Annotated in this window: 98 protein-coding genes, 4 pseudogenes and 4 riboswitches (2 of these 106 cut by a window edge); of the genes and pseudogenes, 59 read left to right on the top strand and 43 right to left on the bottom strand. The window is 70.6% G+C overall.

The annotated features are described in order from the left end of the window. From ACN265_RS19125 to ACN265_RS19140, 4 genes and pseudogenes are all read right to left on the bottom strand, one after another. A pseudogene (locus ACN265_RS19125) lies at window positions 1-243 on the bottom strand (IS701 family transposase); its annotated part reaches 384 nt to the left of the window's first position; the annotation flags it as partial. A 219-nt stretch (window positions 244-462) separates the two neighbouring features. Continuing rightward, window positions 463-1,857, bottom strand: coding sequence for a hypothetical protein (locus ACN265_RS19130; protein ID WP_421408805.1), 1,395 nt, complete (start codon window positions 1,855-1,857; stop codon window positions 463-465). Between the two features lie 264 nt (window positions 1,858-2,121). Then, window positions 2,122-2,487, bottom strand: a complete 366-nt coding sequence (locus tag ACN265_RS19135) for a hypothetical protein (RefSeq protein ID WP_421408806.1) — start codon at window positions 2,485-2,487, stop codon at window positions 2,122-2,124. Between the two features lie 126 nt (window positions 2,488-2,613). Further along, a complete protein-coding gene (locus ACN265_RS19140) occupies window positions 2,614-3,591 on the bottom strand; it encodes a DUF4192 domain-containing protein (protein WP_421408807.1) in 978 nt (325 codons plus the stop codon). A gap of 613 nt (window positions 3,592-4,204) precedes the next feature. On the opposite strand from ACN265_RS19140, the gene ACN265_RS19145 reads away from it, so the two are divergent. After that, window positions 4,205-5,326 (top strand): glycosyltransferase, encoded by a 1,122-nt coding sequence (locus ACN265_RS19145; protein WP_421408808.1) that lies wholly within the window; start codon window positions 4,205-4,207, stop codon window positions 5,324-5,326. Here ACN265_RS19145 and ACN265_RS19150 read toward each other — a convergent pair. Then, on the bottom strand, window positions 5,323-6,711 hold the full coding sequence (locus ACN265_RS19150) for a LysM peptidoglycan-binding domain-containing protein (protein ID WP_421408809.1): 1,389 nt from the start codon (window positions 6,709-6,711) through the stop codon (window positions 5,323-5,325). The genes ACN265_RS19145 and ACN265_RS19150 overlap by 4 nt on opposite strands. 168 nt (window positions 6,712-6,879) lie before the next feature. On the opposite strand from ACN265_RS19150, the gene ACN265_RS19155 reads away from it, so the two are divergent. Next, window positions 6,880-8,805, top strand: coding sequence for an Hsp70 family protein (locus ACN265_RS19155; RefSeq protein ID WP_421408810.1), 1,926 nt, complete (start codon window positions 6,880-6,882; stop codon window positions 8,803-8,805). Between the two features lie 99 nt (window positions 8,806-8,904). Then, window positions 8,905-9,762, top strand: coding sequence for a hypothetical protein (locus ACN265_RS19160; protein WP_421408811.1), 858 nt, complete (start codon window positions 8,905-8,907; stop codon window positions 9,760-9,762). A 385-nt stretch (window positions 9,763-10,147) separates the two neighbouring features. On the opposite strand, the gene ACN265_RS19165 is transcribed toward ACN265_RS19160, so the two are convergent. From ACN265_RS19165 to ACN265_RS19175, 3 genes and pseudogenes are all read right to left on the bottom strand, one after another. Beyond that, window positions 10,148-10,585, bottom strand: a complete 438-nt coding sequence (locus ACN265_RS19165) for a hypothetical protein (RefSeq protein WP_421408812.1) — start codon at window positions 10,583-10,585, stop codon at window positions 10,148-10,150. Between the two features lie 290 nt (window positions 10,586-10,875). After that, window positions 10,876-11,550 carry a hypothetical protein gene (locus ACN265_RS19170; RefSeq protein ID WP_421408813.1) on the bottom strand — a complete coding sequence of 225 codons (675 nt, stop codon included), beginning with the start codon at window positions 11,548-11,550 and terminating at the stop codon, window positions 10,876-10,878. A gap of 141 nt (window positions 11,551-11,691) precedes the next feature. Beyond that, window positions 11,692-11,952 (bottom strand): annotated as a pseudogene (locus tag ACN265_RS19175) (cyclic-phosphate processing receiver domain-containing protein); the annotation flags it as partial. 509 nt (window positions 11,953-12,461) lie between these two features. Here ACN265_RS19175 and ACN265_RS19180 point away from each other — a divergent pair. Both ACN265_RS19180 and ACN265_RS19185 read left to right on the top strand, forming a co-directional pair. After that, window positions 12,462-12,941, top strand: coding sequence for a tyrosine-type recombinase/integrase (locus ACN265_RS19180; RefSeq protein WP_421411529.1), 480 nt, complete (start codon window positions 12,462-12,464; stop codon window positions 12,939-12,941). 81 nt (window positions 12,942-13,022) lie between these two features. Further along, window positions 13,023-15,038, top strand: coding sequence for a hypothetical protein (locus ACN265_RS19185; protein WP_421408814.1), 2,016 nt, complete (start codon window positions 13,023-13,025; stop codon window positions 15,036-15,038). A 626-nt stretch (window positions 15,039-15,664) separates the two neighbouring features. On the opposite strand, the gene ACN265_RS19190 is transcribed toward ACN265_RS19185, so the two are convergent. Further along, a complete protein-coding gene (locus ACN265_RS19190) occupies window positions 15,665-16,423 on the bottom strand; it encodes a relaxase domain-containing protein (RefSeq protein WP_421408815.1) in 759 nt (252 codons plus the stop codon). Between the two features lie 139 nt (window positions 16,424-16,562). Here ACN265_RS19190 and ACN265_RS19195 point away from each other — a divergent pair, with 139 nt between their 5' ends. Both ACN265_RS19195 and ACN265_RS19200 read left to right on the top strand, forming a co-directional pair. After that, window positions 16,563-16,970, top strand: coding sequence for a hypothetical protein (locus tag ACN265_RS19195; protein WP_421408816.1), 408 nt, complete (start codon window positions 16,563-16,565; stop codon window positions 16,968-16,970). A 53-nt stretch (window positions 16,971-17,023) separates the two neighbouring features. Continuing rightward, window positions 17,024-20,404, top strand: a complete 3,381-nt coding sequence (locus ACN265_RS19200; protein ID WP_421408817.1) for a CHAT domain-containing protein — start codon at window positions 17,024-17,026, stop codon at window positions 20,402-20,404. A gap of 108 nt (window positions 20,405-20,512) precedes the next feature. On the opposite strand, the gene ACN265_RS19205 is transcribed toward ACN265_RS19200, so the two are convergent. From ACN265_RS19205 to ACN265_RS19240, 8 genes and pseudogenes are all read right to left on the bottom strand, one after another. Continuing rightward, window positions 20,513-21,064, bottom strand: a complete 552-nt coding sequence (locus tag ACN265_RS19205; RefSeq protein WP_421408818.1) for a hypothetical protein — start codon at window positions 21,062-21,064, stop codon at window positions 20,513-20,515. A 90-nt stretch (window positions 21,065-21,154) separates the two neighbouring features. Further along, on the bottom strand, window positions 21,155-21,592 hold the full coding sequence (locus ACN265_RS19210) for a hypothetical protein (RefSeq protein WP_421408819.1): 438 nt from the start codon (window positions 21,590-21,592) through the stop codon (window positions 21,155-21,157). A 328-nt stretch (window positions 21,593-21,920) separates the two neighbouring features. Further along, window positions 21,921-22,301 (bottom strand): hypothetical protein, encoded by a 381-nt coding sequence (locus ACN265_RS19215; protein ID WP_421408820.1) that lies wholly within the window; start codon window positions 22,299-22,301, stop codon window positions 21,921-21,923. 283 nt (window positions 22,302-22,584) lie between these two features. Next, complete coding sequence (locus ACN265_RS19220; protein ID WP_421408821.1) at window positions 22,585-26,808, bottom strand: FG-GAP-like repeat-containing protein; 4,224 nt, start codon at window positions 26,806-26,808, stop codon at window positions 22,585-22,587. Between the two features lie 848 nt (window positions 26,809-27,656). Then, window positions 27,657-28,433 (bottom strand): annotated as a pseudogene (gene tsaD / locus ACN265_RS19225) (tRNA (adenosine(37)-N6)-threonylcarbamoyltransferase complex transferase subunit TsaD); the annotation flags it as partial. A gap of 3 nt (window positions 28,434-28,436) precedes the next feature. Then, entirely contained in the window at window positions 28,437-28,985 is a 549-nt protein-coding gene (def, locus tag ACN265_RS19230; protein WP_421408822.1) for a peptide deformylase, read from the bottom strand. Window positions 28,986-28,994: 9 nt separating this feature from the next. Beyond that, window positions 28,995-29,624 carry a CGNR zinc finger domain-containing protein gene (locus ACN265_RS19235; protein WP_421408823.1) on the bottom strand — a complete coding sequence of 210 codons (630 nt, stop codon included), beginning with the start codon at window positions 29,622-29,624 and terminating at the stop codon, window positions 28,995-28,997. A gap of 77 nt (window positions 29,625-29,701) precedes the next feature. Further along, entirely contained in the window at window positions 29,702-30,160 is a 459-nt protein-coding gene (locus ACN265_RS19240) for a Fur family transcriptional regulator (protein WP_421408824.1), read from the bottom strand. A gap of 85 nt (window positions 30,161-30,245) precedes the next feature. On the opposite strand from ACN265_RS19240, the gene ACN265_RS19245 reads away from it, so the two are divergent. The 3 genes from ACN265_RS19245 (at window position 30,246) to metE (ending at window position 34,073) form a co-directional block, all read left to right on the top strand. Beyond that, complete coding sequence (locus tag ACN265_RS19245; protein ID WP_421408825.1) at window positions 30,246-30,860, top strand: superoxide dismutase; 615 nt, start codon at window positions 30,246-30,248, stop codon at window positions 30,858-30,860. Between the two features lie 5 nt (window positions 30,861-30,865). Beyond that, a complete protein-coding gene (locus tag ACN265_RS19250) occupies window positions 30,866-31,126 on the top strand; it encodes a hypothetical protein (RefSeq protein WP_091285980.1) in 261 nt (86 codons plus the stop codon). A gap of 384 nt (window positions 31,127-31,510) precedes the next feature. Then, window positions 31,511-31,721, top strand: a riboswitch (cobalamin riboswitch). Window positions 31,722-31,835: 114 nt separating this feature from the next. Continuing rightward, window positions 31,836-34,073 (top strand): 5-methyltetrahydropteroyltriglutamate--homocysteine S-methyltransferase, encoded by a 2,238-nt coding sequence (metE, locus tag ACN265_RS19255; protein WP_421408826.1) that lies wholly within the window; start codon window positions 31,836-31,838, stop codon window positions 34,071-34,073. A gap of 141 nt (window positions 34,074-34,214) precedes the next feature. On the opposite strand, the gene ACN265_RS19260 is transcribed toward metE, so the two are convergent. After that, entirely contained in the window at window positions 34,215-34,517 is a 303-nt protein-coding gene (locus ACN265_RS19260) for a hypothetical protein (protein WP_421408827.1), read from the bottom strand. Between the two features lie 216 nt (window positions 34,518-34,733). After that, window positions 34,734-34,936: riboswitch (cobalamin riboswitch) on the bottom strand. Window positions 34,937-35,154: 218 nt separating this feature from the next. Continuing rightward, window positions 35,155-35,282, top strand: a riboswitch (cobalamin riboswitch). A 101-nt stretch (window positions 35,283-35,383) separates the two neighbouring features. Between ACN265_RS19260 and ACN265_RS19265 the strand changes: the two genes are divergently transcribed. From ACN265_RS19265 to ACN265_RS19305, 9 genes are all read left to right on the top strand, one after another. Further along, on the top strand, window positions 35,384-36,427 hold the full coding sequence (locus tag ACN265_RS19265) for a peptidase (protein ID WP_421408828.1): 1,044 nt from the start codon (window positions 35,384-35,386) through the stop codon (window positions 36,425-36,427). Continuing rightward, window positions 36,424-36,945 (top strand): hypothetical protein, encoded by a 522-nt coding sequence (locus tag ACN265_RS19270; RefSeq protein WP_421408829.1) that lies wholly within the window; start codon window positions 36,424-36,426, stop codon window positions 36,943-36,945. Before ACN265_RS19265 ends, ACN265_RS19270 begins: the two co-directional genes overlap by 4 nt. A 360-nt stretch (window positions 36,946-37,305) precedes the next feature. Next, the gene (locus ACN265_RS19275) at window positions 37,306-38,751 is read left to right on the top strand and encodes a cell wall anchor protein (protein WP_421408830.1); all 1,446 of its coding nucleotides are present in this window, start codon (window positions 37,306-37,308) and stop codon (window positions 38,749-38,751) included. Continuing rightward, window positions 38,748-39,668 carry a hypothetical protein gene (locus tag ACN265_RS19280; RefSeq protein WP_421408831.1) on the top strand — a complete coding sequence of 307 codons (921 nt, stop codon included), beginning with the start codon at window positions 38,748-38,750 and terminating at the stop codon, window positions 39,666-39,668. The genes ACN265_RS19275 and ACN265_RS19280 overlap by 4 nt, the downstream gene beginning before the upstream one ends. After that, window positions 39,661-40,902, top strand: a complete 1,242-nt coding sequence (locus ACN265_RS19285) for a CbiQ family ECF transporter T component (protein WP_421408832.1) — start codon at window positions 39,661-39,663, stop codon at window positions 40,900-40,902. Before ACN265_RS19280 ends, ACN265_RS19285 begins: the two co-directional genes overlap by 8 nt. Next, window positions 40,899-42,536 carry an ABC transporter ATP-binding protein gene (locus tag ACN265_RS19290; protein WP_421408833.1) on the top strand — a complete coding sequence of 546 codons (1,638 nt, stop codon included), beginning with the start codon at window positions 40,899-40,901 and terminating at the stop codon, window positions 42,534-42,536. Before ACN265_RS19285 ends, ACN265_RS19290 begins: the two co-directional genes overlap by 4 nt. Continuing rightward, the gene (locus ACN265_RS19295; protein ID WP_421408834.1) at window positions 42,533-43,585 is read left to right on the top strand and encodes an ECF transporter S component; all 1,053 of its coding nucleotides are present in this window, start codon (window positions 42,533-42,535) and stop codon (window positions 43,583-43,585) included. The genes ACN265_RS19290 and ACN265_RS19295 overlap by 4 nt, the downstream gene beginning before the upstream one ends. A gap of 10 nt (window positions 43,586-43,595) precedes the next feature. Beyond that, window positions 43,596-43,814, top strand: a riboswitch (cobalamin riboswitch). Window positions 43,815-43,931: 117 nt separating this feature from the next. Continuing rightward, complete coding sequence (locus ACN265_RS19300; protein ID WP_421408835.1) at window positions 43,932-44,444, top strand: acyl-CoA thioesterase; 513 nt, start codon at window positions 43,932-43,934, stop codon at window positions 44,442-44,444. Beyond that, complete coding sequence (locus ACN265_RS19305; protein ID WP_421408836.1) at window positions 44,445-45,074, top strand: LysE family translocator; 630 nt, start codon at window positions 44,445-44,447, stop codon at window positions 45,072-45,074. It abuts the gene before it with no gap. A 106-nt stretch (window positions 45,075-45,180) separates the two neighbouring features. Here ACN265_RS19305 and ACN265_RS19310 read toward each other — a convergent pair whose 3' ends face one another. Both ACN265_RS19310 and ACN265_RS19315 read right to left on the bottom strand, forming a co-directional pair. Next, window positions 45,181-45,381, bottom strand: coding sequence for a hypothetical protein (locus ACN265_RS19310; RefSeq protein WP_421408837.1), 201 nt, complete (start codon window positions 45,379-45,381; stop codon window positions 45,181-45,183). 183 nt (window positions 45,382-45,564) lie between these two features. Then, window positions 45,565-45,849, bottom strand: a complete 285-nt coding sequence (locus ACN265_RS19315; protein WP_421408838.1) for a hypothetical protein — start codon at window positions 45,847-45,849, stop codon at window positions 45,565-45,567. A gap of 214 nt (window positions 45,850-46,063) precedes the next feature. Between ACN265_RS19315 and ACN265_RS19320 the strand changes: the two genes are divergently transcribed. Beyond that, on the top strand, window positions 46,064-47,188 hold the full coding sequence (locus ACN265_RS19320) for an MFS transporter (RefSeq protein WP_421408839.1): 1,125 nt from the start codon (window positions 46,064-46,066) through the stop codon (window positions 47,186-47,188). Further along, window positions 47,086-48,243, top strand: coding sequence for a hypothetical protein (locus ACN265_RS19325; protein WP_421408840.1), 1,158 nt, complete (start codon window positions 47,086-47,088; stop codon window positions 48,241-48,243). Before ACN265_RS19320 ends, ACN265_RS19325 begins: the two co-directional genes overlap by 103 nt. 3 nt (window positions 48,244-48,246) lie before the next feature. Here the strand turns inward: ACN265_RS19325 and ACN265_RS19330 are convergent, their stop codons facing one another. Beyond that, a complete protein-coding gene (locus ACN265_RS19330; RefSeq protein ID WP_421408841.1) occupies window positions 48,247-49,389 on the bottom strand; it encodes an acyl-CoA dehydrogenase family protein in 1,143 nt (380 codons plus the stop codon). Between the two features lie 80 nt (window positions 49,390-49,469). On the opposite strand from ACN265_RS19330, the gene ACN265_RS19335 reads away from it, so the two are divergent. The 21 genes from ACN265_RS19335 (at window position 49,470) to ACN265_RS19435 (ending at window position 71,929) form a co-directional block, all read left to right on the top strand. Continuing rightward, window positions 49,470-51,242, top strand: coding sequence for a CoA transferase (locus ACN265_RS19335; RefSeq protein WP_421408842.1), 1,773 nt, complete (start codon window positions 49,470-49,472; stop codon window positions 51,240-51,242). Then, complete coding sequence (locus ACN265_RS19340; RefSeq protein WP_421408843.1) at window positions 51,239-52,861, top strand: class I adenylate-forming enzyme family protein; 1,623 nt, start codon at window positions 51,239-51,241, stop codon at window positions 52,859-52,861. Before ACN265_RS19335 ends, ACN265_RS19340 begins: the two co-directional genes overlap by 4 nt. Further along, window positions 52,858-53,487, top strand: coding sequence for a metal ABC transporter ATP-binding protein (locus tag ACN265_RS19345; RefSeq protein WP_421408844.1), 630 nt, complete (start codon window positions 52,858-52,860; stop codon window positions 53,485-53,487). The genes ACN265_RS19340 and ACN265_RS19345 overlap by 4 nt, the downstream gene beginning before the upstream one ends. 4 nt (window positions 53,488-53,491) lie before the next feature. Next, window positions 53,492-54,376, top strand: coding sequence for a metal ABC transporter permease (locus ACN265_RS19350; RefSeq protein WP_421408845.1), 885 nt, complete (start codon window positions 53,492-53,494; stop codon window positions 54,374-54,376). Continuing rightward, a complete protein-coding gene (locus ACN265_RS19355; protein WP_421408846.1) occupies window positions 54,300-55,088 on the top strand; it encodes a metal ABC transporter solute-binding protein, Zn/Mn family in 789 nt (262 codons plus the stop codon). Before ACN265_RS19350 ends, ACN265_RS19355 begins: the two co-directional genes overlap by 77 nt. 73 nt (window positions 55,089-55,161) lie before the next feature. Continuing rightward, window positions 55,162-56,709: an FAD-dependent monooxygenase gene (locus ACN265_RS19360; protein WP_421408847.1), complete on the top strand. Its 1,548-nt coding sequence runs from the start codon at window positions 55,162-55,164 to the stop codon at window positions 56,707-56,709. 48 nt (window positions 56,710-56,757) lie between these two features. Next, window positions 56,758-57,477, top strand: a complete 720-nt coding sequence (locus ACN265_RS19365) for a YcnI family protein (protein WP_421408848.1) — start codon at window positions 56,758-56,760, stop codon at window positions 57,475-57,477. Window positions 57,478-57,635: 158 nt separating this feature from the next. Beyond that, window positions 57,636-57,848: a hypothetical protein gene (locus tag ACN265_RS19370; protein ID WP_091285924.1), complete on the top strand. Its 213-nt coding sequence runs from the start codon at window positions 57,636-57,638 to the stop codon at window positions 57,846-57,848. A gap of 37 nt (window positions 57,849-57,885) precedes the next feature. Continuing rightward, window positions 57,886-58,761, top strand: coding sequence for a hypothetical protein (locus tag ACN265_RS19375; protein WP_421408849.1), 876 nt, complete (start codon window positions 57,886-57,888; stop codon window positions 58,759-58,761). Between the two features lie 168 nt (window positions 58,762-58,929). Beyond that, on the top strand, window positions 58,930-59,145 hold the full coding sequence (locus ACN265_RS19380) for a heavy-metal-associated domain-containing protein (protein WP_421411531.1): 216 nt from the start codon (window positions 58,930-58,932) through the stop codon (window positions 59,143-59,145). Beyond that, window positions 59,142-61,406 (top strand): heavy metal translocating P-type ATPase, encoded by a 2,265-nt coding sequence (locus ACN265_RS19385; RefSeq protein ID WP_421408850.1) that lies wholly within the window; start codon window positions 59,142-59,144, stop codon window positions 61,404-61,406. Before ACN265_RS19380 ends, ACN265_RS19385 begins: the two co-directional genes overlap by 4 nt. 141 nt (window positions 61,407-61,547) lie before the next feature. Beyond that, a complete protein-coding gene (locus ACN265_RS19390) occupies window positions 61,548-62,117 on the top strand; it encodes a sigma-70 family RNA polymerase sigma factor (protein ID WP_421408851.1) in 570 nt (189 codons plus the stop codon). Between the two features lie 76 nt (window positions 62,118-62,193). Next, entirely contained in the window at window positions 62,194-62,946 is a 753-nt protein-coding gene (locus tag ACN265_RS19395) for a zf-HC2 domain-containing protein (protein ID WP_421408852.1), read from the top strand. 141 nt (window positions 62,947-63,087) lie between these two features. Beyond that, complete coding sequence (locus ACN265_RS19400) at window positions 63,088-63,690, top strand: copper chaperone PCu(A)C (RefSeq protein ID WP_421408853.1); 603 nt, start codon at window positions 63,088-63,090, stop codon at window positions 63,688-63,690. Window positions 63,691-63,713: 23 nt separating this feature from the next. After that, window positions 63,714-64,928: a Dyp-type peroxidase gene (locus ACN265_RS19405; protein WP_421411533.1), complete on the top strand. Its 1,215-nt coding sequence runs from the start codon at window positions 63,714-63,716 to the stop codon at window positions 64,926-64,928. 22 nt (window positions 64,929-64,950) lie between these two features. Beyond that, entirely contained in the window at window positions 64,951-65,514 is a 564-nt protein-coding gene (locus ACN265_RS19410) for a copper resistance CopC family protein (RefSeq protein WP_421408854.1), read from the top strand. 144 nt (window positions 65,515-65,658) lie between these two features. Next, window positions 65,659-67,695 carry a cytochrome c oxidase assembly protein gene (locus ACN265_RS19415; protein WP_421411535.1) on the top strand — a complete coding sequence of 679 codons (2,037 nt, stop codon included), beginning with the start codon at window positions 65,659-65,661 and terminating at the stop codon, window positions 67,693-67,695. A 168-nt stretch (window positions 67,696-67,863) separates the two neighbouring features. Further along, on the top strand, window positions 67,864-69,339 hold the full coding sequence (locus tag ACN265_RS19420) for a PepSY-associated TM helix domain-containing protein (protein WP_421408855.1): 1,476 nt from the start codon (window positions 67,864-67,866) through the stop codon (window positions 69,337-69,339). Window positions 69,340-70,009: 670 nt separating this feature from the next. Continuing rightward, on the top strand, window positions 70,010-70,420 hold the full coding sequence (locus tag ACN265_RS19425) for a hypothetical protein (protein WP_421408856.1): 411 nt from the start codon (window positions 70,010-70,012) through the stop codon (window positions 70,418-70,420). 106 nt (window positions 70,421-70,526) lie between these two features. Further along, window positions 70,527-71,297, top strand: coding sequence for a DsbA family protein (locus ACN265_RS19430; RefSeq protein ID WP_421408857.1), 771 nt, complete (start codon window positions 70,527-70,529; stop codon window positions 71,295-71,297). After that, window positions 71,294-71,929, top strand: a complete 636-nt coding sequence (locus ACN265_RS19435) for a vitamin K epoxide reductase family protein (RefSeq protein ID WP_421408858.1) — start codon at window positions 71,294-71,296, stop codon at window positions 71,927-71,929. The genes ACN265_RS19430 and ACN265_RS19435 overlap by 4 nt, the downstream gene beginning before the upstream one ends. Window positions 71,930-72,035: 106 nt before the next feature. On the opposite strand, the gene ACN265_RS19440 is transcribed toward ACN265_RS19435, so the two are convergent. The 8 genes from ACN265_RS19440 to ACN265_RS19475 form a co-directional block, all read right to left on the bottom strand. Further along, window positions 72,036-72,626 (bottom strand): DJ-1/PfpI family protein, encoded by a 591-nt coding sequence (locus ACN265_RS19440; RefSeq protein ID WP_421408859.1) that lies wholly within the window; start codon window positions 72,624-72,626, stop codon window positions 72,036-72,038. 245 nt (window positions 72,627-72,871) lie between these two features. Continuing rightward, window positions 72,872-73,501: a DJ-1/PfpI family protein gene (locus ACN265_RS19445; protein WP_421408860.1), complete on the bottom strand. Its 630-nt coding sequence runs from the start codon at window positions 73,499-73,501 to the stop codon at window positions 72,872-72,874. A 1-nt stretch (window position 73,502) separates the two neighbouring features. After that, window positions 73,503-74,360: a DJ-1/PfpI family protein gene (locus tag ACN265_RS19450; RefSeq protein ID WP_421408861.1), complete on the bottom strand. Its 858-nt coding sequence runs from the start codon at window positions 74,358-74,360 to the stop codon at window positions 73,503-73,505. Next, window positions 74,357-75,145 carry an ABC transporter ATP-binding protein gene (locus ACN265_RS19455; protein WP_421408862.1) on the bottom strand — a complete coding sequence of 263 codons (789 nt, stop codon included), beginning with the start codon at window positions 75,143-75,145 and terminating at the stop codon, window positions 74,357-74,359. Before ACN265_RS19455 ends, ACN265_RS19450 begins: the two co-directional genes overlap by 4 nt. Continuing rightward, window positions 75,142-76,134 carry a FecCD family ABC transporter permease gene (locus tag ACN265_RS19460; protein WP_421408863.1) on the bottom strand — a complete coding sequence of 331 codons (993 nt, stop codon included), beginning with the start codon at window positions 76,132-76,134 and terminating at the stop codon, window positions 75,142-75,144. The genes ACN265_RS19455 and ACN265_RS19460 overlap by 4 nt, the downstream gene beginning before the upstream one ends. A gap of 64 nt (window positions 76,135-76,198) precedes the next feature. Then, the gene (locus ACN265_RS19465; RefSeq protein WP_420118069.1) at window positions 76,199-77,074 is read right to left on the bottom strand and encodes an ABC transporter substrate-binding protein; all 876 of its coding nucleotides are present in this window, start codon (window positions 77,072-77,074) and stop codon (window positions 76,199-76,201) included. A 314-nt stretch (window positions 77,075-77,388) separates the two neighbouring features. Further along, on the bottom strand, window positions 77,389-78,438 hold the full coding sequence (locus ACN265_RS19470) for a GlxA family transcriptional regulator (protein ID WP_421408864.1): 1,050 nt from the start codon (window positions 78,436-78,438) through the stop codon (window positions 77,389-77,391). Between the two features lie 272 nt (window positions 78,439-78,710). Next, a complete protein-coding gene (locus ACN265_RS19475; RefSeq protein WP_421408865.1) occupies window positions 78,711-79,352 on the bottom strand; it encodes a class I SAM-dependent methyltransferase in 642 nt (213 codons plus the stop codon). A gap of 605 nt (window positions 79,353-79,957) precedes the next feature. On the opposite strand from ACN265_RS19475, the gene ACN265_RS19480 reads away from it, so the two are divergent. Genes ACN265_RS19480 through ACN265_RS19500 form a run of 5 tightly spaced genes read left to right on the top strand, consistent with a single transcriptional unit; the run spans window position 79,958 to window position 85,925 of the window. Further along, window positions 79,958-81,415, top strand: coding sequence for an ABC transporter substrate-binding protein (locus tag ACN265_RS19480; protein WP_421408866.1), 1,458 nt, complete (start codon window positions 79,958-79,960; stop codon window positions 81,413-81,415). Beyond that, window positions 81,412-82,368: an ABC transporter permease gene (locus ACN265_RS19485; protein ID WP_421408867.1), complete on the top strand. Its 957-nt coding sequence runs from the start codon at window positions 81,412-81,414 to the stop codon at window positions 82,366-82,368. The genes ACN265_RS19480 and ACN265_RS19485 overlap by 4 nt, the downstream gene beginning before the upstream one ends. Before the next feature lie 32 nt (window positions 82,369-82,400). After that, window positions 82,401-84,203 (top strand): dipeptide/oligopeptide/nickel ABC transporter permease/ATP-binding protein, encoded by a 1,803-nt coding sequence (locus ACN265_RS19490; RefSeq protein WP_421408868.1) that lies wholly within the window; start codon window positions 82,401-82,403, stop codon window positions 84,201-84,203. A gap of 10 nt (window positions 84,204-84,213) precedes the next feature. Next, the gene (locus ACN265_RS19495; protein WP_421408869.1) at window positions 84,214-85,143 is read left to right on the top strand and encodes an oligopeptide/dipeptide ABC transporter ATP-binding protein; all 930 of its coding nucleotides are present in this window, start codon (window positions 84,214-84,216) and stop codon (window positions 85,141-85,143) included. Then, on the top strand, window positions 85,140-85,925 hold the full coding sequence (locus tag ACN265_RS19500; protein WP_421408870.1) for a class I SAM-dependent methyltransferase: 786 nt from the start codon (window positions 85,140-85,142) through the stop codon (window positions 85,923-85,925). Before ACN265_RS19495 ends, ACN265_RS19500 begins: the two co-directional genes overlap by 4 nt. A 10-nt stretch (window positions 85,926-85,935) precedes the next feature. On the opposite strand, the gene ACN265_RS19505 is transcribed toward ACN265_RS19500, so the two are convergent. From ACN265_RS19505 to ACN265_RS19520, 4 genes are read right to left on the bottom strand one after another with little or no spacing between them, the layout of a single operon-like run. Continuing rightward, window positions 85,936-87,093 carry an acyl-CoA dehydrogenase family protein gene (locus tag ACN265_RS19505; protein WP_421408871.1) on the bottom strand — a complete coding sequence of 386 codons (1,158 nt, stop codon included), beginning with the start codon at window positions 87,091-87,093 and terminating at the stop codon, window positions 85,936-85,938. Continuing rightward, window positions 87,090-88,244 (bottom strand): MFS transporter, encoded by a 1,155-nt coding sequence (locus ACN265_RS19510; protein ID WP_420115316.1) that lies wholly within the window; start codon window positions 88,242-88,244, stop codon window positions 87,090-87,092. Before ACN265_RS19510 ends, ACN265_RS19505 begins: the two co-directional genes overlap by 4 nt. 29 nt (window positions 88,245-88,273) lie before the next feature. Further along, on the bottom strand, window positions 88,274-89,017 hold the full coding sequence (locus ACN265_RS19515; protein WP_420115317.1) for a class I SAM-dependent methyltransferase: 744 nt from the start codon (window positions 89,015-89,017) through the stop codon (window positions 88,274-88,276). Window positions 89,018-89,019: 2 nt separating this feature from the next. Further along, complete coding sequence (locus tag ACN265_RS19520) at window positions 89,020-90,051, bottom strand: enolase C-terminal domain-like protein (RefSeq protein ID WP_421408872.1); 1,032 nt, start codon at window positions 90,049-90,051, stop codon at window positions 89,020-89,022. Between the two features lie 101 nt (window positions 90,052-90,152). Here ACN265_RS19520 and ACN265_RS19525 point away from each other — a divergent pair, with 101 nt between their 5' ends. Then, complete coding sequence (locus tag ACN265_RS19525; protein WP_421408873.1) at window positions 90,153-90,890, top strand: class I SAM-dependent methyltransferase; 738 nt, start codon at window positions 90,153-90,155, stop codon at window positions 90,888-90,890. Here the strand turns inward: ACN265_RS19525 and ACN265_RS19530 are convergent. After that, complete coding sequence (locus tag ACN265_RS19530) at window positions 90,887-92,110, bottom strand: ATP-grasp domain-containing protein (RefSeq protein WP_421408874.1); 1,224 nt, start codon at window positions 92,108-92,110, stop codon at window positions 90,887-90,889. The two genes, ACN265_RS19525 and ACN265_RS19530, sit on opposite strands and share 4 nt — an antisense overlap. 170 nt (window positions 92,111-92,280) lie before the next feature. Between ACN265_RS19530 and ACN265_RS19535 the strand changes: the two genes are divergently transcribed. Together ACN265_RS19535 and ACN265_RS19540 are read left to right on the top strand one after the other, a co-directional pair. Beyond that, complete coding sequence (locus tag ACN265_RS19535; RefSeq protein WP_420115321.1) at window positions 92,281-93,321, top strand: pyridoxal-phosphate dependent enzyme; 1,041 nt, start codon at window positions 92,281-92,283, stop codon at window positions 93,319-93,321. Window positions 93,322-93,784: 463 nt separating this feature from the next. Next, window positions 93,785-94,333, top strand: coding sequence for a hypothetical protein (locus tag ACN265_RS19540; RefSeq protein WP_420115322.1), 549 nt, complete (start codon window positions 93,785-93,787; stop codon window positions 94,331-94,333). A gap of 37 nt (window positions 94,334-94,370) precedes the next feature. On the opposite strand, the gene ACN265_RS19545 is transcribed toward ACN265_RS19540, so the two are convergent. From ACN265_RS19545 to ACN265_RS19555, 3 genes are read right to left on the bottom strand one after another with little or no spacing between them, the layout of a single operon-like run. Next, window positions 94,371-95,717, bottom strand: coding sequence for a hypothetical protein (locus ACN265_RS19545; protein ID WP_421408875.1), 1,347 nt, complete (start codon window positions 95,715-95,717; stop codon window positions 94,371-94,373). Between the two features lie 19 nt (window positions 95,718-95,736). After that, window positions 95,737-96,936 (bottom strand): ATP-grasp domain-containing protein, encoded by a 1,200-nt coding sequence (locus ACN265_RS19550; RefSeq protein WP_420115324.1) that lies wholly within the window; start codon window positions 96,934-96,936, stop codon window positions 95,737-95,739. Further along, on the bottom strand, window positions 96,933-97,886 hold the full coding sequence (locus ACN265_RS19555; RefSeq protein ID WP_421408876.1) for a glycosyltransferase family 2 protein: 954 nt from the start codon (window positions 97,884-97,886) through the stop codon (window positions 96,933-96,935). Before ACN265_RS19555 ends, ACN265_RS19550 begins: the two co-directional genes overlap by 4 nt. A gap of 284 nt (window positions 97,887-98,170) precedes the next feature. Between ACN265_RS19555 and ACN265_RS19560 the strand changes: the two genes are divergently transcribed. Together ACN265_RS19560 and ACN265_RS19565 are read left to right on the top strand one after the other, a co-directional pair. Then, complete coding sequence (locus ACN265_RS19560) at window positions 98,171-99,952, top strand: carbamoyltransferase (RefSeq protein ID WP_421408877.1); 1,782 nt, start codon at window positions 98,171-98,173, stop codon at window positions 99,950-99,952. Then, complete coding sequence (locus tag ACN265_RS19565) at window positions 99,949-100,620, top strand: hypothetical protein (protein WP_420119178.1); 672 nt, start codon at window positions 99,949-99,951, stop codon at window positions 100,618-100,620. Before ACN265_RS19560 ends, ACN265_RS19565 begins: the two co-directional genes overlap by 4 nt. On the opposite strand, the gene ACN265_RS19570 is transcribed toward ACN265_RS19565, so the two are convergent. Next, window positions 100,617-101,732: a UDP-galactopyranose mutase gene (locus ACN265_RS19570; protein WP_421408879.1), complete on the bottom strand. Its 1,116-nt coding sequence runs from the start codon at window positions 101,730-101,732 to the stop codon at window positions 100,617-100,619. The genes ACN265_RS19565 and ACN265_RS19570 overlap by 4 nt on opposite strands. Before the next feature lie 158 nt (window positions 101,733-101,890). On the opposite strand from ACN265_RS19570, the gene ACN265_RS19575 reads away from it, so the two are divergent. Then, window positions 101,891-102,913 (top strand): hypothetical protein, encoded by a 1,023-nt coding sequence (locus ACN265_RS19575; protein ID WP_420119176.1) that lies wholly within the window; start codon window positions 101,891-101,893, stop codon window positions 102,911-102,913. Here ACN265_RS19575 and ACN265_RS19580 read toward each other — a convergent pair. The 4 genes and pseudogenes from ACN265_RS19580 to ACN265_RS19595 all read right to left on the bottom strand — a co-directional run. Beyond that, complete coding sequence (locus ACN265_RS19580) at window positions 102,885-104,198, bottom strand: phenylacetate--CoA ligase family protein (protein WP_421408880.1); 1,314 nt, start codon at window positions 104,196-104,198, stop codon at window positions 102,885-102,887. The genes ACN265_RS19575 and ACN265_RS19580 overlap by 29 nt on opposite strands. Window positions 104,199-104,390: 192 nt before the next feature. Further along, on the bottom strand, window positions 104,391-108,281 hold the full coding sequence (locus ACN265_RS19585) for a helix-turn-helix domain-containing protein (protein ID WP_421408881.1): 3,891 nt from the start codon (window positions 108,279-108,281) through the stop codon (window positions 104,391-104,393). Between the two features lie 239 nt (window positions 108,282-108,520). Next, window positions 108,521-108,985, bottom strand: a complete 465-nt coding sequence (locus ACN265_RS19590) for a hypothetical protein (protein WP_420119173.1) — start codon at window positions 108,983-108,985, stop codon at window positions 108,521-108,523. Between the two features lie 355 nt (window positions 108,986-109,340). Then, window positions 109,341-109,642 (bottom strand): annotated as a pseudogene (locus ACN265_RS19595) (transposase family protein); the annotation flags it as partial. 291 nt (window positions 109,643-109,933) lie between these two features. Between ACN265_RS19595 and ACN265_RS19600 the strand changes: the two are divergent. Further along, the gene (locus ACN265_RS19600) at window positions 109,934-111,367 is read left to right on the top strand and encodes an RCC1 domain-containing protein (protein WP_420119172.1); all 1,434 of its coding nucleotides are present in this window, start codon (window positions 109,934-109,936) and stop codon (window positions 111,365-111,367) included. A gap of 144 nt (window positions 111,368-111,511) precedes the next feature. Here the strand turns inward: ACN265_RS19600 and ACN265_RS19605 are convergent, their stop codons facing one another. Then, window positions 111,512-111,985, bottom strand: coding sequence for a transposase family protein (locus tag ACN265_RS19605; protein ID WP_421408882.1), 474 nt, complete (start codon window positions 111,983-111,985; stop codon window positions 111,512-111,514). On the opposite strand from ACN265_RS19605, the gene ACN265_RS19610 reads away from it, so the two are divergent. From ACN265_RS19610 to ACN265_RS19630, 5 genes are all read left to right on the top strand, one after another. Next, a complete protein-coding gene (locus tag ACN265_RS19610; RefSeq protein ID WP_420119170.1) occupies window positions 111,969-112,232 on the top strand; it encodes a phosphotransferase in 264 nt (87 codons plus the stop codon). The genes ACN265_RS19605 and ACN265_RS19610 overlap by 17 nt on opposite strands. A gap of 393 nt (window positions 112,233-112,625) precedes the next feature. Beyond that, entirely contained in the window at window positions 112,626-113,015 is a 390-nt protein-coding gene (locus ACN265_RS19615; RefSeq protein ID WP_420119169.1) for a hypothetical protein, read from the top strand. Between the two features lie 74 nt (window positions 113,016-113,089). Next, window positions 113,090-114,112 (top strand): DUF4331 family protein, encoded by a 1,023-nt coding sequence (locus tag ACN265_RS19620; RefSeq protein WP_420119168.1) that lies wholly within the window; start codon window positions 113,090-113,092, stop codon window positions 114,110-114,112. Between the two features lie 212 nt (window positions 114,113-114,324). After that, window positions 114,325-114,885, top strand: coding sequence for a hypothetical protein (locus tag ACN265_RS19625; protein WP_420119167.1), 561 nt, complete (start codon window positions 114,325-114,327; stop codon window positions 114,883-114,885). After that, window positions 114,882-115,343 carry the 5' end (the start) of a hypothetical protein gene (locus tag ACN265_RS19630; protein WP_421408883.1) on the top strand. The gene runs 1,464 nt beyond the window's last position, so the window shows 462 of its 1,926 coding nt (coding positions 1-462); the start codon lies at window positions 114,882-114,884; the stop codon falls past the right edge of the window. The genes ACN265_RS19625 and ACN265_RS19630 overlap by 4 nt, the downstream gene beginning before the upstream one ends.

Genomic DNA, 115,343 nt, shown 5'->3' on the forward strand with positions numbered 1-115,343 from the left:
GGCGAACAAGTCGCGAACAGTGTCCGGGTCCCACGCGGACCTGTTCAGCAGCCGCTGCATCCGGTCCGGCGTCGTATCGCCGGCGGCCTCAGCCAAGGTCCAGCCGTTCTTGGTCGCCAACGGCGACAGCAACCCGACCAGGTATGTCAGCGCCTGCTGGCGAGGCTCTGCCCGCCCGAACCGGTGCGCGAACCGCGCCAACAGATCATCCAGACCCGCCTGCCAGCCCACGATCTCATCGATCAACACAAGCCCGGGAGCCTGCCCTGCCCGTGATCAACCACAACAGACAGACAGTGCGACCACCTCATTCACTGCATGAATAGCATCGACACGCGCAGCTGCACGGCCGGCGCCGCTCACGCGTCGACTACGCCGATGATCTGGCGAAACTCCAGATTAAGCAAGTGCGGCTGGAGTAGCCAGGGATTGCCGGGGTGGATGCCGGCGGACCGTCGAGAGTCAGGCCGCAGGAGCGTCGAGGTAGGCAAGCATCGCTTCCCGGCTGCGCGGCAGACCGTAGTCGCCGACGAGCGACGCGAAGTTGCCGAATGACACGCCGTCGATCAGCCACGCCCCGGGCGAGCGGGCCAGCACCTCGACGAGCCGTCGTTGCCGGGGAGCCAATGCAGCACCGGCCACCCCGGTGGGCAGCCGGCCGTCGGGGAACGCCAGGCGCAGCGCCTCGGCCGCCACCGGCAACGCCTGTTCACCGACGGCGACGCACAGCCGGTCGAGCAGCGCGTCGAACGCCCGATCGGTGTGCCGGGGGCCGAGCAGGCGCAGGGACAGCCCCGCGTACCCGTTGAGGTCGCCGTCGAGGAAGGGCACCTCGGCTCCGCCGGTGGCCGGCCGGTTGTCCGGCTCGGCGGCGGCTGTCCAGGCGAGCAGCTCGTCGACCGTCGCCTCGTCGGCGTTGACGCCGAGCACCCGGGCCCGGCCGATCGCGGCGGCCCAGCGGATCACCGGGCGCGGATCGGCCAGCAGCGCGGCGTCGGGCGCGGCACCGAGCAACCCGGCCGCCACCAGGGCGGTCGCCGCCTCACTCTCATGCGCTTCCATTGCGGCCTCGGCCGCCGGGACGAGCGCGGGGATGCTGCCGGCCGCGTCCTGCGGGAACCAGGCGAGCGCGTACGCCGCACCGGTGCGCAGTCCCGGGTCGGCGTCGGTGAGCAGGTCACGCAAGAGGGGAACGCCGGCCCGCACCGCGTCGTAGACGGTCAGCTCGATGTACGCCCACAGCCGCTGCTGGTCGGCCTCGTCGAGCGACTCCATGTACGTGTACTCGATGTACTCCTTGCGGGTCTCGTCGTCGCCGTGCCACGGGGGCGGTTTGGCGGCGAGTAGTTCCCGCCCGCCGTCGGCCGCCCGACGCAGCTCCACCACCGGGACGCCCTGCGGCAGCCACCTCACGTCGTGGCCCACCGCAAGCACCGTCACCAGGTAGAGCACCAGCTCCCGGTCGGGGGTGGCCGGATCGGCGAGCAACTCCAGCAGGAACGGCACGGCGTAAGCCGACGCCTCGTAACGGGTGCCCTGGTGGAAGATGCTGGCGTAGAGCCCGCCGAAGGCGGCATGGCGCTCTTCCTCGTCGGGCGACCGCAGGGCGTGGAGCAGGCCGGGCACATCGCCAGCCGAGCCGTAGGCGTGACCGAGCCGTACCCAGTCGATGTCGTCGATCCCGTCGAACACGCGCCCATCCTCGCGCACCACACCGACGATCCCCTCGGGCGGGTTGGCGCAGAGCACAGGCAGCGGCGGCCCGGCCGCTCGCCCGGCCGCCGGACTCGGGCCGGTGGTGCCCCGTGCGACGGGGATGCCGTGCGGGGCGACGAACACCTTGTCGGCGCTGTCCATACGCTGCGCCTGCAGGGCCCAGGGCAGCTGGTCCAGGCCGCAGAATGCCGGACAGAGGCGGTCCAGGCCGGGGGACGCCTCGGCGTCATCCGTCTGCGCGGCAGCCAGTCGACCCCGGGCTCCCGCATCGGCCTGGGCGGAACCTGCGTGGAGCTGCCAGCTCTGCATCGCGCCCCAAGCCGGGGTGACCGCCGAGGGGCGCGATGACCACAGTGCTGGAGCGGGTGAGCTGACGCGGCGGCCGCGAGCCCTGTCAGGTGACTGCTACGGCCTCGGGTGGGAGGCGCGTTCTTCGGCGGCGGCGATGACCTTGTCGCGGCGGGCTGGGGTGAGGGCGGCGAGGAGGTCGACGTACTGCTGTTCCTGTGCGGTGATCGGTTCGGCGAACGCCTCCCGGTAGGCCTGTCGGGCTGCTTCGTGGGTGGCTTCGATGGGTCCGTGCCGGTCGTAGGGCAGGGCGATGTCGCGCAGCTGCTGCGCTGCGGTGACGGGGTCGGTGGACAGGGTGGTGTCGTGGATGCGGAAGGTGGCCGGGAGGTTCGGCGGCGGTGATCGCGGTGAGTAGGCACAGGTTGGCTTGGATGTGGTGGGCGAACGCCTCGTTGCGGGTGGGCGTCTCGCCGCGGGCACGCACTGCGGCGCGGCCGGCCTGCCAGTCCAGCCGGGTCTCTTCGGCCCGTTTGGCGAGGGCGAGCAGCATGCTGCGGGTGGGGTCCACGGGTGTTCTCCTGTCGTGTGGGTTGTGTCCGGGTCGGGTTATGCCTGGTCGTACGTGGAGGGCGGCAGTCCGGCCTGGAGGGTTTGCAGGAGCAGGTGGGCGAGTGGGTAGTGGGGGTCGATCTGGAGGGCGCGTTCGACGGCGATGAGGGCCAGGGCGCCGTTGCCGTTGCGCCAGGCGGTGAGGGCGAGGACGGTGGCGGGTGCCGGGACGAGGGGTTCGTCGGCGCGGCGGACGGCGTCGACCCAGAAGGTGATGTGGTCCTCCTCCGGTTCGGTGAGGTCCACGGCGGCGTCTCGTACCGGGGTCTGCGTAAGGAGCAGGGTGAGCCACGCCATGTCGGTGTCGGAGAGTCGTTCGCCGTCGTCGTGTCGGCGTAGGGCGTAGCGGATGGCGTCCGTGCCGGCCTGCTCGACGGCGGTGTTCCCGGCGGCGAGCAGAGTGATGAGGCGGGGGGCCGCATCGACGGTGGCGAGGTGCATGGCGTCGCGGGCGGTGCCGGTGACGGGGGTGATGCGGGCGGCCAGGGCTGCCCGGTTCGGTAGGGCGACCTGCCCGGCGACGGTTGCCTGCACGGTGACGACGCTGGTGGTGGGGTCGAACGGAGTTCCCTCGGGTGAGCAGCAGGTGGGGTCGCCGCAGGTGAGGCTGGTGATCCGGGTGCCGGTGACGCACAGCAGCTGACGGACGGTGATCCCGCTGGCGGCGAACGCCTCGTCGTAGAGGCGCAGCGCCGGGTCGATGCGGTCGACGGGTCCGTAGCCGATGATCACGGTATCGGTGATCTGGTGCTGCCGGTGGATGACCGCTGCCAGGTGTGCGGCGTGGTCGAGGAACTCCTGTGCCGCGGCGTCGGCGGCGGGAAGGTCCCCGCGGGCGGCGAAGACGATGCGGCGGTTCCGCATGGCGATGACGACGGCGCTGCCGTCGTCGGGGTGGAAGCCGAGCAGGTACGGCACTGCGGTAGCCAGATCGCTGGAGGAACGGACGGTGAGCTTCTTGTCGGGGAACGACATGGTGCTGTCCTTGTCTGTGTTGGTGGGAGAAGCCGCAGCCGGGGAGAGAGGGCTGCCCCTGGCGCTGCGGTGGTGCGGGCCGGGTCGGGGCGCGTGCGGCGGTATCACCAGGTGCGACACCGCCGTACGGCGCGGGATGAGGCGAGGCCGGCGGCGACTCACCGGAGGTGGGCCGCCAGGGGGTGGCCCGGGGGCGTGGGCAGCCAAGAGGGCCCCGGGTGCCGCGCCCGGTCTGTCAGCCCTGGTCGGTGGACAGTTCGGTACCGGGGGCGCGGTCGCCGAGGACCCGGACGGTGGTGCTGAGCTTGATCGGGAGGTCCTTGTCGCCCTTTCTCCGCACCACGAAGATCATCTATTAATAGGGTTGCGCGACTCTGGCCGGGTGGCTTGCGGCACACCCGTTGTTTCGTCGCGGTCCAGCCGTACCGCTCGCGATGACGGAGGATTCGGTGCGGTGGCTGACTTTTCAAGTTCGTCAGAAGCGACCTGGGCAGCTGAGAGGATGCAGTCATGACACTTACGGGTTGGTGATGGTCGCGAGCCCCGTGCTGAGTCTGGTGCAGGGACTTGCCGGTTTCCGGGGACAGCGGGCGGGCGGGTAGGGTTCGCCAGAGTGCGGGTTCTTTTCACTTTCATTGGTGGCAGCGGTCATTTTCGGCCCCTTATCCCCTTCGCCCGTGCGGCTCAGGCCGCCGGCCATACCGTGGCCGTGGCGGGCTCTGGGGGCCGGTACGAGGAGATCGCGGCGGCGGGGTTCACGGCCTTCCGTACTAGCGAGCCGAAGCCGCAGCTCGCCGGCGAGCCGGAGCAACGTTTGGAGCCGGTCGACCTGGCTCGCGAGGAGCAGGTTCTTCGCGACGGGTTTGCCGGCCGGGGTGCGCGCCGCCATGCCAAGGCGATCCGGGAGATCGCGCTTGAGTGGAAGCCGGAGGTCATCGTGCGCGACGAGATCGACTTCGGCTCTGCGATCGCCGCGGAGACACTCGGGATCCCGTGTGTGAACGTCATCGTGCTGCTGGCCGGTGGCCTCGCCCGCAAGGAGGTCATCCTCGACCCGATTACTGCGTTGCGCAGGGAATATGGACTCGTACCCGATCCCGAGTTGACCCGTCTCAACGGTCAGCTGGTCATCATGCCCGCGCCGCCGAGCTTGCGCGATCCGCACCACCCGCTGCCGGAGAACACCTTCTGGTGCGCTGCGGGTGACCACGTCCCGCGGCGCACGCGCGCAGCGCGTAAGCCTTTGATCTACTTCACGCTCGGGACGCTCGACACCCACCTGGGAGTCTTCGAACGCGTGCTCGCTGGGCTTCGCGACCTATCTGTCCGCGTGGTGACGACAGTGGGGCGGCGGCTCGATCCCGCCTTGCTCGGAGCGCAGCCGAATCACGTGCGCATTGAGCAGTTCGTCCCGCAAGAGGAGATCCTGGCCGAAGCAGACCTCGTGATCGCACACGGCGGCTCCGGCACGCTGATCGGTTCGCTCGCCCACGGTATCCCCTCCGTGCTGCTCCCGATGGGTGCCGACCAGCCCCACAACACGCGGCGGTGCGTCGAACTCGGCACGGCGCTGGAGCTTGATCCGGTGATGTTCACGCCCGAGGACGCTGCCCGCGCCGCCGCCACGATGCTGCGCGAGGACTCGTACCGGCTCGCCGCACAGCGGATCCAGGATGAGATCAACGCCCTCCCGGAACCTGCGCAGGCGCTCGACCTGATTGAGGCGCTCGCTTAGCCGACACGCACGGAAGCTGACACAGATGTGACCGTCGGGCCATACCTGCGGTCCCGGGGTGGCGCGTGCCTGCCCGCCGCCGGCCGACGGGATATGAGGAAGGGATGGATGTCGACCGGGCGGCGCAGGCTTCGGCCGGGGCCGTACGCCTGTTGACGTTCGTGGCCGAAGACCCAGAAGCGGTGGTCGGGCTTGGCCCGGATACGGGTGCCGGCGGGTGGGGATGGCTCCGGTGTGGTGGTGGGGCGCGGCGCGATCCGCACGATCCGCACGTCAGGGGCCGGTCGCCGGTGACGCTGGTACGCCCTGGTGGTGCCCTTGGGGAGCGGGTGAGCCGGTCGCGGATCTTCGGGAGCATGTCGGCGGTGATCCGGGCCGGCGGCCAGTCGGTGGCGGTCAGCAGCGTCCGGTGTTCCCTGCCGAGCAGGATGCACCGGTGCAGGGTGCGCAGGATGAGGTACTCGTCGCTGTGGGGTGGCCACTGCATGCGGGCGGCGCAGTGCGCGGTGAGGGCGTCGACGTGGGGGTTGCGGGTCGGCGCTGGCGGAGGCCGGTGGTGGTACCGGACGGTGCGGGGTCTGCGGTGGTGGGGTGGTCGGGGTCGCCGGGTTGGCGGCGTGTGGTGGGCGGGCGTCGGCGGGTAGGCGCAGTTCCCAGCCGGGGTAGATGAGGTTGCAGTCGCGCAGGGTGCCGCCGGTGCCGGGGAAGTGGCGGTGTTTGTTCAGCTGGCAGATCTGCGGCCACCGGTTCGCGTCGCCGAGCCATTCCCTGGCGACCTTGGACAGGGTGTCGTGGCGTTCGACGGTGTAGAGGTACCGCTGGTCGGCGACCTGGATGATCGCCGGGCCTGAGGCGGAGGCCTGGCGGGGAACATCGACATGCTCGGCAGCAGCGGCGGGGGTCGACGGCCGGTCAGGTGTTGCCGCCGCGTCGACGGAGCCTGCGGAGGTGACGGCGAGCGCGGCGGTGCCGGCCAGGCCGAAGACCAGGCGGTGCAGGGGTGACGGCAGGGTGAGCGCCGGGATGCGCCACCGGGTCAGCGCGGTGACGAGTTCGGCGACGAGAAGCAGGGCGAACACCGCCCACAGCAGCCACATCACCCAGAACGCGGCACCGATGAGGACGTCGGGGGTGAACCGTCCGCTGGAGCGCTCGAACCACGCCGGGATCTGCGACCACTCCGGCAACCGCCGCAGCGGGTTCCCGCCGGCGAGCCACAGCACGGCCGGCACGACCACCAGGAGGATGCCGGCGGCGGTAACGACCCGGGCACCGGTGACGACGGTGCGGGAGAGAGGTATCCGACGGTCAGGGGTGCCGTGGGGTGGGTGGACCGTGACCCGTGTGCCGTACTCGGCGAGCCTGTCGCCTCTGTCCGAGGACACCTTCGGCACCCGTCCCTCCCTGCGACTCATCGGTGAAGCTCTCCGCTTACAGGAGAATGCACGTCGCTGGCTATTGCGTCGAGAAGGATTCTCACCATCCGCGCACAAAGGATCACGCGGACAATCAGGGTTGACGTCGCCACACCCCCACGGGCCAGACTGCCCCCCATGCCACACGGGGACACCACGGCAGCGATCGATCTCAGCTCCGCCACCATCGCCGCCACCGTCAACCGCGACGGCGCACGCGTCCCGATCCTCATCGACGGCCGCCTCGTCATGCCCCCCGGTGTCGTCATCGGCCCCACCGGGCACCTCTACGTCGGCGTCGACGCAGCAACGTCCCTCCCGGCGGACCACCGCTTCGTCGACGACCCGACCGCCCTGCTCGGCAAACCCGCCCCCACCGACACCCCACCGACCGACCCCGTGGACCTCCTCGCGGCAGTACTACGGCATGTCGGCCAGCACGCCGCCCACCAGGTCGGTCAGCCGATCACCGCCCTCACCGTGACCATCCCACCGAGCTGGGGGCCACGCCGCCGCCAGCAGGTCACCGAAGCCGCACAGCGCGCCGGACTGCCCTCCCCTGCCCTGGTCACCGCACCCGCCGCGCTCGCCGCCCACGCGACGACCCTCGGCCACCCCACACCCGCGGGCTCCTGCGTCCTCGTCTGCCAGGCTGACCGGCACCCGGCGACCCTCACCGTCCTGCACACCACCGACGGCGGCTACACCGAACTGGCCACCCGAAGCCTCGACGACACCCCCGACCTCGACCACCTCATCACCGACCACGTCATCCACACCGGCACCGGCGACGACGACCCCCTCCGCACCACCGGCGACGATCCCGCCACCGCAAACGACCACCGCGCCCTCACCGACGCCGTCCGTACCGCCCGGCAACTCCTCGTCACCCAGGAACGCGCCCCCGTTCTGCTCCCCGCACCCCGCCAACCCGCGATCATCACCCGCGAGGACGTCACCCGCGCCGCGCAACCCGTCCTCAATGAGATCCCCCGCGCTGTCGCCGACCTCCTCGACGCCGCCGACATCGACACCGGCCACCTCACCGCCGTCATCCTGCGCCCCAACCCCGGCCTGCCCGCCGTCGCCGAGCACCTCGCCCACACCACCGGCACCACCCCCGTCCTCGTCGACCACCCCCACGCCCTCACCGACGGCGCCCTGACCCTCACCGCCCACCGCCAACCCGCACCCCGCGCCACCGCCGCTCGACTACCCCGCGTCCGGCTGCGCATCAGCGACCTCACCGGCACCCTCCTCATCGGCGCCTGCTCCCTCGCCCTGCTCGTGCAGGCCGTCCTCACCGCCGACATCACCATCCACAACACCTGGGTCGTCGGCGCCCGCACCTCCCTGCCGCAACTCGGCACCGCCGGTGCCCTCGCCATGCTCACCGCCATCGCGATCGCCCACCTCGCCCCCACCACCTGGCTCACCGGCCCACCCACCACCCCCACCGAGGAACCCACCACCGGCAGCCTCATCCGCCGCAGCTACCTCGCCGCCGCCGTCGGCGGCACCATCACCGCCACCCTCTACGGCCTCGCCACCGGCACCGCCTTCTCCTTCGACTACACCTCCTACCTCAAATGGACCCTCGGCGGCGCACTCCCCCTCGCCGCCTGCGCCACCCTCATCGCCGCCACCGCACCCCGCATCCCCGCCCACGCCCTCCCCCACTGGCTCACCCTCACCCGCCCCGCCATCACCCACGCCGCCACCGCCACCGCCGGAATCTGGCTCATCCGCGCCGCCTACACCCTGTCCACACCCATCGACCTCACCGGCATGCCCGGCCTCGCCAGCACCATCGGCGCCGCCCTCCTCGGCACCGCCACCGCCTTGACCGTCAGCCGCACCCGCACCATCCGCCTCATCACCGCACCCGGCCTCACCATCGGCTACGCCCTCGTCATCAGCTACAACACCCACAGCGCCCTGATCATCGGCTACCTCGTCGCCCTCACCTGGTGGGGCATCCGCCTCACCGCCGACACCCTGCGACTCGCCTTCCCCCACACCGGGAAGGCCCTCCACCGCCTCATCGACCGTCCCGGCAATTGACGATCCGAGGAAGCGCAGACCAGCGCCGTACGCTGACAGCCCGACGAACCCGCATGCCGGATAAGCGGCGGGGCCCGGCACGGCGTGAAGAGGTTGACTGTGATCAGCTGGCTCACTGGTGTGTGGTCGCGGACGCACGTCGTGCGGATCCTCGACGGCGGTGAGGACGCAGGCCCCCTGGCCGACCGGGCGACCCTGGCCGAACTACGAATCCCCTCCACGATCGAAGCGGCACGAAAGCTGACCACGACCGGCCGCTTCACCGAGAACATCTGCCGTTGCCCCGGCGACACCACCATCGCGCTCCACGATGACTCCGATGAGCTCGTCGCCGCTGCCAGCCTCCACGGCTACGGCAACATCAGCTGGGAACGGCATCGCCTGCACAACGACCTGCACGTGGCAGATCCCGTCGCGCTGCATCTGCTGCTGGCCACCCACGGCGTCCCCGACCAGATCCCGCTGTTCCTGGCACCACTGACCGACCTGCTGAACCTGCACGAAGGACACCCTCAGTTCCGGCCCTCCGGGGACGCCGGCAGGCAGCACCTGACCGAACGTGCCGTCCCCCATGTGCTCCATCCGGCCCTGCTGCCCCTCACCGGCCAACAAGCAGGCGAACTGTCCACCGCACAACTCGAAGCCATGAACAATCAGCTCGCCACCGCCACACCCTCACCAGTCGACCGCGCGGGAATCCTCCTGTCATGGCTTGGTCGCCTCCCCGTCCCCGCCGAGGCCTACTGGGGCGAAGGCGCACTCATCCGGCACCTCCTCGCGGACATCCCCCGGGCCGACATCGCCACCGCAGCCCGTCACACACCCACCGCACACACCGCCATGGGCGTAGTCAACCTGGCCCTACACTCCGGCGACGACGGCACCCTCACCACCGCCATCAGACCAACCCTGCGGCGACTACTTTCAGTCGCCCCGATGCCCCCACGCTCGCGCTGAGCGTTGAACGATGTCGCTACGTCCCGGCGAGTTATGTGAACGCGCAGGTGGTCGGCGAGTTTGCGGATGCTCCACCGTGCGAACGGCTACCCAGCTTCTCGGAGCGGGTGGTGGCCGTCTCGACGACGGATGCCTCGTCATCTGGGCTGATCTGGCCGGGACATCCCTCCCATCGCCCGCCTCGGTCGGATCGGTGAACCGGTGCCCCGACGGGTGACTCTGAGCAGCTGCTGACCTTCTTGATCACTGAGCCGCCGCACGCGTACAAGATCCGTCACACCCTGATCGCCACGACGCCGCCCGACCGACACGACGGGCGGCGTATCAACCAACACCGTGAGCGTTCATGGTCACGGCACAACCCGCACCCGGCCAAAGCTCCCGGTCAGGTCCGCTTGCGGCTCGCGATCTGGTCAGAGAGTTGCCGCACACGGGCGGGGTCCGCGTCCCGGGCAAGGGCGACGTAGTGGTCCATGACCGCCGGCCGGTAACGCACGGGCAACGTCTGCCCCGGGGCGAGTCGGGCAAGCTCGGTGAGCGTGAGGTCTTCGTCTGCGACACCGCGGAACGAGATGCCCTCGGCGGTCTCCACGTCGAACATCAGGACCACGCGAGGATTGCTGTTCACCTCCCGCCAGTCCACGAGAACACCGAGCGCAAGCACCCCCGTACGCAATTCCGCATTGCGTCTGCGTGCACCACTGCTCAGGAGCGGGTTCGGGGCGACGCCCGGGAAGTCAGGCCCGACGCCCAGCGACTCCCGACTCAGGTCAGGCCTGAGCTGCGCCACCATATCGTCGAGCTTCTTCTTCCGACCGAACATCCTGACCCCTCCCTCACCGGTGCCGGGATCTCGGCCTGACGCCTCGCCACCACCGCGACCGTACGTCGCTGGCCATTCCCCTCCGACCCGCGCGTCCCACCGGTTTCAGGAACATCAACCCGAACAGCCACCAATGGACGGCCGAGAGCAACTACAGTAGCAACTCCTGAATCAACGAGGTTGAGCATAACCGGGCGGACGTGAGGATCGTTCTATCTGAACCTGAGGAGGGGTGCGAAGCCACCGTGGATCGTCTCGGACGAGTTGTGGGCCGAGGGCGGGGCGAACCGCTAAGCAGGATGAAAAGGCTGGCGCGGGCCGCCTGAGCCGGAGCGGTGGCTGTCAGTGCGCTTTCGAGGGTCGTAGGCGTCACGCGGTAGGACGGGCCCCCAGATCTCGTCGAAGTCGCCGTCGGCGAGTTTCTGGTCGATGGCGGCTTCGTCGAGCGACGCGCGGACCGCTGACATCGAATGCGATGACGTGAGCGTGGCCAGGTGCCCGAAGCAGTCCCGCCTCCAATTGCGGTAGGTTCTGTTCGGCATGACGTAGTCGACCAGGCGGAGCGCGGACTCGGCGTAGCTGAAGAACGCGCCGTCGAAATGCAGGGCGATCCGGTAGCAGGATCGCACCGTGCGGGCGTACTCAAGAATCGGGCCTCTGATCGGATCGGTTTTGTGCTCGGCATAGGGCAGCATGGTCAGATCGACCGGTCGAGGGTCGACCGCACCGGCCCACAGCGCGGCCACCAGGTCGGACGGTAGCGGATCAGCCGGGTCGGCGAGGCGGTGCGTCAGCCATTCCGCGGAGGCAGCCAGCATACCGAGAGTTCCTCGCACAGAAATCGACACCAGTTTCCGTACGATCGGCGACCGGCTGCCGTCGCTGGTAAAGCCGTGGCCGAAATCGTACTGGTTCGGCTCCCACGAGAAATCGATCGGCGAGCGTGCAATGGAGGGCGGCAGCACAGGGGGCAACCTACCAGTCCCCGGCCGGCCGGGCCTACACCCACCAAGGTGCACGCGGCAACGTGCGGATGCCTTTCAGAGGACGTCTGATTCACGTATTTTGTGCATGTTGTGGTTTTAGGGGTTCTCGCCATGTTGGGGTGGTTTCGGTGGTGAGGCGTTGATGACGCCGATGTCGAGGGGGCGCTTCTCGAACGCGGCCTGTTCCAGGATCTCCACGACCGGCCAGATCGTGTCGTCGCCACCCAAGTCGTGGTCCAGCCACAGCTCGTCCAAGCGCCCGTCCTGGTATCGACTGAGAAGCTCGACTCCGGCAGCGCTCGTCCGGGCCACCTCCGCGTTACGGCCGTCCACGAACGAACGAAGGTCATCGACCAGAACCACCGATCGGCGGGCATCCACGCAATGATCATGCCCCCGGCACCATCATGACCCGCCATCCGAACTACCACTTCAGGCAGGCTGGCCTTCATCGCAGGTAGTGACACACGGTGCCGCATGGCTATCTCTCCTGCTTCCGCCTCTCCTGTCGTGCTGGCCGATCAACTCGTTGTACGCGCCGCGATGTCGGCCTTCCTCGGCCGTTACCGTGGTCAGACTCGCGTCCACACCGAGCCCGATCTGCGGGTCTTCCCACGCTGGTGCGCCGAGCACGGCCCTCACCCGCCGGCTGCGACGCGGGTGGATATCGAGCGGTACGTGCGCTGACGGCAGGACGTCCGCCGGCACCAGCCCTCGACGGTGTCCCACCGGCTGCCGGTCATGATCGGCTTCTATCGGGTCTGCGTCATCGACGCGATCCTGGAACACTCGCCAGCCGACCACGTCCGCCGACCCTCGGCCTGGGGCACTGCAGTTCGAAGCCCTGATCACCACCGCCCGAGTAGTCCTCGAACCCGAACGACGTCGCCCTGGTCGTCCTCCTGGCCCTGCTCGGCCTGCGGATCTTCGAAGCCTGCGGGTCGAACATCGCCGACCTGGGCGAGGAACACGGCCACCGCGCCCTACGCGTACACGATAAAAGCGGCAAGATGGCCCTCGTCCCGCTACCACCCGTGGTGGCCCGACCTATCGACCGGGCCGTCAACGAGCGCACCGCCGCACCAATCCTTCGCAACATCCACGGCGGGCGGATGGATCGGCACCCCACCACCCGCCGACTCAAGCACCTCGCCCACACGGCGGGAAGCCGGACGCCAAGGATGCACCCCCACACGCTGCGCCACACGTTCGTGACGACCATGCTCGACGCCGGCGTCAACCTGCGCGACGTGCAGATCGCCACCCGCCACGCCGACCCCAGAACCACCATGCGCTACGACCGAGCACGCAAGAATCTCGACCGGCACCCCAACTACATCCTCGCCGCCTACAAGGCCTCCGGAACATAGCCAACGCTCACAGCTCTGCCGATGTGAGTGCGCACGGGGGAGGTCAACAGGCGTGCCCTCCTCGCCGTGCAGAATGGGCGCATGCGGCGCTGGGGTGGCGGAGTTGCGCGTCTCCATGTCATCTGCGGGATTACCGTACTGGGCGGGGTCACCACCAACTTGGTTGTCGACAACGGCAAGGTCAACCTGATCGCCGCGGGCGTCGCCCTTGCCTCGACGATTGTCGTCGCGCTGCTCGGCCGCCGCCAGCCGACCGCACTCGTCACCACGGCGGATCTACTGGCCACCGCGGCCGAGCTCAACGCGGAGGTGCGCCGACAGTGGCAGCGGGAGGCAAACCGCCTGGGGCTGGCCACACCAGACGCGATCCGGTTGCCGCTGGTCTACGAGACTGGACAGTTCGTTGCACCGTCGTCGCAGATCAAAGGCCGGTCGAAGGCTTCGCTGCCGAGACCCCGCGACGTGACGCACATCGGGGAGTTGTACCACGCGCTGCCCTCCGGTCGGCTGATCGTCCTCGGCGAGCCCGAGGCCGGCAAGAGCGCGGCCCTCACGATGCTCGCGTCATGTCAGGACGAGGGCGGTCGTTCCCTGGTGCCGTTCGCGCTCACCCGGTGGGATCCGTTCGGCCAGACACTCGACGAGTGGCTGGCGGAGGACCTCGCGGGGCAGTATCCCGACCTGGTCCAGCCGCAGTCCGCGCGACTGCTCGTCGAGCGCGGGCATGTCGTACCGCTGCTGGACGGCCTCGACGAGATGCCCAGCGCGAATCGGACCAAGGCCATCGAAGCGCTCGGACAGGACGTCTGGGATCGGCCGTTCGTGCTGACGAGCGCTAGGGATGTCTACACCGAGGTGGTGGCAGCGGCCGGCGCACCGATACCACGGGCGGCCGTCATGACGCTGGGCGCGGTCACGGGAGCGCTCGCCGGCGCGTACCTCACGGCCGGCCGCTTCACCGACGCGGCCCGTTGGAAGAGCGTCGCGCCACTGCTGAAGACACCTCTGATGGTGTACCTCGCGCGCAAGGTCTACGACGTACCCGGCGGCGACCCGCGCGACCTGCTGCGACTCGACGGCCGTCGCGCGGTCGAGGAGCATCTGCTGCGCTCCTACCTCGCCGCTGCCTATCGCAACGACGGCCCGCGGCCCGGATGGCTGCACGGCCAGTACACAGCGACGAAGGCGAACTCGTGGCTCGGCTACCTCGCGCGGCATCTACACCGGACCGGGACGACGGACGTCGCATGGTGGCGGCTGGAGACGGTCACCGCAGTGGGCGTGCGGGCGTGGACCGCGGTGGCCGCGTTCGCCGCGACGGCAGGGGTACTGCCGGTCCTGCTGCTCGGCGACCTGCTCGGTACCGTCGGCTCCCTCCTCGTGCTGTGCGTCGGCGGCCTGCTCGGTGCCGCGGCCGGGCTCCAGACCATGAATCTGCGCTCGGGCGAACCGTACGGCACGCCGCCAGGGCATCGACTGCGCGACCTGGGCGGAACCGCCCGCAGCTGGGGCATGGGACTGTACATGCTCCTCGCCATCGGGCTCGGCATCGCGATAGTGACCACCATCGGGAAGCCGACGCCGCTCACGGAGCCCCAACAGCGGCCACTCGCCCTGTACCCGCTGCTGGCGGTACTCATGGGCGGATGGGTCTTCGGGCTCGACGCGGTCCAGGACCGGCTCCGGCGGCCGATCAGCGGACGGGGCAGCCGGACCGGAGTCGCCCGGCTCCTCGCCGCCGACCGCCGGGTCACCGTGGCCGACGCGCTCGTTGTCACCGCCATGACCGGAGTGTTGATCGGCGCCCTCGCCACGGGCCTGGCCGACACCGCACCCGGCGATCCACCGGTCGGCCCCGCCTTCGTACGCGGATTCCTCGTCGGCGTCGGGTACGGCCTGACCTACGCCCTGTTCGGCCGGGCCTGGGGACGATGGCTTATCTACGCCCGGCTGCCGCTACTTCTCGGCCGCCGCCAGCCGGCCCGGATGCTCGCGTTCTGGCAGGACGCTCACCGTCGCGGCGTCCTGCGCCAGACGGGGGCGGTCTACCAGTTCCGCCACGCCCACCTGCTCGACCACCTAGCGCAGCACCGCTGACCGCAACCCCACCATCTGGTCCCATGATCGAAAACGCTCCCGCTCGGGCCGCCGGGGTGACCTCTGGTCAGCCGTCGGCGGGGGCTACGCGGGCCGGAACACAAATCCACAACGCCCTCACAGTGCCGAGGACGACCATTGGATCAGACATATGCCAGCCGCTGACCCACACATGATCACGTGCGCGGATCTGCCGCTGCAAGCGTGTCGCCCGGTCAACCAGATCCTGCTCGCCGCGCTGGCCCTCGGGCTGCTCTGCGTCATCGTCCGGGGCTACCGCATGTGGTGGCAACGCCGACCCACCCGCGCCGACCGACGCGCTCTCGCCGGCACCCCGCCGCGCCCCGCGGCGGCGTCCGCGGTTTGCCGCTCTGGGTCCTGCTCATCGGCGTACCGGTGACCGTGGCAATCGGTTGGGCGCTGCCTCTTTTCGGGCTCACTCTGCTCGCGTTCCTCGTCATCGACGTCGTGGCGGGCGCGGTGTCGCGACGACGTCGTCCGGCCGTGGTCCCCACCTCCCCGCGCCAGCCGGCAGCTGACGCACTGACAGGGGTTCGGCCGTTCATCCCCACGCTGACGGCTGACCGATCGACGTCGACTGCCGTAAGGCGACGTCGGGTGTCCTGTCATCCGATGGCGTTCGCACATCCCGTGTTGCGCCAGAAGTCCTCGTTGTCGAGCAGGGACTGGGGTACTCCGTCGAGTTCGAAGGAGTGACCCGTGGCCGCCCCGGCGGTGTTCCTGATCCGGTAGCCGAGCGCCACGAGACGGTCCGCCAGGTGAGTCTCGACGAGGGCGTCGCACTCGCGCTGGACGTCGTCGTCGGCCAGCGCCGGCTCGTCGGGCTGGGTCAGTGTCCCATCCTCGTCCTGGACGGCGAACAGGCAGCAATGGACGTGCAGCATCGGCGGGATGGGTCCTGCCGCTGCAAAACGGGTGCCGACCGCGTGGGACACCAACGCGGCGACGAACGACCGGGCCGGGCGGACCCCGTCGATCAGCGGGACGCAGCGCATCAGGTGCTCCAGCATGCGGTGGATGCCGGTGCGTGCCGCCTCCTCGATGGCGATCTGCGCCGCAGCGTCGAGCTGCGTCCACGCCATCGACAGGGAGCGGGGGGCCAGGTAGACCAGGCTGTACAGGGCCGGGTCGGGCAGCACCCGTACGCCGCTACGGGCGTGTCGCCCGAGCAGGACGTGCGTCAGGTCGGGTGCGTGAACCGGCGCTCCCGGGCGCAGGCCGAGCTGTTGCAGTGCGTCGTTGCCGCCGAGCCAGGCCGTTGCCTGGACGGCTGTCGTCTGGTCCGCCCGGAAGGCCTGCGGGGAGAGGCCCGGGTCGAGCAGTTCGCTGGTGATCGCGGCTGCGTCGGACTGATCTTCAGACATGTGCTCTCTCCTCGTGGGCGTTCACCCGCCAGCGCTATCACAGTCACGCCATCAGTGATCATCGTGGCTCACCTGTCAGGCTGACTGTCACCGCTACAGTGTGTTGCTCCACTGTCGATAGTCGGGAGGGACGTCGGGCATGGTCACGGGCTCGGACACCAAAGAGATCATCCTGACCTGGCAGCGGGCTGAGCAGCCCGGTGTCGTGGAGTTCGTGGTCACTGAGCAGTACGCCGGTGAGGTGCGGACGCTGCTGGCCGCGCAGCAGGTGGCAGTGCAGCGGAGCCCGGCGGCATTCCGCACCACCGGCAGTGATCTCATGACGACCCTGGTGGCGGTGGCTGACACTCCGGCGGCGTGGGTCGCGGTCGGGATCGGGCTCAAGGCGTTCTTCGACCGGCACCGGGGCAAGCGGATCAAGGTCGACGAGGACGGGTTGACCGACGCGAGTAACTACTCGGCGCGGGACATCGAACGGATCATCCGCGCGCTCGCCCGACCCGACGCTACCGGGGACGGCACCGAGGATTCCCTGACCGACCAGTGACCGGCCAGGCACCGACGAGCTGCTACCAGTACCTCGACCAGGTCCGGAGGGGCGTGCGGACGGCCGCTGAGCAGCAGCTGCGGCTGACCGCGATGGCACCGCGGCCCCAGGTCCACCTGTTCGTCGAGGGTCTGCGTCAGCCCTACGTCGGTTGTGTCGAGGCGCGGGCCTTCGCCAGCGGCACGGACGCGGCGACGGCGATCGGCGCGTTGGGCTTCGCTGCGGCGGCGCTGCCCGCCAGTCACCTGTTGGTGGTGTGGGAGCAGGTTGATCTGATGGCCGCGTTGGGGGAACCGTTGGTGGACGGCAGCTCCCTGGTCGTCCTGGAAGCCACGGCCGGCGACCACAGCCTGGCCTGGTATCCCCTCCCCGCAGTCGTCGGAACCGGCATCGGGTCGCCGATGCGGCGGCAGGCGGCTCGGGCGCGGCACCGGGCCCCGCTGCCCGCGCCGATCGACACCCTGCTGGCCACTTGGCGGAGCATCCACCCGCCAGATTTCGCCACGACCATGGCGACGTTCGCCGAACATGGGTACGCGTTCACGGCGGCAACGTCGCCGCCGCGAGTGACCCACAGGCCGGAGGACGCTCTCGACATCGCCCGATCTGCCATGGGTGAGGCGCTCGCCACGTTAGCGCCGGATTCGGTGGATCAGGCCTGCCGGGCGGTGCGCGACGCCCTGGCCGTGATGCCGGACCACGATCCCCGTCGGGGGCTCTACCTGGTCGACCTCAGCCAACTTCTGCAACAGCGCTACGAGCACGGTGGTGACCTCGCCGACGTGACCGCCGCCGTTCGCGCGGCACGGCAGGCCGGCAGTTACCCGGCCGGCGACACGCCGGCGCGACGGCTGGACGCGCTGGGGACCGCACTGCGCATCTGGTACGAGGCGACCGGTGACCGCGCAAGTCTCGACGAGTCGATCGCAGCGTCTGCGGCGGCGGTCGACGTGCTGCCCGACCACGACGACAATGCCGCGACGTGCCTGGTCAACCTCGCCACCGTCCGGCACGTCCGGTTCCGTGCCACCGGCGACGTCGACGACCTCGACCAGGCCATCTCAGACGGCCGTCGCGCCCTCGGACGGTTGCGGCCCGACGACCGGCGCTGGGCACAGGCAGCGATGATGTTGTGCAACTTCCTGGAGGGCCGGTACGCGCTCACCGGCGTTCTCGCCGTCCTCGACGAGGCGATCACGTTCGGCCGGGCCGCCGCGACTGCCTCCCGAGGTGTCGGTTGGATGCTCGCCGCCTACCACGCGAACCTCGCCCGGACGCTGGACGCCCGGTACCGGCGCACCGGCGAACTCCAGCTGCTACATGAGGCCATCGACGCGGGACGCACGGCAGTGGCGGCGGTTCCGCCTGTTCACCCCGAACACGCGCGTTACCAGCTGGTGTTGTCGGAGTCGCTACATGCGCTGTTCGACCGCACCGGGAACCTGGTGGACCTCGACGCCGCCTTCGAGGCCGCACACGAGGCCACGGCGGCGGTGCCCGCCGGCCATCCGCTCCGACTCAACCATGTGGCGAGCCTTGCCTTGCTACAGACGCAGCGCAGTCGCCTTACCACTGACACATCCGAACTGGACGGCGCAGTCGGACTGCTGCGTGAGGCCCTGTCCGAGGCCCCGTCCGAGCATCCGCAGCGGCCAACGGCCCAAGCGGTGCTCGCCGACGCGCTGCGGCTGCGCGCCGAGCAGACCGGTGACACGACGGCACTCAACGAGGCCGTCGACCGGGCCCGTCTGGCCCTGGACTCCCTGCCCCCCGACCATCCCCGCCGCAGCACGCTGCTGAGCATCCTCGCGCACGCCCTCGACGCACGGCGCACCGTCACCGCCGACGAGAGGGACTTCACCGAGGCGATCGACGTGCTGCGGACGGCGGCGGCGCACCGGACGGCGGCAGTGGGCCCACGACTCGACGCCGCCCGAGCGTGGGGCGACATCGCGGTCGCCGCCGGCCGAACCGACCTGGCCGCGCAGGGCTTGGAGACCGCAGTCAGGCTGCTGCCGCTGCGCGCCACGCGGGGCCTGCACCGTACCGACGCGCAGTACTGGCTCGGTCGCCTTGCCGGCCTGGCTCGGGACGCGGCTGCGCTCGCGGTGGCCGGCGGGTCCCCGCAGCGCGCGGTCGAACTACTCGAACTGGGCCGTACCGTGCTGACCTCACAGGCGTTGGACGGCCGAACCGACCTGGCCGAACTACGTGCGCACGACCCGGCGCTGGCCGACCGTTTCGACCTGCTCAGCGCGAGGATCGAGAGTGGGGGCGAGCATGCAGCCGAGGACCGTCGGAGGTTGGCCGACGAACTCGACGCGGTGGTGACCCGGATCCGCGCGTCGCCCGGACTCGATCGCTTCCTCCTACCGCCGGTGGCCGCCGACCTCACCGCCGGGGCTACCGCAGGGCCGATCGTGCTCGTCAACGTCAGCCCACACCGCTGCGACGCTCTCATCGTCACCCCGGACGGAATACGGGCGTTGCCGCTGCCCGACCTCACCTATGACCGACTCACCGAGATGGTGGCGCGGTTCCTCACAGCGGTCCGTGACGATGTCCCCTCGATGTTCCGCACCCGGCAGGAACGCGGCGACACGATCATCACCGACACCCTGGCGTGGCTGTGGGATGCCGTTGCCGGCCCCGTTCTCGATGCGCTCGCTCCGGCACCGGACGACCGGCTGTGGTGGGTGCCGACCGGTCCGCTCACCCTCCTGCCGCTGCACGCGGCAGGACACCCGCACGGGCCGTCGGTGCTGGACCAGTGCATCCCGTCGTACACACCGTCGATCCGGGCGCTGATCCACGCCCGCGCCGCCGGCACGTCCACGGAACCCGGACGGACGCTGGTGGTCGGCATGCCCAACACCCCAGGCGAGACGGACCTGCCCGCAGCACTGCGCGAGGCCGCCCTCGTCGCGGAGCAGGCACCCCAGGCCCGCACCCTGATCGGCCCGCAGGCGGTCTCCGCCGCGGTGATCGAGGCCATGGAGAACAGCACCTGGGCGCACTTCGCCTGCCATGCCACCACCGCAGCGAACCCCTCGGACAGTCGGCTACTCCTGCACGACCACGTCACCGAGCCACTGACCGCTACGGGGATCTCCCGGCTGCGCCTGCGGTCGGCGTCACTGGCCTACCTGTCGGCCTGCGACACCGCCGTCACCACCACCGACCTCGCCGACGAGGTCATCCACATCGCATCCGCGTTCCACTTGGCCGGCTACCCACGTGTCATCGGCACCCTGTGGAACGTCAGGGACGAGGCGGCAGCATCGATCGCCCACGACGTGTACGCCGCACTCACCGCCGGTCAGGCGGATCCGAGCCGCGCCGCCCGCGCCCTACGGCAGGCGGTCGCCCGACTACGCGACGAGCACCCGGACCGGCCATCCCGGTGGGCCAGCCATGTGCATCTCGGGCTGTAGGGCGGCGACACCGGCTGTAGGGCCGTCGTGCGCCACTGCCGCGGTCCACGACTGTCGCCGTGGACCGCGACGGGCGTCGCAGGCCCGCTTACGCCGGGTGGACCCGCGTCACTTCTTGAATGCGATGGACCAATTGATCTGGTAGCCGGATCCCTGCAGGTCGAGGACGGTGCGTTCCAGATCCCCGCAGGGCCCACGCCACGTGTCGATCAGCGCTTCGATGGGTGCGTGCAGTTTGACATTGTCGTGGCGGGTCGGCTTTCCCCAGATCACGATAATTCCCGCATCGTCTCGGGCTACCTCGAACGGCAGCCACAGCATGGTGTGACCATCGGATCGGACGTCGACGACCGACAGGCCATGGACCGGTTGACGATTCGGCATCTCCAGCGCCAGTCGTAGGTCGACCTCTTCCCAGACCACGAACAGCCTGGTCGCGGCCAGCGCGGACGGCAGGCGGCCAAGGTCGGCGACCGCGGTGGCCGCGTCGGCTCCCCGGTAGAACGGCCGGGTGGCGATGTAACCGATGTACTGGTACGGCTCGTCCATGTCCTCGGCCACGATGTGCACCTGCGGCCGAGGCACCTGCCCGGTCTTCTGGATGTGCGCTTCGCTCTCGTCGAGGATCGCATTCATTGCTTCACTGGCAACGTCGGGCATCAGTCCATTATGGACCGTCGTCGTATTCATGCCAGCGGACGGCCCGGCCGCTTCGCCCCGGGCATCAGCGGCCGGCGCTCCCCCTCCCGGTCAGGTCCGCTTGCGGCTCGCGATCTGGTCAGAGAGTTGCTGCACACGGGCAGGGTCCGCGTCCCGGGCAAGAGCGACGTAGTGGTCCATGACCGCCGGCCGGTAACGCACGGGCAACGTCTGCCCCGGGGCGAGTCGGGCAAACTCGGTGAGCGTGAGGTCTTCGTCTGCGACACCGCGGAACGAGATGCCCTCGGCGGTCTCCACGTCGAACATCAGGACCACGCGAGGATTGCTGTTCACCTCCCGCCAGTCCACGAGAACACCGAGCGCAAGCACCCCCGTACGCAATTCCGCACTGCGCTTGCGCGCATCACTGCTCAGGAGCGGGTTCGGGGCGACGCCCGGGAAGTCAGGCCCGACGCCCAGCGACTCCCGACTCAGGTCAGGCCTGAGCTGCGCCACCATAGCGTCAAGCTTCTTCTTCCGACCGAACATCCTGACCCCTCCCTCACCAGTGCCGGGATCTCGGCCTGACGCCTCGCCACCATCGCGATCATACGTCGCCAGTCATCCCCTCCGACCCAGGCGTCCCAGCGGTTTCAGGAGCATCCCCTCGAACAACGACCACTGGGCATCCGAAAGCAACTGACAAGCGACCACTTGTACAGGCCGATCCGGCCTGGTTTCGAGTTGGCCACCGGATTCGCCGGCGCCGATTACGTCAACTGGGGCGTAGGCGTAATCGACAACTACGGCCCAAACACCAAGACCTGGAATGATCCGGGGCCTCGGTGCACAACTACACAAGGGCAGATGCATCACGTCAAGTGGTCCGGGATGCGTTGTGGCGGACGTGCTGTACGGCAGCGTGGCCACCCTGCACGACGGCACGATCTGCTACTCGCATAGGCCCACGGCGAGCGCCTGCCTCGGCAGTGTTGCCGCGCCACACCTCCGGTGCATCCCCTGCGGCTGTGACCAGGTTCCGGCCCACGGCGAACAACGCGTCACCGATGATCCGCCCCGCCGCAGCGCAGTGGACATAGGCATCCCAGTCACCGCTGTGCTGCTTGCTCCGGTCCTCGAAGGGGTCGTACCCGAACAGCCACACGCTCACCTGACGCAACCAGGCAGCGGGACTGATCAGACCCGCAAGCGGATCGATCTTCCACGTCTCCACGGCAGTCGCGTAGTTGAGCGACATCAACTTGTTCGTCAGCTCCGCAACGTCGGCGAAAGCAGGCCGGGGCGCAACGGGCCAGAGGTCGGGACGACCGGTGCTGAGGGTCGACCACATCGCGACCGGGTCCTGCGCACCCGGTGGGTGCGGTCGAGCCGACCTGCCGATTCCGCATCCGCGCTGGGGTGATCGACCACCGACGGCATCACGGGTGAACCGCTGGCAGTCGGGCCTGATCGTCGACCCGTCGACGCCCGACGGGGCGTCGCTCCTCATCGACGATCAGGCCCAATTTCCGCCCCGGAACCTAGCGGCGCAGCCAGGCCCGGACAGCGCTGTCGGCGCCGACGATCAGGTAGTCGGCCCGGCGGTCACCGTTCAGGTCGGCGAGGCGGACCTGGTCGCCGGAGGCACCGATGCCGGTGGCGATCTCCCCCTCGAGGGTCCACCCGCCGGCGGGATCGTTCAGCCAGGCCCGCAGCCGGCCCGCCTCGTCGACGGCCAGGTAGTCGGCGCGGCGGTCACCGTTGACGTCGGCGAAGCGGACCTCGGCGTCGGTGACCCCCACCCCGGTGGCGATCTGGCCGAGATCGCCCCAGGGTGCTCCGGATCCGCCGCGGTTGTTGTGCCAGGCCCGTACCCGGCCTGCGGCATCGACCACCAGGTAGTCGGCCTTGCGGTCACCGTCCACGTCGGCGAAGCGCACCTGCGAACCGGCGACGCCCACCCCGGCCGCGATCTCGCCCGCGGAGTTCCAGACCCATCGGCCGTTGCCGTCCTTCCCGCCGTTGAGCCAGGCCCGGACCCGGCTGGAGTCGTCCACGACCAGGTAGTCGACGCGGCCGTCACCGTTGACGTCGGCCAGCCGCACCCGGTCACCGGTCGACCCCACGCCGGGTGCGGCGATGCCCTGGTAGGTCCAGCCCCAGTTCTGGTCGCCGTCCCGGCCGGCGTTCAGCCACGCCGCGATCCGACCGGTCTCATTCACCACCAGGTAGTCCTCGCGGGCGTCGCCGTCCAGGTCGGCGAACCGTACCTGGGCCCCGGGCACGCCCGCACCGGGAGCGACCGTTCCCTGCCACGCCCATCGGTCGACGCCGCTGAACCGGTCGTTGAACCAGGCGGTGATCACCCCGTTCTCCCGGATCGTCAGGTAATCGGCCCGGCCGTCCCCGTTGATCTCGGCCACGGCGACCCCGGACCGGGCCACTCCGACACCGGAGGCGATCTCACCCTGGTACTTCCATCCGCCGACGCGGGTGGCGAAATCGTTGAGCCAGGCCTTGATCCGACCGTTGTCGTCGATGAGGAGGTAGTCGTCACGGCCGTCGGCGTTGAGGTCCTTGAACACCAGCGCGTCCCGGGTGGCTCCGGCGGCGGCGGCGACCTGTCCCTGACCGATCCAGGCCGACCCCGTGCCGCCCCGGTTGTTGAACCAGGCCGTGACCGTGCCCTGGTCGTCGACCACGAGGTAGTCGTCGCGGCCGTCACCGTCCAGGTCGGCGAAGCGCACCCGGTCACGGGTGGCGCCGACGCCGGTGGCGACGACGCCCGCCCCGGTCCAGCGTGACCCGGTGTCGGGCTGGTAGTCGTTGATCCACGCGCTGACCCGCCCGGCGTCGTCGACCACCAGGTAGTCGGCCTTGTGGTCGCCGTTGAGGTCGGCGAAGCGCACCTGGTCGCGGGTCGCGCCCACTCCCGAGGCGACGACGCCGGCGTACTTCCAGCCCCAGCCGTTCGGTCCCGGAGCGTTCAGCCAGCCCGAGACCTGGCCTCCGGCGTCGACCACGAGGTAATCGTCGCGGCCGTCACCGTCCAGGTCGGCCAGCCGTACGTGGTCCCGGCTCACTCCGACGCCCGAGGCCACCACGCCGGCCCAGTCCCAGCCGTCGTCGCCACCATCGCCCGGCGACGGCGTCTCGGCGGCACACGCCTTCGGGGTGCCGGACACCGTGGCCGGCGGGGCGATCCAGCGCTCGCTCAGCGCGTCGCCGATCGCCGCTCGCCACGCGGCGGCCATCTTGCCGAAGCCGGCGGCGTTCGGGTGGAGGTTGTCGGTCATGTCGGCGGCGGTGACGGCGGACATGTCGACCGTCCGTACGTACTTTCCCTGCGCGCGCAGGTTCGCGACGATCCCCGGGATCTGCCGGTTGTAGTTCTGCACCCGCTCGTTGACGGCCGGGTCCTTGGACAGGATCAGGGTCGCCACCAGCACGGTGGTCTCCGGGGCCTGGTCGAGCACGTCCTCGATCAGCCCGCGCAGGCGCTGCGGGGCTCCCTCGGCACCGTCGGAGCTGCGCATGTCGTTGGTGCCGATGTGCAGGGTCACCACGTTCGGGCGGTAGGACGGGATCGAACAGCTCGTCGCCAGCTTGTCGATCTGGTCGATCCGCCAGCCGGGGTGACCCTCGTGGTCGGGGTCGGCGAAGTCGCCCTGGCGCATGGAGCCGACGAAGTCGAGTGAGGTCGTCACCGACTGCAGGGAGTCGAACAGTTCGCGCCGGTACCCGTTGTTCCCCGCCGCGCCGACGCCGTAGGTGATGGAGTCGCCCAGCGGCATCAACCGGAGGTCGGTGCTGGGATCGGAGCGCGGCGGCAGCCGGGTGGGGCGCGGCAGCGGGTCACGGTCCGGCGGGATCGTCGGCCCCGGGCCCGGCGCCGGGCTGCGCGGACCGATGCGCCAGCGTTGGGAGTGGCTGTCGTCGCAGACGGCGGCGATAGCCGGGGCCTCGGCCCGGTCCGAGGCCTCCAGGCACAGGTGGGTGGCCTCGTTGCGGAACGTCACCTCGGTCGGGAGGTCCGGGTCGTCTGGTTGGGAGTCGGCGATGTACTCCACCCGCCAGCGGTGCCCCTCGCCGTCGTTGGTGGTTCCCGGGTCGTCGCAGCGGTAGACCACCGCCTGCTTGGGCTGCGCGTCGTCGTCGCTGCGGTAGACGTCGAGGCAGTCCTGGGTGGCGTGTTCGGGCCGCAGCCGGACCAGGTTGTCCGCCGGGTCCACGGCCTCGAGCCGCCAGCGCTGGTTGCTGACGTCACGGGGCGGATAGGTGATCACGGGAGCGTCGTCCCCCGACAGCCCCCGGTAGACGTCGAGGTAGCTGCCGGAGGTTACGGACTGGATCGTCTGGTTGGTGACCGTCGTCTCCCACTGGCTCTCGGGGATGCGGGCGGCGACCTCCCAGATCCGCTGCGGCCTCTTGTCCGGGTCGCAGTACTCGGTGACCATCGGCTGCCCCTCGAGCTCGGGCATGCTCAGGCAGGCGTCCGGGTAGGAGACGTTTCGCCACATGGCCGGGCCGCCCTCCGCCGGCGGGTCCTCGATCGCCCACCGGGCCCCCGGGTCGTCACAGTCCAACGGCAGCACCGGGTTCAGCGTCCGGTCCTCCAGCGGCTTCTCCATGCCCACGCACTGTTTCGTGCGGCGGTTGCGCAGGACGTTCCAGAAGTCCTCGGCGAGCAGGTGCTCGAACACCTGGTTCTCGTTGTTCTGCCGTCGGTAGGCGACGAAGGTGCCGTTGGCGGTCTGATCCAGGAACTCGCCGTGATCGCTGCGGATCAGCACCGGGTTGACGTGGATCGGCCGGACCGGTGCCGGCGGGATGGGTACCGTGTTGTAAAAGACCGGGCGGTGGTCCGACCGCGGTGTTTCGGGCGACCAGGCGACGAAGAGCAGGCCGGGAACGTTGCTGACCGCGAAGTCGAGTTCGGTCCGGCTACCCGTGCCGGAGTCGACGTGGGTCCACTGTCCGGTGCGGAAGATGTTCTCGTTCGGCTCGAGGTGCAGGCTCAGGTCCCGCGCCTCCTGGGTGGTGCGGTTGATGATGTTGACGTTGTAGTCACCAGCCATCACGAAAGACTGCCCAGGCCCCATTCGGGCCCGCGCCCGGGCCAGCAGGTCCTGCACGTCACTGCCGCGCGCGTGGACGTTGAAGTACCAGACGTTGCCGAACCGGAGCCCCAGCAGCGGCCGGAAGCGGTAGGCGTTCGGGTCGCCCGTAACGGGATCCGCCCGGAAGCGGGGGTTCTCGACGACCACCACCTCGTCGGCGGGCTGGTCGGTGATCGTGACGAGGTTGACCCGGCCACCCTCCCAGAGCACCTCGTTGGTGCTCTCGATCCATTGGGGATCCGTCTGGAAAAAGTAGACGTGGTGCCGTGGGCCGCGAAAGGAGCCCTGCGGGGCCCACTGGGAGTGCTGCACGTACTGGACGCCGCGGGGCACGCTCGGCCGCCGGATCGGTATGTCCTCCACTTCCTCGTTGAAAGGATTAGGAATGCTCGGTCCGGCCTCCTGGATCATGACCACCGGGAAGCGAGCCGCCATGTCAGCGACCTGGTGGCCCCACCGGATGCCGTTGTCGCTGCCCTGCATGTTGTAGCTGACGAAGGGCGACAGGCCGTTGGGGTCGACGGCATGTGCCGGCGCGCCACCGCCGATCGCCACGACGAGGCCGGCGAGCAGGGCGGCGAGCAGCCCAGCCGCCAGACTGCGACGGGACGCCCCGTACAGCCGGCCGGTTCGGACCGGCCTCAATGGATGGTGGGACGACGACATAAGGCCTCCGCCTGCCGGGCCGATCACGGACGGCCACCCGGTCGGCGCTCCCGCGTCGTCAGCGGTAAGACAGGCGGAGTGACCGGCAGGGTTCACTGCCGCCGGAGAGTGTAGCGCTCATCGCATGGTCAGACCGACCGGCAAGGGCCGGCTCAGCGGCTGAAGCGGGCCACGGCGACCGGGACGTCCGCCGATCCCGTCGCCGGGACCGGGCGAGGCGGGGTGAGTGTGTCAACCTGAACAGGGTGGTGCAGCAGACCCCTGGAACGACAAAGCCTCCTGGGTATGGGTCCGACGCCATTGACCACCCACCGCTCGTCACCGTCAACGACTTCGAACTGGTCCAACAGACCATGGCCGCCAGCGGCCGAGGCCGCACCGGCACCCGACAGTGAAGGGTCCGCCGCCCCTACATCCTCCGCGGACTCATGCTCTGCGGCTGTGCGGACGCAAGATGCAAAGCCACCAGGCGCACGAGAGCGCCTACTACCGGTGTCGCTACCCCAACGAACCCGCACTCGACAACTGGCTCCTCAAAGCAGTCGCCCCGCACCGGCTCACCGACACGATCCACCGAATTCACGCCGCTCAACCCCACACCGGAACCAGCAACGTCGCTCCAGAGATCACTGCCGCGAACAAGACCATTGCCGCCTGCGACGCCAAACTCGCCCAGCACCACGCCATCGCCGACGCCGGAGGCGACCCCGCCACCGTCGCCGCCTGGATCGCCGAGGTCAACGCCCGACGCGCCACCGCCCTCGCCCAACGCGCCACGGCAACGGCAGCCCAACCACCCGCTCCCCGCCGCCTCACCGAGGACACATCCGACACCTCGTCGGCAGCTTCGACAGGGTGTCCGCGGCGGCCTCCTGGAAGGAGGCGGCCACGTCGGCCACGGGTACGGGCTGGTCGGCGTGCTTCTCGATCCAGCGGGCGACGGCGGTTTTGAGGCCGGAGAAGGAGAATTGGTAGGGCGGGTCGTGGGGGCTGGTCATGGGGCGGGGGAAGGTGATGGCGTCGGGGTTGCCGTCGCGGGCGACGCGGTCGATGGCGGGTCCGCCGGGGTAGGGCAGTCCGAGGAGGCGGGCGACTTTGTCGAAGGCTTCGCCGGCGGCGTCGTCGACGGTGTCACCAAGGTGGATGACGGGGTCGCGGGCGAGGTCGCCGAGTAGGAGGAGTGAGGTGTGTCCGCCGGAGACGATGAGTGCGACGCAGCGGCGGGGTAGGGGCCCGTGTTCGAGGGTGTCGACGGCGGCGTGGCCGGCGAGGTGGTGAACGCCGTAGAGGGGTACGCCGAGGCTGAGGGCGTATGCCTTGCCTGCAGCGAGGCCTACCTGCACGGCGGTGGCGAGGCCGGGGCCTGCGGTGGCGGCGACGGCGTCGATGTCGCCGAAGCTGATCCCGGCGCGGTCGAGGGCGTGCCGGACCATGGGGGTGACGGCGTGCAGGTGGGCACGGGCGGCAATTTCGGGTACGACGCCGCCGAAGCGGGCGTGTTCGTCCATGCTGGTGGCGAGGGCGTCGCCGAGCAGGACGCCGTCGGCGACGATGCCGACGCCGGTCTCGTCGCAGGAGGTTTCGATGCCGAGGACGACCGGCATCGGTCAGGCGTCCTGCGCCGTGCCGGCGCCGACGCCGGGGTGTTCGGCGCTGGCGGCGAGGATCTGTTTGCGGAGTTTGGTGGGAAGCCGGTCGACGTAGGCGAGGCCGTCGAGGTGGTCGACCTCGTGTTGGAAGCAGCGGGCGAGGGTGCCGGTGCCGTCCAGCCGGATCTTTTGGCCTTGGACGTCGAAGCCGGTCACGGTGGCGGTGGCGCAGCGGGCCAGGTCGGCGTGTTGGCCGGGCACGGAAAGGCAGCCCTCGGAGTCGGTCACCAACTCGCGTTGCTCCGGTAGGTGCAGAACCGGGTTGATGACGGCGGCGACGGTGTGGGTACCGGTGGCGTCGGGGCAGTCGACGACGAAGATCCGCGCGTCCACACCGATCTGGTTGGCGGCCAGACCGACGCCGTGGGCGGCGTACATGCTGGCGAACATGTCGGCGACGAGCTGGGCGAGGGCGTCGTCGAAGTCGGTCACCTCGACACAGCGGCGATGCAGCACAGGGGTGCCGTAACGGGTGATCGGGCGCGGAGTGCCGGTCGAGGTCTGCACAGTTGCCTATCATAGGCAATTGCCAACTCTTGGCAGTATGGGTTCTCCTGCTGGGTGATCCTGTTGGCTGTGCACGGGGTCTGGTCGGGCGACGGTCGGAGGGTGGGTGGCGCGGCGTCTGGCGCGGTGGGCCCGGACGTGGTTGCGGGTGGCGCACCGCTCGGAGCAGAACCGGCGGCATCGGTTGCTGCTGTCGTCGAGGAACACGCTGTGGCATCGGGGTTCCGCGCAGACGCCCAGCCGGTTGATGCCCCGTTCACACAGCCACACAGTGAATCCCCACAGGGCGGCGGCAAGGTACTCGGCTGCAGGGGTGCCGGACGCGGCGACATGGATATGCCAGTCGACCGCGCAGGTACCGGAGATCATCAGCCGGACCCGATGACGGGTCAGCAGGCCGTTGAGCCGGTCGATCGCCTCCTGCTCATGGCCGGCTGCCACGGTCTGGAACACCTCGCGCAGTCGGTGCCCCGCCACTCGCAGTGTGTGCAGGTCGGCTTCCGTGACGACGTCGCGGAGCAGAGGCTGGCCCGCCAGCAGTGCCTGTGCGTCCGTGCGGTCTTCGAGTTGTGTGTTGGCAAGTGCTGTTGCGCGGAGGGCCAGCGAGTAGCTGTCGGTCAGGCCGCCGCGGTTGCCCACGCCGGTGCGGTGAGCGCGTGCCGGATGCTCGGGTCCGACCGACACCGGGGAGGGGGGCGTACCGGCGGGTGCGGTCCTCAGCCGGCCGCTGTTAGGCACCGCGCACACCGCCCGTAGACCACGACACCGCCGGCCTGGCCGGATAGTTCTGTGTCGATCCCGACCGCGCGGGCGGCGGCCACGCTCGCCGCGACGGCCTCGGCCGGCAACTGCCGCATGTCGCCGCAGGTGCCGCAGACGGCGTGGTGATGGGCGTCGTCGGCGAGCCCGAAGGTCGTCGTCCTGCCGACCGGCACGGTGTGGGCGATGCCCAGCTCGACCAGTTGCCGCAGCACCCGATGCACCGTTGACAGTTCCACGGCCACACCACGGGCGAGGAGGGCTCGATACAGCTCGTTCACGGTGAGATGCCCGCGGCCGCCTACGGCATGGGCGAGTTGGTCGAGTACTCCGCGCCGGGCTGCGGTGTTACGCAGGCCAGCTCGGCGTAATCGCTGCACCGCGGCGTTCACCCGCTCGGTCTCCGATGTGGTCAACCGCCGCTCCTCCCCGCACGATCCTCGGTTCTATTGCAAAATAGTGGCAAGAGCATCAACTTGGCAGCAACCCCGAGGAGTTCTGATGGCGGTTTACACCCTGCCCGATCTGCCCTACGACTACGGCGCCCTGGAGCCGGCCATGTCGGGGCAGATCCTGGAGCTGCATCACGACAAGCACCACGCCACCTACGTCAAGGGCGCCAACGACGGCCTGGAGCAGCTCGCCGAGGCCCGGGCGAAGGGGGACTTCTCCACGCTTGTCGGTTTGGAGAAGACGTTCGCGTTCAACCTGTCCGGGCACGTGCTGCACACGATCTTCTGGGGCAACCTCTCCCCGCACGGCGGTGACCGTCCCGACGGCGAGCTCGCCGCCGCGATCGAGGAGCACTTCGGCACGTTCGACGCGTTCGCCGGGCAGCTGTCCGCCGCCACCAAGGGCGTGCAGGGCTCCGGATGGGGCGTGCTGGCCTGGGAACCGCTCGGACAGCGGCTGATCGTCGAGCAGGTCTACGACCACCACGGCAACGTCGGCCAGGGCTCCATTCCGCTGCTGGTCTTCGACGCCTGGGAGCACGCCTACTACCTGCAGTACAAAAACGTCCGGCCGGACTACGTCGACCGGCTGTGGAACCTGGTCAACTGGTCGGACGTGATCGCCCGCTTCGACGCCGCCCGCGCCACCACGCCAAAGATCTGATCGGCGTGACCAGCCCCACCCCGGCAGCGGCCGAACTGGTCCAACGCGCCGCCGGGGTCATCGCGGCCAAGCACCGCGGTGACCTCGGCGGCGCCGAGGAGCTACTCGCCGCGTTCGGTTCCGAGCAGGCCAAGAGCCTCGGCTTCTACCTCCTGGCAGACCTGAGCCTCGGACTGCTCCGCGCGCAGAGCGGCCAGTCCATGGACGATCTCGTGCGGGAACTGTCCCTGCTCGTCGCCGTCACCGCCACCCCGCCCGACAGCTGACGGCGGTGGTCATCCGGTCGGTGCCGTCGGCACCACCAGACGTGCCGACGGCACCGACCGGAACCCGAGCTCGCGCGGCCCCCTGCCCGCTGTCACCCCCAGCGGCTCGCTCACCGCGCCGCACCACGGGCAACCGAGCGGGTGCATCCTGGTGGCCATGATGGGCGAGCGAAGGCAGCGAGACGGATGCAAGGTGCGACGCCCACACCGGTGGTGAAAACGCTGGCGGCTCGGCGACCATCGCGCTGTGACCCGCCTCGGGTCCGCGAGGCGGAGGATCCTGAGGCCGCACAGACGGCTGAGGCGGCTGGCCACCCATGACCGAGTACCGCGAATCCTGTCCCGCGCCTCGGACGCCGCCTGCAGCAGGAGTCGGTGGGGCGTAGGATCGCGGGCGGTGCTGGTTCGCCTCCCCCGTTTTCGGGTGGGGCGTCGTAAGAGGGAACCCGGTGTGAGACCGGGACTGCCCCGCAGCGGTGAGTGGGAACGACCGCCGTCAATGAAGCACTGGACCGCAGGGTCTGGGAAGCGACGGCCAGTAGGTCTGAGTACGACGCCCACGAGTCCGAAGACCTGCCAGCGCTGCGCGTGCCGCCGGTGCGCGCCGTCGGCGGCCTCTCGGGAGGGCCAGGGCGGAATGCCGGTTACGCCGTGGCGTATCCGCGCTTCCTCTCGGTGGTCGTCGGACACCGCGAGGGAAGGACCACCTGTGACCACCTCATTCGGGCAGAGCACCGTGCTCGGCTATCCCCGTATCGGCGCCCACCGCGAGTGGAAGAAGGCCGTCGAGGCGTACTGGGCCGGCACGCTGGACGCCACCGAGTTGGAAGCCGTGGCCGTCGGGCTGCGTGCCGAGGTGTGGCGGACGCTGCGCGACGCCCGCCTCGATGCGATCCCGTCCAACACGTTCTCCTACTACGACCACGTGCTCGACACCGCCGTCGCGGTGGGGGCGGTCCCCCGCCGGTTCGCCCGGCTCGGCCTCGGTCGACTCGACACCTACTTCGCCATGGCCCGTGGCGTCGATGCCGCGCCCGCGCTGGAACTCACCAAGTGGTTCGACACCAACTACCACTACCTGGTGCCGGAGATCGACCCCGACACCGTGTTCGCGGCGGACCCGGCGAAGGCGCTGAGCGAGTACGCGCAGGCGCGTGACCTGGGCATCGCCACCCGACCGGTGCTGGTGGGTCCGGCCACCTTCCTGTTGCTGGCCAAGGGTGACGATCCGTTCGCCCGGCTCGACGACCTGGTCGACACGTACGCCCGGATCCTCACCGCCCTGGCCGACGCGGGCGTGGCCTGGGTCCAACTGGACGAACCCGCCTACGTCGCGGACCGCACCGCGGCTGAGATCGACGGCCTGCGGCACGCCTACCAACGTCTCGGTGCGCTGCCCCGTCGTCCCCGGATCTTCGTCGCGACCTACTTCGGTGACCTCGGCGACGCCCTGCCGGCGCTGCTGGACACGTCGGTCGAGGCGGTCGGCCTGGATCTGGTCGCCGGCCCGGGCAATCTGCGCCGGCTCGCCGCCGCCGGTCCCCTGCGCGGCAAGACCGTCGTCGCCGGCCTGGTCGACGGGCGCAACATCTGGCGCACGGATCTGCGGGCGGCCGTCGCCGCCGGTGCCACGGTCGCCGGGCTGGCCGACCACGTGGCGGTGTCCACGTCCTGTTCGCTGCTGCACGTGCCGGTCGACCTGTCGGCCGAGACCTCCCTCGACCCGGAGTTGTCCGCGCGGCTCGCGTTCGCCCGGCAGAAGGTCGACGAGGTGGTCCTGCTCGGGCGTGCGCTGCGCGACGGCACCACCAGCCTGCCCGCCCCGCTGCCGCCCGTCCCGTCGGCGTGGCGGCACGATGACGTGCGTGGGCGGTTGGCTGCGCTGCGCCCTGCCGACCGGCACCGTGGCGACTACGCCGAGCGGGCCGCCCGCCAGCAGGAACGGCTGGGGCTGCCGGACCTGCCGACCACCACGATCGGTTCGTTCCCGCAGACCGCCGAGCTGCGCCGGGCCCGTGCCGCGCACCGCGCCGGCACCCTCGACGACGCCGGCTACACGCAGCGGATGCGCGCCGAGGTGGAGCAGGTCATCCGGTTGCAGGAGCGGCTGGGTCTGGATGTGCTGGTGCACGGTGAGCCGGAACGCAACGACATGGTCCAGTACTTCGGCGAACAACTCGACGGTTTCGCCGCCACCGCCCACGGCTGGGTGCAGTCCTACGGGTCCCGTTGTGTCCGACCGCCGATCATCCACGGTGACGTGGCCCGCCGGGCACCGATGACCGTCGCGTGGTCCACCTATGCCCAGTCGCTGACCGACCGTCCGGTCAAGGGCATGCTCACCGGGCCGGTCACTATCCTGGCCTGGTCGTTCGTCCGGACCGACCAGCCGTTGGCCGACACCGCCGACCAGGTGGCGCTCGCGCTGCGCGACGAGTGCCGCGACCTGGAGGCCGCCGGTATCCGGATCATTCAGGTTGACGAGCCTGCCCTCCGCGAGACCCTGCCGCTGCGTCGGGCCGACCAGAAGGCGTACCTGGACTGGGCGGTCGGCGCGTTCCGGCTGGCCACCGGCGGCGTCGCCGACGACACCCAGATCCACACCCACCTGTGCTACAGCGAGTTCGGTGAGGTGATCACCGCCATCGACGCGCTCGACGCGGACGTCACCAGCATCGAGGCGTCGCGTTCGAAGATGGAGATCCTCGACGACCTTGCCGCGATCGGCTACCGCCGGGGCGTCGGCCCGGGGGTGTGGGACATCCACTCGCCCCGCGTCCCACCGCACCACGAGGTGGTCGACGCGCTCCGTCGGGCCGTCGCAGCCGGGCCCGCCCGACGACTGTGGGTCAACCCGGACTGCGGCCTGAAGACCCGCACCTATCCCGAGGTCGAGGCGTCCCTCCGACACCTCGTCGCGGCTGCCGCCGAGGTCCGCGCGAGCTGACTGGGCCGGTCCGGGCGGACTCCCCCTGGGGTCCGCCCGGAGCGGATGAGTCGTTCGCGCGACCCCAGCTCCGGCAGGATCGGGCGGCCCAGGATGGTGCCGTCGCGTGCTGCGCGGTGTCCGGGTGGGTGTCGCGGTGGTTCATGGCGTCGGTGTGGGCATGCCCGGCGGTCGCGGGATCCGCTGGGCATCTGCCAGGTCACGGATCCGGCTGTCGGCGTCGCGGTGGGTCGCACAGCAGTCCGGCGTCGAGTCGACGATGCGCCGGATGTCGGCCAGCAGTGTGCTCAGGGTGTTCACCTGGTCGGTCAGGCTGCGGTTTCGCGCTTCGCGTGCGCCGAGTTGCCGTCGCGCGGAGGCGAGACGTTCGTAGTCCCCTGCCGAGAGGACGACGACATCTTCGTCGTCGACTCTGATGCGACGTGGTGCGGCGGGCCTACTCACTGGCCGTTCCGTTCGGCTGGCGTGCCGACGGTGCCGGTAGTCACGACACCGTACGTTGACCGACGGGGTCGTTGTGCTGGTGGCGCTTGCATCAGGGTCTCCTCATGCCGAGTCGTCGAACTCGGCTGGGAGCGGTGCGGTCGCACGCAGCACCGGATGTCGTGCTGTCGACGATGGTCGACCCGCCCTCGAAGGTCGCCGAGCTCGCCACGTGCGGATGCACGTGGGCAGCGGGCAGGTCTTCGGACTCGTGGGCGTCGTGCTCAGGCCTACCGGCCGTCGCTTCCCAGGCCCTGTGGGCCCAGTGCTGATGACGGCGGTCGTTCCCACTCACCGCTGCGGGGCAGTCCCGGTCTCGCACCGGGTTCCCTCTTGCGCCGCCACGTGGTGCGTGGCGGACCGACTGCGGTGTCACGATATCGCGTCGGGTCCCGACGCGGCGATGCTTCCTGCCGCAGTTTCGCCCACCGGGGGGGCGACGGTGAGGCGATGTGCCGTTGCTGATCGCGTTCGTGTCGGGTGGCGAGGGTACGGCCGGCTTCGTCCGGAGAGGACGGCGATCATGCCGTTTCTCACCAACCGTGTTCGAACGATGGCGCATTGACATCCCCTGTCGCGGAGATCAGACTGTCGCGACAACTCCATCAACGCGTGTGCGCGGGGGAAGTCCGGTCGAAGTCCGGCGCTGGCCCGCAACGGTAGGTCGTCGAGGTGGCAGACACTCTGACGGCAAGCCCGAATACCCGCCGCACGCGTGATTTCCGTTCCCCACCCGTCGTGGCCCACGGGTCGGAGGCCGGTCGATCCTGCCTGCCGGTGGCGATCGTCCGGGTTCTGACGACCGCCGGGCCGGAAAGGCGCTTCCGATGGTCGTCCGCCTGAGCCGGCACCGCCTGCTCGCCCTTTTCTGCGGTGTACTCGCCGCTCTCACCCTCGCCGCACCTGCGACCGCCGCGCCCGCGCACCCCGGCGTCGACCGGGCCGGGGCCGCCGCCGGCTGGCTCGCGCACCAACTCGTCGACGGCGAACGATTCGAGGTGGTCTTCGACGGCGTCGCCTACCCCGACCAGGGGTTGACCCTCGACGCGGTGTTCGCCTTCGCCGCCGCCGGTGTCGCCGACGACTTCGGCGCGCAGGCACTGGACTGGGTCACCCGACCGGACATCCGCGACGGTTACGTTGGTGACGGCGGCACCGAGGCGTACGTGGGCGCGACCGCGAAGCTCGCCCTCGCCGTGCAGGCACGCGGGGGCGACCCCACCGACGTCGGCGGCGTCGACCTGATCGCCCGGCTGCGGGGCCTGGAATCGCCCAGCGGCCGGTTCACCGACCGGTCCGCGTACGGCAACTACAGCAATGCGTTCAGCCAGTCCTTCGCGATCCTCGCCCTGGACCGCACGGCGCACGGTGTGCCCGCGACCGCCGCCACCTGGCTGGCCGGGACCCGCTGCCCGGACGGCGGATACCCGCTGCTGCCCGCTCAGCCGGTGTGTACCTCCGACGTGGACGCCACCGCACTGGCGGTGCAGGCCCTCCAAGCGGCGGGGCGTCCGGTCGCGGCTGCCGCCGGGCTGCGCTGGCTGGTGTCGGTGCAGCGCGCCAACGGCAGCTTTGCCGACTCGTCGGGCGTCCCGAACGCCAACAGCACCGGGCTCGCCGCGCAGGCGCTCCGCACCGGCTACCGGCCGTTGGCCTGGGCACGGGCACGGGCGTACCTGGTCGGCCTGCAGGTGGGTTGCAGCGCGGCGCCGGCCGACCGGGGCGCGGTCGACTTCGACGGCGGCACCTTCGATCCGGCCACCGCCACCCGCGCCACCGGCCAGGCCGTCCTGGGCCTGACCGGCGACGGCTACGCCACGCTCTCCGCTGCGGCCGCCGGTTCCGGCGCACCGGTCCTCACCTGTCCATGACCTGTCGCGCCGACCTGAACCCGGGAGGACAAGTGTTCCGTCTCCGATCCATCGTTCGCGTACGGCTCGCCGGCTTGGTGGCCGCCGCCGTCGCCGCCGTCGCCCTGACCGCCGTGGAGCCCGCGCCGCAGGCCGCACACGCCGCCGCCTGCACCGGCACCACAGGGGTCACCGTCGTGGTCGACTTCGCCGCGCTCGGCGGGGGCGTGCAGGTCGCGTGCGCCCTGGGCGACCCGGCCACCGGGGTGGCCGCCCTGCAGGGGGCCGGTTTCACGGTGACCGGCACCTCGCGCTGGGGTCTGGCGTTCGTCTGCCGGATCAACGGCAAGCCCACCTCCGCGACCGAACCGTGTGTCAACACGCCACCGGCCACCGCCTACTGGTCGTACTGGCATGCCCCGGCGGGCGGTTCGTGGTCCTACAGTTCTTCGGGCGCGAGCAGCTACAACCCGGCTCCGGGCAGTGTCGAGGGCTGGGCGTTCGGGGCCGGTGCCGCGCCGAGCATCGCCGCACCCTGACCCTGACCGCTGCCCTGGTGTGACCGGCGCGTCGGCTGCCGGCCGCCGCCCTGGCGTCCCACGACGCCAGGGCGGTACCGTGTCGGCATCCGGTGCGCCGGGTACACAACTGCATACGTCCCGTGTGGGGGGAAGCCGGTAGAAGCCGGCGCTGACCCGCAACCGTGAGCGAGGGATCCTCTCGCGAGCCGGAATGCCCCGCCCGGGACGAGCGGCTTCCACTGTCGAGGTCTACAGGGTGAGGTCCGGGCTGCCGTCGACGGTCCGTTCACCCCGCTCACCGCAGCATGCGGGAGCGGGGTGACGTGCCCGGGGGTGTGTTCCGGAGGTCTCACCGACCGCTCTGCGAAAGGCACCCCCATGCTTCTGTCCCGGCGTCTCGCCACCGGCCTCGGCGCGATCCTGGCGACGACTGTCGTCACGGCCGCCGTGCCCCTGGCCGGGGTGGCCGCGCCCGCCCCGGCTGATGCCGCCGCCCGTGACGCCACCTCGTGGTTGGCCGGTGAGTTCACCGACGGCACGCTTCCCGGGCCGTTCGGTGGTCCAGACTGGGGCCTGACCATCGACGGCATCATCGCGATGTCCGCCACCGGCGGGTCGGCACCGACGCGTCAGGCGGCGACCGGGCAGGTCGCGGCGCACGTCCGCTCCTACAACAGCTACGACGACTGGGGCATCGAGGGTTTCACCGACGGCGGGGCGACCGCGAAGCTGCTCTACGTCGCGTCCGCCGCCGGCGCCGACCCCACCGACTTCGGCGGGTACGACCTGCGGGCGGTGACGCTGTCCCTGCTGGCCGGGGCGGACGCCGGTCACCAGCGGGGACGGATCACCAGTCGCACCACGGCCGACAGCGGGCCGGACGCCAGCAACACCTTCGACCAGTCCTTCGCCGTGCTGGGTCTGGCCCGCAGCGGTGACCTGCCGCAGGACACCGTCGACTTCCTCGTCCGGCAGCAGTGCGCCGCCGGCGGCTTCCGGCTCTACCCGGACACCGCGGACGGCCCTTCGCCGTCCTGCGACGAGCAGCCGGGCGCGACCCTCGACGTCGACTCCACGGCGATGGCCGTGCAGGCGTTGCTGGCCGCCGCTGACTCCGGTGCCGCCGGCGCCTCCGACGCCGCCCGCCGCGGCGCGGACTGGTTGGTGGGTCAGCAGCACGCCGACGGTTCGTTCGGCGGTTCCGGCCCGACCACCGGCGCGAACTCCAACAGCACCGGGCTAGCCGGCCAGGCGCTCGCCGCCGCCGGCCGGGACAGTCAGGCCGCGCGGGCCGCAGACGCTGTGACGCAGTTGCAGCTCACGGCGGCGAACGGCGGTGCTGCCGCCGGTGACGCGGGCGCGATCGCCTACAACGCCGAGTCGTTCACCGGCGCTGTCTCGACAGGAATCGCGGACACCGACCGGGACCAGTGGCGCAGGGCCACCGCGCAGGCCCTGCTCGGGCTCGCCCAGGTGCCGCTGGGCCGCATCGGTCTCGACCTGCCGCCGACGTCGCCGACGCCCACGCCGACCGGCACCGCGACTCCCACACCGACCGTGTCCCCCACGCCGACGGTCACGCCGACACCGACGGTGACCAGCACGGCCGGTCCGAGCCCGAGCGCCACCGGCAGCCCGGCGACGCCCTCCCCCACCGTGCCACCGACCGGCACCGCCGCACCGAGCACCACCCCCGCCGCTCCCGCACTGCCCGGCCTCCCCACCACCGGGGCGGCGATCGTCGGGTACGTGCTGGTCGCTCTGTTGATGATCGGCGGCGGTGTGGTGCTGCTGGTGCTCGGACGTCGACGGCGGGCGCAATGAGCAGCCGGGCCGCTCACGCTGCGACGGTCGTCGTGCTCACTGCGGTGAGCACCGTGTCCTGGCCGGGTAGTCCGGCGGCGGCCGCCGGGTCGGCCGGCTACTGCCCGGATGCCGCCGGGGTCACCGTCGTGGTCGACTTCAACGAGTTGGGCGGGGGCACGGTGGTGCGCTGCGCCTCCGGCACCCAGGCCACCGGTCTCGCGGCGCTCAAGAACGCCGGCTTCGAGATCACCGGCACGCTGCGCTGGGGTGAGGGTTTCATCTGCCGGATCGACGGCAAGCCGTCGGCGGCCTCGGAGAAGTGCGTAGACACCCCGCCGGCCAGCGCCTACTGGTCGTACTGGCATGCCGCGAACGGGGGTGGTTGGGCGTACAGCGACAAGGGTGTCCTCAACCGCAAGCCGCCGGCCGGCAGCTTCGAGGGCTGGTCGTTCTCGCTCAACCGCAACGCCAGCGACGCCCCCAGGCCGGGAGTCACGCCGAAACGGCCGGCTCCCACACCTCCTTCACCTCCTCCACCTCCACCTCCTCCACCGCCGGCGGCGGCGGCCGGTGGCGTACCGGCCGCGCCACCGCCAGCCGCAGGTGGCGGTCCGGTCGTGCCACCGGCCGGCGGGGCCGGTCGGACCACGATCCCCCCTCCTGCTGGCACCCCGGGCGCCACGCCGGTAGGCACGGCGTCAGCCAGTGTGGCGGCGACATCCCCGATGTCGGTGCCGACGACGACGCCCGGTGGCGTCACCGGCTCGTCGGGCGGTACGGCAAGCGAGCCGGCGGTGACCGAGGTCGCCGCCTCCGGCAGCGGCGACGGCGGGCTGCCGCTGGGCACGATCGCCGGGGCGGTGCTGCTGGCCGCGCTCGCCGTCGGCGGCGTGGTCACCGCCCGGCGACGTCGCGCTGCCGATCCCGATGACTGAGCGTCGGGACGGGGTTGACGCGGCTGCGGCCGACCCGGAGCGCGGACCGCGCCACTGGTCGGCCGCCCGGCTGCCGCGGGGGTTGCATCCGGGCGCGTGGTGGTTGTGGGCACTCGGCCTGGCCACAGCAGCCAGCCACACCACCAATCCGTTGCTGTTGGCGCTGCTCGTCGCCGTCGCCGCGCTGGCGGTGCTTCGGCGGCGCACCGATGCTCCGTGGGCGCTGGCGTTCCGGATGTACCTCGTCCTCGGCGCGGTGATCATCACGATGCGGGTGGTGTTCCGGATCGTCTTCGGCGGCGGGCAGGGCGAGCACCTGCTGGTGTCGCTGCCGGAGATCCCACTGCCCGAGTGGGCGGCGGGCATCCGGCTGTTCGGACCGGTCGCCGTCGAACAGGTCCTCGGCGGCTTCTATGACGGGCTGCGGCTGGCCACGATGCTGGTCTGCCTCGGCGCCGCCAACGCGCTGGCCAACCCGAAACGACTCCTCAAGGCCGTGCCCGGGGCGCTGTACGCGGTGGGCACGGCCGTGGTCGTGGCGCTGTCGGTCGCGCCGCAACTGGTCGAGAGCGTGCTGCGGGTACGTCGGGCGCGTCGGCTGCGCGGCGCGACCGGCCGGGGTATGCGTGCGCTGCGGGGCATCGCCCTGCCGGTGCTGGCCGATGCCCTGGACCGGTCGTTGGCACTGGCGGCGGCGATGGACTCGCGCGGCTACGGCCGCACCGCGGCGGTGCCGGCCGGCCAGCGCGCCGCGACGGGGGCGCTGGTGCTCGGCGGGCTGGTCGGTGTCTGCGCCGGCACGTACGGGCTGCTCGACTCCACCGGATCCGGATACCTGGGCCTGCCGATGCTCCTCGCCGGCCTGGCCGTCGCCGTGACCGGGATGCTGCTGGCCGGCCGCCGGGTGCACCGCAGCCGCTACCGACCGGACCGGTGGCACCCCGCCGAGCTGCTGGTGGCCGGATGTGGCATCGCCGCCGCCGCGTTGACGATGCTCGCCGGCTCGGTCACCCCGGAGTTGCTCTATCCGCCGGTCAGTCCGCTGACCTGGCCCGAGGTGACGCCGCTGATGCTGCTCGCCGTCACGGCCGCGGCGGGGCCGGCGTGGCTGGCCCCGCCACCACCCGGGTCACCGTCGACCCGACCACCGACGGTGGACACATCGGGCAGCACTGTCGCGGCACCTACCCGTACCGGCGACCCGGCCACGTCCGTACCCGGAGGTCACCCGTGATCACATTCGACCGGGTGACCGTCCGCTACAGCGACGACGGGCCACCGCCGCTGCGGGAGGTGAGCCTGCGGGTCGAGGAGGGCGAACTGTGCCTGGTCGCCGGTCGCACCGGGGCCGGCAAGTCGACGCTGCTACGGGCGATCAACGGCCTGGTGCCGCACTTCACCGGCGGCACCCTGTACGGCAGCGTCACCGTCGACGGTCGGGACACCCGTCACCATCCACCGCGCGACCTCGCCGACGTCGTCGGCGTGGTCGGTCAGGACCCACTGTCCGGCTTCGTCACCGACACCGTCGAAGAAGAGCTGGCGTACGGCATGGAGCAGTTGGCCCTACCGGCGGCGGTGATGCGTAAGCGGGTGGAGGAGACCCTCGATCTGCTCGGCATCGCCGAACTGCGGCACCGACCGCTGCGGACGCTGTCGGGTGGCCAGCAGCAGCGGGTCGCGATCGGCGCGGTCCTCACCTCCCACCCCCGGGTGCTGGTGCTCGACGAACCCACCTCCGCCCTGGACCCCACCGCCGCCGAGGACGTCCTCGCCGCCGTCACCCGGCTGGTCCACGACCTGGGCGTGACCGTGGTCCTGGCCGAACACCGCCTGGAACGGGTCGTGCAGTACGCCGACCGGCTGCTCTACCTGCCCGGCGACGGCCAGGTGGTCGACGGGGAACCGGCGACGGTGCTGACCGGTGTCGACCTCGCGCCGCCGCTGGTCGAGCTGGGCCGGCTGGCCGGGTGGACGCCACTGCCGCTGTCGGTCCGTGACGCCCGCCGACAGGCCGGTGCCCTGCGTCAGCGGCTCGCCGACACGACTCCTCCCGACCCGCCGCCGGCTCCAGAAGCGGCCCCGGTGCTGGCGGCCCGCAAGATCGTCGTGCGCTACCCGGGCACCGTAGCCGTGGCCGGCGTCGACCTCGACCTGCATCGGGGCAGGGTCGTCGCGTTGATGGGCCGCAACGGATCCGGCAAGTCGAGCCTGCTCTGGGCGGTGCAAGGCAGCGGTCCCCGCCACCGGGGCACCGTCACCGTCGATACCGGCGGTGGGCGGAACCCCGTCGACCCGAAGCAGCTGCCGGCCGGTCAGGCCCGCCGGCACGTCGGACTCGTCCCGCAGACCCCGGGAGACCTGCTCTATCTGGAGACGGTGGACGCGGAGTGCCGTCAGGCCGACCGGGAGACCGGCGCGGCGGCCGGCACCTGCCGCAGCCTGCTCGACCGGCTCGCTCCCAATCTGCCCGACGACCGGCACCCCCGTGACCTGTCCGAAGGGCAACGGTTGGCGCTCGTGCTCGCCGTGCAGCTCACCGCCGCCCCACCGGTGGTCCTGCTCGACGAACCGACCCGAGGGCTGGACTATCTCGCCAAGCGGCAGTTCGTCGCCCTGGTTCGCGGGCTGGCCGCCGCCGGCCGGGCGGTGGTGGTCGCGACACATGACGTCGAGCTCGTCGCGATCCTCGCCGACCGGGTGGTCGTGATGGCCGACGGGGACATCGTGGCCAACGGCACCACCGCCGAGGTCATGCTCGCCTCACCGGCGTTCGCCCCGCAGGTGGCCAAGGTCCTCGCCCCGGCGCCGTGGCTGACGGTCGAGCAGGTCACCGCCGCGCTGGGCCCGGCCCGGGAGCCGGCATGAGCGTGCTGCGGGTCGCACCGCGCACCGCCGTGGTGCTGACCCTCGCCTCCGCCGCCGCGCTGGCCACCTTCACCTGGCCGTTCTTCATTCCCGCGCATCCCGAGAGCACGGCTCGCACCGGTGAGGCCCCGCTGGTCTTCCTCGTCATGCTGCCGGTACTGGTGGCACTCGTCCTGGCCGAACTCAGCTCCGGCGGCATCGACAGCAAGGCCCTGGCGATGCTCGGTGTGCTCGCCGCCGTCAACGCCGCGCTACGTCCACTGGGCGCCGGCACCGCAGGCATCGAAACCGTGTTCTTCCTACTCGTCCTCGCCGGTCGGGTCTTCGGGCCGGGTTTCGGTTTCCTCCTCGGCTCGACGTCGCTGTTCGCCTCCGCGCTGCTCACCGCCGGAGTCGGCCCGTGGTTGCCGTTCCAGATGTTGTGCGCCTCCTGGGTAGGTCTCGGTGCCGGTCTGCTCCCTACGCGGATGCGCGGCCGGGTCGAGGTGGCTGTCCTGGCCGGCTACGGGGCGTTCGCCGCGTACGGCTACGGCCTGCTGATGAACCTGTGGTTCTGGCCGTTCAGCCTCGGCGCGGACACCCAACTCTCCTACGTCGCCGGCGCGCCGGTGCTGGACAACCTGCACCGCTTCGCCGTGTTCACCGCCGTCACCTCGACGTTCGGCTGGGACACCGGGCGGGCGATCACCACCGCGGTGGCGATCGTGCTGGCCGGCCCGGCGGTGCTCGCCGCCCTGCGCCGCGCCGCCCGGCGGGCCGCGTTCGACGCACCGGTCACCTTCGCCGCACACGCGCCGCAGCCAGCGTTGCCAACCATGCCGGCGACAGGTACCGCCACGTCCGCACCTGCGGCATCTGCACCGGCAGTTACGCCGCGATCCGGGAAGCCGGTGGTGGCACCGCAGGACGTGACGGGTCCCGCCGTCGGCGTGGCCCCACCTGCCCGTCGAGGGCGGGGTGCGGTGCGACCGGACCCGATTCCGTCCGCCGCCGAGGAGGGCGGTCAGGGAGGTGAGTCACATCAGGCCCCGGAGCGGTTGGTGGACTGACTGTCGCGGATAGGCTGTTCCTGGCGTTGGTTCGCCCGGACGTGGTCACGTTCGGGCGTCGTAAGAGGGAACCCGGTGGGAATCCGGGACTGCCCCGCAGCGGTGAGTGGGAACGACCGCCGTCATCAGCACTGGGCCGCACGGCCTGGGAAGCGACGGCCAGTAGGGGATCCGGCGTGTCCGGGTCGCGCCCGCGAGTCCGAAGACCTGCCCACGCTGCGCATCCACGAGGTGGGTGCGCTGCCGTCGACCTCGCGGGCGGGTCGGGCGGGTGATGCGCTGCGGCGTGTCCTCGACGTGCGTGCCGGCTGGTCTGACGGTGTGCCCTCCGAGGACGGATGAATCCATGCACGAGAGCGCCACACTCACCGGCCGGCCCCCATCGGCGTCGCGTCTGACCCTGTCGCAGATCATGGACCAGCACCACACCAACCTGATGGGCACCGTCCACGGCGGCCGGATCCTCAACCTCATCGACTCCGTCGCCGGAGTGGTCGCCGCCCGGCACTCCGACGGTCCGGCGGTCACCGCCGCCATCGACGAGACCGCCTTCCTGCGGGCCGTACGCGTCGGCGACGTCGTCCACGTCGACGCCCGCATCACCTGGGCCGGCCGCAGCTCGATGGAGGTCGCCGTCAAGGTCAGCGCCGACCGTTGGGACCGGGCGGTGCCGCCGGTGGACGTGGCCACCGCCCACCTGGTGATGGTCGCCGTTGACGACGACGGTCAGCCGCGCGTAGTGCCGCCGCTGCTGCCGGAGACCGATGGTGACCGGCGTCGTTACCGGGAGGCGCAGATCCGGCGGGAGCACCGGCTCGCTCTTCGGCGTGCGTTGCTCGACGGTGCCGAGGAGGGCTGAGTGGTGCTCGGACTGTCCGCGGCCACCCTGGCCGGCTACCTTGCCGCCATCGCCGTCCTCATGATCACTCCCGGGCCGGACATGATGTTCGTCCTGGCCAACGCGACCCTCTACGGCACCCGGGCCGGCGCGGTCGCCGCGCTCGGGGTCGCGGCCGGGGAAGCGGTACATGTGGCGGCGGTGGTCTGTGGCCTCGCCGCCGTGATCACCGCGTCGCCGGTGTTGTTCTCCGCGATTCGCTGGGCCGGGGCGGCCTATCTGATCGTCCTCGGGATTCGAGCCCTACGCGACGGCAGGGCGACGGCCTCCACCACCGTTGAGCAGCACGGCCGCAGCGGCGGGGCGTTCCTCCGGGGGTTGGTGACCAACCTCCTCAACCCCAAGATGGTCCTGTTCAGCGTGGCGTTCCTGCCACAGTTCGTCAGCCCGACGACCGGTGACGTCACGGCGCAACTGGTGCTCCTCGGTGTGATCTTCGTCGCGGTGCAGCTCACCGTCGATGTCGCTCTCGGTGCCGGGGCCGGCAGGTTCGCCGGCCGGGTGACCGATGGTCGCTGGTCTCGGCGGATCAGCCGGATCTGCGCGGTGGCCTTCATCGCCCTCGGCATCCGCCTGGCCACCAGCGGATGACAGCATCGTTCGCAGTTGGTCCAGGATCGGCGACCCGCCGTGGTCCGGTCGTCGGCACCTGACAGCGGAGTCCCCGTGCCCGACGAGCGGCACGGGGACCCCGCTGTCAGGCCGCAGTCGGTGGTGGTTGACCAGCGGTGTTCGCGACGAGTAGGGACAGTTCCCGCACCAGTTCATCCATGGACTGCCCGCTGCCCTCCCGGACCAATCCGAGCGCAAGGTCGGCGAGCAGGTAGAAGCCGAGGGTTCTGGCCTGCTCACCGGGGAACGCGGCGAGGAGTTCCTCGGGCACCAGCGTGGTCGCCACGGTGGGTCGCGGCGATGACCCCGGCGGCGCGTTGGACCATCCCCGCCGCGGCGGGGATGGGTGCGCTCACCGGGCTCAGAGCGTGGGACCCGTGGCACGGGCGGCGTCGAAGCAGGCGGCGCTGCGTGCCCTCGCCGCTGCCCTCACCGGGCGCGAACCCAGCCTGAAGATCTTCCTCGACTACTACGGCAGGCCGACCAGTGAACGACATCCACTCAGGTTGTTGGTGTTCACGCAGGAGGCTAGCGATCGCGCAGATGGTGGTGCCGAGCGGTCGTGGTAGCGGCCACCACCACAGACCGAATCCTGCTCGTCGGCCGGGGATGCCTGGGCACTGCTCCCGGGGATGCCTTGGGTGAGGCCGCGTGCGAGTTCGGCGGTGCGGATCAGCTCGTGTTCGACCACCGGACGGCGCAGCAGGCCAGCCTCATCCGTACCATCCCGGTGTCCCACGTCGAGGTCGTTCACGAGCTGCTCCATCCCTGGCCGGCGTCGAACCTGCCGCAGTAGGCCGTCAGCCGCGGCACCCCGACCTGACGGGACGTGACAAATCTGACCCGACGCCGGGAACTGGTTCCCGGCGTCGGCCGACTCACTCTCGACGGTCATGGCGTGATCGGAACGGGGTGCACTTATGACGGCTGGTCGCTGGTGGGGCCCGACTGGCGTAGCGACGGCGGGGATGGCCACGTCGATGACGGTGCTGTACGCCACGTCGGCGTTGGCGCCGTTCCTGGTAGCCGACCTGGGCCTGTCACGGACGGCGGTCGGTGGGTTGGTGACGGTGTCCTTCGCCGTGGCGGCGGTGGTGTCGCTCCTGGCGGGTCACCTCATTGACCTGTGGGGCGCCAGCCGAGGGCTGGTGGTGTTGTGCGGGGCCGTGATGGTGGCGCTGCTCGGCGCATCCGTGGCATCGCATTATGGATGGCTGCTGGTAGCGGTGGCGGTGGCGGGTGTGGGTCAGGCCCTGGCTAATCCGGCGACGAACGTGCTAGTAGCGCAGGCGGTCCCGGCGGAGCGCCGAGGTACGGCGATCGGGGTGAAGCAGGCCGGTGTACAGGCGGCAGCGTTCGCCTGCGGTCTCGTCCTGCCGACGGTGGCGGCGCTGGCCGGGTGGCGGGTGGCACTGCGGGTGTCGACGGTGTTGCCACTGGCGGTGGTGGTCGCGGTGTGGTGGTGGGTTCCGGCGTTCGGGCGGCAGGTGGCCACTGGGCGGTGGTGGCGGCTGTCAGCGCCGTCGGGTTGGTTGGTCTGGTTGGTGGCGTTCTCGTTGCTGCTGGGCACCGGGCTGGCGGCAGTGAACACCTACCTCCCCCTGTACGCGACACAGCGGCTGGGCCTGGGCACGGGCACGGCCGGGTTGCTCCTCGCCACGTTCGGGGTGACGGGCCTGCTCGCACGGGTGTGGTGGGGCCGGTGGGCGGACCGTACTTCGGATGTGACGGTGGCGCTGGCGTGGCTGGCGACGGCCGCCATCGTGGGGGTGGTGCTGGTGCTCGGCGCCGATCACCTGTGGTCGGGCCTGGTGTGGGCCGGTGCGGTGGTGGCCGGTGGATCAGCGACCGCGGCGAACGCGGTGTCGATGTTGATGGTGCTGCGCCGGGGTAAGGCGCTGGGGCAGGCGTCGGGGCTGGTGTCGTTGGGCTTCTTCAGCGGTTTCGTGGTCGGCCCAGCGGCGGTCGGCTGGTGCGCGGACGTCGGCGGGTGGGGTACAGCATGGCTTGTCGTCGGCGCGCTGTTCGCCGGCACGGCGGTACTGGCGATGCGGGTTCGCTCGGCCAGCGTCCACCAGACGGTCCCCGCGTGAACGAACACGGCTACGACAACGCGTTGGAGGCGATGCTGCGGCGGCTCCCGATCGTCGCCGGGCAGGTGGGTGACCGGTTTCCGCTGTACGCGGATCCGGTCTCGGGTGAATGGATGTCGACGCGTCGAGGGTCCTGGACGGGCGGCTTCTGGGCCGGGTGGTGGTGGCTACGGGCTGCGGTGACTGGGCTGCCCTCCGACCGTGCCACGGCTCGGGAGTGGACGCATCGACTGGCTCCTCGCGCTGCGGACGACACGGTGACCAGGGGGATGACGTTCTGGTACGGAGCTGTCCAGGGGTATCGCATCGGTGCGGACACTCCGGCCCACCGTGTCGCACTCGATGGTGCGGACGCCCTGGCGGGGGCGTTCGACGGGCGGCTCGGCTTGATCCCGGTGGGTTCCGCCTTCGGTGGCGGGCCGGCACTGAAGGCGGGTGTGGATGCCCTGGCGGGAACCGTGTCGCTGCTCGGGTGGGCCGCCGACGCCGGTCGGTTCGACCTGGCCGGGCTGGCCCGGTCCCATGCCGACCGGCACGTGCAGCTGTTGGTGGGCGGTGACGGCCGGATCCGGCCGGAGGTGCTCCTGCGGCCCGACGGCACACCGGTTGACGAGCCGCCTGCCTCGGCTGTCTGGGCACGCGGGCAGGCGTGGGGGGTGCTCGGGTTGGCCGCCTGCGCCCGGCAGTGGGGCGGCGACTTCACCGAGGCCGGATGCAGCGCTGCCCGCTGGTGGCTGGAACAGGTGGGACACACGGTGCCCGTCGCGTTACTCGGTCGGCCCGCAACGCCGGTGGACACCTCCGCGGCGGTGATCACCGCAGCCGGTCTTCTCACCCTGTCCGAGGTCACCGCCGATGATGGCTGGGCGGCAGCGGCGCGAGCCATCGTCGACAGCGTGATCGGCCACCATCTCGACGACACCGGAGTACTGCGGGACGGCTGCTACGAGCTTGCCGGCGGGGTCGGCACGCGGCACGAGCTGGTGTGGGGCAGTTTCTTTCTCACTGCCGTCCTTGCCGTGCTGACCGGACGGGTGCGGGAACACCCGTGGTAATGGTCAGCTGAGCAGGCGACGGGCCACCGTGGTGATGTGCAGTTCGTCGGGGCCGTCGAGGATCCGGGCCGCGCGGGCGGTGCGTGCCAGCATCGGCAGCGGTGTGTCGTCGGTGAGCCCCTCGGCGCCGTGCACCTGGATGGCACGGTCGACGACCGCGTGCAGGGCGCGGGCGGTGATCACCTTCGCGGTGCCGACCACGATGCGGGTGTCGCCGCCGTTGGTGAGGGCGTCGACGGCGGCGTGGGTGAGCGCGCGGGCTGCGGCGATGTCGGTGTGGCTGTCGAAGACCAGGCCGTGCAGGAACTGCTGTTCGGCAAGAGGGCCACCATGGGCGTGGCGAGTGGTCAGCCGGGCCAGCATGAGGTCATAGGCTCGTTGGGCCTGACCGAGCCAGCGCAGGCAGCGCAGGGTCCGTCCGAGCGCCAGTCGTTCGCCCATGATGCGTAGCCCTTGGCCGGGCTCACCGAGGACATGGTCGGCGGGGACGCGTACGTCGTCGAGGCTGATTTCGTACTGGCCGCCGGCACCGAGGACGGGCAACTCCCGCACTACCCGGTAGCCGGGACTGTCGGTGGGAACGACCAGCAGGGAGAACCCGTTCCGGTTGTCGGTCCCTGCGTTAGTACGGCATACGACGGTGGTGAAGGCGGCGGTGGCAGCACGGGAGGTGAACCACTTACGGCCGGTGATCCGCCAGGTGTCGCCGTCGAGGGTGGCGGTGGTACCCAGCCGGGTGGGGTCAGAGCCGGCGATGCCGGGTTCGGTCATGGCGAAGCTCGGCCCACTGACGCCTCTGGTCATCGGCGCGAGATAGCGGTCGTGGACCGTGGTCGTGCCATGCCGGTCGAGCATGAGGGCGTCGAGTACCAGATCCGAGCCGAGCGCCGTCGGCCCGAAGTCGGAGCATCCCTCGATTTCGGCCAGCGGTGCGTAGGTCCTCAGGTCGAGCCCGTGTCCACCGAGGCGGACCGGCAGCGGCAGCGCCCAGAGTCCGCCCTGTCGCGCCTCGTCCTGCAATGTCCGCATGATCTGCGCGCCTGCCTGCCCACCTGCGAGAAGGAGCGTCTCCGCAGGGATGATCCGATCGGTGACGAAGGCGTGGACATGGGCCGCCAGGTCGGTGCGGGGCAGCGTTTCGGTCATCGGCGAACTCCCGAGGATCGCGGGGAACTACCTCAGTGCGTGGCACGACTAGTGAGGTATGCGAGTGATCAACGTAGCGCATGCCGGCGGTGCCGGTGTGTAGCGATCTGGTGGTGGACGGGCGGCTGGACGTGGTGCCCCTCGCGGGGACAACCGTCTGCGGAGACACGGCGACGGCGGCGGATGCGATCGCTGTGGAGCACCTGTCCCTACTCGGCGCGCATCACCGTCCCGGCGGCCCGCTGCGGGTGGATGACGTTGACGTCCACACCGATTGGACGGATCCGACCGGGCGACTACTGGACGAGGTGACGGCCCAGGCCGCCCTGGGGTTGATGGCCACGCACGGCCGGGCTTCCGGCGGGCCGGTCCGCCTCGGCGTGAACTATGTGTCCACAGTGGCCGGTGTCGTTGCGGCGCAGGGTGCACTGGCTGCCGTTCTGGCGGGGCTGCGGGGGCAACGACCCGGGTCGGTGCGGGTAAGCGTGGCCGGTGCGGCGCTGCTGACGGTGTCGCAGTACCTTGCTGCCGGGAGCGCCCGTGACACCGACGACACCGGTGAGGTGAGTGGCCCGGGGATGCCACCGCCGTTCACCTCCCTCGACGGGGTCGTGTTCGAGGTGGAAACTCTGGACCCGGAGCCCTGGCGACGGTGGTGGACCGCGCTCGGTGCGGCACCCGGCGACACGGCCCGGGGCTGGCGGGCCTTCGTGCTCCGCTACGCCACCGCCGCCGCCCCGATTCCCCCCGCACTGCACGAGATCACCCGCCGTAGGCCGTTCGCGCAGTTGTGCGCCAGCGCGCAGGCGGCGGGGGTGGCCGTCCAAGAGGTTCGAGGGCTCAGCGCGCGCCGCGCGGACGCCGGCCCCGACGGCCGGTTTCGCGCACCCTGGCAGATCAGTGCCGGTGCCCCCGCAGGCGCACTGTCGGACCTGCCGGCGGACCGACCTCCGCTGTACGGGGTGCGGGTGATCGAGGCCGGCCGGCGCATCCAGGGGCCACTCGCGGGACATGTGCTGCGCCTGCTCGGCGCGGAGGTGACCCGGGTGGAGCCCGCCGGTGGCGACCCACTGCGCGGGATGCCGCCCATGGTCGGTGGCTGCTCGGCGCGATTCCTAGCGCTCAACCGGGGCAAACGGATCGTCGAGGTCGATCTGCGCTCAGCCTACGGCCGCTCGACGGTACGGAACCTGGTCGACGAGTCCGACGTGTTCCTGCACAACTGGGCGCCCGGCAAAGCCGCCGAGTTCGGCCTCGACTCCGCCGACTTCACCACAAGCAACCCCGCCCTGGTGTACGCGTACGCCTCGGGCTGGGGTGAAGCGCGCGGGACGGACGCCCCGCCGGGCACCGATTTCGTCGCCCAGGCGTACACGGGACTCGGCGAACAGCTACGGCCTGAGGGGGTGCCACCGGCCGGGTCGTTGATGACCCTGCTGGACGTCCTCGGTGGCCTGGTCTGCGCGGAAGGTGTCCTGGCGGCCCTGGTGGCTCGCCAGCGGGATCGGCGCGGGCAGCGGGTCGACACCTCGCTGCTATCGGCGGCCGGAGTACTTCAGGGACCGCTACCTGCGGCCCGGCCCGTGTGGGGACGGTGGGACGTCCCGACGCCCGTCGCCGACGGACACATCATGCTCCCCGTCGGCAGTGATGTGGCGGCAGCCCAGAGCACGCTCGGCGACGCGGCCACCCTCACCGTACGGGAGGCGTTGTCCCGCCTGGCGGCGGTCGGGGTGCGTGCCGTACGGGTGTGCCCCGAGCCGGGTGAGTTGGCCGGTGACCCCGTTGCCCGCGACCTGATCGACATCGACGGCTGCGCCTTCGTCCGCCCACCGTGGAGGTTCACGTCATGACCGCCCTGCCCGTCCGTGACCTGGTCCCTGCCGCGCTGCGCGACTGGTGGGCCCGCGCCGGCCACTACCCCGGTCGCACCCTGTTCGAACTGTTCTCCGAGCAGGCCGCGGCCAACCCGGACCGGGTCGCGGTGGTTGACGACGACGGCGAGACGACATACGCGCAGCTTCAGGCAGCGACGCTGCGGCTGGCCGGCGCGCTGCAACGCGACGGGGTCGAACCCGGTGAGGTCGTCGCGGTGCAGCTACCCAACGGGTGGCGGCCGGTAGCGGTGGATCTGGCCGCCGCCGCGATCGGTGCGGTCGTCCTGCCCTACCCCGTCGGGCGGGGTCGGCGCGACACCCTCACCCTGTTGCGCCGTTCCCGGGCGGCAGTCGCTGTCGTCGCGCACAAGGTCGGTGAACACCACTACGCAGACGCCCTGGCGACGTTGCGACCAGAGCTGCCTGACCTGCGCACCGTGCTGGTGGCCGGGCTCGACGGGCCCGGCAGTCTGGAGGGCTGGCTGGCCGACGGGCCACCGCTGGCCGCACCGGTCGGCACGGCAGCGTCGGCGCCCGCGCGGATCCTGGTTTCCTCCGGGTCCGAGGCCGCCCCGAAGATGATCGTCTACTCGCATGACGCGCTGGCCGGTGGTCGGGGCGCGTTCATCGCCGCCCTGCACCACGGTGACGAGCCGATGCGCAACCTGTTCCTGGTGCCCCTCGCCTCGTCCTTCGGCTCCTCGGGTAGTGCGGTGACGATCGCCCGCCACGGTGGCACCCTGCTCGTGCAGTCCCGCTTCGACGCCGGTCGCGCCCTCGATCTGATCGACACGCACCAACCGTCGCTGGTGTTCGGGGTGCCGACGATGTTCACGATGATGCTCGACCACCCGCGCCTGGCCACGACGAACACGTCGTCGCTGCGGGCGGTGGTGGCCGGCGGGTCGCGGGTCGACCCGGCCACCGTGCAGGCCTGCCGGGACCGCTTTGATACGGCGTTCGTCAACTGCTACGGCTCCGCCGACGGGGTCAACTGCACCACCGACCCCCTCGACCCGCCGACGGCGGTGCACGACGCCGTCGGCCGACCCAACCCGGCGGTCGCTGCCGTCCGGATCGTCGGCGACGACGATACCGACGTGCCGACCGGCGAGGTCGGTGAGATCTGGGGCCTCGGGCCGATGAGCCCGCTCTGTTACGTCGATCCCGAGTTCGACGACCGTTACCGGGTCGAGGGCGGGTGGGTCCGCACCGGCGACCTCGGCTGCATCGACGCCGACGGCTTCCTGCACGTGGTCGGCCGACGCAACGAGATCATCATCCGGGGCGGGCGGAACCTCTCCCCCGTCGAGGTGGAGTTGCTCATCGCCCAGCACCCCGCCGTACGGCAGGTTGCCTGCGTCGGCGTCACGGACCGGCTGATGGGCGAACGGATGGCGGCCTGCGTCGCCGTCCGCGAGGGGGCCGCTGCGCCGACACTCACCGAACTGGCCGACTATCTCACCGACGTGCACGGGTTGGAGCACGCCAAGCTTCCCGAACGGCTCGTCGTGCTCGACACGCTGCCCCTGTCGGCCGCCGGCAAGGTCGACAAGCGGTGGCTACGCGAACGACTCACCGGGCAGAACGAGTGAGCGCCGCCGTCACCTTCACGACCGTCACCTGCCGCTACGGACGGCGTACCGCAGTCGACGCGGTCGACCTCGACGTGGCCGCCGGCGAACACGTGGCCCTCACCGGGGCGAACGGTTCCGGCAAGACGACCCTGCTGAGGGCCGCGCTCGGCCTGCACCCCACCGCTGCCGGCACGGTCACCGTGGGCGGCGAATCGGCCCGCAGCGGCGTCGAATGGGCGCGCCGACGTCGGGACGTGGCCTGGGTGCCGCAACGCCTCGCGCCGGGCCGCTTCCCGCTACTGGTCGACGAACTGCTCGACAGCGGTGGGCATCGCGACGCCGCCCGTGCGGCAGCCGGGCAGCTCGACGTCGGCGGGCTCGGCCGCCGCCCCCTGCACACCCTCTCCGGTGGGCAGTTGCAGCGGGTGTTCCTGGCGCGCGCGCTCGGCGCGGTGACCGCCGGGGCGCGGGCGTTGTTCGCCGACGAGCCCACCGCCGCACTGGACTTCGACGGCCAGGAACAGGTCGCCACCCTGTTGGCGAAGCTCCCGGTGACGGTGGTCGTGGTCTCCCACGACCGGGCGATGACCCGGGCCTGCGACCGGGTGGCCGAGATGGCGGCCGGGAAGCTGCGGGTGATCTGACCCCGTGGACGGCTTCCTCGACCTGCTCTCTCTGCCGGCCGTGCAGCGCTCCGCGATCGGCCTGCTGATCGCCGCCGTCGGCCTCCCGATCGTCGGGGTGTTCATCATCGGCTTGGACATCATCGCCGTGCGGTTCGCGATGATGCACGTGGCGCTGCTCGGCATCGCTGTCGGCTTGCTCGCCGGCCTCGACCCCATGCTCTGTGGCCTCGCCGCGTGCGCCCTCGCCGGCGCGGGCGTCGCCCCGCTGGCCCGGCGGCCGACCGGCCTGCCCGGGGCGATGGGCCTGCTGATGACCTTCGCCATCGCCGCCGCCCTGCTCGTGCTGTCGGTGTCCGGGGTCAACGCCACCGGGGCGTTCGAGCTGCTCTGGGGATCGATCCTCGCCACCCGCGAGATCGACCTGATCGTCCTGGGCGCGCTGACCGTCGTGGTGCACGTCCTGTTCTGGCGGTGGCGGCGACAGCTCGCGCTGTTGCTGTTCGACCGGGAGTTGGCGCTGTGCTCCGGTGTCGCCGCCGGGCCGCTGCTGCTGGCGCTGCTCGTCGTCGTCGCCGTGGCGATCGGCGCGTCGATCCGGCTGACGGGCGCGCTGCTGGTCGACGCGCTGACCATTCTTCCGGCGCTGGGTGCCCGCAACCTCGGCCGATCGCTGCGATCGATGGTGCTCTGGGCCGTCGTGCTCGGGGTGGTCGGCAACACCGCCGGGTTCGCCGTGGCCCTGCTGATCGACCAGCCACCTGGTCCTGTCCTCGTTCTGGTGGCGGGGACGTTGACCCTGCTCACCTATCTGATTCCTGAAGGAGCACGTGATGCGATTGATCCGGGCCGCCGCACTGACCGCGGTGGCGACCCTGTCGCTGCTGGCCAGCGGGTGTGGCAGCACTGACGACGCGGCACCGGCCAGCAGCGCGACGCCGGCGGCGAAGGGGCCGAAGGTGGTCGCCTCCACCAGTTGGGTCGGCGCACTGGCCAAGGCTGCCGGGGCGACCGACATCACCGTGGTCGCCCCGGCCAACGTGCAGCACCCACCGGACTACGACCCCAAGCCCAGCGACCTCGCCGCCGTCGCTGGCGCCGACTACATCCTGTACGCCGAGTTCGATGGCTTCGCCGCCCGGCTCAAGGACGCGGCCGGCGGCACCGGCAAGCTCGTCACCGTGCAGCTGGAGAACACCCCCGGCAAGATCACCTCGGAGGTTTCCCGGCTCGCCGGCCTGTTCGGCACCGGCGACGCGGCGACCGCCTGGAACTCCACCTTCACCACCGAGTACGCGAGGCTGTCCGCACAGGCGAAGGCTGCCCTCCCCAACCCGGCGCCGACCGCGGTGTCGCACCTGTTCATGGCGTACTGGGGTGACTTCGCCGGCATCAGTGTGGTCGGCACGTATGGGCCGCAGCCGGTCACCCCGAGCCAGCTCGCCGAGCTGACTGCGAAGAAGCCGACCCTTGTGCTGGCCAACGCGCACCTGCCCGGCGCCAATCCCGACATCCCCGGCGCCACCCGCGTCGATGTCGTCAACTACCCCGGCACCGATCTGGACCTGCTCGGGGTGTTCAAGACCAACACTGAACGACTGACTGCGGCGCTCAAACCCTGAGCGACGCCGGTCGGTCCGGCCGGTGGGGGTGCGGCGGTCGCACCTCCACCGGCCCCTATCGTCAGGAGGACGAGTGGTTCCCGTGGTGATCGTCGGCGGTGGTCCGACCGGCTTGGGGCTGGCGATCCGGCTCGCCCAGCTGGGCGTTGCGGCTACGCTGGTCGAGCGTCACTCGGATACCGCGGCCTTCCCCAAGGGGCGGGCGTTGAGCATCCGCAGCATGGAGATCTACCGCTCATGGGGGCTTGAGGAGGACGTCACCGCTGTCGGCCTGCCCCGCGAGCATCTGGCCTTCTACTTCGGCCGCACCCTCACCGACCCGTCCGGCAGCCGCATCGTCACCGGCCCGGGCGCTCGGCCGGCGGTGCCCAGCCCCACCTACACGCTGCTCTGCTCGCAGGACCGCCTCGAACCGCTGCTCCGCGCGTACGCGCAACGGCTCCAGCCTGGGCGGATCCGGTTCGGCACGGAACTCGTCGACCTCACCGTAGGCCCCGACGGGGTTACCGTGGAGATGTCGGCCGGTGGGCATCATGAGCGGCTGCGTGCGCGGTACCTCGTGGCTGCGGACGGTGCTCGTAGCGGGATTCGCGGGCGGGTCGGCATCGCGATGGCCGGTCCGTCCGGCGTTTCCCGCAACCTGAACATCCTTTTCGACGCCGACCTGGGCCAGCACATCGCCGATCGGCCGTGCGCCGTCTACACGATCGACCAACCGGGCCTGCACGGCGCGTTCCTCGCCGTCGACAACCAGCGCCGATGGCTGTTGAATCTCGTCGCCGACGGTGACGAGGTTGACCTCGATCGTCTCGACGACGGCGACTGCGTCGCGTTGATCCGTGCCGCCGCCGGTCTGCCCGACCTCGCCGTCGGCCTGGTCGGTCGGCAGGTGTGGCACGCCTCGGCACAGGTCGCCGACCGGTTCAGACACGGCCCGGTGTTCCTCGCCGGTGACGCCGCCCATGTCACCACCCCGTACGGCGGCTTCGGGATGAACTGCGGCATCGCCGACGCCGACAACCTGGCCTGGAAACTCGCCGCCGTCCATCACGGCTGGGCCGCTCCGGCCCTGCTCGACACCTACGATCCCGAACGCCGACCGGTCGCGCTCGCCAGCGCCGTCGAGAGCCACCTGCGGTTGACCGACACCATCGACGCGCGCCACACCGGAGCGCCACCGCGGGGCCGGCCCAGCGAGGGACTCGTCCTCGGCTACCACTACACCTCCGCCGCCGTCATCGCCGACGGCACCGACCCGCCTGCCGGGGATCCGGTGGCCGACTACGTCCCCACCGGCCGGCCGGGCCACCGTCTCCCCCACGTCTGGCTCGACCCGGAACAGACCCGGTCCACCCTCGACATGGTCGCCGGCGACGGTTTCACCCTGCTCGCCGGCCCCGCCGCAGGCTGGGCCTCGACCGCGCAGCGGGAGGTCGGGTTTCCGCTGACCGTCCACCACCTCGACCGGGTGATGTCGCCATCTGCGCGGACGGTCTTCCTCGACCAGTGCGGCCTGCACGACACCGGTGGCCTCCTGGTACGACCGGACGCCCACATCGCCTGGCGCACCCCCAACACGCCATCCGACGGGCTCCCCGCCATGATGAACATCGTGCGATAGCCGCCGCTGAAGGCCAGCGAAGGCACGCCCAGCATGAGGAGATGAACGATGCGACGGCATGTACCGGGCCGGATCGCCCTGGCGTTGCTCGCGGGAGCGGCGATCGCGATCGCGCCGGTTGGCCCGGCGCAGGCGCACGTCTCGGTAAGCCCAGCCCAGGCCGCGCCGGGCGGGTTCACCACTCTGACGTTCCGGGTACCCAACGAGCGCGCCGAGGCGGCGACGACAAGCGTACGCATCGTGATGCCCGAGACCACGCCTATCACCTCGGCGGCGGTCCACAAGCTGGCCGGGTGGCGGGCTACCGTCGAGGACGGTCCACTGGCCGCGCCGGTCAAGGTCGGCTCGGCAACGGTGACCGAGGCGATCACCTCGGTGACCTGGACGGCAGCAACCGCCGAGGATGCCATTGACGGCAGCCAGTTCCAGGAGTTCAGCGTCTCCGTGGGCCCGTTGCCCACCACCGGTGACCGCGTCGTGTTCAAGGCGCTCCAGACGTACGCCGATGGTGTCATCTCCCGGTGGATCGAGGAACCCCTGGCGGGCGGGCCGGAGCCGGAGAACCCCGCCATCGTCCTGCGCCTGACCGAGGCGGCGGCCGGCGGCGTCGACGAACACGGGATGCCGATCACTGCGGCCCTGCCGGCGGCCGCCGCTGACCGGCCGGCCGGGGTCGCGCTGGCCGTCGCCGTGGCCGGTGTCGTCCTCGGTGCGGCGGCGCTGCTGTTGGGTCTGCTCAACCGGACCCTCGGCAAGTCACGTCGGTAGCCCGACCACCCGCACATTCGGAGGTAGTCGGATGCCGCCGCCACCGGGTTCCCCTCCCGTAAGGAATAGTCGCCCGCTGACAAACACCGAGCGGTCAGGGCAGGAACGCATCGACCCGTTCTAGCGTGAACAGCGACGTTCGACGAGTGGAGGCTCACATGGCAGCCGACGGCCTGGTACACGTGCTCACCCTGTGCGGCAACTGCAACTGCGGATGCCCGGAGCTGTACATCGATCCCGAGGCGCCGGCCGAGCAGCGGGTCGTCATCACCGACGATTTCGGCAACGCGATCCGACTCAGCGGCGGCCAGCTCAGCGACATCGTCGGTCTCGCCCGCTCGGGCGCGCTGGACGACGTGGCCTCCGCCTAGATTGACGTCCGCCATCCCCGGCACCCGATGCTGGGTGATGAGCCACCGTCCCTCGGACGCCATCGACGACCGGTCGCCAGGTCCCCGCCGGACCGTGCTCGATCCGATCTCCGGCAACCCGTGGCTCACCGGCTGGTGGCCACAGCGGGCGGTGCACCAGATCGACGTTCCGGGCTTCCGGATGGTCCTGCTCGGTCCCTGCCCCCTGTCACCCCGACTCCTCACCGAGCAGCTCAGCCAGGCCGTGCGGCGTCATGCGTTCGGCGCGCTGGCTCGACTGCCCGGCAGCTACCTCACCTTCGTCCGCGCGCCGTACGGCACGTACGTCGCCGGCGATGTGGCGGGAGTCTGCCGGCTCTGGCTCGGTGATGGGGTCGCAGGCACCCGTCCCGGGAAAGCTGCCGCGATCCTCCTGCCCGAGGCTACCGGGGCGCTGCTGTACGACGACGGAGCGGTTCGCGACAAGCAGTACTGGACGCCACCCGCCGCCGAGACACCGGCCACCATCACGGGACCGCTCGTCGCGCACCGGCTGAGGATGGCCGTACGCTGCCGACTCGACCTACTCGGGTCCAGCCAGCAGCACTCGGGCCACATCGCCCGCCGGCTCGCCGACGGAGAATCCATCAGCCTCGGCACGTCGATGCTGCTCTCTCCCACCGGGCTGGACGAAATCCTCGGCCCCGGCCCGCCGCTGGCCCGTACGGTCGGACGGAACGGCAACGCACATCGCCTCCGGCTCGTCCGCGCTCAGGCGTCTCTCCCATCCGGGCCGGCCGGCTGGTGCGTGCACCGCCCCCTTCTCGACGCCCACGTGCTGGAGGCCGCCCTCGCCACCCGAGAACGCGACGTCCGGCGCGGCACGCTGCGCCGCGAGACTCTGCTGGTTCTCGATCAGATGTCGGGCGAATGAGCACGATCCGCTGAACCGCGTCGACATTTCCCGCGTACCATGATGCGGAGCCGGGACACGCCACCGCAGGACCATCCGCGGTGCGCCACCCAGGGTCGACACCAGGGCAGGGTGCCGTACCCGTTCTCCGCCGCACATCGTGCGGATCCGGCTGACTCGAAAGAGGTCATCGTGCAATCCACGTACCAGGTTCGGGGTATGACCTGCGGGCACTGCGCCCAGTCCGTCACCTCAGAACTCACCGCATTGTCGGGCGTTCAGACCGTCGAGGTCGATGTCGAGGCGGGCCGTGTCACCATTCGCAGCGTCGAGGCATTGCCGCTGGCCGAGGTGCAACGGGCGGTAGACGAGGCCGGCTTCGAACTGGCCGGCAGCCCGGCGTGACCACCACCGTCGACCAACTGCTCACGTCGCTGACGATCGGGGGCATGACCTGCGCGGCCTGCGCCAACCGCATCGAACGCAAACTCAACCGGATCGACGGCGTACGGGCTACGGTCAACTTCGCCACCGCCATCGCCACGGTCGAGCACACTCCGGCTGTTGCGGTGCCGGACCTGGTCGCGACCGTGACCGCGATGGGCTACACCGCCCGGCCGCCCGCGCCGGCGACCATTGCTGAGGACGGCGACCACGTCACGAGCGACATGGGGCGACGGCTACTCGTCGCGGCGGCGTTCGCCGTCCCGGTGGTGGTGGTCTCGATGACACCAGCCGCCCAGTTCCCGTACTGGCAGTGGGTGGTCGCCATGCTGACCGCGCCGGTCGCGGCCTGGGCGGGTTGGCCGTTCCACCGGGCGGCGCTGACCAACGCCCGCCACGGCGCCGCCACGATGGACACGCTGGTCTCTCTCGGCGCGCTGGTCTCGTTCCTGTGGAGCCTGTGGGCATTGCTGGCCACACCTGCCGGTCGGCCAGGGCTGCGGATGAGCCTGTCCTGGTTCTCCGGACACGACCACCCGTTGTATTTCGAGGTCGGCGCGGCTCTGGTGACGTTTCTCCTGGCCGGGCGGTGGCTGGAGGCGCGGGCCCGGTACCGCGCTGGTTCTGCCGTGCGTTCCCTCGCCCAGTTGGGCGCGAAGGATGTCGCCGTCCTCGACGCGAACGGCACCGAACGGCGAACCCCGATCACCGACCTGCGGGTCGGTGACCTGTTCGTGGTCCGCCCGGGCGAGAAGATCGCCACCGACGGGGTGGTCGAGGCTGGTGTGAGCGCGGTCGACGTCGCCCTGCTGACCGGGGAGAGCGTCCCGGTCGAGGTGGGCCCCGGTTCAGCGGTGACGGGTGCCACGGTGAACACCGGCGGTCGGCTCGTCGTGCGGGCGAGTCGGGTCGGTGCCGACACGCGGCTCGCGCAGATCACCCGGCTGGTGGCCGAGGCACAGGCGGGCAAGGCCCGGATTCAGCGCCTCGCTGACGAGGTCGCGGGCATTTTCGTCCCGTTCGTGCTGGTGATCGCTCTGGCCACCTTTGCCGGCTGGCTGGTCCTCGCCCCCACCGCGACGGCGGTCGGGGTTGCCGTGGCGGTGCTGATCGTCGCGTGTCCGTGCGCTCTGGGCCTGGCCACACCCACCGCGCTGCTCGTCGGCACCGGTCGCGGCGCACAACTCGGTGTGTTGATCCGCGGAGTGGCGGCGCTGGAGTCGGCCCGTCGCATCGACACCATCGTGCTCGACAAGACCGGCACCCTGACCACCGGCCGGATGCGGGTCACCGGCGTGCATCCCCTCCCCGAGGTGAACAGCAGCGACCTGCTGCGCTTGGCCGCCGCGGTCGAGGCGTGCTCCGAGCATCCGGTCGCCCACGCCATCGTGATCGCCGCCGGAGCCGAGCACGGGCGGGACCTGCCGCAGGCCGATGGCTTCCGCGCCGAGCCGGGGCTCGGGGCCCGCGGCACCGTCGACCAGGTCCGGGTGACCATCGGCAACGCCCGGCTCCTGGCCTTGGACGGCATCAGTGTCGACGAGGTGACGGGCACGGCGGACACGGTGGTCTACGTCGCATGGGACGGGCAGCTTCGTGGTTGGATCACCATCGCCGACACGCTGCGGGAGTCCGCAGGGCCGACGGTACGACGGCTACGCGCGCTTGGCCTGCGACCGGTCCTGCTGACCGGTGACAGCCTCGCAGCGGCGGGAGGCGTCGCCGCCCAGGTGGGGTTGACGGAGGTCATTGCCGAGGTCACGCCCGAAGCGAAGGCTGCCACCGTCCGGCGGCTGCGCGACGAGGGCGCGACGGTCGCCATGGTCGGCGACGGAGTCAACGACGCAGCCGCCCTCGCCGAAGCCGACCTCGGCGTGGCGATCGCCACCGGCAGCGACATCGCCATCGAGGCCAGCGACGTCACGATCGTCCGCGCGAATGCCGGCACCGTGGATCTCACGGCCGTGGTCGACGCGCTGACCCTGGCCCGGGCCACCCTGCGAACCATCAAGGTCAACCTGTTCTGGGCGTTCGCCTACAACAGCCTGATGATCCCGCTGGCCGCTGTCGGTCTGGTCACCCCGATGCTCGCCGCCGCCGCGATGGCCTGCTCCAGCCTGCTCGTCGTGCTCAACAGCCTTCGTCTGTTCCGCTGGCGACCAGCGGCCGTGACCGCCGGCGAGGCAGCGAAGCAGCCCGCGACAACAACCGCCGCACGTTGATCCGCTGAACGGATCTTGTCCGTACCGGTAGGCGAAGCGGTGCCGTAGGCTCATTCGGCGACCTACCCGAACCCGTCGTCGACGTCGATCGGTTCGTGGTGATTCAGGACGCCCGGGCAAAACCGGACACGGAGGTACCAGGTGACCGACGACGACGCGGAAATCACCGCCTGGGCTCTCGCGGCGGGCCGGGGCGACCAGGACTCGGCCACCCGGTTCATCCGGGCGACCCAGCAGTACATATGGCGGTTCGTCGCCCACCTGATCAGCCCCTCCGAGGCCGACGACCTGACCCAGGAGACGTATCTGCGAGCGATGCGGTCGTTGCCGTCATTCGCCGCGCGCTCGTCGGCCAGGACCTGGCTGCTCGGGATCGCCCGGAAGGTCGCGGTCGACCACGTACGCGCGGCGACGCGACGCCCACGTACCACCCGGCTGTCGGATCGCCATGATGTCCCCGACGCTGGCGGCAGCGCCTTCGATGGTGCGGTCGTGCTCAACGATCTCCTGTTCTCGTTGGCGCCGGACCGACGCGAAGCGTTCGTGGCGACCCAGATCCTCGGCCTGTCCTACGCCGAGACCGCCGAGGTGTGCGGGTGCCCCGTCGGCACCATCCGCTCCCGCGTGGCACGGGCTCGGGAAGACCTGGTTACCGCAGTCAACGCATGCCCTCAGCCGGTGCGGCGACAACGCGGTACAGCCGCAAGCTGAACGGCGACCGGCACGAGGACGCGACATCGCCGATTGTCCCGGGAACCAGGACGCGCCATCACCCGACTACCGGTACATGGGTTGTGAGCAGTGGCGGGAGATCCTGTCGGCGCAACTGGACGGCGAGGAGACCCCCTCCGAGCAAGCCGGGGCCGACGCTCACCTCGACGGCTGCGCGACCTGCCGGCGATGGTACGACCAGGCCGCCGCGGTGACCCGACGCACCCGTCTGACGCTCACCGCGCCCGGCCCCGATCCCATCAACGTCATCCTTGCCGCACCCTCGGCGCCTCGACGCCTGCGAGAACGCCTCGTGCTCACTCTGCGCGCAGGGCTCGCCCTCATCGGCGCTCTCCAGCTGATGCTTGGCCTGGCGCAGATCGGCCGTGGCCCGACCGCCCCACACGCCCACGACGCCCTCGGCGCCCTCGGCTCCGGGCACCTGTGGCACGAGGCCGCCGCATGGAACATCGCCGTCGGCGCCGGGTTCCTCTTCGTGGCAGCCCGGCGTACGCCTCCCACCGGGCTGTTGCCAACCCTGAGTGCCTTCGTCGGCACGCTCATGCTGCTCTCGGTCAATGACCTGATGACCGGCCGGGTGGAGCCCTCCCGCCTGGTCAGTCACGGCTTCCTGCTCGCCGGGTACCTGATCGTCGTCGCGTTGTCGCAGACCATCCGGCACCGTGACGAGCCTCCGACGCACGGCCAGACCACCCGCCCCGCCTGGCGCTTGGCGGCGGGTGACGAACCACAGTCCACCCGGCCGAGGCTGCGGCTGGCACCGCCCCACCCGGGCACGGCGCGGATCAGCGACAGGTCAGCGGCCTGAACGGCGAGAACACCCCACCACTGCGCCAGCCGTTCGCCGCGCCAGCCGTGACCACGTGACGGCCATTACCCGCCAGCCCGGAACTTTCGCGCTACGGCGACCGACCAACGAAGCAGCAAGCAACCATCGGAGGCAGAATTCATGCGCACCACCAGCCCTTTCGGATCGCGTCGACGCTCGGCCGTTGTCCTCGCCACCGCAGCTGTGCTCGTCGCAGTCGGTGCCGGCGGGTGCGCCTCGTCCGACTCGTCGTCGACCGCGCAGCCGAGCCCATCCGCGTCGGCCAGTGCCGCTGCTGGTGTGGTCACGATTCGCGACCCGTGGGTGAAGGCGGCTGACAAGGGAATGACCGCGGCCTTCGGGACCCTGGTCAACGACGGCGACACCGATGTCACGCTGACCAGCGCCGCGACCTCGGTATCACCGATGGAACTGCACGAGATGACCATGAAGGACGGCAAGATGGTCATGCAGCAGAAGCAGGGTGGCATCGTGATCAAGGCCAAGGGCACGCACGCGCTGGAGCCCGGCGGTGACCACCTGATGCTGATGAATCTGGCCAAGCCCGTGCAGGCCGGGGACGAGTTGACCTTCACGCTTACCTTTGCCGACGGCAAGACCCAGCAGTTCACCGCTGTCGCCAAGCCGTTCACCGGCGCGCAGGAGACCTATGCCCCGGGGCACGGCGAGCCGATGCCCGGCATGAGCGCCACGCCGGGGATGACCATGACCCCGGCATCGTGACGCAGACACCACCTGCCCGCCCGGTGAGCAGGCGTGGCCTGCTCACCGGCGGCGCGCTGGCAGCCGGTGGGGTACTGGCCGGTGGGGCAGCCGTTGTCGCGACCCGCGCAGGGCAGACCAGCCCTCCATCGGTGGACGCCGCCGACACGACGCCGGTGGCGAACGTCGGCGGCCTGGTCGAGCCCTTCTACGGCGTCCGGCAGGCCGGGATCGCCACCGAACCGCAGGCGCACGGGTCGTTCGTGGCGTTGACGCTGCGGGCCGGCACGGACCGGGCCGCGCTGGGTCGGTGGCTGCGGCTGCTGACCGACGACGCGGCCCGGCTCACCCAGGGCCGACCCGCTCTGGCCGACACCGAGGCCGAACTCGGGCTGCTGCCCGCACGGTTGACCGTGACCTTCGGCTTCGGGCCGGGCCTCTACCGGGCCGCCGGCGTCGACGACCGCCGGCCCGCATCGGTCACCGACCTGCCATCGTTCCGCATCGACCGGCTCCAGCCGGCCTGGTCCGGTGGTGACCTGCTGCTGCAGATCTGCGCCGACGACGCGATCACCGTGGCCCACGCCCAACGGGTTCTGATCAAGGACAGCCGGCCTTTCGCGACCGTGCGCTGGGTGCAACAGGGCTTCCGGCGCAGCCCCGGCGTCGAGCCGGGCGGCCACACACAGCGCAACCTCTTCGGTCAACTCGACGGCACCGCCAACCCCCAGCCGGGGGCCCCGATGGACACGGCCGTCTTCGTGGCCGACGGGCCGGCCTGGCTACGCGACAGCACCACCCTGGTGCTGCGACGGATCAGCATGAACCTGGAGACCTGGGACCTGCTCGGCCGCACCGACCGCGAACTCGCCGTGGGCCGCCGGCTCGACACCGGCGCACCGCTGACCGGTACGGCCGAACACGACGAGCCCGACTTCGCCGCCACAGGCCCGGACGGCCTCACCGTCATCCCCGACTTCTCCCACATGACCCGCGCACACGTCACCGACGACCGGCTCAAAATCCTGCGCCGGCCCTACAACTACGACGATGCGCCGACGGCGGAGGGTCACGCGGACAGCGGCCTGATCTTCGCGTCCTACCAGGCCGACATCACCGATCAGTTCCTGCCCATCCAGCGCCGGTTGGCCGATCGGGATCTGCTCAACGAGTGGACCACCCCGATCGGGTCCGCCGTCTTCGGCATCCCTCCCGGTTGTCAACCCGGGGGATGGATCGGCGAGCAGGTACTCGGATGACCACGCCCACCGGAGTTTCCTCATGACCGTACCGTCCTCCCGGCACACCGCCGTTCGACTCGGCGCAGCGGTGCTCGCCGTCGTCGTGGCGCTGCTCATTCCGGCCAGCCCGGCGTGGGCGCACAACACGCTGCGGTCGGCGGCGCCGGCCCAGGAGTCGACGCTGTCCAACGCCCCTACCGAGATCGTGCTCGAATTCGTCGAACGGCTGGACCCGACGTTCACCACCATCGTGCTCACCGACGCCGCCAAGCGGAAGGTACCCACAGGCGACCCCGTGGTCGGCGGCGCGAAAGGATCGGTCCAGGTGACCGAGGCACTGCCCAACGGCAGCTACACCGTCGCCTACCGGGTCGTCTCCACCGACGGGCACCCGGTCCAGGGGTCCTACCCGTTCACGGTGGCCGACCCCAACTCCAGCGCCGCGCCGATCGTCGGCACAACGACCGACGCGCCGTCCGCGGCGGCGTCGGTGCAGGACGACGATGGACCGGGCGCTGGCGTCCTCGTCGCTGGCGGTGCGACGGCCATCGTCGTCGCGGTGGTTGGTGGGCTGTTCCTCCGGCGGCGAGCGAACCGTCGTTGACCAGAGCTTCCTTCCGCGGTCGAGTCCCATCACCACTGAACAGGTCAAGGTCCACACGTGTCCGACACAGACTCCCCGCAGGTCGCCGCCGACGGACCTGGTAACGCCCAGACCAGCGTCGTGGCGCCAGCGGGGCCGGCCGCGATGTCCATCGGCCGGCCCCGGTCCACCACATCTCCGGCGTTCGACTGGTTGATTCTTGTCGCCAGCTGCGCCTCGGGGGTCGCTCTGCTGCTGTTGGGCCTGCGGGTGGGAGGTGCCCTCGCCGCCGCGATTCCGGGCCTCCCGGATGCGGGACCGGCCACGACCTGGGCGCTACCGGCGGTCCGGCTCCTCGGGGACGGCCTCGCCACCGTCACCGTCGGCATGCTGGTGACCTCCGCATTCCTGCTGCCCGGCGACGGGCGCACCGTCTCGCCCCACGGCTACCTGCTGCTACGGCGAGCGAGCCTCACCGCGCTCGGCTGGGCGGTGGCGGCGCTGTCGCTGATGGTGCTGACGGTCTCCGACCTGCTCGGCCAGCCGCTGGAGACGCTCAAGCCCGCGACGGTCGTCAGTTTCGCCACCATGATCTCGCAGGGCCAGTCGCTGATGCTGCAGGCTGGGCTGGCCCTGACCGTGGCGCTGCTGGCCCGTTCCGGGGTGTCCCGAGGGCTCGCCGCGACGGTCACGATCCTGGCCCTGATCGCGGTGCTACCTCCGGCTTTCACCGGCCACTCCGCCGGTGCCGGTAACCACCAGATCGCGGTCACCAGCCTGGCCCTGCACGTCCTCGCCGCTGCGGTATGGATCGGTGGGCTCCTCGCCCTGCTGATGGTGCGGCGCAGCCGACTGCTGGCCGAGGCCGCCGCCCGGTACAGCCGCCTGGCCCTGGGCTGCGTCGTGGCCGTGACGGTGAGCGGGCTGGCCAACGCCGCCGTCCGCCTCGGCACGGTCGACCAGCTCTGGCAGTCCCGCTACGGCTGGCTGGTCCTCGGCAAGCTCGCCGCCCTGCTGATCCTCGGCGCGCTCGGCGCGGCACACCGCTCCCGTACCCTGCCGGCGTTGCGCGCCGGCAGGCGGTGGGCGTTCGGCCGACTGGCCGCCGGCGAACTGATCGTGTTCGCCGCCACCGTGGGCCTTGCCGTGGCACTGTCGCGCAGCCCCACCCCCGTCCCGGTCTCCGGCGTCGACGCCGACCCGATCACCGAGCTGCTCGGCTTCCCGATGCCTGCCGCACCCACCGCGGGCGACCTGCTCGGGCAGCCGCTGCCGGACATGTTCTTCCTGACCCTGTGCACTGTCGGCGTCGGCGGGTACCTGGCCGGGGTACGCCGGATGCACGTCGCCGGGCACCGCTGGCCCCTCGCCCGGACGGCAAGCTGGGCGGGCGGGCTGCTGTTGCTCGCCGCGACCACCAACCTTGGTGTCGCCCGTTACGCGTACGTGCTGTTCAGCGCCCACATGGCCCAACACATGGTGCTGTCGATGCTGGTGCCGATCCTGCTGGTCGGCGGCGCACCGGTCACCCTCGCCCTGCGCACCCTGCGCCGACCGGCCGACCCACAGGTACGCGGCGCCCGGGAATGGCTGCTGATCGCCGTACACAGCCCGGTCACCAAGCTGCTCACCCACCCACTGGTCGCGCTCGGCATCTACACCGCCAGCCTGTTCGGCCTGTACTTCAGCGACCTGCTCGGCGTGCTGATGCGCTCCCACCTCGGTCACCTGGCGATGCTCACCCACTTCGTGGTCGCCGGCTACCTGCTGTTCTGGGTGCTCATCGGTGTCGACCCCGGTCGCCGACGGCTCCCCCATCCCCTGCTGGTGATCATCCACCTGGCGTCGATGATGGCGCACGGCTTCTTCGGCCTGGTCCTCATGCAGACCACCACCGTCATCGCCCCCGACTGGTACATCGCCGTCCACCCCGCCTGGGCGTCGTCGCTGCTGGCCGACCAGAACCTCGGCGCCGGCATCGCCTGGGCATTCGGTGAGCTACCTGCCGTCGTCGTCATGATCATCCTCGTTCGTCAGTGGATCCGCGCCGACGTGCGCGAGCAGGCCCGCCTCGACCGGGCGGCAGACCGGGCGGAGGCAACCGGCGAGGAGGACGACCTCGCCCGCTACAACGCGTTCCTCGCCGCGTCCGGACAAGCCGACAGTGGCCCGCGGCGCACGGCCGGGCCCGACCAGCACTGACAGCGCTGCGGCCTGGCGCCGTCCCGGGAAATTCTCGGGAACCTTGAGGGCTCGCGTTCCGACTACCTCTCCAAGCCGGAGCGACGCAACGAACCACCGGGCGACCATGCCAGCAGGAGAAGCACCCCCTGGCAGGGGGTGCTTCTCGCCAATGCCGATCGGACGAACATGTCTCTCACCGAATTGTCCGGCGCGTCGACGCCGGAACCCGCCACAGCCACCGAAACACCGGCCCGACCGGCCCGACGAACGTCACCGTTCGGTGCGCTGCTGCTGCGGCTGCACTTCTACGCCGGTATCCTCGTCGCTCCGTTCCTGGTGGTCGCCGCACTGACGGGGCTGGCCTACACCACCACTCCGCAACTGGACAAGATCCTCTACAGCGATCAACTGACCGTCGCTCAGGTGGGTGACCGTCCGCTGCCGCTGGCCGAGCAGGTCGGTGCCGCCCGCAACGCCCACCCGGAGGGCAGCATCACCACCGTGCAGCCCGGTGACGGTGACCGGACCACCCGGGTGACGTTCGCCCTGCCAGAGCTCGGCGAGAAGCAGCACACCGTCTACGTCGACCCGTACACCGCGCAGGTGAAGGGCCAGCTGACCACCTGGTTCGGCTCCACCCCGGCCACCACCTGGCTCGACGACCTGCACCGCAACCTGCACCTGGGCGTGGTGGGCCGGCACTACTCCGAGTTGGCCGCGAGCTGGCTGTGGGTCATCGCGCTCGGCGGGGTGATCCTGTGGTGGCGCCGGCGCAGCGCCTCCCGGGCCACCGCCCGGCACCTGCTCGTACCGGACCTGTCCGCCGGCAAGGGCGTCCGCCGCACCCGGGGCTGGCACGCCACCACCGGCATCTGGCTCACTATCGGCCTGCTGTTCCTCTCCGCCACTGGACTCACCTGGTCCCGCTACGCCGGGGCGAACTTCGGCGCCGGCCTCGACGCGCTCAGCGCCCGCGCCCCGGAGATCTCGACCAGCCTCACCACCGTCCCGGACGAGCCGGCCGAGACCGGCGGCGGCCACCAGCACGGTGCCAGTGGGGCCGGCGGCGTGGTCGAGTCGGCGGCCTTCGACCGGGTGGCGGCGGCCGCCCGTACGGCCGGCCTCAACGGCCCGGTCGAGATCGCCCCGGCTGCCGAGGCGGGCTCGGCCTGGACTGTCACGCAGGTCGACAACACCTGGCCCGTCGCCAAGGACCGCGTCGCCGTCGACCCGGCCGGCGGTCAGGTCACCGCCCGCAGCGACTTCGCCGACTGGCCACTGCTGGCGAAACTCAGTGCTCTCGGTATCCAGGCCCACATGGGTCTCCTGTTTGGTTTGGTCAACCAGATCCTGCTCGCCGCGCTGGCCCTCGGGCTGCTCTGCGTCATCGTCTGGGGCTACCGCATGTGGTGGCAGCGCCGACCCACCCGCGCCGACCGCCGTGCCCTCGCCGGCACCCCGCCGGCTCGCGGCGGCGTCCGCGGCATGCCGCTCTGGGTCCTGCTCATCGGCGTGCCGGTGACCGTGGCAATCGGTTGGGCGCTGCCCCTGTTCGGAATCACCCTGCTCGCGTTCCTCGTCATCGACGTCATCGCGGGCGCGGTGTCGCGACGACGCCGTCCGGCCGTGGTCCCCACCTCCCCCGCGCCAGCCGGCAGCTGACGCACTGACAGGGTTCGGCCGTTCGTCCGCCGAACGGGCGGCCGAACCCCGCGTCTGGTGGGCCAGCAGCACGCCCAATCCGATGCCGGCTGGTCACTTCCGTTGCCGTGATCAGTTCGCCGGACGTCGCATCTGGTCAGGGCGGCGAGACCGGTGGTGCGCGCCGGTTGTCGGGAACCAGCGGGGTCGGCGGTGCGACTACCCCACCAGCGGTCGGCGCATGCCGTACCGGGGCGCGGCGGGGGGGTACCGGATGACGGGCGTACACATCCTGGCGGTGGGTCTGGCCGTGACGGTCTGCCTGCTCCTGACGGCCGGGCGACGTGTTCCTGATCTACCCGGGGACACCTCAGTGGAGACCGAGGTGCCATCGTCGCCTGGCCAGTGCGCGGAGCCGGACCCCGCCGCAACCGGCCCCGCCCTCTGCCACCCCGACCCTCGACACCCGACGACTCGTCGCCGGCAGGTGACCGCACCAGCGGTCACGGCGACCACAGCGGTACGCGGTCACGGGCGGCGACATGGCCCCGGTCTGCGGCTGAGTCACCGGACGGCCGGCTGTGCCACGGGGAAGACTCAGGATCTCGGTCATGTCCTCAGCTGCGCGCCTCGTGCCCGTGAGCGTCACGAGGCGGTCACCGGGCCGCAGCGGCAGCAGCGATGGCCAGCCGTGCTCGCGGTGTCCGCCCTCGCACTGACGCTGATCGCCGCGGTGACGGTGCCACCGGTCACCGCGCAGGCAGCCCGCGACCGCGCGTTCTGTCCCAAGCGTCAGTCGGTGGCGATCAGCGGGGAGGGCCACACTCTGCACGTGTGGTTGCAGCGCGACACCGCGTCTCCCCTCCTGCACCTGTGCTGGACCAACGACGGCGGCCCCGCCGACGAGATCCGCGGCTGGGCGGCCACCGCTGTGGACGCCACCGCTCCCGAGCTGCGGACCGACGTCGAGGTTCTGGCGCTCACCGCTCAAACCGCGATCGGACACGTGGCACTCACCCCCGGTCACGTCTGGCGGCTGTCCTTCGAGCTGGACACGGACTCGGGCGCCCTCCCGACTCTGTCGACGGCCATCCGGATCTGACCGGTCGTCGCACGAGCCGGAACTCCAGCAGGGTCTCAAACGACCAATGAGTCAGCACCCGCCCGAAGGCGGCAGTGCGACGAAGCCTCGGGTGGAAGGTCCACGGATGTCGAAGAAGCGCAACCGCCCCGACAGGCCGACCGCCGACGGCGGCAGGACTGGCGGTTCCGGACCAGAGCGCAGCAGGAAGGCGTCTGACAATGCTGCCAAGGCGATGCGCGCCCGACGGGTGAGCACCAACACCAGGATCACCTTCGGGCTGTTGGCGATCGTGCTCGCCGGACTCGCCGGGCTGTTCGTCTTCGTCCAGAACAGCAGTGACAAGGCTCGGCAGGCAGCCGGCGACCGGGTGGTGAGGGCGGACAGCCACCGGCTCACCGCCGCCGAGGACGGCAAGGTCACCATCGTCGAGTTCCTCGATTTCGAGTGCCCGTCCTGCGGACAGGCGTTCCCTGGCGTGGAGAGACTCCGCCAGGAATATGCGGGCAAGATCACCTATGTGGTCCGGAACTTCCCGCTAACCCAGCACGCCAACGCACAGAACGCCGCCCGCGCCGCCGAGGCCGCCGCGCGACAGGACAAGTTCGAGCAGATGTACGTCAAGCTGTTCGAGAACCAGTCCACGTGGGGCGGGCAGCAGCAGGACCAGTCGGCCGTCTTCGAGGGCTACGCCCAGCAGCTCGGCCTCGACCTGGCGAAGTTCCGCGCCGACCGCGACGACCCGGGCACCGCGGCCCGTATCCGTGACGACCAGAGCGACGGGACCGCCGCCGGGGTCCAGAGCACCCCGTCGTTCTTCATCAATGGCCAGCGCTTCGACGGGCAGGCCACGTACGCCGGGCTCAAGGCCGCCGTCGACGCAGCACTCGCCGGATGAGCGGGCAGGTCACGGCCGCTCCCGGCCCGGCGGCCGCTCCAGCGGATCCGACGGTGCCGTTCGCGGCGCGCATCATCGGCTGGGTGCTGGCCGTCTGCGGTGCGATCGGTAGCGCCGCAGCGCTGACCCTGACCATCGAGAAGATCAACCTTTTGACCGATCCGAGCTATCGGCCCAGTTGCAGCATCAACCCGATCCTGTCCTGTGGCTCGGTGATGACCACGCCGCAGGCGGCCGCGTTCGGTTTCCCCAACCCCTTGATCGGTATCGTCGGGTTCAGTGTGGTGACCACCATCGGTGTCGCGGTCCTGGCCGGCGCCCGACTCCCGCGGTGGTTCTGGCTGGGCCTGCAACTCGGCGTGACGTTCGGTATCGGGTTCGTGCACTGGCTGATCTTCCAGAGCCTCTACCGTATCGGCGCGCTGTGTCCGTACTGCATGGTGGTGTGGGTCGTCACCATCGCGATCTTCTGGTATGTCACCCTGCGCAACGTCCATCACGAGCAGTTGTTCACTTCCCGGGGGGCTGTCCTCCTCCGGTATCACACCGTCGTCCTCACCGTCTGGTACCTCATCATCGTCGCCCTCATCGGCGAGCAGTTCTGGTTCTACTGGCGCACCCTGTTGACCTGAGCGGATATAACTGCCGGGATTCAGCCGGGTGCCATACCCTCCCAGCCCCCTGACGTTGACGAACAAGCCGGGACGATGTCTTGGTGGCGCTACCGTCGCCGGTGCCCTACCTGGTCCAGACCGTGCCCCGCGCCTGGTATTCAAGAGCCTCTTCGACCTGGACCGCGACGTCCGCGTTGAGTTCGCGCGCGACGAGGTGCAGCGCCAGATCCAAGCCGGACGTGATGCCGGCCGCGGTGACCAGATCGCCGTCGTCTACGACGCGCGCACTTTTGACGACACCGCCGCGCGCGGCCAGTTCCTTCCTGGCGACCGTGTGGGTGGTGCAGGGACGGCCGGTGACCAGACCGGCGGCGGCCAGGATGATCGCGCCGGTGCAGAGCGAGGTGATGGTGAGCCCCGGGCGGCGTGCTGCAGCGAGCGCCTTCGGGAGTGCCCCACGGTTGATCTCCGCCCAGATGCCGGGCTCTCCGGGACGGCCACCGCCGGGCACGACGATCAGATCCGCTTCCTCGGGCCGCCAGCCGCGGTCGACCGTCACGCGAGTGCCGAACGCGGCAGTGATGACGCGCGGCCTGCCAAGCACCATGTAGCCGGTGTCGATCTTTCTGCTGCTGTACCAGCCCGCCAGGGAGAACACTTCCTGTGGTGCGATGAAGTCCTGTTCCTCGACACCGTCGAACATGACGATGCGCACTCGCAGAGAACCCTTGGCACCACGCGGTGTGGCCTCAGCCGTCTGTGCGCCGATCAGTGTGCCCACGCCCGCAGCCGCACTGCCCGCCAGCACTCCCCGTCGCCTCATGAGGAGCACCTCCCGAAACCCATCGATGTACATTCAGTCGTCGGCCGGGAGAATTAAGTTCCTGGCCGTGTGTGAAGGTGCGGTGGGTGACGCCGAACCAGACGGTCTTGGCGGTCCACGCAGCAGAGTGGCATCGGTCAAGGCGACAGCATGCGGCCGGCTCGCTCCACCACGGACGGTGGCGCGGTGTCTACGGAGCCCGCCTGGTACGGCGGCTCCGGGGCGTACTCGATGATCAGCTGCACGGTCTGCGCGGCCTCGTCACCCATGATCCGGCCGGCCAGGACCAGCGCCATGTCGATGCCTGCGGACACCCCGGCCGCGGTCGCGTAATGGCCGTCGATCACCACCCGGTCCGTCACGGGCGTCACCCCGAAGCCGGTGAGCATGTCGAGCCCGGCCCAGTGGGTCGTCGCCCGTCGGCCTGTCAGCAGTCCGGCGGCGGCCAGCGCGAACGCGCCGGTGCAGACGGACGTGGTCCACGTGGTGGTCCGGTCGACGGCCCGCAACCACTCGAGCAGCGGGCCGTCGTCGGCCATCTGGTCCTGCTGGCCCGCTCCCCCGCCGACCAGCACGATGTCCGGGTCGGACACGTCGGCGTACGTCGCGGCGGCGTCGACCGACAGGCTGCCCAGGTCGTTCACGACCAAGCCTGGGCGCTCGGCAACGAACACGACCTCGGTGTCCGGCAGACGACCCAGCACCTCGTACGGCCCCAGGACGTCGAGCGCCGTGAAGCCGGGATAGACGACGATGGCGACCTGCATGTCACGATCCGTCCGCGATGGCGAAGCGTTGCGGTGCCGCCCGGAACTGCTCCTTGCACCAGTCGCCGCAGAAGTGCCAGGTACGTCCATCGAGTTCGAGGGTGATCGGGGTGTCGGGGGCCACCGGCATCTGGCAGACCGGACACACCGGCTGTTCCGGGTTTACCACTGCGGGCTGGGTGAACTCGGCGTTGCTGTCGGGGTGCATCCAGCCTGTGCCCTGGTATTCGAGGTAGGTGGCGGTCCGCTGCGCGACGGTGCGCCCGAAGTAGCGTTCGACGATCCGCAGGGCGAGGTCGGTGCCCGAGGTGAGCCCGCCGGCGGTGGCGAGCCGGCCGTCCTCGACGTAGCGGACCCCGGGGACGACGGTGAGGGCGGGAAACATGGTCTGAAGGGCTTGGTAGGCGCTGTGGTGGGCCGTTGCGGTCCGGCCGTCGAGGAGGCCCGCCTGGCCGAGCACGAATGATCCGTTGCAGACCGACATGGTCACTGCGGTGTCCTGATGGACGCGCCGCAGCCAGTCCAGCACCTCGGGGGCGAGCTTGCCGGTGTCCAGGGCCGGGACGACCACGATGTCCGGCGCAGGCGCTGTGTCGACGTCGTGACCGGGCACGACGACCATGCCTCCAGAGATCGGGACAGGGTCCGTCGTGGCCGCCACCGTGGTCAGCGTGAACGGGGTGCGCCCGTCGTCGAGGCGGGCGTACTCGAACACGCCCCACGGGCCGGCGAAGTCGACCAGTTCCGCGTGGGGCGAGAGGACGACGGCCACGGTGATGGTGCCGGTCGCAGGTGGTTCGAGGGGTGCGGTGAGCCTGGCGTCGGGAACAGGCTCGCCGGGCGGGCTCTGCGTGGTCATCTGGAGGTCTCCCGTTCGGAGGGGGGCGCCGCGAACACCAGGTGCGGCCGGCCGGTGAGTGGGTGGGTGGTCGTCGCTCCCCGTACGCCGAAGACGTCGGCCAGGCGTTGCGGGGTGAGCACGGTGACGGGATCGTCGGCCGCGACGACCCGGCCGTGGTGCAGCAGCACGACGGCGTCGCAGTAGGACATCGCGTGGTCGAGGTCGTGCAGGGCCGCGACGGTGGTGAGCCCGAGTTCGCGGATCAACTCGAGCAGTTCCAGTTGCGCGCCGATGTCGAGGTGATTGGTCGGCTCGTCGAGCAGCAGGACCGGGGCGTTCTGGGCGAGGGCGCGGGCGAGCAGGACCCGCTGGCGTTCGCCGCCGGACAACGTGACGAAGCGCCGGCCTTCGGCCCACTCGATGCGGGCGCGGGTCAGCGCCTCGTCGACGATGGCGCGGTCGGCCGTGCTCTCCCGTTCGAGTAGCCGCTGGTGCGGGATCCGTCCCATGGCGACGATGTCGCGGACGGCGTACTCGTTGTCGAGTTCCTGGTCCTGGGCCACCACCGCCCGCAACTGGCCGGCCCGGCGGGCGGGGACCCGCCAGACGTCGTGCTCACCGATGTGCACGGTGCCCTGCTGCGGCCGGATGATGCGGTACAGGCAGCGCAGCAGTGTGCTCTTGCCGGATCCGTTCGGCCCGATCAGTCCGGTCACCCGGCCGTCGGCGGCGGTGAACGAGACGTCATCGAGGATGGTCGTGCCGTCGATGGTCACCGAGACGCCGGTCGCCGTGACCCTCATCGCACCGCCCCGGACTGGCTGCGCAGCAGCCACAGGAAGAAGGGCGCGCCGAGCACCGCGGTGAAGATGCCGATCGGCATCTCGTTCGGCCGGTCCAGGGTGCGCGACAACAGGTCGACGAGGATCAGGAAGACCGCCCCCAGCAGCAGCGACACCGGGATCACCCGGCGATGGTCGGGGCCGACCAGCAGCCGGACCGCGTGCGGCACCAGCAGGCCGACGAAGCCGATCCCACCCGCGACGCTGACGATCGTCGCGGTCAGCAGCGACGCCACCGCGAGTAGCCCCAGGCGCAGCCGGTTGACGTCGATCCCCAGCCCGGCGGCCGACGTCTCGCCCATCGTCAGCGCGTTCAACCGGCGGCCGTCGACCAGCAGCCAGAGCAGGCAGACCACCAGGGCGACGGTGGGCGCAGGTAGGTCCGGCCAGGACGCTGCGGCGACCGAGCCGAGCACCCAGAACAGGATGCCGCGCAGTTCGCCCGGGTTGGCCTGCAGTTGGATGTAGCTGGTGACGGCACTGCCCAGGTAGGCCACGGCCACTCCGGCCAGGATCAGCCGCCCCGGCGCGACCCGGCCGGCCCGCTGTGCCAGCCCCACGACCAGGGCGACGCTGACCACCGCCCCGAGGAAGGCCGCGCCGGAGACACCCAGTCCGGCGATCGCCGCGGGCACGAAGCTCAGCGCCAGGGCGGCGCCGATGGAGGCGCCTCCCGAGATGCCGAGCAGGTAGGGATCGGCCAGCGGGTTGCGCACCAATGCCTGCAGGCATACTCCGGCGACGCTGAGACCCGCGCCGGCGACCCCGGCCAGCAGCACCCGGGGCGCGCGGAAGTCCCACACGATCTGGTCGTAGAGCAGGCTGCGCTCGGTGTCTCCGGGTGTGAGGTGCGCCCAGGTCACCGCGACCACGTCGCCCAGCGGGACCGGTACCGTGCCGACGGCGATCGCGACCGCCGCGGCCAGCACGACCGCGACGGTCAGGAGCACGATCAGCAGCGGAACGGAGCCATCGGGTACGAGGTGGGCGCGGGCGGCTTCCGGTCGGGTACGGTCAGTTCGCGGCGTGGACGGCATCGCTGATCTTCTTCACGGCGACCGCGTTCAGCGGTCCGAGGTAGAAGCTGTCGGAAACCGACGTGTAGGTCTTGGTCTTCGACGCCGGCCACTGCGGATACTGCGCGAACAGCTGCTCCGCGAACTTCTTGGCGTCGTCGTCCGGCTGGTACAGGCCGATCACCAGCACCTCGACGTTCGCTGCGGCGAGGGCCTCGACGTTGAGCGCGGTGAGTTGCTGATCGGTCAGGCCGCCGAACGCGTTGACACCTCCGGCTCGGGTGATGATGTCGTCGAAGATGCCGCCGCCGAACACGGCAGGAACCTTCAGACCCATCGCCGACCCCATACTGGGATAGGCGGCCAGCACCCGCTTGGGTGCCCCGGTCGGCGACGGGATGGCGGCCAGCGCCGCACGCGAGTCCTGCACGACCTGCGCCGCCTTGCCCTGGACGTCGAAGATGACCCCGAGCTGGTTCAGCAGCTCGTACGACGACTCGACCGACCGCTTCGCATACGTGGCCGTGTCCTGCGGTCGGGGCGAGGTCGCACCGTTGGCGCAGTTCGACGGGGACACGAAACTGTTGATACCGGCCTTACCGAGCTCGTCGCGGGTGATCGAGCCGATCTTGTCGTCGAACCCGCCCGCCCACGTGGAGATCACCAGATCCGGTGACTGGGCGATCACCTGCTCGCGGGGGACCTCGAAGTTCTTGTTCAGCTTCAGCCCGCCGGTCGGGATGGCCGTGATCCGCTCGACCATCGTCGGGTCGTCGGAGACGCCGTAGCTCTGGCTGTTGGCCACGATGGTTGCCTCGACACCGAGCGCGATCATCGACTCGACTTCGGCCACGGACGCGCCGTTGAGCAGCACGACCCGGCGGGGCGCCTGGGAGAACGTGACCTCACGGCCGCAGTTGTCGATCGTCAGCGGATACGTGGTTCGGGGACCAACGGCGACCGACGCGCCGGCCGATGCGACCGGAGCGTCCGGCACCGTCGTCCCCGAGCAGGCGCCGAGCGCGACGACGAGGCCGATGGCCAGCGTGGTACGGACAATCCGATCTGGAACGAGAGTCACGTCGAGCTCACATCTCTGTCATGAAGCGTGTGCGGAAAGCTGAAAATGGCGTGAAAGTATTCATTTCGCCATATGTCAGGAAGCTTAGAAGCGACCCGCGCTCACGCCTATGACGTACCGGCCAACAAATCTGCCATCGGCGGAGATCCGTCGGGGATCACCGGCTCCTTCGCCGACGCACGGCGATATTCGGTCGGCGAAATGTCGATTTCGCGCAGGAACGCCCGGCGCATCGCTTCCGCCGACCCATAGCCACAACGGTGAGCGATGCCGAGTACGCCATCCGTGGTGTCGGTCAGCATGCGCTTCGCGGCCTCCAGCCGGATCAGGTCCACGTACCGGCCCGGTGGCATCCCGACCTGTTCCCCGAACGCCCGGGCGAACTGCCGTGGGGACAGCCCGGCACGCTCCGCCATCGCCGGAACGGACAGGTCGGCCGCCAGGTTCGCGGCGGCCCAGTACTGCACCTCGCGCAGCGGTTCGGTCCGGGCGATCTGGGTCGAGAGCTGGACGCTGAGCTGGGCCTGATTGCCCGGCCGGCGCAAGTAGCACACCAGCAGCCGGGCGATACCCAAAGCAGCAGCACGACCGAAGTCCTCCTCGACCAGCGCCATGGCCAGGTCGACCCCGGCTGTCGCCCCCGCCGACGTGGAGATCGTCCCGTCCTGGACGAAGATGGCGTCCGGGTCGAACGCCACCCGGGGGAACATCTCGGTCAGGTAACCGCAGGCCTCCCAGTGGGTGGTGGCCCGGCGACCGTCCAGGAGACCGGCTTTGGCCAGCAGGTAGGCCCCGGTGCACACCGATACCACCCGCGGGATGCCGGGAGCACGCTCGGCGAGCCAGGCGACGAGCCGGTCGTCGACGTCTCCCACGCCCGGCCCGCCCGGCACCACCAGCAGGTCCGGATCCTCGACGCCGCCCAGGTCGCCGTCGGGGACGAGGCGCAGACCACCGGCGGCCCGGACCGCCCCACCGTCGAGAGAGGCGGTCCGGATGACGTACGGCGGGGTGTCCGCGTCACCCACGAAGCGGGCAGCCGACGTGAACACGTCGACCGGCCCGGCCACGTCGATCGGTTGCACTCCGTCGAACAGGATGACCAGCACCATCCGGGTGCGCACCCCGGCGATCCCGGCGTCGGAAACGTCAGTCATCACGTCGGGTTGGTCGCGCCGTGGACGGCTTTAGTTCCCTGTTCCGACCCTCCACCAGCAGCGGAGCCGGTTCCTCGCCCACGAACCGCCAGCGTCAGCGGCGTAGCGCCAGCCGAACCCGGCGGCCCTGCTCATCACCGGCGACGACCTGGCCCGCCGGGTGACGCTCACCTCCGGCAACGCGGAACGCTCTCCCCGACCCGAATGACGCCGTCGTGGGCCAGTTCGCGCGGGCCGAGCCGACGGCGGTCACCTTCGCAGCGAAGATCAGGTCAGTCCGTCCTGCGCAAGGCGATCACATTGTCGGTCACCTCGGCCGTCTGGCCACCCGGGCCGGTGGCCGTCCGATCGCGGGCTTCGCAGCACAGCACATGCCAGGACGCGGAATCGAGGGCCAGACCGGCCAGGGTCTCGTCCGGGGTGGGAATCGTGGCCCCCTGGTTCCAGGACCACGGTGCTACCGAACCGTGGTCGACGATCAGCAGCATGCCACCGGGGTTCACCTGCTCGCCGAGATCACGCAGGATGCGGGCCCTGGGGAAGTCGAAGAGGCTGTGCAGGTAATGAGCGCTCACCAGGTCCCAGGTGCCCCGGGGTAGGGAATCCGCCAGATCATGCCGTTCGGTACGGATCCTGTCGCCCAGTCGCTGCTGGGCGGCGCGCTCATTCACCCGCTGCAGGGCGGCATCGGCGATGTCGACCGCGGTGACCTGCCAGCCGCGCTGGGCGAGCCACAGGCTGTCGCCGCCCTGGCCGCAGCCCAGGTCGAGAGCAGCACCCGGGGAAAGGTCACCGACCGTTACGGCAAGGATCGGGTTGACGCGCACCTCCCACTGGGCGGCGGCCACCTGCTGGTGCAGACTCTCCCAGAACTCGGCCGGTGTTGCCGCGTCCGGGCGCTCAATGTGCTTCATACGCTCACGTCCTCACGATCGATCGGGCTCGACCGGCATGGTGCCCCTTGTTCTGCGGCGCTGGCGAGAAAACTTGCCGGATCGGCAACGACCTTCGGAGGGACAACGAGGCCTCGGGCGCGGGGGTGCACGCTGAGATTGGGGCACGGCACCGTGACCGACTCGCCTCGCTGACACCCGGCAGCCGGATCGCAGCAGGCACCAGGCACCGGTTCGGGCTATGGCGGCGCTGCGTGAGACGGAGCCGACAACGCCACACTCCCGCGCCCGGTCGGCATACCGCATCACCCGACTGGTCCGCCGATCCGGTCGCCGGCTCACCTCGGGAACTTTCGCTTGTCGTCAGACGACTATGTCTGCGAATCACCCCGGCCTCCTTCCCGAGGTAAGGGTGTCCGCCACCCACGGTCAGCGCAGATACCACTCCGGAAGGGTCATTGATGCGTGTCGCTCGATATTCGGACGAAGGTTCCTCGCTGGTACGGGCCCGCCGACCAGCCCGGGCGCTGGCCGCACTGGCGGTGCTGGCAGTTCTGGTGGCAGGTTGCGCGGCCAGCGGATCCGGGGACACCGATCGAACCGCTGCGACCGGCGGCACGCTACGCGTGGCGAACGCGAACGAGTACGGCGACCAGGACCCGCACGACTACAACGGGGACTGGTTCATCGCCCCGATGGTCTTCGAGACGCTGGTGAAGTACGGACAGGGTGGTCGCCTGGAACCGGGCTTGGCCACGTCGTGGCAGGTCGCGGCGGACGGGCTCACGATCGACTTCGAGCTGCGGACCGGTGTGAAGTTTCACGACGACACGCCGTTCGACGCACAGGCGGCGAAGTGGAACCTCGATCGCTGGGTGGGCAAGGAGTCGCACTCCTGGCTGGCCGCCTCGAAGATCATCAAGGCCGTGGAGGTGCCTGGGCCGATGAAGCTGCGGCTGCGCCTCGAACGCGCCTACGACCCGCTGCTGCAGGAGCTGACCTTCACCCGGCCCCCCGGCTTCATGAGCCCCAAGGCCGTCGACGCTTCCGGGAAGTTCACCAAGGCCATCGGTACCGGGCCATGGCGGCTGGAACAGATCACGACGACGGCCGCGAGCCTGGTCCGCAACGACGGCTATTGGGGCGCCAAACCGAAGATCGACCGGGTTGAGTTCAGCGTCAGAAAGGACTCGCAGACCCGCGTCTCCGCGCTGCGCGCGGGCGAGGTGGACATGCTCGGCGGCAGTTACCTGGCACCGATCTCGCCGACCGAGGCGGCCACCCTCGGCAAGGACGAGCGGGTCACGGTGCTGCACGGTGATCCGGACATCACCGTCATGCTCGGCTTCAACCTCAACGGCGTCGCGGGCGACAAGGCGATCCGCGAGGCGGTGCGGTACGCCCTGGACCGGGAGACCCTGACCAAGGTGCTCTACGCCGGTCAGGCCAAGCCCGCGACCACGCTGTTCGCGCCGGGAATCCCGGACGCGGGGGCGCCGCAGAGCCTGCCCTTCGATCCCGACCAGGCCCGCCGGACTCTCGATGCGGCCGGGTGGCGCCAGGACGGGAAGGGCCGGGTCAAGGATGGCAAGCAGCTGGTCCTGTCCCTGCGGATCCCGTCGACGGCCGCCGTCGGCTGGCAGGACTCGCGGCTCAGCGCTCAGGCCGTCGCCTCGGCGCTGGCCGAGGTCGGGATCACCGTGAACATCGTCGCGGTCGACGAGGCCACGTTCTACGACGACCTGCACGCCGGCAAGTACGACCTCGCCTTCATGGAAACCTACGGCGCCCCTTACGACCCGTCGGGGTTCGTGGTCGGCTTCCTGACCGGCGACCGTAAGGATCCCGGTCTGTGGAAGACCGACGAGGTCGAACGGCTCGTCAACGGCGCGTTGTACGCCCGGGACGCCGCCACCCGCGCCAAGAACTACCAGGAGGCCTGGGCCGTGCTGAACCGGGAGGCCGCCTTCGTGCCGATCGCGTACCGGCCACGGGTGTGGGCCGTCGGCCCGGCGGTCAAGGGCTTCCAGGTGCCGCACACGGAGTATGACTTCGACCTGTCCACGGTGACGCTGCAACGATGAACGGTCTGCTCGTGCGCTGGACCCGGTGGTCGGCCCGGCTGGCCGCCGAGTTGGCGCTGGTTCTCGGAATCACGTCGCTGCTGGCGTTCGGGCTCATCGCGCTGGCTCCCGGTGACGCCGCCACCCGGCTCGCGCAGCAGCGGGCCGGGCACCCCGGCGTCACCGAGGACCAGGTCGCCTCGGCCCGGCGCGAGCTGGGAATGGAGGGCAGCGTCCCCGAACGTTACGTCCGTTGGCTCGGCCACGCCGTGCAGGGTGATCTCGGGAAGTCGGCGCGCACCGGCCGGCCGGTCCTGACCGAGCTGGCGGAACGGGTCCCGGTCACGCTGTCGCTGGCCGGGCTGACGGCGGTTGCGGCGTTGCCGCTGGGCCTTCTGGTCGGTGCGCTGGCTGCCATGCTGCCGTGGCGTCCGGCTCGGCGCGGCCTGCGGCTGACGGGCCTACTCGCCGTCTCGTTGCCCACCTTCTGGGTCAGCTACCTACTGGTCGTCGTGCTCGCCGAGCAACTGGGTCTGCTGCCCACCTCCGCCGACGGCGGTCCCGCCGGATACGTGATGCCGGTGGTCGTCCTCGCCCTACCGGCTGTCGGCCTGCTCAGCCGTGTGGTCGCCGTGTCACTGCGCGAGGCACTCGCCCAACCGTATGTACGCGCCGCGCAGGCGCGCGGCGCGCCCACAGTGTCCATCGTCGTACGCGACGCGCTGCCCAACGTCGCCGGCGCCGTCCTCAACACGATCGGCTTGATCGTCGGCGGCATGCTCACCGGAGCCCTGGTGGTGGAGACCGTCTTCGCCCACAACGGTATCGGTGACTACTTCGTCCAGGCCGTGAACTTCCGCGACCTGATGGCGATCCAGGCGTGCGTGCTGTGCTTCGCGCTGGCCTTCACCGCGACCAACCGGCTGGCCGACCGGCTGCACGGCCGGATCGACCCGCGGGTGAGCGGCGGATGACGGCGTCGGGGGCGGGCCGCCGGCGTCGCACGGTGATCTACGCACTGCCGTTGCTGGGTTTCGTCATGGCCGGGGCCCTGGCGCCGGTCATCGCTCCGTACGACCCGATCGCCAACGATCTGACGGCCAGCCTGACGCGGCCGTCGGTGGAGCATCTGCTGGGCACCGACCAATTGGGCCGGGACCAGTTGTCCCGCCTGCTGTACGGTGCGCAGGCCTCGCTGATACTGGCCGCGGCGGTGCTCGCCGTGTCCGTCACTGTCGGGGTGGTGATCGGTGCCGCCGGCGGCTTCCTCGGCGGCTGGCTGGATCGCGTGGCGTTGTGGTTGATGGACGTGACGCTGACGCTGCCCTCGCTGATCGTCGCGCTGGCCATCCTGGGTGTGCGCGGTCACGGCAGCGCCAACCTCGTTCTGGCCCTGTCCCTCACCGGTTGGCCGCCATTCGCCCGGTTGGCGCGCGGGCGGTTCGTCAGTCTCCGCCGCAGCGCCTACTTCGATGCGCTGCAGGTGCTCGGCGCGTCCCGGTTCCGGATCCTCTTTCAGCACGCGCTGCCCGCCCTGGCAGCACCGGTGCTCGTCTACGCGAGCATCGAGATCGGTTTCATCGTGCTGTCGCTGGCGTTTCTCAGCTTTCTCGGTCTCGGCATCCCGCCGCCCGAACCAGAGTGGGGGCAGATGCTCATCGACGCCCGCCCGTATCTGGACTCCGCCCTGTGGCTCGCGCTGCCACCCGGCCTGGCCATCGCCGCCGTCGTCCTCGCCAGCAACCTGCTGGCCGAGCAGTTCGCCACCGATGACCTGCCGCTGGTACGGCTCGGGTTGCCGCGGCGGCGCGCCCGGATGAACGGCTCGACCGCCGGCCCGTACCAGGTCGAGGAACTCGCGGTCGCCTTCGCCGGACGGAAGGTGGTGGACGGTATCGGCTACCGCGTGGCTCCTGGAAGGGCGTTGGCGATCGTCGGGGAGAGCGGGAGCGGCAAGACGCTGTCCACCCTCGCCCCGCTCGGGCTGGTCGATGCCACCGCGCAGGTCAGCGGTCGCGCGGTCCTGGGCCAGGTCGACCTGCTCGGCGGCGGACCGGCGATCTGGGAGGCGGTGCGGGGACGCCGGGTCGGTGTGGTGTTGCAGGACGCGCGGGGTGCGCTCAACCCGGTTCGGACGGTGGGCGCACTGCTCGACGACGCGGTGCGGCACGCTGGTGGCGTCCCACGCGGCCTAGAGCGCGCCCGATCGCTTGAGCTGTTGAAAATGGCCGGTCTCCCGGAACCGGAGTCGCAGGTCTCCGCCTACCCGCACACGCTGTCCGGCGGCATGTGCCAGCGGGTGATGATCGCCCTGGCCCTGGCCGGAGAGCCGGAGATCCTCATCGCCGACGAACCGACCTCGGCGTTGGACGTCACAACCCAGGCCCAGATCCATTCTCTGCTGGCGGATCTGCGCGAATCCACCGGAATGGGGTTGATCCTCATCAGCCACGACATCGCGGCGGCCGCCCGGATCGCCGACGACATCGCGGTCTGCTACGCCGGCCGCATCGTCGAGGTCGGGCCGGCAGCCGACGTCGTGAGCCGGCCCGACCATCCGTACACGCACGGTCTGCTCGACGCGGTGCCGTCACCCACGGCGGTGCCCGGAACCCGGTTCCGGACCCTTCCGCCCGCGGAGCCGACCCGGCGCAAGGTGGGTGCCTGCGCGTTCGCGCCGCGCTGCGCACGTGCCACGACGCGATGTCACGTCGAGGAACCGCCGCTGGAACCGGTGGCGCCAGGGCACTCCTCTGCCTGCTGGGTGCGTCCGACGGTGGCGCGGCCGATCGGGGACGACGGTGCTTGAGCTGGCCGCAGTGCGAGTGGCGTTCCCGATCGCCGGCAGGCTCGTGCCGGTGGTCCGGGACGTCGACCTGAGTGTCCGCCCCGGCGAGCTGCTGGCGCTCGTGGGTGAGTCCGGTTGCGGCAAGTCGACAATCGCCCGGACCGTGGTGCGGCTCGAACGCCCGATCGCCGGCACGGTGTCTCTGGACGGCGCGGACGTCCACGCGCTGCGTGGTGACGCCCTGCGGGCGTACCGGCGGGCGGTACAGATGGTCTTTCAGGATCCGTTCCAGTCGCTGAGTCCGCGGCAGACGGTCGCCCGGGCGCTCGCCGAACCACTGCACATCCACCGCATCGGCTCTCGGGCGGCACGCCGCCGGCGGGTGGCGGAACTGCTCGACCTGGTCGAGCTGGACCCGGGTCTCGCCGGGCGGCGGCCGCGTGAGCTCAGTGGAGGGCAGCGCCAACGCGTCGCGATCGCGCGCGCTCTCGCGGTGCGGCCCCGGCTGCTGATCTGCGACGAACCGGTCACGGCCCTCGACGCGCCCGTGCAGGCCACCGTCCTCAACCTGATCCGGGACCTGGTGGACAGGCTCGGGCTCGGCTGCCTGTTCATCGCGCATGATCTCGCCGTGGTGCGCCAACTCGCCGACCGGGTGGCCGTCATGTACCGGGGCCGAATCGTCGAGAGCGCACCCACGCTGCGCCTGATGGATGCCGCCCGGCACCCGTACACGCAGGCGTTGCTTGCGGCCGTCCCACGCCTCGACGCGGACCCTGCGCCGGCCCCTGCGCTGCGTGGGGAGATGCCCGGCCCGCTCGCCAGCATCGACGGGTGCGCCTTCAACCCGCGTTGCCGGCGGGCGTTCGACCGGTGCGAAGCCGAACGCCCACCACTGATCGTCGGCCCCCGTCCCGACGAGTCCGTCGCCTGTCACCGACAGAATCAGGAGCAAGCATGATCGACCAGACGATCGCGCAGGCCTCGTTCGCCGACCTGCTGCGCCGTTGGGATGTCCAGCAGGACATCTACATCGAGCAACGCGAGCGGGTGTTCACCGTGATGTTCGACGTCCTGGAGCAGCTCTGCCCGCGGCCCGGCCTGACGGTGCTCGATCTCGCCTGCGGTCCCGGCGCCATCAGCGAACGCTTTCTCCGCCGCTTTCCCGAGGGCCGCGCGGTGGCGCTTGACACCGATCCGGTGCTGCTCGCCATCGGCGAGGGCGCGCTCGGCGACCAGGGCGGGCGGCTGCGTTGGGTCCGGGCGGACCTTCGTGATCCGTCGTGGTCGGAGCGGCTCGGCAGTGAATCCGGTGAGGGCTCGTTCGATGCCGTCCTGTCCAGCACGGCGCTGCACTGGCTCACGCCGCCCGCGCTGACGGCGGTCTACCGTACCGCGGCCGGGTTGCTCCGCCCGGGTGGCGTCCTGGTCAACGCCGACTACCTACCACTACCCGCGGGCAGCCGTCTCCGGGCCGCCTGCGAGGCCATCGACCGGGGACGCCAGCAGCACGCGATCGACGCCGGCGCCGAGCCGTGGGAGGACTGGTGGGCGGCCGTCGAAGCGCACCCGGCGCTGGCCGACGCCGTCGCCGAGCGGCAGACGCTGTGGCCAGAAGGGGCCCGTGACTGGACGGGTGCCACGCTCGACTATCACCAGGCCGCCCTCGTGGAGGCCGGGCTGACCGAGGTCGGCGTGGTCTGGCAGGATCTCGAAGAGCGGGTCCTGGTCGCGATCCGCTGAGCAACGGATCTCAGCTGTACGCCGTGGTCGGTGGCGCGGTGCCGGTGAGCAGGTGCACGCCGAGTTCCCGGGCCTTATAAACGACTGGATCGTGGACGGTGAGCGTCCGGGCGTCACGCCAGAAGCGGTCCAGTCCGGATGAGCGTGTAGTGGCGCGAGCCCCGGTGAGTTCGAAGATCCGGCTCGTTGCCTCCATCGCGAGGCGGGTAGCTACGACCTTCGCGGCCGAGACCGTCAGCGCGGTCCGGCCACGTTCGGCCGGGGTCAGGTCCGGGCCCCGCCGGTCGGCCTCGGCGAGGGCGCGGGTCGCGTCGTCGGCCAGCAATCGCGCCGCCTGGAGGCTCGCGGCGAGTTCGCCGTATCCGGCGAGCACGTGCGGGTCGTCGACGGCCCTGGCCAGCCCGCTGGCTGGCCAGGGCCGGGACTGCTCCCGCGTGTAGCTGGCAGCCTCGTCCAACGCTCCCTCGGTGACGCCGACGAGTACCTGGGTGAGCACTGTTTGGAAGGCGAGGGAGACGAGCGACAGTTGCTGCCATCTCGGGCTCGTCTCGTCCTCACCCGGCGGGAAGGTGCCCAGCACGTCGGCGGAGCCGGCCGTGACATCCCGCAGGACGATGCTGCCGCTGGCCGTCAAGCGCTGACCCAGGTTGTCCCAGTCCGGCGGATGCGAGAGCCCGTCCACGTCACCGGGTACGACCACCACGATGCGGGACGCCTGGTCGTCGCGAATCGCGCCGACCAGGATCCGGTCAGCGACCGCACATCCGGTGGCGAACGCACCCCGGCCGGAGACCGTGAACGTGTCTCCGGTCGTGGTCGCCACGATGGTGTCGCGCGGGTTGCTGACGGACGCCACGAAGAGCCCTTCGGCTCTGACATCTTGTCGCAGTCGGCGGGCCAGGTCGGCGTTGTCGTACAGGCGAGCGCGCCAGAGGTGTGTGTAGTGGTAGCCGAGGAGGTGTCCGATCGAGGCGTCGGACGCTGCGACGATGCGGGTGACGAGGTGCGTCGTCTCGAGGTCGTCGGGATCGGCCGCGAGTAGACCGCTGCCGCGTAGCAGCTGGATCTCGGCGCGCGGCGGTCGGTTGGCGCGCTCGCGCGCGACCACGTCCTCGCGCAGGCGCCCCGCGACGGCGCGGGCCGCGGCGACTGCATCGGCCGGGTTCATCGGGGACCCACCGGTGCGGTCGCGGGGTGCCGGAGCCTTCGGCACACCAGTACGACCAGGATCGGCAGCAGCACACACTGGGCGGCCACGGCCAGCCATAGCCCGGGCAGGTGTCCGGCGGTCTCGAACGCCTGGTAGACGACGCCGCCGACGACACCGCTGAGGAGCGCGCCGACACCTTCGGCGAGCCGCTGGTGCCCGAAGACCACCGCCGCCGAGCGGGGGGTGACGGCGAGCGCCTCAAGGACGTTCTTGAGGAAGAGTATCGAGTTGCCCACGCCGAGGGCGACGATGCCGGCGGCGATCGTGAGTTCGTGCCCGCCGGCGAATGCGGTCATGCCGATGGCCAGGCCACCGAACCCGATCGTCATCGCCTGGGTGTACCGCATCTGTTCGACCCGCCCGGCCAAGAGTGGTTGCAGCACGACCAGCAGCAGCGAATAGCCCATCATGGCTGATCCGTAGAACACCGTGGGCACCCTTCCTTCCGCAAAGGACGCGAGATACTGGTAGAAGTACAGGTGGAGGTAGATGGTCAGGGCAGTCACCGTGAACGGCAGAACCGCCAGTCCGCTCAGGGCACGGTGCAGCGGCTCGACGGCCCGGGCATGGCCACGGGAGTCTGGCGGCAGGAGCGCGTGTCCGATCGTCAGTGCGGCATGCAGGGTGGCCGCGGCGGCGAACATCACCCCCGGGTCGTTGATGAACAGCGCACCTACCACCGGCCCGAGGGCGATCCCGGCGTTGCCGGTGGCGTAGCTCGCCGACACCAGCCGCGGCTGCTCGTCCGGGCCCGCGCCGTGCACCGTGTAGGCGCGGACCGCGGGCGAGTACAGAGCGGTGGCCGCCGACCGGATCATCAGCGCCAGGACTGTCACCGCCGGCCATACCTCGCCAGCGAGCAGTCCCAGCGAACCGAGCGTCTGCAGCGCCATGGCCAGCAGCAGCGAACGCCGCAGGCCGAGGTGCTCCGCCAGCACCGCGCCCGGCGCTCCGCCGGCGAACTGCACGAATGCCGTCAGCCCCAGGACGACGCCGACCTGATCCATGCTCAGGCCCATCCGATGCCGCAGCAGGATCGCCAGGTACGGGTAGACGGAGAAGCCGATCAGGTTGACGAGCAGCCCGCTGCCGAGCAGGGCGATCCGCACCCCGGTGAACGAGCCGAGTGCGGCGGGTCTCACCCGCTTCCCTTGCTGCCCCGGATGATCAGTCGGGTCGCGTTGGCGTCGTAGGGGCCGCCGTCCAGATTGCCGAAGCACTCGATCTTCCCGAATCCTGCCTCCGCGAACATGGCGCGCAGTTCGGCGGCGCTGTAGACGTAGCAGGTGAGGGAGGTGTGCGCGGCGGTGTCGCCCCGCACCAGGGTCCAGTCGGTTCGGTAGCGGGTCCAGTCGTCCAGGATCGTGTCGCGCATCACCACCATGCCGCCGGGCACGTCGACGATCTTCGGTGGTCCGACCCACGACGCGTATGTCTCCTTGCTCAGCAGATCGACGAGCAGCTGGCCGCCTGGAGCGAGGGAACGGTGGGCGTTGTGCAGCACCCGCATGTTGTCCTCGTGATCGTCGAAGTAGCCGAAGGAGGTGTACATGTTCACCACGACGTCGTACGCCTCCGGCACCCCGTACTCGCGAACGTCCGCTCGCACGAAGGACGCCGTCGCGCCGGCGTCGGCGCACGCGGACGCAGCGCGTTCGAGCAACTCGGGGTGCAGGTCCACGCCGGTCACCTGGTAGCCACGGCGAGCCAGCGGCGCGGTGAAGAACCCCGTGCCGCAGCACTGGTCGAGCACGCGGCTTGCGGGAGCGAACGCGAGCAGGGGTGAGGTGGCGACCGCATCGGCGGCGGCCCGCGCACGCTCGGGTGTGAAGAGCACCTCCGAGAAGCCGGACCACAGGTTCATGTCCTCGTACCAGTTCACCGTCAACTCCGTCTCTGGCTGGTCGCGGGCGCCACCCCGAGCCCGGGTCCGTCGCCCAGGACGATCCACCCGCCCTCGAGTCCGAGTCCGCGGAAGGGCTGATCGCGGAGGTAGAGGTGCCCGTCGAGGTCGATGTGGTCGGCCAGCGGGGCGAGCAGCGCGGCCTGGCTGATGGCGAGTTCCGACTCGCACATGCAGCTGAGCAGCACCGTGAGCCCGGCTTGCCGGGCGGCTGTCATGACCCGTCGTGCGGCGCGGACGCCGCCCGCCTTGCACAGCTTGACGACGATGCCGTCGGAGTGTTCCAGGGCGGCGTGGACGCTTGCCACGTCGGTGCATCCTTCGTCCAGGACGATCGGGAGCCGGTCGGGAAGCTCTCTGTAGCGGACGTAGTCATCGATGCGGCTACGTGGGAAGGGCTGCTCGACGAGGTGCACGCCGAGCGCGCGCAGACGTGGCGTGAGGGCGCGCGCAGTGCTGAGGTCCCACGCCTCATTCGCGTCGATCCGGATCGGCAGCGGTGTTACCTGCCGGATGGCGTCGAGGACATCGATGTCGTCGGGGCCGCCGACCTTCACCTTGAACGCACCCACCTGCGGTGCGTTGCGGACCGCAGTAGCGGCTTCGGCCGGACTCGCGATCCCGATCGTGTACACCGTCGGCCCGATCCGGCGGGGCGCGGCGAGGATCTGCCAGGTCGGTCGTCGGCCGACCTTGCCGATCCAGTCGTGCAGCGCGCCGTCCAAGGCCATCCGGGCGCCGGCCGGCGCGTCCCAGGCGTCGACACGTTCGAGCGCCGCCTGCGGGTCGGTCAGGTCGGGACCGAGCAGGGCAGGGCCGTCGGCCTCGATGGCCCGTGCGACATCGTCCGCGGTGACCCCGTCGTACTCGATCGGCGTGCCCTCACCGTAGGCAACGATGCCGGCATGGGTGACGGTGACCATGCAGGTGTCCACAGCGTTGATCTCGCCGCGGGAGCTTCGCACGGTCTCGGTCAGCCGCAGCGAAACACGCTCGACGGACAGGCTCAGCATGACATGCCTCTCTCCGATCGTCGGACGCGCCGGAACCGATCGGGCACCAGCAACGACATATACAAGAAAGTGGATCTGACCGGTGGCGGAGGGGACGGCAAATGGAGTGGTTCGAGGACGAGTCGATGTGGACCGATTTCTCGGCGGTGTTCTTCTCGCCCGAACGTGCCGCGCAGGCCGAGACGACAGTCGCCTCGTCGCCGCTGCTGCGGCTGTCGCCCGGCACCAGGGTGCTCGACCTGGGATGCGGGCCGGGCACGTACACGATCCCGCTGGCCCGCCGCGGCGCGCAGGTGACCGGGGTGGATCTGAGCGCAGCGCTGCTCGATCGGGCCGCGACGGCAGCGGTCGAGGCCGGGGTCGACGTGCGGCTGCTGCGAGCGGACATGCGCCGGTTCGTCGAGGCCGGCCAGTTCGACCTGATGATCAGCATGTACACGTCGTTCGGCCTGTTCGACGACCACGACGAGAACGTGCAGGTGCTGCGCAACGCGCTCACCAGCCTCGCACCCGGCGGCCGGCTCCTCATCGACCTGTACGGCAAGGAGATCGCGGCCCGAGACGGGGCCGCGCCGATCATTTCCGACGTCGATGGGGGAACGCTGATCGTACGCGGAACCGTCCTGGATGACTGGACTCGTTTCCGGGACGACTTCTACCTCGTCCGCGGCGGCCGGGCCCGGCAGGCTTCCATCACGCATTACCTCTACAGTGCCGCCGAGCTCAAGCGGATGCTCACCGCGGCGGGCTTCACCGGCGTCGAGTGTTTCGGCGGATTCGATGCCGAGCCCTTCGACAACCACGCCCGGCGGCTCATCGTGCGTGGCACCCGGCCCTAGCACGCGGGGCGGGTTTCGACACGCACGGCACCCGCCGCGGCCACGGCGCGGTGTGTGGCGATCTCCGCGGTCGGCCCCTCGGCCAACAGGATCCCCACGTAGCCGCGCCCGTCGTTGAGGTGCTCGATGGAGGCGCCGACCGCCCTGGTCGGGTACCACTCGGGTCGACCAGGGTAGCGGGCGATGTCGTCGAGGCCATGCACGGCAACTAGGTCTCCGGGTCTGTCCGGGTACGCCAGTACGAACGCCACAGCCGGTCCACCGCCCATCGGCATGTCGAGCAGCCGCGGGCGGCGGCCGAGCGCGAGGTCGACCAGTCCCCCGTAGACATTCACATCCAGGGCCCGGCACATCGACTCGCCCACGAGCGCGCCGCCGATCCGCGGATTTACCTCGATCAGACGCGGCCCGTCGGCGGTCATGGCCAGCTCGACATGGGCGAACCGATCGGTGTAGCCGAGGACCGCCAGCACGTCACCGAGCCAATCCTCGATCGCCTGGAACTCGTCGGGCGGCATCGCCACCGGAAACGCGGTCACGTCCTCCCGGAACCAGGGCTGCGGCGACATGAGGCGGCTCGACATCCCCAGCATGCGAGTGCGACCGGCCCAGGTCACAGTCTCGGCACTGTAGACCGGGCCGGCGAGGAACGGCTCCGCGAACAACCGCCCGAACAGCGTCGCGCCCGCGGCCTGCCGGTGCAGGCGGGCGAGGTCCTCGGCGTCGCGGACGAGCCACACGTTCCGGCTGCTGGTGCCGGCGGTGTCCTTGACAACGGCCGGCAGGCCGACGGCTGCCGCCAGGTCGTCGAGCGACAGCGAGGCCACGTCGTCCACGGCGAACGCCGGGAACGGGCTCAGTTTATTGCCGTGGAGCAGGTCCCGGACGCGTGACTTGTCGCGCGCCAGCCGGATGACCGCCGGGTCGACACCCGGCAGACCGAGCTCGACGGCCAGCTCGGCACCGGTCACGCCCCACGTGTCGGTAGAGCTGATCAGACCCCGGAGGTCCTGGATCGCGCGCAGCGCCTGGGAGACCGCCTCACGATCGTTCGTGTCCACGGCGACGACCTGGATCGCCTCGGGCGGCAGCTTCGCGAGTTCGTGCAGGTACAACTCCTCGACACCGGTCAGCAGCACGATGCGCTCGCCGGCAGCCCGGGCGGCACGTACAAGGTGGGCAAGCCCGAAGGAGAGCATCTCGAGGCAGGCAATCGTCACGGTGTATATGTCGTCCCGTCGGCCCGAAGAGTTCCCGACCCATCACATCGATCGCCGTGGAACTAATGCGGCCGCCGGCACGACTTACCATCCGACGCGGACATGCGTCGACTTCAATGCGTTTTAAGTGTCTCCGCCATCCACCGGCTTCAACCCAGGGACGACCGCCGATGCCACTGCCGAACCTGCCCGACGTGCCAACGACCGTGCACAGCCACATCACCGACGCGATCCGGGCTCCCAGCCTGATCAGACTGTCGGACAACGTTGTGCTGCTGCGATTCGAGACCTTGAAGATCTACGCCGCGCTCGGCGCCGTCCGGGCCCTGCTCGCCGACGGCACAATACGGCCCGGCGACACCCTCGTCGACAGCTCGAGCGGCATCTACGCACTGGCACTGGCGATGGTCTGCCACCGCTACGACCTACGGTGCCACATCATCGCCTCCACCACGGTCACACCTACCATCCGGGCCCAGCTGGAGATCCTCGGTGCCACCGTCGACCAGATGCCGGCCGAGCACGATCTGCGGCTCGACCAGAACCGGCGAGTCGAGCGGGTACGCCAGCTGCTGCGCGCCAATCCCGGCATGCACTGGATGCGCCAGTACCACGATCCTGTTCATTATCTTGGCTACGCCGAACTCGCCGACCTGGTGCGCGCCGCGCTGCCGGACACGCGTCTTGCCGTGGTGTCCAGCGTCGGCACCGGCGCGTCCAGCGGAGGGCTGATCCAGCCGCTGCGAGCACATGACCCGGCAACCCCGCTCGTCGGCATCCAACCGTTCGGCAGCGTGAGCTTCGGCAGCGAACGGTTCCAGGACCCCGAAGCCATCATCGCCGGCATCGGCAGCGCCATCCCGTTCGACAACGTCCGGCACGACCTCTATGACCAGATTCACTGGCTGACATTCCGATACGCCATGGCTGGCACGATCGGCCTGATGCGCGACCACGCGGTCTTCGCAGGCCTGTCCACCGGCGCCGCCTACCTCGCGGCGGCCTGGACAGCACAACGGGACCCCGGCCGCACCCACCTCGTCGTGGGGGCGGACACCGGGCATCGCTATGTCGAACGGGTCTTCGCCCGCTACCCCGATGCCCTGAACCCCGACACGCTCAAACCCATGGAGATCGACTCGCTCGACGGACTCGCGCCGCCCTGGTCGGTCATGCGCTGGAGGCGCCACCCGAGAGCTCAGTATCCCTGAATCGCATGGCTGGAGCCGGGTGCTCACGGCAACGATGTCAACGCGCCCGGACGGATCGAGGGCTACCGGGAACTTCTGTGGCGTGGTGGCCCACCACAACGGGGCAGTAGCGTCTGCGGTGAACATTGCTCGACGGAGAGTCAACACGGTGTCGGACATACTCTTCGGGCTGTCGAGCGCAGGCACTGGCCGGAGGTCCGAATGAGGGCCAGCCAGAACGCGCAGCACGCGCACAACAATGCCGGATGCCATGGCAGCCACGCCCTCTCAAACCACCAAGCCCAGGTGCCGAACAGGTTCGATTACTCGACCGTAGAGCCATGCCGCAGGCGGGAAAGTCCTTGCGGTGCGGGGGCACTGCGGCTCTGTATCGGGTCATTCGCCGTCCAGGCTTCGTTTCCACGCCCGGGTAGCACTGATAGGTTCACGGTCCGGACGGGTTCGTGGCGGGGTAGGGATGACGATGTCGGTACGCCTGATCGGTGCCAACCCCGGACTCACCCTGTTCGACGCCGCCGGAGAACGCACCGCGTTCGCGTCGGTGTGGCGGGTGGACTGGTCCGAACGGGGCCCGGGGCAGGCGGTCGTGGTGTGGCAGGCGGGCGAGGTCCGGATCCTGACCCCACGACCGGAACTCGGCCGGTGGCTGACCGACGAGTTCACCCGGCACTTTCCGGAGGTCGCGGGCCTGCCGTGGGGCACACCGGCGGTGACGCACACCGCGGTCTGCCTCGACTACGACCTGGCCCGGGGTATCCGCGCGCAGGCCGCCGACGTCGTCGTGGAGATCGACGAGCCGCTCGACCGGCGGCTGATCCGGGTGCCCGAGTTCAACCTCGGCGGCACCCCGAACCTGCTCTCCACCGTGTACGTGCCGTGCGCTGCAGGGCGGCTGACCGTCGACGGGGTCGCCGTGGCGGGGTCACCACAGGTGACCCACGAGCCGACGGCGTCATCCAGCGCGTTCCTGGCTGACGCCGAGGTGTGGTGCCGGGTGGACGTTCCCAGCTGACCCGGTCCGGGCCGCCCAGCCCGTGACCGCCCGGTCCTCACCTGCTGACCGCCCGGCCTGCGGCGAGCCACAGCAGGGCCGCCCGGACCAACTCGCCGGCGACCAGCGCGGCGACGCCGCCGAGGGCACCCGTGACCGGCACGAGCAGCCAACCGGTCCCGGCGACGACGGCGAACTGCGCCGCCGCCGCCTGCGCCGACCAGCGTCGACCCCGCGCGCCGCTGACCTCCAGGAGCAGCGCCGACACGGCGTTCGCGCCGAACAGCACGATCTCCACGGCGATCGCCGGATAGACCAGGTCCGGTCCCGCGCCGGCCGTGGCGGCGGCGGTCAGCGCGACCGCTGCGGGCAGCCCGAACGCCATGGTCGCGCCGAGCGTCCGCCGGGCGGCCCGCCAGCCGGCCAGCTCGCCGGCCCGTTCGTAGCGGTCCGCGACGGCGGGTTGGACGAGGCGCAGCAGGTAACCCCACCCGGTGGACACCACCGACGTGACCACTACCAGCACGTAGAAGAGGCTGATCTCGGCGGCGTCCCCCAGGGCGGCCAGGGCGGCGTACAGGGCCGACGCGCCGGCCGTGCCCAGCAGTTCGGCGACGCCGAGCAGCGCCGCGGCGCGCAGCGCGACCCGGCGTGGCAGCGCCGGTACGTCGGAGGCGACCGCATCCCCGTGACCCGCAGCCGAGTCGGCGCACCGTGTCGTACCCTCGTGCGGGGCCGGGTGCTGCGCCGCCGGCTCCCGTGCGGTGTCCGCACCTGCTGCGGGACCGGGCGTGCCGCCGGGGGGCGCGGGCGTGCTCCGGTCGCCGCGCACGAGGCCGACGAGCAGCGCGACGTTCACCGCGATGCCGGCGGCGGCCAGCGCGGTGAGAACCTGGGTGGCTCCCGCTCCGGCCAGCGCCAGCGCGACCGCGGCCGCGTACGCGGCCGCGACGGCGAGGTACGCCGCTCCGTCGACCAGCGGGGCACCCCGCAGCCGGTACAGCGCGACGAGGACCGTGGCGCAGCCGATCCCACCGGCGGCGGTGGCCGCGGCGGCGTAGCGGACCGCTGTGTCCCCCGCGCCGGCCACGACCAGCAGCAGCCATCCGGCCAGTGGCACGGCGAGCCCGGTGACCGCGACGGCGCGCACCAGCCGGTGCAGGTGTGCGCCGCCGGGCCGCGCGATCAGGGTCAGCGCGGCCTTCTCCGGCCCGCTGGACACCGCCACGGTGTACCAGGCGAGCGCGCCGACAGGTCCCGCGTAGGCGGCGAACTCGTCCGGACCCCACACGGCCAGCAGGATCAGTCCCGCGGCGTACACGGCGAGCCGGTACGCGCCGCGTCCGGCCAGCAGGACCATCACGACGCGCGGTCGGGGCAGGGCGGTCGGGGCGGTTGTCCTCATGCGACCGGGTCGGGGCCGCTCACGGGCGCTCTTCCGGTTCTACGTCGAAGTGCAGGTGGGCGTCGACGGCGGCCAGGGTGGCGCGTAGCCGGTCGTGGTCGGGGGCGGTCGCGAGCAGGTAGCCGAGCTTCGCGCCCGCCCGGTGGTACGGCTCGACGTGGTCGCCCGGACGCACCGCGAGGATGAAGTCGACCAGGCCGGGCAGTGCCCGTACCGTGTCGTCGCCGCGGACGGCGACCAGCTTGCCCGGTCGGGCGGCGCGCAGCACCCGCATCGCCGCGCAGGCCGGCTCCCCGGGGGTCAGGTCGGGCCGCTCGCCGACGGCCATTGCCACGTACGCGGCGGTGACGTCGACGCCGTGTACGAGGCCGAGCAGCTCGGCGGAGCCGTTGCCGCCCAGGCGCGCCCCCAGTTCGATGACGATCACCCGGTTGTCGCGGTCGACGAGCAGGTCGGCGTTGAGCGACCCCCACTGGTAGTCGAGTGCGGCGACGATCTCCTCGGTGGTGGCCCGGCAGCGGGCGACGAGGTCCGCGTCCGCCCCGGGCATGACGTGTTCGAGGGTGACGAAGTGCGGCGGCTCGGTGAGGGTGCGTGCGCCGAGCCCGAAGAGCACGATCTCGCCGTCGGCGACCACGGCCTCCACCGCGTAGTGCTCGCCGTCGAGGAACTCCTCGACGATCACGATGCCCGCGGCGGAGTACGCGGCGGCGGCGTCCACGGCGGCGGGTACCTCGGCGGGTGACGCGCACAGGCTGATGCCGCGTCCGCCGCTGGAGTCGGTCGGTTTCACGATCACCGGGTAGCGCAGGTCCCCGCACCCGCTCACCACGGCCTCGGGCCTGTCCTGCACGAACCGGGGTCCGGGTTGGCCCAGCCGGTCGCAGACCGCGCGGAAGTATCCCTTGTCGACGGAGGCGCGCAGCGCCTGCGGGGAGAGCCCGTTGGGGAGGCCGAGCAGCTCCGACAGCCGGTACTGGGCGGGCAGGTTGACGTCACTGGCGGGTGAGACGACGCCGGCGAGGTCGTCGCGGGCGGCGAGCGCGGCGGCGACCACGGGCACGTCACGGGTGCTCAGATTGAGGAACTCCGCGGCGTAGGCGATCGCGGGGGCGTCGGTACGCGCGTCGATGCAGATGGTGTGCAGTCCGAGGCGTGCCGCCGTGACGAGGGTGGTGATGGCCCCGTCCGCGCCGCCGAGCACGGCCAGGGTTCTCATGCCGCAGGTTCCGGCAGGTGTAGCGGTGCGCGGGCCGGCCGCGCCGGGGGCCGCGCGAGCGTGTCCTCGGCGGCGGTCGGGATGTTGGCCTCGCGGATCAGGAACAGCGGCAGCCGGCCCGGCGGCCGGGCGATGTGCAGCAGGTACCGGGTGGCGACGGCCAGGCTGGCCAGGCCGGCGGCCAGCGCCAGCCCGAGCAGGGCCGCCGCGGCGGGCAGGCGGCCGGGCAGCAGGGCGCAGACCGCGCCGGCCAGCGCCAGTGCGGCGGCGGCGAGGCTGACCTGCCCGGCCGCGACGACCGGGCGCGGAGAGTGGGACATGAACAACTCCACGGCGTGCCGGGCCAGACCGCGTACGGTCACCTTGGCCTCGCCGCTGCGACGGGCGCGGTGCGCGGTGGGGACGGTCGTCCAGGCACCGGTCAGCCGGGGCAGGGTCGCCATGAAGTAGGGCGTGGCCAGGCGCAGGTCCACGACCCGGCGGGCGACGTCGGTGCGTAGCAGCCGGAAGCTGGTGCCACCGGCGGGGATCTCGATGCGCAGCAGCCGCCGGGCGATCAGGTCGTGCAGCCCGGACGCGGCCCGACGCAGCAGGCGGTCCTGCCGGTCCACCCGGATGCCGAAGACCGCGTCGTAGCCCTCGCGGGCCCGTTCGATCAGCTTGTGCGCCTCGGCGGGTGGGAACTGCAGGTCGGCGTCCAGGTGCAGGATCCAGGGGTGGCGGGCATAGCGGTAGCCCGCCGAGAATGCCGCTTCCAGCCCGAAGTTGCGGGTGAAGGACAGGTAGGACACCGATGGGTCCTTTTCCGCCAGCGCGCGGAACCGGTCCAGGGTGGTGTCGGTGCTGCCGTCGTCGATGAACAGGATCTCCAGGCCGGCGTATCCGGACAACTCGGCGACAATTTCCTCGTGGACCGCGTCGATATTGTCCGCCTCATTCAGACATGGCACGACAACGGTCAGAGCGAATCCGTCGCCGCCATGGTCGATATCCGGCAATACGGCCGCCTTTCCGGCACATCGTCGCGCCACCGGTGGCGCCGGCACAGGTGAAGCCGGCGCGCAAACGACCCCCACAATAGCGGTATGCTTCGATTCCCCATACCCCCTGCCCGAATTCAGGTATCTCAGTGGATATGCCCTCCGAATAGGAAAATGACAGCCCGGCAAATGTTGTCGAAGCCGCCGTTACGCGGCAAGCTCAAGCATCCAGTCGATGGGGATCGGAGAATCGCATGTACGTGCTGGGCATCAACCAGCATCACGACTCGGCAGCCGGGCTGGTGCACGACGGCCGCATCGTGGCCTTCGTGGAGGAAGAACGGGTCTCCCGCGTGAAGCACGACGGGACCTTCCCGGCGCGGGCCATCCGCGAGTGCCTGGCGACCGCCGGCATCACCCTGGCCGAAGTGGACCACGTCGCCTACTTCTGGCAGGCCCGCAAGGAGGTCACCCACGCCCTCAAGCACTTCGTCACGCACCTGCCGGCGACACTCGCGGTGCTACGCAACGACGCGGGCACCTACGGCGGCAAGGCGTCGGGAATCGCCGCCACGATCCGTTCCGCAGGCGTGCAGTCGCACTCCGACGACTACCACGTCGGCGGCGCGCTCCTGCTGCACCTGCGCCGGTCGTACACGATGAAGAAGATCCTGTGCGAGGCGGTCGGCCACACCGGACCGGTGCGCTTCACGGTGCACCTGGTCGACCACCACCTGTCCCACGCGGCCAGCGGGTACCTCCTGTCGCCGTGGGACCACGCGGCGATCATCACCTGGGACGGCATCGGCAGCGACGGCACGTCGACCTACCTCGCCGTCGGCGAGGGCGACCGGATCCGCGACGTGCGCCGGGTCCGCTTCCCGCACTCACTGGGCGCCCTGTACGCCTGCGTCACCAGCTACCTCGGCTTCCACCCCACCCGCGACGAGGGAAAGGTGATGGGACTGGCCGCCTACGGCGAGCCGACCCACGTCGAGGCGATGCGGGAACTGGTCCGGCTGCTGCCCGACGGGCACTACGAACTCGACCTGAGCTGGTTCCGCCACCACGCCACCGGCAAGCACCAGATGTCGGCGAAGTTCCTGGAACGGTTCGGCCCGCCGCGCCCGCGCACCCGTGACGAGGTGCCCCAGTACTACGCCGACATCGCGTACGGCCTACAGACCACCCTGGAGGAGGCGGGCCTGCACGTCGCCCGCTGGCTACAGCGGCACACCGGTGAGACCCGCCTGGTCACCGCGGGCGGGGTGGCGCTCAACAGCGTCATGAACGGGCGGATCCTGCTGGAGACCCCGTTCGAGGACTTCTTCGCCCAGCCCGCCGCGGCCGACGACGGTTCGGCGCTCGGCGCGGCGTTGCAGGTCGGCGCGAGCCTCGGCCAGCCCCGGCCCACCGGCGGCTACATCTTCCTCGGGGCGCAGTACACCGAGGCGGAGATGGAGAAGGCGCTGGCGGATGCGGGTCTGCCCTACGAGCGCGTCGACGACATCACCGACACGACCGCGCGGGCCCTGGCCGACAGCAGGATCGTCGGCTGGTTCCAGGGGCGCATGGAGTGCGGGCCGCGGGCGCTGGGCAACCGGTCGATCCTGGCCGACCCGCGCGGCCAGGACACCAAGGACCGGCTCAACGAGAAGGTCAAGCACCGTGAGCCGTTCCGGCCGTTCGCGCCCTCCTGCCTGGCCGAACGCTCCGGGGAGTACTTCGCCTCCGACTACCCGTCACCGGTGATGCTGCTGGTCTTCGACGTCTTGGAGCACCAACGCCAGCGGGTGCCGGCGATCACCCACGTCGACGGCACGGCCCGCGTGCAGACCGTCTCGGCCACCGACAACCCGCTCTACCACCGGCTCATCACCCGGTTCGACGAACTCACCGGAGTGCCGATGGTGGTCAACACGTCGTTCAACGACAACGAGGAGCCGATCGTGCGAACCCCGGCCGACGCCGTGCGGTGCTACCTGCGTACCGGTATGGACGCCCTGGCCCTCGGCCCCTTCTGGACCCAGAAGTGATCCGCCGCTGGTGGTGGCTGCTGCCGGCGACGGTGGGCGGCGGCCTCGCCGCGCTGATCATGCTGGTGCTGCCGCCGGACCGCACCATCGACCACCTGGGCGAGGTGCTGCTCAAGACCGCGCCGCTGCTGTGCGCGGTACTCGCGGTCGCCTACTTCCCCCAGCGCCCGGCGCTCGGCCTGGCACTGCTGGCGGTGCTGTTCGTCGGCTACATGGCAGTGGTGGACACCCTCAACGTCGACCACATCTTCGGCTACGCCGAAGCCGCCGACCAGGACGCGGCGTTTCCCCGGCTGTACCAGTGGACGATCTTCCTCAACGCGTTCACGGTGCTCGCCGTGCTCTTCGCCTACCGGCTCGGTGGCGCGTCGGCGGGCCGGGTGCTGCGGGCGGGCCTGGCCGCGATCCTGGTCCTGATCTCCGGCCTCAACGACCTGTCGTTCTACTACACCAACGACTGGAACGGCCCGAGACCACGGGTGCTGCACTGGGCGTCACACATCACGGTGTTCGTCGGTGGTCCGCCCACCGCGGCGGTCGCGATCGTGTTCTGCGCGGTCCACCTGCTGCTCGCGGCGGTGATCCTGACGCTGCCGCTGGACCGGTGGGCGGCCCGCTTCGACGGCTGGGCGGTGAACCAGGCCGAACGCCCGCCCGCCGCACCCTAGACCTCGCCGAGGATCCGGCGGGCGGTGTTCAGCGCCTGACGGACGACCTGGTCCATGTCGATGTAGGTGTACGTGGCCAGCCGTCCGGCCACGTAGCGGGGCGGGCCGGGCAACCCCGCCAACTCCTCAAGGTAACGGCGGGCCAGCGCCCGGTTGGCCCCCTGCACGTCGTCGATCGGGTAGTGGCGCGCGGGCGCACCCGGATACTCGTAGCTGACCACGGTGCCCGGCCCGGTCTGGCCGCTCATCCACTTCGTCTCGATGGCCCGGGTGTGCGCCCTGAGCGGGCTCGGGGTGTTCACCACCCCGCACGTCAACGCGTGCTCCACCCCCGGCAGGTAGTGGTTGACCAGCCGCACCCCACGCCACGGCAACCGTCCCAGGTGCTCGGCGAAGAACTCGTCGAGCGCGCAGGTGACCACGACCGCGTCCGCGCCCGCACACACCTCGTCCCAGTCGTCGACGGTGACCCGACGGCCCATGACCACCGGCACGTCCCGCAGCAGCGCGTCGACCAGCCGCGGATAACCACCCTCCGGCCAGCCCTGGTGAGGGTCACGGAACAGATCGGTGTAACCGTCGTCGCGCAGCTCGATACGCTTGGGCGCCCACCCGGCCGCAAGGTTCCGGGGATCCTCGCCCCACTGCTTGCGGGTGTACCCCTCGATCAGCTCGCGGTACAGCGTCTCCCCCAACAGACCCACACACCAGGACTCGAAGTTGGCGGCGTCGGGCCGGGCCGGGCGGGCGGCCAACTCCCGCGCGATCTGCGGCCACCGGGGCAGGGTACGCAGCTCCGACAGCTGGGGCGGCCAGCTCAGTTCACGGTCGAACGCCTCGGTGCGCACCGTGTGCCGGTACGGCAGGAAGCGGACCAGACCCGTCACCAGCCGCCACACCTCGGCGTCGGCGGTGTGGAAGATGTGCGCGCCGGCCGGCTCGTAGAGGATGCCCGCGGCCGAGGCCGTGCGGAGCTGGCCGCCCCAGGTGGGATCACCCTCGACGACCTCGACGGCACGGCCCGCCACGTGCAGGAGATGAGCGACGGTCGCGCCGGCCAGCCCCGCCCCGATCACCCGCACGCAACCCATCGCCGGATGGTAGTGGGTCACGCACGTATCCGGGGTCCACACCCTCACCCGCCCGCCGCCACCCGGCCGGCCGCCATGCCACCACCCGGTCGGACCCGGCCGCCCTGCCGCGCACGAGACGGCATCGGGAACCCTGGCCGGCGGACGGTATGGTCGGCGGATATGAAGGCGGGTCGGGCATGAACGACGGGCTCACGGTCACCCTGCACGATCCCCATCTAGCCGACGCCCCCGCAGGCTGGGACGCCTTCATGGCCGGAGAACACCTGATGGCGGCGTGGTCTTGGCCGCTCGTGCGGGCGGCGGCGAGCCGACGGACGGTCATCGCCGCAACCGTCCGACATGGACCCGACGTCGTCGGGCTGATCACCGGCCGCTTCCACGGACCACGGACGGGCCGCTCCACGGTCCCGTTGGCCGGAATCGTCGACGTCGACAGCCTCTCCTCCAGCACACTGCCGGGCATCACGCTGACCGCCGGGGCCGACGGGGCCGCGCTGACCGACACCATCAGCGCACTCCGGTCCGCGCTGCGGGAGGCCCACGGCGGGCGGGTACGCGGCCTGATGTTCCGTCAGGTGTCCGCCGAGACCCTGCCCGCGCTGCTGACCCGACCAGCGATCGTCCGCGAGGGCGGCCCCATCGCGTGGTTCCCCAACCGCTTCGCCTCACTGGAGGACTACCTACGGTCGCTGGGCCGGGGCCGACGCTACGACCTGCGCCGCATCCTGGCCGCAGTCGCCGCATCGGACCTGCACGTGACGAGCACCCTGCGGGGGGAGCCGGTCCCGGTCCAGCCGGCACAACTGTGCGAGCTGATCGCAAGCGTCGTGAACCGCCACCACGACAAGTGGTGGCTACCCAAACCGCTCATGTCCCCCGCCATGGCCGCAGCACAGCTCACCACGCCCGGCGTCCACCTCAACGGCTACCGCGACGGCGACCGGCTCATCGCCCTCAACGTGATCTTCGACCACCCGGAACTGCCGCTCTCGGCCGGCTGGGGCGCGTTCTCCGTGGCCGAGGGCGGCCGTCGGGACCTGTGGTACCACAACAACCTCGAACTGGCCCGCTGGTGCATCGACACCGGCCGCCGTGGCTTCCTCAGCGGCCAGGGCAGCCTCGTGGAGAAACGCCGCCTCGGCCACGAGATGATCCGCCAGTGGGCCGTGCTCATCCCCTTTCCGCGCGGGGCCCGGTGACCCCCGGCCGGTAGGCCGACTCGACGAAGCGCCCCTTGCCTCCCGGCGTCAACGCGATCCGCTCCGCCCGCACGAACCGCGGTACGACGGGGGCGTCCACCGCCTCACCCAGGGCCTGCTCGAACGCGACGCACGCGGCGGCGAAGGCCGCCTCGCCGGCAGCCTCGGGCACCAGGTGCACCGTGACCTCGCCGGCCTCGTCCTGCCGGACCATGCACTCCGCCACACCCGGCGTGTGCATCGCCAACGCGAGGAAGACACCGCTGTACACGCGTCGGCCGCCGGGCAGCGTGACGAAGTCGTTGGTGCGCCCGTCGACCAGCCGCATCCGGCGGAACCGGCTACCGCACGGGCAACCCGCCGGCAGGACGTGCGCCCGGTCACCCAACTGGTAGCGCGGCAACGGCATGGCGCGCTCACGGAAGTGCGTCACCACCACCGAACCGGTGACCCCCTCAGGGACCGGCGTGCCCGCCTCGTCCACGATCTCCAGCCACACCCGGTCCTCGTCGACGTGCATCGCGCCCGCCGCGCAGCCGCTCGACACCGTCAGCACCTCGTACGCCGAGTACTCGTCGTACACCGGCACCCCGAACCGCTCGGTGAACTGCGCGGCGACCTCGTCGGTCAACAGCTCCGAGTCGGTCATCACCAGCTTCAGGCCGCGCCGTAGCCGGGCCAGCTCACCGGGGTCGAGGGCACGCAGCAGACCCCGCAGGACCACCGGATAACCCATGATCAGTTGGGGTCGGACCGCGAGGACCGCCCGCGCTATCGCCGCGTCGGACTGACCGGCCGGCACCACCACCCGCGGGAACAGGCCCAGCCGCTGGAACCAGCGCACCGGCCGGGGAAACGGCTTGATGTGCGCGATCCGCCACCACGGACGGTAGCCCGACAGCAGGAAACGCCGCAGCACGGTCGCGCCGTGGTAGCCGTACGCGTCGACGTCGTGGCGGATGTGCAGCCGCGTTCCGGTGGTACCGCTGGTGACGTCCGTCCGGTAGGCCCCGGCGGCGAGCCCCTGGGCGTGAAAGGACTCCACACCCGCGTCGAGCACGGCGCGTTTGGTCAGGATGGGCAGCCCGGCCAACTCGTCCAGGCTCGCCAGGGGCCCGGCCGGATAGTCGGCGAAGGCCGGCACCCGCTCACGACAGTGTCGCAGCAGCGCGTTGACACCCTCCAGCGCCAGCGCGCGGGTCCGTTCGGGGGCACGGTGCGGTGCCCGCCAGACCGCCGGCAGGTGCCGCAGCTCGCGTACGGCGACGGCGAGGCCCCCGCTCATCGGGGCCGATGGATGTCGGTAGGCACCACGCCACCGTAGCGGGTCGCCGCTCGGGCGTCAGACGCCCGATCCGACCCCCGAGTCGGGACCGGACGACGACGCGGTCCATCGAGCTCACCGCGGTGACGAACCGCTTCTCTACCCTGCTCGGGCCGGCCCAGAGCATGATCCTGCGTGCAGAGCCGGGCCCGGTCAGCAGGGTGGGTGGTACGGGATGCTGGACAGGTACTGCTCCCACTCAGCTCGGGTGATGGGTTCTCCCATGGTGGAGCAGATCGTTTCAGCAGCCCGTTGCGGGTCGGTCTCCCAGAGTCGGATGGTGCCGTCGGCGCTGCCGGCGGCCAGGGTGTGTCCGTCGGGTCGGTAGGCGACCACGTAGTAGGCCTGGTCGGCGTGGCTGAGGGTGGCCACCACGACGGGCCGGTTCAGTTGGCTGATGTCCCAGATCCAGATGGTGCCGTCGGTGCTGGCGGCGGTGATCAGGCTGCCGGACGGGTGAAAGGTCACCCAGTACACGTAGCTGGTCGGCCCGCGCAACGGGCGGGGCAGCGCCATCGGGTGGGCTGGGTCGGACACCTGCCACAGCCGTAGTGTCTTGTCGGCGCTGCCGACGGCGAGCAGGCCGCCGTCCGGGCTGAAGGCCACGCTGTAGGCGTATCCGGCCAGCCCGCGAAGCGGCGGGCTGGCCGGGGCCGGCCGGGTCGGGTCATGAACGTCGATCAGTCGTACGACGCCGTCGGTGTCGGCGACGGCGAGTACCGGTGACCTCGGGTGGAACGCCAGGGACAGCACGATCGACCCGGTGCCGGCGACCGTGGCCAGCAGCGTGGGCCGCTCCGGATCGGACACCCGCCACAGATAGGTGGTGCTGTCGTCACCGGCGACGGCCAGGAGTGATCCGTCCGCGCTGAAGGCCACCGTCTGGATGAGTGCGGTCGCCCCGGTGAGCGCCGGTCCTATCCGCTTCGGTCGCGCCGGTCGACGGATGTCCCAGAGGTCCACCGCGCCGTCACGTCCACCGGCGGCCAGCAGTGTCCCGCCGGGGCTGAGTGCGACGCTGCCGGCATACCCCTCCTGACCGGCTGGCCGGCTCAGCGGCGCGCCGAGTGGCTCCGGCCGGCGCGAATCGGTCACCTGCCACAACCGGATCGTCCGGTCTCGACCGGCTTCGGCCAGTACGGTGCCGTCGGGCGTGAACCCGGCGCTGAACACGGCTCCGCCCGCGCCGACGAGCAGCGGGCCGGGAAGCCCCCAGTACCGCACATAGCCGTCAGTGCCGGCGCTGGCCAGGGTGTGCTGGTCGGCACCGAAGGCGAGTGCCGTCACCGGGGTCGGCTGGGGCAACGATCGCAGCTCGCGGTGGGTGGCCACGTCGTACAGCAGGATTCGCTTGTCGGATGCGCCGGTGGCAAGGGTGGCGCCGTCGGGGCTGAACGCGATCGCGTTGATCCAACTGGTCGCTCCGGGCAGGGCGGTACCCAGCTTCGCCGGCCGTTGCGGGTCGGCGACCGACCACATCTGGACGGTCTGGTCACCGCTGCCGCTGGCCAGGAGGTCTCCGTCGGGGCTGAATGCCAGCGCGAGCACCTTGCCGGCGTGTCCGGCCAGTGGTGCCAGCCGGGTCGGGTGGGTGCGGTTCCCGAGGTCCCACAGCCGTACGGTGCTGTCGGCACTGCCGGCGGCCAGCAGCCGCCCGTCGGGACTGAACGTCACCGCCTGCACGGCGTCGGCCGGCCCGGTCAGCGCCGGCAGCGGCTGGCTGGCGTTCGATCCGGTGCCGGCGGCCGTCGCCGGCTCCGCGTTGTTCAGCGCCCACCGCCACACCCGGTGGTCGGCACTGCCGGCGGCGAGCGTGCCGCCGTCCGGGCTGAACGCGAGCGCGTACACGGTGGATGTCGGCCCGGTCAGCGGCGGCAGCGCCCGCGGGTGCGCCGGATCGTCCAACCGCCACCGGTACACCATGCCGTCCGCGCCGCCAGCGGCCAGCAGTGCGTCACGGGGGCTGAACGCTACGGTGAACACCGTGCCGGTCGGGCCGGTCAGGACGCTCCCGAGCGGGGTGGGCACCGGATCGGATGCCCGCCACAGGCGCACCCTTCCCTCGGCACCACCGGCGGCCAGCAGCCGCCGGTCCGGGCTGAACGCCACCGCCTGGATGGCACCGTCGGCGCCACCCAGCCGAGCGGCTGTCGGGGTCGCAGCGGCGTCGAGCAGGCTGGACCGGGCCTGGACGGTCGGTGAGATCTGGTACGCCGCCAGCGCCACTTGTCGGGCCAGGCTGACGTCTCGCCCGCGCAGCCAGTCGGCCTGACCTGCGACCAGCCGCGACACCGCCTCGTTACGTTGCATGGTGGCCGTTTGGCGTTGCTGGCTGGCGGTAGCACGCTGTTGGAAGGCGTACCCGGCGAGCAGCCCGCTGCTGAGCAGCAGTGCGGACAGCGCGGCGACCAGCTGGTAGAGCTGGCGGGTGTGGCGACGGGCGTGTCGCCCGCTGGCGGCCAGAAACTCCCGCACCAGCGCAGATTGCTCGTCCGGGTGCTCGGCCGTCCAACCCTGGGCAGCGGCCAGGCGGGTGCCCCGGTACAACGCGGCAGGGTCGCGGCCCTCGGCCCGCCACGCCGCCGCGGCGGTGGCGAGTTGCTGACGCAGCACCAACCCGGCCCGATCGCTGCTCAGCCAGCCGCGCAACGCGGGCCACGCAGCCAGCAACGCGTCATGGCTCAGCTGTACGGTGTCGCGCTGCGCGGTGATCAGCCGCTGAGTGATGAACCGGTCCAGGACCCGCTCCACCTCGACCGCATCCGGCCCGAACTCGGCCAACAGCTCGCCGAGAGGCACGATACGCCGGGTGTCTCCGGTATCGGTCCCGACGTGGACCAGACGGAGCAGCAGCCGGCGGGCCAGGCGCCGCTGGTCCGGGGTCAACCGGTCGTACGCCTCGCTGGCGCTGGCCGCGATCGCCTCGCGCACCCCGCCGATCCGCCGGTAGCCCTGACAGGTCAACCGTCGACCCTGGTCGTGATGCCAGGTGGCGAACAGCGCGTGCGACAGCAGCGGCAGGACGCCCGGCTCGGCACGGTCCGGCTCCACCCCGGGTGGCGTCAAGTCGGCCAGGAGCAACTCGACCAGCCCGTCCTCCAACTCCACTCCCGCGCGAAGGGCGGGTTCCACGATCGCCGCCCGAAGTTCGTCACGGGTCATCGGCCCCACCGTGACCTGCCGGTCCTGGGCCGCCCGCAGCAGCGCCGGGTGGCCCAACGCGTGGCCGTAGAAGTCGGCACGCAGGCCGAAGACCACCACCAGTCCCGCGGTCCGCTCGCACAGCGTGTTCAGGTCGGCGAGGAACGCCGCCGGGTCCGCGTGGTCCGGCCGGCTGATGAACACTTCCTCCGCCTGATCGATCACCAGCAGCCTCGGACCGGGCGCGGCCCGCAGTCGCTGCGCCCGTGCCGCCAGCTCCGCTACCGGATCGGCGCCGGGAGTCATGAGTTCCACCCACCAGCCGTTGTCCGGACCGGACGGATCATCGGGCGCCGGTCCCTCCGTCGGGACCGGTGCGGTCGCCCGGCCCGGCGCGCAACGAAGTCGCGCGATCAGCCCGGCCCGTAGCAGTGAGGACTTCCCAGAACCGGAGGCGCCGACCAGAAGGAACAGCCCACCGCCGGCAGCGTGCAGCCGGGTGACGTGCTCGACGAGTTCGGCGGTGAGCTGCTCCCGGCCGAAGAACCACCCGGCGTCCTGCGGCTGGAAAGTGGCGAGACCCTTGTACGGCTCAAGGTGCCGTGGCCGCGGCCCGGGGGCGCGGCGCACACGCAGCCAGGCCGCGATCCAACCATCCATCATGGTGGGCCGTACGCCGCACACCGTCAGCACCCGCACCAGCAGGTCCTGGGAACTCAGCGCCGGCAACCCACGCCCGGCGAACCAGTCTCCGATGGTGCTGTGCGCGCTGTACGCTCCGGCCTTCGCCGCCACCTGACGGACGGTCAGTCCGGCCCGTTCCCGCACCGCGGTCAGTGCCGCCGCGAACTCGACCCGCCCACCGATCCGGTCGGGATCCGGCCAACCGTCGGGTTCCGGCACTGCTGATGTCGGCTGGCTACCCGACACTGCCTCACCTCGTCGAGCGACAACACGGAATGTGAGGCGAACGCTACTCATCCCTTGAGAAGGTGGCGAGTTCCGGTCAGAGTTCCGACGTGTGGGTTGCGTCGGTCCGGTTCAACAACCACCGACGGGGTGCTCCCGGGCGAACGGGCGGTGCAGGGCCAGCACCCTGGCCCTGCACCGCGCTTGCTCCGTGGATGGGACGATCACTCAGGTCAGTAGTTGCACAACGGCACTCGGTAGTCCCGGTACGGGTAGGAGGAGACGCCGGTGTTGACGTACCAGTCGGAGACGTAACCCTCACCGGATCCGTGCCGTGACGTGGCCGGATACAGGACGTAGTCCCAGTAGTAGTCGCCCTGCGGGCCGACGCCGTCGCCGGGGTACTGACACACCATCCGCACCGGCAGGTGCGCTTCGAGGGTGGCCTGCAGGGTGCACCACGATCCCGGCCAGGCCTTCTTGGGAGCGGGGTGGTAGCAGTCGCGCACGTTCACATCGGAGGACCCGATCGTCACGTCGACGTTGGCCATCGCCGCGGACGGCGCGACAGCGGCACCGCCCAGCACGGCGAGCGCAAGGAACAGCCCGAGGAGCGAGCGGCGAGGCAGCCGCCGACGGGCCCGGGTCGTGACGTCGGGAGACGGGGTGGTGCGTTTCGGTGCGAGCCTTCTGATCACGTTCCGTACCTCCGTCAAGGTCATTGGCCGGCGGTGACCGGCGATGACCTGACCGTGGACCGCGGTCGAGCAGGCCACCAGGGCTGGCCGGGTTGTCCGGACAGGATCGGACGATGCGTCCGGTTGTCCGGACGAGTCCGTACACCGGTCTCCGTTGCCATCGACGACAGCCACCCGGGCAGGCCTACGCCCGGTCCGACCGTTACGTCACGCCTTGTACGGGCGGGTGTCGGCCGACGGACCAGCAGGATCCGGGGGCTCGCACCCGACCACCGCCAGCCGGCGACGAGGGCCGCTCCCGGGCGGGGTAGCGGCGTCCGGATCTAGCGAGAAGCGGGTACCGACGCTACGCCGGGATCTTCCAGGTCTTGAGTGTGGCGATCGCGCGTTCACCGCGAGCACGGATCTTCACGTGCGCCCGGTTCACGGCCTTCTGTCGGCGTGACAGCTTCGCCGGAAGCGGCACCGCTTGAACATGTGCGCACGCTACCGCGCGCACCCTGATGTCCCTTGTCCGCGAAGGTCATCACATCCGCGTTGGCCAGGGCCTCGATGTTGCCGTGATCCCGGGCGGCGGTCAGATCGTGGGTCGAACCCGGCAGGGCTGGTGAGGCCCACGAGTCGACCGACTGCATCGGCGATGACCTGCATATTCACGCGCCGTGGTCGACTTCGCGCACCGGCGAGTCCCGCCTACTTGTGAGTACTTAACTCGTTCAGGGAGCCTATTCGCTGATCATGCTGCCTTGACTTATATTTCTATCAAATCCGGGCAGCGCTCCCGGGTCGACAAGCTGAATCCCGGTCACGTTCCCTCAACTCGCACCGTTGCCGCTCCCGACCTCTTTCGGACCTCGGGAAGAGCGTAGACCTTCTCTGTCGCACGGCTGACCGGCTCTTGCGATCGGACTGGATCGAACCCAGAAGCTGCCTCGGGAAGGAGAGCAGATGGGCACAGGAAATGATCTTCATCCCACGTCAGCAGCAACGTTCGCCCATCGCCGGCGGTCGGAATTCCTCGCCACGGTGGCGGCGCTGGTCGTGGTCCTGATGATCGGTGATGCTTACGCCGCAACGGCCGGCCGTGCAGTCGCCTTCGCGATGCCACCCAACCCCGGCACGCAACAGGTTCCAGCGAAACTCGGCGCCGTGAGAGCCATCGCCGCCGGCGAGGCGCACAGCGTCGCTCTACTCTCGAACGGCACCGTCGTCACCTGGGGCGAAAACTTCTTCGGGCAGCTTGGCGACGGCACCAACGCCCTCCGCACCACTGCGGTACGAGTGTGCGCCGTCGGCCAGAGCGCCCCCTGCTCCAAATCCCTCACCGGCGTAATCGCTATCGCCGCCAACCGGAACGACAACCTCGCCTTACTCAGGGACCACACGGTCGTCGCCTGGGGCTACAACAGTTCTGGGCAGCTTGGCGACGGCACCTGGACCAACCGCACCACTCCGGTACGGGTATGTGCGGCGGGGCAGGTCGCACCCTGTGGCAAGTTCCTGAGCGGAGTCAGATCCATCGCGGCCGGCTGGACCCACACTTTGGCCGCGATGGAGAACGGGTCGGCCGTCGCCTGGGGCTGGAACGGACAAGGCCAGCTCGGTGACGGCACCACCGCCACACGCCTCACTCCGGTACGAGTGTGCGCGGTGGGGCAGGTCGCACCCTGTGGCAAGTTCCTGAGCGGAGTCAGATCCATCGCGGCCGGCTGGGGTCACAGCCTGGCGGTGGTGGGTAACGCCCTGGCCGTGGCCTGGGGTCGGAACTACGAAGGTCAGCTTGGTGACGGCACCACCGTCGGCCGCACCACCCCGGTACGAGTATGCGCAGTGGGACAGGTCGCGCCCTGCGATCAGTTTCTGTACGCGGTGAATGCCATAGCAGGTGGCGAGTTTCATAGCATGTCGCTGCGGGGTGACGGTGGTCCTGTCGGTTGGGGCGCGAACTATGTTGGTGAGCTTGGTGACGGCACCGTCGTCAACCGCGCCATTCCTGTGCGGGTGTGTGCGGTGGGAGAGATCGCTCCCTGCCACCGCTTCCTGTACGGAATCCGGCACATCGCGGTCGGCGCGTCGCACAGCATGGCGCAGCTGAGTAGCGGCGGCGTCCTGGGCTGGGGGTTCAACGGTTATGGCCAACTCGGCAACGGCACATGGGACACCCGCCTGCAGGTCACTCAGGTCTGTGCTGTGGGGCAGGCTGCTCCCTGCGACCGGTTCCTGAGCGGGGTCAGATCCATCGCGGCTGGCACAGCCCATAGTCTGGCTCTACAGCCTGACTACACGGTGGCCGCCTGGGGTTACAACGCCCAACGCCAACTCGGTGACGGCACCACAACATGGCGTCCCACCCCTGTGCAGGTCCTCGCACCCCCAACCTAGTGCCGCATCGGGGAACGTTTGCCTCGTGACGACGCACCGTACGGGCGCTGGTGCCGGCGGTGCGGTGTCGCCAGGCGGCTCGGGTGGCAGAACGGGTGCGTGTGCGCGAGCTCGATGACGACGAGGGACAGCGGCTGCTGCGGCTCATTGAGCCATCTTCATCCTGCGCAGCGGTCGCCTTCGACGTGGTGCAGAACGAGGATGGGCCTGCACGATCGCGGTCGCTCGGCGTGGGCAGCAGCGCAGCTTGACCAGGAGCCTCCAGGTCTTGAGGGTGGCGATCGCGCGTTCGCCGCGGGCGCGGATCTTCGCGTGGGCCCGGTTGACGGCCTTCTGCCGGCGTGACAGCTTCGGCCGGAAGCGGCGCCGCTTCAACGGGGTGCGCACGCTGCCGAGAGCGCCCTGATAGCCCTTGTCCGCGAAGGTCATCACATCGGGGCCGGTCAGGGCGTCGATGATGCCGTGGGTGCGGGCGGCGGTCAGGTCGTGCGTCGAGCCGGGCAACGCGCCGAGGCCCAGACGAGACGCCCGGCCGCGTCGGCGATGACCTGCACGTTCACTCCGTGACGCTTGTGCTTTCCGCAGGTAGTACGACTTCCGGTTGGCGACCCGGTTCACCAACGAAGACCGCACACTGCGGCACCTGGCCGCCCACCGCATCCCCGTGCCGCGGGTCCACAGCTCCGTCACCATCGACGACACCCTCGGCATGCTCATCGAGGACCTTGGCCCAGCCACCCGCGACGCCAACGAGAACGACGCCGCTATCGCCGCCGCCAGGCTGCACGCCCTCGATCCCGCACCACGGCCCACGACCCTCGACGACACCGCCCTACGCGCCCTGCCCGCGCGAAGCCTGGCGTGAACAGCATGGTGCTGCTCCCCGCGCATGCGGGGGTGATCCCGCCAGAGCGTGGAACGCCGGGACGGTCCACATTGCCAGTCGCCAAACCGCCCGCTGAGCGCCGCCGCAGCAGCGGACCCGCCCCCGATCGACAGTTACCGCCGAAGATCCGCCCACTGTTTCGCCGGCGCGTCGGCCGGTCGCTACGCCGCCCTACCACAGGGCACGTACACACTGGGCATTTACCTGCGATGTCGACAATGACAATTGACAGCAGATACTTCGCACCATGTGTCGAAGCGGGGCCTTCGGTACTTTCAGGCGGTGCGAGTCCATCAGGGCAGAAATCGATACCGCCATCGTCGATCGCCCGCTCGAGACGATGCAGATCTTTAGCAGGAAGACCTAGATGCGATGCAAACCAATGAGGACTGTTGGCCGTATCTCACGCCGCTCCGCGAGGGCTGGCGGTGGATAAGCGGCACCCGGGCAACAGTTCGCCGCGCGATCGGCATCGAGAACGCGCTCACCGCAGCTGACCCGGTCGAGGCCGTGCTGCGGGTGCTCGGCACGACGGCGGAGATGTCGCGAGCGTTGGACACCGAGACGGTGCTACTGGTCACCGAGGCCCACTACCGCGGGGCCACCTGGGCAGCGATGGCCCGTCACCTGGGCGGCTCGAGGCAGCGGGTCCATCAGCGCTATCAGCGGTACGTCCACTCGCCTTTGACGAAACAGATACTCACCAACGACCTGCGCGCCGCGAATGCGAATTCACGACGCGTGATCCGGCCGGTGCGGTAGCGGCGCAGCAACGTCACCCGGTGACGGAAGCCGAGCGGCGCGACGCTGAGGCATCCTGACCCGGGGAGCAGATCATGTCGTACTTCACCGACAAGCCGCTGGCGCCCCAGAACGGCCAGCTCTGCATAGACGACCTGTACGTCTTCGACGGCGAACGCGGCACCGTGCTGATGATGAACGTCAACAGCTCGGCCGTCCGTCCCGACACCGAACGGGGCTTCCATCCCGGAGCGCGGTACGAATTCAAGATCCACCATGAGACCGACAAGATCGAGGGCCTGACCTACCGGGTGGCCTTCGGTGATCCCGACCAGGGCGGCAGGCAGTCGGTCACGCTCCACGCCCTGCGGAACTCGGATGCGAGCACCGACTCGGCCGCGGGCATCCTGGTCGTGGCCGGACGAACCGGCGAGGTAGTCAGCGGCGACGGGATCCGCCTCTGGACCGGGCGGATCATGGACCCGTTCTTCATCGACCTCGACCAACTCACGACGGTCAACGAGGCCCTTCGCGACGGCACCCGGCTCGACTGGGATGCCTGGCACCCGGACGAGGCCCGCAACAGCTGCGCCGGCTCCATCGTCGAGTGCATCGTCCTGGAGGTCATCCGTAACGAGCCGGTCCTACGGGACGGGGCGCGGGTGCGGATCTGGTGCACCACCAAGGTCGCCGCCGAGGGCGGTCAGTGGCGGCCGGTCACCCGGGCCGGCCAGCCGATGATGTGGCCGATCTTCTGGCCGACCGATGCCGACTTCACCAACCCGGCCAATGCCCGGCACCCCCGGGACGACGTCCGTAACGCCAGCAGCGAGATCGCGGCGAAGGTCGCCCGCTTCGTCGCGGCGAACCGGACCGCCGCCGACCCGGAGAGTTACGGCCGCAGCGTGGCCGAACTGATCCTGCCCGACATGCTCTCGTACCGGGTCGGTTCGCCGGCCAGTTTCGGTTTCGCGGTACGCAACGGACGGGCACTGCGGGACAACGCTCCGGAGGTCATGTTCTCTCTGGTCCTGAACAAGGCGATCACGTCCGGCCTTACCGCGGAGACAGCCGAGGGGACCCGCTCCACCAGCTTTCCTTACGTGGTGCCCGCCTGACCGACCGGCTGGTGGACGCCGCGCGTCGATGGTGCCATGCCCGCCGCGCAGGGGCGAGGGAATCGGCCAGGTCGTCCGACTTCCCTGACGGATTTCCTCACGCCAACGGGCACGGCCCCGGCCCGTCATACCTTTCGAGGGCAACCACGCGCGGGGCGAACCGTCGTTCCCGGCCTGTCGAGCCGAGGCCGCGCCATCCGAATCGAGGACTCATGACGGTCAGCACGTCCTATCCGGGCATCTACGTCCAGGAAGTTCCCAGCGCGGTGCGAGCCATCACCGGGGTGGCCACCTCGGTCGCCGCCTTCGTCGGCAGCGCCCGGCGCGGGCCGGTGAACACCGCCACGTTCATCAGCGGATACGCCGACTTCGAGCGGACCTTCGGCGGGCTCTGGGCGGAGAGCACGATGAGCGGCGCGGTACGGGACTTCTTCGCCAACGGCGGCGGCCAGGCAGTCATCGTGAGACTGGTGCGTGCGGGTGCCAGCTGCGCAGAGTTGGGCGTCCCGCCCGCGGTGTGGAAGGGGCCGGCCGGCACCGGCGCGACCCTCAGCGGCGTCACCGACCTCACCGTGCTGATGACCGGCGGCGACGAGGGCCGGCTCAACCTGCTCGGTGTCAACTGCCTGCGCTCCTTCCCGAACACCGGACGGGTGGCGTGGGGAGCACGCACCCTGCGCGACGCGGATGGCGGCCGGCTGCGGACTGACGCTCCCATTCGTGAACGTCCCGAGGCGGAGACGACGGCAGACAGGGGGGTGAATGCTACATGAAGCGGCCGTACGAGGCCGACACGTCGCACAGCGAGGCAGCTGCGACGACCGCAGACGTGGCCGCCGGGAAATTGGTCGCACAGATCTTTTCCAAGGATGGGCTGACAGTAGACGACGTCGCCATCGGAGGGCGGCCGAGGTCGCCGTATACCGGGACGATGGGGAACCACTCCACGGCGTTCGTCGTGCAGGTGGGAGCCATCCGACGAGCCATCATCGGCAAGCAGGCGGGCGATGCAGCGGGCGCGATCGGGCAGCTCGTCGCCCAAGTGAGAGAACTTCCTGGATATGGATTGATCACAAACCTTCCAGAGGAACAACGCAACAACCTCAGGGACACCGAGGAGAGGATTGTCGAGAGATGTGCTGATGTCGGACAGGTGGGCTTGCTCGATCTTCAGGACATGATCCGGGATTTTCTACAGTTCCGGGAACTCATACCACTCACAGTGATCAAT

This window comes from Micromonospora sp. WMMD730 (genome assembly GCF_049178955.1).
GTDB lineage: Bacteria > Actinomycetota > Actinomycetes > Mycobacteriales > Micromonosporaceae > Micromonospora > Micromonospora wenchangensis.

Excerpts from the sequence above, each read along its gene's own strand:
- ACN265_RS19130 (WP_421408805.1), bottom strand. The coding sequence starts at position 1,857 with ATGGACAGCGCCGACAAGGTGTTCGTCGCCCCGCACGGCATCCCCGTC.
- ACN265_RS19140 (WP_421408807.1), bottom strand. The coding sequence starts at position 3,591 with ATGTCGTTCCCCGACAAGAAGCTCACCGTCCGTTCCTCCAGCGATCTG.
- ACN265_RS19155 (WP_421408810.1), top strand. The coding sequence starts at position 6,880 with ATGCCACACGGGGACACCACGGCAGCGATCGATCTCAGCTCCGCCACC.
- ACN265_RS19165 (WP_421408812.1), bottom strand. The coding sequence starts at position 10,585 with ATGTTCGGTCGGAAGAAGAAGCTCGACGATATGGTGGCGCAGCTCAGG.
- ACN265_RS19185 (WP_421408814.1), top strand. The coding sequence starts at position 13,023 with ATGCGGCGCTGGGGTGGCGGAGTTGCGCGTCTCCATGTCATCTGCGGG.
- ACN265_RS19190 (WP_421408815.1), bottom strand. The coding sequence starts at position 16,423 with ATGTCTGAAGATCAGTCCGACGCAGCCGCGATCACCAGCGAACTGCTC.
- ACN265_RS19195 (WP_421408816.1), top strand. The coding sequence starts at position 16,563 with ATGGTCACGGGCTCGGACACCAAAGAGATCATCCTGACCTGGCAGCGG.
- ACN265_RS19205 (WP_421408818.1), bottom strand. The coding sequence starts at position 21,064 with ATGCCCGACGTTGCCAGTGAAGCAATGAATGCGATCCTCGACGAGAGC.
- ACN265_RS19210 (WP_421408819.1), bottom strand. The coding sequence starts at position 21,592 with ATGTTCGGTCGGAAGAAGAAGCTTGACGCTATGGTGGCGCAGCTCAGG.
- ACN265_RS19215 (WP_421408820.1), bottom strand. The coding sequence starts at position 22,301 with ATGTCGCTCAACTACGCGACTGCCGTGGAGACGTGGAAGATCGATCCG.
- ACN265_RS19245 (WP_421408825.1), top strand. The coding sequence starts at position 30,246 with ATGGCGGTTTACACCCTGCCCGATCTGCCCTACGACTACGGCGCCCTG.
- ACN265_RS19265 (WP_421408828.1), top strand. The coding sequence starts at position 35,384 with ATGGTCGTCCGCCTGAGCCGGCACCGCCTGCTCGCCCTTTTCTGCGGT.
- ACN265_RS19270 (WP_421408829.1), top strand. The coding sequence starts at position 36,424 with ATGACCTGTCGCGCCGACCTGAACCCGGGAGGACAAGTGTTCCGTCTC.
- ACN265_RS19275 (WP_421408830.1), top strand. The coding sequence starts at position 37,306 with ATGCTTCTGTCCCGGCGTCTCGCCACCGGCCTCGGCGCGATCCTGGCG.
- ACN265_RS19280 (WP_421408831.1), top strand. The coding sequence starts at position 38,748 with ATGAGCAGCCGGGCCGCTCACGCTGCGACGGTCGTCGTGCTCACTGCG.
- ACN265_RS19285 (WP_421408832.1), top strand. The coding sequence starts at position 39,661 with ATGACTGAGCGTCGGGACGGGGTTGACGCGGCTGCGGCCGACCCGGAG.
- ACN265_RS19295 (WP_421408834.1), top strand. The coding sequence starts at position 42,533 with ATGAGCGTGCTGCGGGTCGCACCGCGCACCGCCGTGGTGCTGACCCTC.
- ACN265_RS19300 (WP_421408835.1), top strand. The coding sequence starts at position 43,932 with ATGCACGAGAGCGCCACACTCACCGGCCGGCCCCCATCGGCGTCGCGT.
- ACN265_RS19320 (WP_421408839.1), top strand. The coding sequence starts at position 46,064 with ATGGCCACGTCGATGACGGTGCTGTACGCCACGTCGGCGTTGGCGCCG.
- ACN265_RS19330 (WP_421408841.1), bottom strand. The coding sequence starts at position 49,389 with ATGACCGAAACGCTGCCCCGCACCGACCTGGCGGCCCATGTCCACGCC.
- ACN265_RS19335 (WP_421408842.1), top strand. The coding sequence starts at position 49,470 with ATGCCGGCGGTGCCGGTGTGTAGCGATCTGGTGGTGGACGGGCGGCTG.
- ACN265_RS19340 (WP_421408843.1), top strand. The coding sequence starts at position 51,239 with ATGACCGCCCTGCCCGTCCGTGACCTGGTCCCTGCCGCGCTGCGCGAC.
- ACN265_RS19355 (WP_421408846.1), top strand. The coding sequence starts at position 54,300 with ATGCGATTGATCCGGGCCGCCGCACTGACCGCGGTGGCGACCCTGTCG.
- ACN265_RS19365 (WP_421408848.1), top strand. The coding sequence starts at position 56,758 with ATGCGACGGCATGTACCGGGCCGGATCGCCCTGGCGTTGCTCGCGGGA.
- ACN265_RS19370 (WP_091285924.1), top strand. The coding sequence starts at position 57,636 with ATGGCAGCCGACGGCCTGGTACACGTGCTCACCCTGTGCGGCAACTGC.
- ACN265_RS19375 (WP_421408849.1), top strand. The coding sequence starts at position 57,886 with ATGAGCCACCGTCCCTCGGACGCCATCGACGACCGGTCGCCAGGTCCC.
- ACN265_RS19395 (WP_421408852.1), top strand. The coding sequence starts at position 62,194 with ATGGGTTGTGAGCAGTGGCGGGAGATCCTGTCGGCGCAACTGGACGGC.
- ACN265_RS19400 (WP_421408853.1), top strand. The coding sequence starts at position 63,088 with ATGCGCACCACCAGCCCTTTCGGATCGCGTCGACGCTCGGCCGTTGTC.
- ACN265_RS19410 (WP_421408854.1), top strand. The coding sequence starts at position 64,951 with ATGACCGTACCGTCCTCCCGGCACACCGCCGTTCGACTCGGCGCAGCG.
- ACN265_RS19415 (WP_421411535.1), top strand. The coding sequence starts at position 65,659 with ATGTCCATCGGCCGGCCCCGGTCCACCACATCTCCGGCGTTCGACTGG.
- ACN265_RS19420 (WP_421408855.1), top strand. The coding sequence starts at position 67,864 with ATGTCTCTCACCGAATTGTCCGGCGCGTCGACGCCGGAACCCGCCACA.
- ACN265_RS19430 (WP_421408857.1), top strand. The coding sequence starts at position 70,527 with ATGTCGAAGAAGCGCAACCGCCCCGACAGGCCGACCGCCGACGGCGGC.
- ACN265_RS19435 (WP_421408858.1), top strand. The coding sequence starts at position 71,294 with ATGAGCGGGCAGGTCACGGCCGCTCCCGGCCCGGCGGCCGCTCCAGCG.
- ACN265_RS19445 (WP_421408860.1), bottom strand. The coding sequence starts at position 73,501 with ATGCAGGTCGCCATCGTCGTCTATCCCGGCTTCACGGCGCTCGACGTC.
- ACN265_RS19450 (WP_421408861.1), bottom strand. The coding sequence starts at position 74,360 with ATGACCACGCAGAGCCCGCCCGGCGAGCCTGTTCCCGACGCCAGGCTC.
- ACN265_RS19455 (WP_421408862.1), bottom strand. The coding sequence starts at position 75,145 with ATGAGGGTCACGGCGACCGGCGTCTCGGTGACCATCGACGGCACGACC.
- ACN265_RS19470 (WP_421408864.1), bottom strand. The coding sequence starts at position 78,438 with ATGACTGACGTTTCCGACGCCGGGATCGCCGGGGTGCGCACCCGGATG.
- ACN265_RS19475 (WP_421408865.1), bottom strand. The coding sequence starts at position 79,352 with ATGAAGCACATTGAGCGCCCGGACGCGGCAACACCGGCCGAGTTCTGG.
- ACN265_RS19485 (WP_421408867.1), top strand. The coding sequence starts at position 81,412 with ATGAACGGTCTGCTCGTGCGCTGGACCCGGTGGTCGGCCCGGCTGGCC.
- ACN265_RS19500 (WP_421408870.1), top strand. The coding sequence starts at position 85,140 with ATGATCGACCAGACGATCGCGCAGGCCTCGTTCGCCGACCTGCTGCGC.
- ACN265_RS19505 (WP_421408871.1), bottom strand. The coding sequence starts at position 87,093 with ATGAACCCGGCCGATGCAGTCGCCGCGGCCCGCGCCGTCGCGGGGCGC.
- ACN265_RS19520 (WP_421408872.1), bottom strand. The coding sequence starts at position 90,051 with ATGCTGAGCCTGTCCGTCGAGCGTGTTTCGCTGCGGCTGACCGAGACC.
- ACN265_RS19525 (WP_421408873.1), top strand. The coding sequence starts at position 90,153 with ATGGAGTGGTTCGAGGACGAGTCGATGTGGACCGATTTCTCGGCGGTG.
- ACN265_RS19535 (WP_420115321.1), top strand. The coding sequence starts at position 92,281 with ATGCCACTGCCGAACCTGCCCGACGTGCCAACGACCGTGCACAGCCAC.
- ACN265_RS19540 (WP_420115322.1), top strand. The coding sequence starts at position 93,785 with ATGTCGGTACGCCTGATCGGTGCCAACCCCGGACTCACCCTGTTCGAC.
- ACN265_RS19545 (WP_421408875.1), bottom strand. The coding sequence starts at position 95,717 with ATGAGGACAACCGCCCCGACCGCCCTGCCCCGACCGCGCGTCGTGATG.
- ACN265_RS19550 (WP_420115324.1), bottom strand. The coding sequence starts at position 96,936 with ATGAGAACCCTGGCCGTGCTCGGCGGCGCGGACGGGGCCATCACCACC.
- ACN265_RS19560 (WP_421408877.1), top strand. The coding sequence starts at position 98,171 with ATGTACGTGCTGGGCATCAACCAGCATCACGACTCGGCAGCCGGGCTG.
- ACN265_RS19575 (WP_420119176.1), top strand. The coding sequence starts at position 101,891 with ATGAACGACGGGCTCACGGTCACCCTGCACGATCCCCATCTAGCCGAC.
- ACN265_RS19580 (WP_421408880.1), bottom strand. The coding sequence starts at position 104,198 with ATGAGCGGGGGCCTCGCCGTCGCCGTACGCGAGCTGCGGCACCTGCCG.
- ACN265_RS19600 (WP_420119172.1), top strand. The coding sequence starts at position 109,934 with ATGGGCACAGGAAATGATCTTCATCCCACGTCAGCAGCAACGTTCGCC.
- ACN265_RS19615 (WP_420119169.1), top strand. The coding sequence starts at position 112,626 with ATGCAAACCAATGAGGACTGTTGGCCGTATCTCACGCCGCTCCGCGAG.
- ACN265_RS19620 (WP_420119168.1), top strand. The coding sequence starts at position 113,090 with ATGTCGTACTTCACCGACAAGCCGCTGGCGCCCCAGAACGGCCAGCTC.
- ACN265_RS19625 (WP_420119167.1), top strand. The coding sequence starts at position 114,325 with ATGACGGTCAGCACGTCCTATCCGGGCATCTACGTCCAGGAAGTTCCC.